The sequence below is a fragment of the Phormidesmis sp. 146-33 genome (genome assembly GCF_052939515.1).
Genome location: NZ_JBJPHU010000017.1, coordinates 1 through 85956 on the forward strand (window position 1 = coordinate 1; position 85956 = coordinate 85956).

At 48.7% G+C, this 85956-nt stretch carries 96 protein-coding genes and 5 pseudogenes; 61 read left to right on the forward strand and 40 right to left on the reverse strand.

All coding sequences use genetic code 11. The features are described from left to right. Positions 1 to 68 precede the first annotated feature (68 nt). The 5 genes from ACJ2PR_RS09190 (at position 69) to drmC (ending at position 7822) form a co-directional block, all read left to right on the forward strand. Complete coding sequence (locus ACJ2PR_RS09190) at positions 69 to 962, forward strand: type IIL restriction-modification enzyme MmeI (protein WP_446876853.1); 894 nt, start codon at positions 69 to 71, stop codon at positions 960 to 962. A 53-nt stretch (positions 963 to 1015) separates the two neighbouring features. Beyond that, positions 1016 to 1486 carry a Uma2 family endonuclease gene (locus ACJ2PR_RS09195; protein WP_446876805.1) on the forward strand — a complete coding sequence of 157 codons (471 nt, stop codon included), beginning with the start codon at positions 1016 to 1018 and terminating at the stop codon, positions 1484 to 1486. A gap of 262 nt (positions 1487 to 1748) precedes the next feature. After that, positions 1749 to 5168 carry a DISARM system helicase DrmA gene (drmA, locus tag ACJ2PR_RS09200; RefSeq protein WP_446876806.1) on the forward strand — a complete coding sequence of 1140 codons (3420 nt, stop codon included), beginning with the start codon at positions 1749 to 1751 and terminating at the stop codon, positions 5166 to 5168. Beyond that, a complete protein-coding gene (gene drmB, locus ACJ2PR_RS09205; RefSeq protein ID WP_446876807.1) occupies positions 5169 to 7031 on the forward strand; it encodes a DrmB family protein in 1863 nt (620 codons plus the stop codon). It abuts the gene before it with no gap. Further along, positions 7031 to 7822 (forward strand): DISARM system phospholipase D-like protein DrmC, encoded by a 792-nt coding sequence (drmC, locus tag ACJ2PR_RS09210; protein WP_446876808.1) that lies wholly within the window; start codon positions 7031 to 7033, stop codon positions 7820 to 7822. The genes drmB and drmC overlap by 1 nt, the downstream gene beginning before the upstream one ends. A 90-nt stretch (positions 7823 to 7912) precedes the next feature. Here drmC and ACJ2PR_RS09215 read toward each other — a convergent pair whose 3' ends face one another. Then, positions 7913 to 8725: a CPBP family intramembrane glutamic endopeptidase gene (locus ACJ2PR_RS09215; protein WP_446876809.1), complete on the reverse strand. Its 813-nt coding sequence runs from the start codon at positions 8723 to 8725 to the stop codon at positions 7913 to 7915. A gap of 86 nt (positions 8726 to 8811) precedes the next feature. Here ACJ2PR_RS09215 and ACJ2PR_RS09220 point away from each other — a divergent pair, with 86 nt between their 5' ends. Both ACJ2PR_RS09220 and ACJ2PR_RS09225 read left to right on the forward strand, forming a co-directional pair. Beyond that, entirely contained in the window at positions 8812 to 9228 is a 417-nt protein-coding gene (locus ACJ2PR_RS09220; RefSeq protein WP_446876810.1) for a hypothetical protein, read from the forward strand. Positions 9229 to 9234: 6 nt separating this feature from the next. After that, complete coding sequence (locus ACJ2PR_RS09225) at positions 9235 to 10182, forward strand: peptidoglycan DD-metalloendopeptidase family protein (RefSeq protein ID WP_446876811.1); 948 nt, start codon at positions 9235 to 9237, stop codon at positions 10180 to 10182. A 15-nt stretch (positions 10183 to 10197) separates the two neighbouring features. Here the strand turns inward: ACJ2PR_RS09225 and ilvD are convergent, their stop codons facing one another. Then, the gene (gene ilvD / locus ACJ2PR_RS09230) at positions 10198 to 11898 is read right to left on the reverse strand and encodes a dihydroxy-acid dehydratase (RefSeq protein WP_446876812.1); all 1701 of its coding nucleotides are present in this window, start codon (positions 11896 to 11898) and stop codon (positions 10198 to 10200) included. Positions 11899 to 12001: 103 nt separating this feature from the next. Between ilvD and ACJ2PR_RS09235 the strand changes: the two genes are divergently transcribed. From ACJ2PR_RS09235 to ACJ2PR_RS09245, 3 genes are all read left to right on the forward strand, one after another. Then, positions 12002 to 12898 carry a LysR family transcriptional regulator gene (locus ACJ2PR_RS09235; protein ID WP_446876813.1) on the forward strand — a complete coding sequence of 299 codons (897 nt, stop codon included), beginning with the start codon at positions 12002 to 12004 and terminating at the stop codon, positions 12896 to 12898. A 226-nt stretch (positions 12899 to 13124) separates the two neighbouring features. Next, on the forward strand, positions 13125 to 13460 hold the full coding sequence (locus ACJ2PR_RS09240; protein ID WP_446876814.1) for a transposase: 336 nt from the start codon (positions 13125 to 13127) through the stop codon (positions 13458 to 13460). A 142-nt stretch (positions 13461 to 13602) separates the two neighbouring features. After that, a complete protein-coding gene (locus tag ACJ2PR_RS09245) occupies positions 13603 to 13848 on the forward strand; it encodes a hypothetical protein (RefSeq protein ID WP_446876815.1) in 246 nt (81 codons plus the stop codon). A 111-nt stretch (positions 13849 to 13959) separates the two neighbouring features. On the opposite strand, the gene ACJ2PR_RS09250 is transcribed toward ACJ2PR_RS09245, so the two are convergent. From ACJ2PR_RS09250 to ACJ2PR_RS09340, 19 genes and pseudogenes are all read right to left on the reverse strand, one after another. Further along, entirely contained in the window at positions 13960 to 14784 is an 825-nt protein-coding gene (locus ACJ2PR_RS09250; protein WP_446876816.1) for a MerR family transcriptional regulator, read from the reverse strand. A 163-nt stretch (positions 14785 to 14947) separates the two neighbouring features. Beyond that, positions 14948 to 15709 carry a GNAT family N-acetyltransferase gene (locus ACJ2PR_RS09255; protein ID WP_446876817.1) on the reverse strand — a complete coding sequence of 254 codons (762 nt, stop codon included), beginning with the start codon at positions 15707 to 15709 and terminating at the stop codon, positions 14948 to 14950. A 4-nt stretch (positions 15710 to 15713) separates the two neighbouring features. Next, positions 15714 to 16247, reverse strand: a complete 534-nt coding sequence (locus ACJ2PR_RS09260; protein ID WP_446876818.1) for a DUF1697 domain-containing protein — start codon at positions 16245 to 16247, stop codon at positions 15714 to 15716. Between the two features lie 6 nt (positions 16248 to 16253). After that, on the reverse strand, positions 16254 to 17054 hold the full coding sequence (locus ACJ2PR_RS09265; protein WP_446876819.1) for a hypothetical protein: 801 nt from the start codon (positions 17052 to 17054) through the stop codon (positions 16254 to 16256). 45 nt (positions 17055 to 17099) lie between these two features. Beyond that, positions 17100 to 17558, reverse strand: coding sequence for an AAC(3)-I family aminoglycoside N-acetyltransferase (locus ACJ2PR_RS09270; protein WP_446876854.1), 459 nt, complete (start codon positions 17556 to 17558; stop codon positions 17100 to 17102). Between the two features lie 161 nt (positions 17559 to 17719). Further along, entirely contained in the window at positions 17720 to 18271 is a 552-nt protein-coding gene (locus tag ACJ2PR_RS09275) for a YdeI/OmpD-associated family protein (protein ID WP_446876855.1), read from the reverse strand. Between the two features lie 155 nt (positions 18272 to 18426). Beyond that, positions 18427 to 18882 (reverse strand): annotated as a pseudogene (locus tag ACJ2PR_RS09280) (GrpB family protein). A 420-nt stretch (positions 18883 to 19302) separates the two neighbouring features. Then, positions 19303 to 20550, reverse strand: coding sequence for an RNA polymerase sigma factor (locus ACJ2PR_RS09285; RefSeq protein ID WP_446876820.1), 1248 nt, complete (start codon positions 20548 to 20550; stop codon positions 19303 to 19305). A gap of 25 nt (positions 20551 to 20575) precedes the next feature. Next, a complete protein-coding gene (locus ACJ2PR_RS09290) occupies positions 20576 to 20935 on the reverse strand; it encodes a YciI family protein (protein ID WP_446868622.1) in 360 nt (119 codons plus the stop codon). A 95-nt stretch (positions 20936 to 21030) separates the two neighbouring features. Next, positions 21031 to 21447: a VOC family protein gene (locus ACJ2PR_RS09295; protein ID WP_446876821.1), complete on the reverse strand. Its 417-nt coding sequence runs from the start codon at positions 21445 to 21447 to the stop codon at positions 21031 to 21033. A gap of 6 nt (positions 21448 to 21453) precedes the next feature. Next, a complete protein-coding gene (locus ACJ2PR_RS09300) occupies positions 21454 to 22020 on the reverse strand; it encodes an IS630 family transposase (protein WP_446868624.1) in 567 nt (188 codons plus the stop codon). After that, on the reverse strand, positions 22017 to 22556 hold the full coding sequence (locus ACJ2PR_RS09305) for a helix-turn-helix domain-containing protein (RefSeq protein WP_446876822.1): 540 nt from the start codon (positions 22554 to 22556) through the stop codon (positions 22017 to 22019). The genes ACJ2PR_RS09300 and ACJ2PR_RS09305 overlap by 4 nt, the downstream gene beginning before the upstream one ends. Positions 22557 to 23033: 477 nt before the next feature. Then, on the reverse strand, positions 23034 to 23534 hold the full coding sequence (locus tag ACJ2PR_RS09310) for a hypothetical protein (RefSeq protein ID WP_446876823.1): 501 nt from the start codon (positions 23532 to 23534) through the stop codon (positions 23034 to 23036). Next, a complete protein-coding gene (locus tag ACJ2PR_RS09315) occupies positions 23534 to 24220 on the reverse strand; it encodes a class I SAM-dependent methyltransferase (protein WP_446876824.1) in 687 nt (228 codons plus the stop codon). The genes ACJ2PR_RS09310 and ACJ2PR_RS09315 overlap by 1 nt, the downstream gene beginning before the upstream one ends. A gap of 148 nt (positions 24221 to 24368) precedes the next feature. After that, positions 24369 to 24992 carry a class I SAM-dependent methyltransferase gene (locus tag ACJ2PR_RS09320; RefSeq protein ID WP_446876825.1) on the reverse strand — a complete coding sequence of 208 codons (624 nt, stop codon included), beginning with the start codon at positions 24990 to 24992 and terminating at the stop codon, positions 24369 to 24371. A 94-nt stretch (positions 24993 to 25086) separates the two neighbouring features. Continuing rightward, positions 25087 to 26874, reverse strand: a complete 1788-nt coding sequence (locus ACJ2PR_RS09325) for a LuxR C-terminal-related transcriptional regulator (RefSeq protein WP_446876826.1) — start codon at positions 26872 to 26874, stop codon at positions 25087 to 25089. Positions 26875 to 26933: 59 nt separating this feature from the next. Further along, positions 26934 to 28412 (reverse strand): IS66 family transposase, encoded by a 1479-nt coding sequence (gene tnpC / locus ACJ2PR_RS09330; protein ID WP_446876827.1) that lies wholly within the window; start codon positions 28410 to 28412, stop codon positions 26934 to 26936. Between the two features lie 12 nt (positions 28413 to 28424). Then, positions 28425 to 29411, reverse strand: coding sequence for an AAA family ATPase (locus ACJ2PR_RS09335; RefSeq protein ID WP_446876828.1), 987 nt, complete (start codon positions 29409 to 29411; stop codon positions 28425 to 28427). A gap of 109 nt (positions 29412 to 29520) precedes the next feature. After that, on the reverse strand, positions 29521 to 30045 hold the full coding sequence (locus ACJ2PR_RS09340) for a GNAT family N-acetyltransferase (protein ID WP_446876829.1): 525 nt from the start codon (positions 30043 to 30045) through the stop codon (positions 29521 to 29523). 254 nt (positions 30046 to 30299) lie between these two features. On the opposite strand from ACJ2PR_RS09340, the gene ACJ2PR_RS09345 reads away from it, so the two are divergent. After that, complete coding sequence (locus ACJ2PR_RS09345; RefSeq protein ID WP_446876830.1) at positions 30300 to 31139, forward strand: aminoglycoside phosphotransferase family protein; 840 nt, start codon at positions 30300 to 30302, stop codon at positions 31137 to 31139. Positions 31140 to 31193: 54 nt separating this feature from the next. Next, positions 31194 to 31739, forward strand: a complete 546-nt coding sequence (locus tag ACJ2PR_RS09350) for a class I SAM-dependent methyltransferase (protein ID WP_446876831.1) — start codon at positions 31194 to 31196, stop codon at positions 31737 to 31739. A 238-nt stretch (positions 31740 to 31977) separates the two neighbouring features. Here the strand turns inward: ACJ2PR_RS09350 and ACJ2PR_RS09355 are convergent, their stop codons facing one another. The 3 genes from ACJ2PR_RS09355 to ACJ2PR_RS09365 form a co-directional block, all read right to left on the reverse strand. Next, positions 31978 to 34533: a tetratricopeptide repeat protein gene (locus ACJ2PR_RS09355; RefSeq protein WP_446876832.1), complete on the reverse strand. Its 2556-nt coding sequence runs from the start codon at positions 34531 to 34533 to the stop codon at positions 31978 to 31980. A gap of 2 nt (positions 34534 to 34535) precedes the next feature. Further along, positions 34536 to 34952, reverse strand: a complete 417-nt coding sequence (locus ACJ2PR_RS09360; RefSeq protein ID WP_446868638.1) for a hypothetical protein — start codon at positions 34950 to 34952, stop codon at positions 34536 to 34538. 290 nt (positions 34953 to 35242) lie between these two features. After that, positions 35243 to 35389, reverse strand: a complete 147-nt coding sequence (locus tag ACJ2PR_RS09365) for a hypothetical protein (protein ID WP_446868639.1) — start codon at positions 35387 to 35389, stop codon at positions 35243 to 35245. 194 nt (positions 35390 to 35583) lie between these two features. On the opposite strand from ACJ2PR_RS09365, the gene ACJ2PR_RS09370 reads away from it, so the two are divergent. Next, on the forward strand, positions 35584 to 36168 hold the full coding sequence (locus tag ACJ2PR_RS09370; protein WP_446868640.1) for an AAA family ATPase: 585 nt from the start codon (positions 35584 to 35586) through the stop codon (positions 36166 to 36168). A 26-nt stretch (positions 36169 to 36194) separates the two neighbouring features. Here ACJ2PR_RS09370 and ACJ2PR_RS09375 read toward each other — a convergent pair whose 3' ends face one another. Continuing rightward, positions 36195 to 36467, reverse strand: coding sequence for a hypothetical protein (locus ACJ2PR_RS09375; protein ID WP_446876833.1), 273 nt, complete (start codon positions 36465 to 36467; stop codon positions 36195 to 36197). Continuing rightward, positions 36467 to 37150 carry an RNA polymerase sigma factor gene (locus tag ACJ2PR_RS09380; RefSeq protein ID WP_446876834.1) on the reverse strand — a complete coding sequence of 228 codons (684 nt, stop codon included), beginning with the start codon at positions 37148 to 37150 and terminating at the stop codon, positions 36467 to 36469. The genes ACJ2PR_RS09375 and ACJ2PR_RS09380 overlap by 1 nt, the downstream gene beginning before the upstream one ends. Before the next feature lie 52 nt (positions 37151 to 37202). Between ACJ2PR_RS09380 and ACJ2PR_RS09385 the strand changes: the two are divergent. After that, a pseudogene (locus tag ACJ2PR_RS09385) lies at positions 37203 to 38015 on the forward strand (IS1/IS1595 family N-terminal zinc-binding domain-containing protein); the annotation flags it as partial. A 10-nt stretch (positions 38016 to 38025) separates the two neighbouring features. Here ACJ2PR_RS09385 and ACJ2PR_RS09390 read toward each other — a convergent pair. The 7 genes and pseudogenes from ACJ2PR_RS09390 to ACJ2PR_RS09420 form a co-directional block, all read right to left on the reverse strand. Next, positions 38026 to 38151 (reverse strand): annotated as a pseudogene (locus tag ACJ2PR_RS09390) (helix-turn-helix domain-containing protein); the annotation flags it as partial. A gap of 86 nt (positions 38152 to 38237) precedes the next feature. Beyond that, positions 38238 to 40478, reverse strand: a pseudogene (gene ppsA, locus ACJ2PR_RS09395) (phosphoenolpyruvate synthase); the annotation flags it as partial. Next, positions 40436 to 40645 (reverse strand): hypothetical protein, encoded by a 210-nt coding sequence (locus ACJ2PR_RS09400; protein WP_446876835.1) that lies wholly within the window; start codon positions 40643 to 40645, stop codon positions 40436 to 40438. The gene ACJ2PR_RS09400 and the pseudogene ppsA, both read right to left, overlap by 43 nt. Positions 40646 to 40859: 214 nt before the next feature. Continuing rightward, positions 40860 to 41027: a PEP/pyruvate-binding domain-containing protein gene (locus ACJ2PR_RS09405; RefSeq protein ID WP_446868643.1), complete on the reverse strand. Its 168-nt coding sequence runs from the start codon at positions 41025 to 41027 to the stop codon at positions 40860 to 40862. Then, entirely contained in the window at positions 41024 to 41542 is a 519-nt protein-coding gene (locus ACJ2PR_RS09410; protein WP_446868644.1) for a GNAT family N-acetyltransferase, read from the reverse strand. Before ACJ2PR_RS09410 ends, ACJ2PR_RS09405 begins: the two co-directional genes overlap by 4 nt. Next, positions 41539 to 42846: an MFS transporter gene (locus ACJ2PR_RS09415; RefSeq protein WP_446876836.1), complete on the reverse strand. Its 1308-nt coding sequence runs from the start codon at positions 42844 to 42846 to the stop codon at positions 41539 to 41541. The genes ACJ2PR_RS09410 and ACJ2PR_RS09415 overlap by 4 nt, the downstream gene beginning before the upstream one ends. Positions 42847 to 43106: 260 nt before the next feature. Beyond that, the gene (locus tag ACJ2PR_RS09420) at positions 43107 to 43679 is read right to left on the reverse strand and encodes a dihydrofolate reductase family protein (RefSeq protein WP_446868646.1); all 573 of its coding nucleotides are present in this window, start codon (positions 43677 to 43679) and stop codon (positions 43107 to 43109) included. 356 nt (positions 43680 to 44035) lie between these two features. On the opposite strand from ACJ2PR_RS09420, the gene ACJ2PR_RS09425 reads away from it, so the two are divergent. From ACJ2PR_RS09425 to ACJ2PR_RS09440, 4 genes are all read left to right on the forward strand, one after another. After that, on the forward strand, positions 44036 to 44473 hold the full coding sequence (locus ACJ2PR_RS09425) for a GFA family protein (protein WP_446868647.1): 438 nt from the start codon (positions 44036 to 44038) through the stop codon (positions 44471 to 44473). 59 nt (positions 44474 to 44532) lie between these two features. Next, on the forward strand, positions 44533 to 44997 hold the full coding sequence (locus ACJ2PR_RS09430; RefSeq protein ID WP_446868648.1) for a MarR family winged helix-turn-helix transcriptional regulator: 465 nt from the start codon (positions 44533 to 44535) through the stop codon (positions 44995 to 44997). A 71-nt stretch (positions 44998 to 45068) separates the two neighbouring features. Continuing rightward, a complete protein-coding gene (locus ACJ2PR_RS09435) occupies positions 45069 to 45425 on the forward strand; it encodes a VOC family protein (RefSeq protein ID WP_446876837.1) in 357 nt (118 codons plus the stop codon). Between the two features lie 11 nt (positions 45426 to 45436). Further along, positions 45437 to 45898 carry an N-acetyltransferase family protein gene (locus tag ACJ2PR_RS09440; protein WP_446868650.1) on the forward strand — a complete coding sequence of 154 codons (462 nt, stop codon included), beginning with the start codon at positions 45437 to 45439 and terminating at the stop codon, positions 45896 to 45898. 21 nt (positions 45899 to 45919) lie between these two features. Here ACJ2PR_RS09440 and ACJ2PR_RS09445 read toward each other — a convergent pair whose 3' ends face one another. Further along, positions 45920 to 46603 (reverse strand): hypothetical protein, encoded by a 684-nt coding sequence (locus ACJ2PR_RS09445; protein ID WP_446868651.1) that lies wholly within the window; start codon positions 46601 to 46603, stop codon positions 45920 to 45922. Between the two features lie 624 nt (positions 46604 to 47227). On the opposite strand from ACJ2PR_RS09445, the gene ACJ2PR_RS09450 reads away from it, so the two are divergent. The 5 genes from ACJ2PR_RS09450 to ACJ2PR_RS09470 all read left to right on the forward strand — a co-directional run bounded on the left by ACJ2PR_RS09450 (position 47228) and on the right by ACJ2PR_RS09470 (position 50225). Continuing rightward, on the forward strand, positions 47228 to 47749 hold the full coding sequence (locus ACJ2PR_RS09450; protein WP_446868652.1) for a glutathione S-transferase family protein: 522 nt from the start codon (positions 47228 to 47230) through the stop codon (positions 47747 to 47749). A 93-nt stretch (positions 47750 to 47842) separates the two neighbouring features. Continuing rightward, the gene (locus tag ACJ2PR_RS09455; RefSeq protein WP_446868653.1) at positions 47843 to 48973 is read left to right on the forward strand and encodes a transposase; all 1131 of its coding nucleotides are present in this window, start codon (positions 47843 to 47845) and stop codon (positions 48971 to 48973) included. 64 nt (positions 48974 to 49037) lie between these two features. Then, on the forward strand, positions 49038 to 49202 hold the full coding sequence (locus tag ACJ2PR_RS09460; protein WP_446868654.1) for a hypothetical protein: 165 nt from the start codon (positions 49038 to 49040) through the stop codon (positions 49200 to 49202). A 30-nt stretch (positions 49203 to 49232) separates the two neighbouring features. Then, complete coding sequence (locus ACJ2PR_RS09465; protein WP_446868655.1) at positions 49233 to 49715, forward strand: cupin domain-containing protein; 483 nt, start codon at positions 49233 to 49235, stop codon at positions 49713 to 49715. Positions 49716 to 49739: 24 nt separating this feature from the next. Beyond that, positions 49740 to 50225 (forward strand): GNAT family N-acetyltransferase, encoded by a 486-nt coding sequence (locus tag ACJ2PR_RS09470; protein ID WP_446868656.1) that lies wholly within the window; start codon positions 49740 to 49742, stop codon positions 50223 to 50225. A gap of 121 nt (positions 50226 to 50346) precedes the next feature. Here the strand turns inward: ACJ2PR_RS09470 and ACJ2PR_RS09475 are convergent, their stop codons facing one another. After that, the gene (locus ACJ2PR_RS09475; protein WP_446868657.1) at positions 50347 to 50865 is read right to left on the reverse strand and encodes a GrpB family protein; all 519 of its coding nucleotides are present in this window, start codon (positions 50863 to 50865) and stop codon (positions 50347 to 50349) included. Between the two features lie 7 nt (positions 50866 to 50872). Beyond that, complete coding sequence (locus tag ACJ2PR_RS09480; RefSeq protein WP_446868658.1) at positions 50873 to 51052, reverse strand: helix-turn-helix domain-containing protein; 180 nt, start codon at positions 51050 to 51052, stop codon at positions 50873 to 50875. Positions 51053 to 51307: 255 nt separating this feature from the next. Here ACJ2PR_RS09480 and ACJ2PR_RS09485 point away from each other — a divergent pair, with 255 nt between their 5' ends. The 3 genes from ACJ2PR_RS09485 (at position 51308) to ACJ2PR_RS09495 (ending at position 52645) form a co-directional block, all read left to right on the forward strand. After that, entirely contained in the window at positions 51308 to 51487 is a 180-nt protein-coding gene (locus ACJ2PR_RS09485) for a hypothetical protein (protein WP_446868659.1), read from the forward strand. 97 nt (positions 51488 to 51584) lie between these two features. Then, the gene (locus ACJ2PR_RS09490) at positions 51585 to 52154 is read left to right on the forward strand and encodes a dihydrofolate reductase family protein (protein ID WP_446868660.1); all 570 of its coding nucleotides are present in this window, start codon (positions 51585 to 51587) and stop codon (positions 52152 to 52154) included. Then, positions 52151 to 52645 (forward strand): helix-turn-helix domain-containing protein, encoded by a 495-nt coding sequence (locus tag ACJ2PR_RS09495; protein ID WP_446868661.1) that lies wholly within the window; start codon positions 52151 to 52153, stop codon positions 52643 to 52645. The genes ACJ2PR_RS09490 and ACJ2PR_RS09495 overlap by 4 nt, the downstream gene beginning before the upstream one ends. Before the next feature lie 125 nt (positions 52646 to 52770). On the opposite strand, the gene ACJ2PR_RS09500 is transcribed toward ACJ2PR_RS09495, so the two are convergent. Further along, entirely contained in the window at positions 52771 to 53349 is a 579-nt protein-coding gene (locus ACJ2PR_RS09500; RefSeq protein WP_446876838.1) for a TetR/AcrR family transcriptional regulator, read from the reverse strand. Between the two features lie 91 nt (positions 53350 to 53440). On the opposite strand from ACJ2PR_RS09500, the gene ACJ2PR_RS09505 reads away from it, so the two are divergent. The 29 genes from ACJ2PR_RS09505 to ACJ2PR_RS09645 all read left to right on the forward strand — a co-directional run bounded on the left by ACJ2PR_RS09505 (position 53441) and on the right by ACJ2PR_RS09645 (position 77648). After that, positions 53441 to 53833, forward strand: coding sequence for a DUF6463 family protein (locus tag ACJ2PR_RS09505; RefSeq protein WP_446868663.1), 393 nt, complete (start codon positions 53441 to 53443; stop codon positions 53831 to 53833). 168 nt (positions 53834 to 54001) lie between these two features. Continuing rightward, positions 54002 to 54514: a hypothetical protein gene (locus ACJ2PR_RS09510; RefSeq protein WP_446868664.1), complete on the forward strand. Its 513-nt coding sequence runs from the start codon at positions 54002 to 54004 to the stop codon at positions 54512 to 54514. 92 nt (positions 54515 to 54606) lie between these two features. Next, positions 54607 to 55650, forward strand: a complete 1044-nt coding sequence (add, locus tag ACJ2PR_RS09515; RefSeq protein ID WP_446876839.1) for an adenosine deaminase — start codon at positions 54607 to 54609, stop codon at positions 55648 to 55650. A gap of 108 nt (positions 55651 to 55758) precedes the next feature. After that, on the forward strand, positions 55759 to 56400 hold the full coding sequence (locus tag ACJ2PR_RS09520; RefSeq protein WP_446868666.1) for a class I SAM-dependent methyltransferase: 642 nt from the start codon (positions 55759 to 55761) through the stop codon (positions 56398 to 56400). Positions 56401 to 56515: 115 nt separating this feature from the next. Next, positions 56516 to 58195 carry an FAD-dependent monooxygenase gene (locus ACJ2PR_RS09525; RefSeq protein WP_446876840.1) on the forward strand — a complete coding sequence of 560 codons (1680 nt, stop codon included), beginning with the start codon at positions 56516 to 56518 and terminating at the stop codon, positions 58193 to 58195. A gap of 303 nt (positions 58196 to 58498) precedes the next feature. Further along, positions 58499 to 58885 carry a VOC family protein gene (locus tag ACJ2PR_RS09530; RefSeq protein ID WP_446868670.1) on the forward strand — a complete coding sequence of 129 codons (387 nt, stop codon included), beginning with the start codon at positions 58499 to 58501 and terminating at the stop codon, positions 58883 to 58885. A 64-nt stretch (positions 58886 to 58949) separates the two neighbouring features. Continuing rightward, a complete protein-coding gene (locus ACJ2PR_RS09535) occupies positions 58950 to 59804 on the forward strand; it encodes an alpha/beta fold hydrolase (protein ID WP_446868671.1) in 855 nt (284 codons plus the stop codon). A gap of 12 nt (positions 59805 to 59816) precedes the next feature. Then, positions 59817 to 60371, forward strand: coding sequence for a nucleotidyltransferase domain-containing protein (locus ACJ2PR_RS09540; protein ID WP_446868672.1), 555 nt, complete (start codon positions 59817 to 59819; stop codon positions 60369 to 60371). Between the two features lie 60 nt (positions 60372 to 60431). Next, positions 60432 to 61172: a MerR family transcriptional regulator gene (locus tag ACJ2PR_RS09545; protein ID WP_446868673.1), complete on the forward strand. Its 741-nt coding sequence runs from the start codon at positions 60432 to 60434 to the stop codon at positions 61170 to 61172. Positions 61173 to 61792: 620 nt separating this feature from the next. After that, positions 61793 to 64078 carry a PAS domain S-box protein gene (locus ACJ2PR_RS09550; RefSeq protein WP_446868674.1) on the forward strand — a complete coding sequence of 762 codons (2286 nt, stop codon included), beginning with the start codon at positions 61793 to 61795 and terminating at the stop codon, positions 64076 to 64078. Positions 64079 to 64085: 7 nt separating this feature from the next. Next, positions 64086 to 64715 carry a response regulator gene (locus tag ACJ2PR_RS09555; protein ID WP_446868675.1) on the forward strand — a complete coding sequence of 210 codons (630 nt, stop codon included), beginning with the start codon at positions 64086 to 64088 and terminating at the stop codon, positions 64713 to 64715. A 240-nt stretch (positions 64716 to 64955) separates the two neighbouring features. Beyond that, positions 64956 to 65330 carry a peptidoglycan-binding domain-containing protein gene (locus tag ACJ2PR_RS09560; protein ID WP_446868676.1) on the forward strand — a complete coding sequence of 125 codons (375 nt, stop codon included), beginning with the start codon at positions 64956 to 64958 and terminating at the stop codon, positions 65328 to 65330. 124 nt (positions 65331 to 65454) lie between these two features. Then, the gene (locus tag ACJ2PR_RS09565; RefSeq protein WP_446868677.1) at positions 65455 to 65892 is read left to right on the forward strand and encodes an RDD family protein; all 438 of its coding nucleotides are present in this window, start codon (positions 65455 to 65457) and stop codon (positions 65890 to 65892) included. A gap of 199 nt (positions 65893 to 66091) precedes the next feature. Beyond that, positions 66092 to 66649: a DsbA family protein gene (locus ACJ2PR_RS09570; protein WP_446868678.1), complete on the forward strand. Its 558-nt coding sequence runs from the start codon at positions 66092 to 66094 to the stop codon at positions 66647 to 66649. Between the two features lie 206 nt (positions 66650 to 66855). Further along, positions 66856 to 67233, forward strand: a complete 378-nt coding sequence (locus tag ACJ2PR_RS09575; RefSeq protein WP_446876841.1) for a hypothetical protein — start codon at positions 66856 to 66858, stop codon at positions 67231 to 67233. Between the two features lie 256 nt (positions 67234 to 67489). Next, entirely contained in the window at positions 67490 to 68446 is a 957-nt protein-coding gene (locus ACJ2PR_RS09580; protein ID WP_446876842.1) for a CPBP family intramembrane glutamic endopeptidase, read from the forward strand. Between the two features lie 64 nt (positions 68447 to 68510). After that, positions 68511 to 69248, forward strand: a complete 738-nt coding sequence (locus ACJ2PR_RS09585) for a CPBP family intramembrane glutamic endopeptidase (protein ID WP_446868682.1) — start codon at positions 68511 to 68513, stop codon at positions 69246 to 69248. A gap of 35 nt (positions 69249 to 69283) precedes the next feature. Continuing rightward, positions 69284 to 69964 (forward strand): GOLPH3/VPS74 family protein, encoded by a 681-nt coding sequence (locus ACJ2PR_RS09590; RefSeq protein ID WP_446876843.1) that lies wholly within the window; start codon positions 69284 to 69286, stop codon positions 69962 to 69964. Positions 69965 to 70047: 83 nt separating this feature from the next. After that, positions 70048 to 70911 carry an SDR family oxidoreductase gene (locus ACJ2PR_RS09595; RefSeq protein ID WP_446868684.1) on the forward strand — a complete coding sequence of 288 codons (864 nt, stop codon included), beginning with the start codon at positions 70048 to 70050 and terminating at the stop codon, positions 70909 to 70911. 56 nt (positions 70912 to 70967) lie between these two features. Beyond that, positions 70968 to 71165 carry a hypothetical protein gene (locus ACJ2PR_RS09600; protein ID WP_446868685.1) on the forward strand — a complete coding sequence of 66 codons (198 nt, stop codon included), beginning with the start codon at positions 70968 to 70970 and terminating at the stop codon, positions 71163 to 71165. Continuing rightward, positions 71165 to 71956, forward strand: coding sequence for a CPBP family intramembrane glutamic endopeptidase (locus tag ACJ2PR_RS09605; protein ID WP_446868686.1), 792 nt, complete (start codon positions 71165 to 71167; stop codon positions 71954 to 71956). The genes ACJ2PR_RS09600 and ACJ2PR_RS09605 overlap by 1 nt, the downstream gene beginning before the upstream one ends. A 53-nt stretch (positions 71957 to 72009) precedes the next feature. Continuing rightward, on the forward strand, positions 72010 to 72705 hold the full coding sequence (locus ACJ2PR_RS09610; protein ID WP_446876844.1) for a stage II sporulation protein M: 696 nt from the start codon (positions 72010 to 72012) through the stop codon (positions 72703 to 72705). Positions 72706 to 72777: 72 nt separating this feature from the next. Then, entirely contained in the window at positions 72778 to 73065 is a 288-nt protein-coding gene (locus ACJ2PR_RS09615) for a hypothetical protein (RefSeq protein WP_446868688.1), read from the forward strand. A gap of 498 nt (positions 73066 to 73563) precedes the next feature. Then, the gene (locus tag ACJ2PR_RS09620; RefSeq protein ID WP_446868689.1) at positions 73564 to 73722 is read left to right on the forward strand and encodes a hypothetical protein; all 159 of its coding nucleotides are present in this window, start codon (positions 73564 to 73566) and stop codon (positions 73720 to 73722) included. Positions 73723 to 73805: 83 nt separating this feature from the next. After that, positions 73806 to 74417, forward strand: coding sequence for a hypothetical protein (locus tag ACJ2PR_RS09625; protein WP_446876845.1), 612 nt, complete (start codon positions 73806 to 73808; stop codon positions 74415 to 74417). Between the two features lie 325 nt (positions 74418 to 74742). Further along, entirely contained in the window at positions 74743 to 75090 is a 348-nt protein-coding gene (locus ACJ2PR_RS09630; protein ID WP_446876846.1) for a hypothetical protein, read from the forward strand. Between the two features lie 167 nt (positions 75091 to 75257). Continuing rightward, positions 75258 to 76151 carry an AraC family transcriptional regulator gene (locus tag ACJ2PR_RS09635; protein WP_446868693.1) on the forward strand — a complete coding sequence of 298 codons (894 nt, stop codon included), beginning with the start codon at positions 75258 to 75260 and terminating at the stop codon, positions 76149 to 76151. 116 nt (positions 76152 to 76267) lie between these two features. Beyond that, positions 76268 to 77104 (forward strand): alpha/beta fold hydrolase, encoded by an 837-nt coding sequence (locus ACJ2PR_RS09640; protein ID WP_446876847.1) that lies wholly within the window; start codon positions 76268 to 76270, stop codon positions 77102 to 77104. Positions 77105 to 77246: 142 nt separating this feature from the next. Continuing rightward, positions 77247 to 77648: a RidA family protein gene (locus tag ACJ2PR_RS09645; protein WP_446870551.1), complete on the forward strand. Its 402-nt coding sequence runs from the start codon at positions 77247 to 77249 to the stop codon at positions 77646 to 77648. A 269-nt stretch (positions 77649 to 77917) separates the two neighbouring features. Here the strand turns inward: ACJ2PR_RS09645 and ACJ2PR_RS09650 are convergent, their stop codons facing one another. After that, positions 77918 to 78103 carry a ribbon-helix-helix domain-containing protein gene (locus ACJ2PR_RS09650; RefSeq protein WP_446870552.1) on the reverse strand — a complete coding sequence of 62 codons (186 nt, stop codon included), beginning with the start codon at positions 78101 to 78103 and terminating at the stop codon, positions 77918 to 77920. Between the two features lie 117 nt (positions 78104 to 78220). On the opposite strand from ACJ2PR_RS09650, the gene map reads away from it, so the two are divergent. Both map and blaOXA read left to right on the forward strand, forming a co-directional pair. Beyond that, positions 78221 to 79045 carry a type I methionyl aminopeptidase gene (gene map / locus ACJ2PR_RS09655; RefSeq protein ID WP_446870553.1) on the forward strand — a complete coding sequence of 275 codons (825 nt, stop codon included), beginning with the start codon at positions 78221 to 78223 and terminating at the stop codon, positions 79043 to 79045. A 411-nt stretch (positions 79046 to 79456) separates the two neighbouring features. After that, positions 79457 to 80203, forward strand: a pseudogene (gene blaOXA, locus ACJ2PR_RS09660) (class D beta-lactamase); the annotation flags it as partial. A 111-nt stretch (positions 80204 to 80314) separates the two neighbouring features. Here the strand turns inward: blaOXA and ACJ2PR_RS09665 are convergent. Continuing rightward, entirely contained in the window at positions 80315 to 81253 is a 939-nt protein-coding gene (locus ACJ2PR_RS09665) for an AraC family transcriptional regulator N-terminal domain-containing protein (RefSeq protein ID WP_446876848.1), read from the reverse strand. Between the two features lie 383 nt (positions 81254 to 81636). Here ACJ2PR_RS09665 and ACJ2PR_RS09670 point away from each other — a divergent pair, with 383 nt between their 5' ends. The 4 genes from ACJ2PR_RS09670 (at position 81637) to ACJ2PR_RS09685 (ending at position 84500) form a co-directional block, all read left to right on the forward strand. Continuing rightward, on the forward strand, positions 81637 to 82059 hold the full coding sequence (locus ACJ2PR_RS09670) for an Atu4866 domain-containing protein (protein ID WP_446876849.1): 423 nt from the start codon (positions 81637 to 81639) through the stop codon (positions 82057 to 82059). Positions 82060 to 82262: 203 nt separating this feature from the next. Continuing rightward, positions 82263 to 82907 carry a nuclear transport factor 2 family protein gene (locus ACJ2PR_RS09675; protein WP_446876850.1) on the forward strand — a complete coding sequence of 215 codons (645 nt, stop codon included), beginning with the start codon at positions 82263 to 82265 and terminating at the stop codon, positions 82905 to 82907. Positions 82908 to 82967: 60 nt separating this feature from the next. Beyond that, positions 82968 to 83732: an SDR family NAD(P)-dependent oxidoreductase gene (locus ACJ2PR_RS09680; protein WP_446876851.1), complete on the forward strand. Its 765-nt coding sequence runs from the start codon at positions 82968 to 82970 to the stop codon at positions 83730 to 83732. Between the two features lie 33 nt (positions 83733 to 83765). Next, on the forward strand, positions 83766 to 84500 hold the full coding sequence (locus tag ACJ2PR_RS09685) for an SDR family oxidoreductase (RefSeq protein WP_446876852.1): 735 nt from the start codon (positions 83766 to 83768) through the stop codon (positions 84498 to 84500). A 68-nt stretch (positions 84501 to 84568) separates the two neighbouring features. Here the strand turns inward: ACJ2PR_RS09685 and add (ACJ2PR_RS09690) are convergent, their stop codons facing one another. Further along, positions 84569 to 85606, reverse strand: a complete 1038-nt coding sequence (gene add, locus ACJ2PR_RS09690; protein ID WP_446870559.1) for an adenosine deaminase — start codon at positions 85604 to 85606, stop codon at positions 84569 to 84571. Positions 85607 to 85956 lie beyond the last annotated feature (350 nt).

Genomic DNA, 85956 nt, shown 5'->3' on the forward strand with positions numbered 1-85956 from the left:
GATCGATAGCTTTCTTGTCCATCCCCTCAACTAAAAACTGTCCGAACCATTGATATTACAGATATGCCATTAACTTTTTTGATTTAGATGAAGCTGAGGCATGGAAATGGACTGATTTAATGCACATCATTGCAAGTAAAGTGAAACCCGATCGTGAAAAACAGAAACGTGATTCCCTTCGCAATAAATGGTGGCAATATGGTGAGAAACGCCCTGGTTTGACAGCAGAACTTTCAAAGTTAGAGCGTGTCTTGGTATGCTCGTCAGTAAGCAAATATTTGGCTTTTGTTTGGCTACCTACAAATTATATATTTTCTCACAATCTCACAGTCATCACCTTATCTCAAGATCATGCTTTTGCAGTTCTACAATCAAGTATTCATAATTTATTTGCTGCATTTTTCTCTTCATCGCTTGAGGATAGGCAAGGCTATCGTTCTTCTGACTGTTTTGAAACCTTCCCCTTCCCCGAAAACTGGGAAGCCGATGCCAATCTGGAAACCGTTGGCAAACAATACTACGAATTTCGCGCCGAACTGATGGTTCGCAACAACGAAGGTTTAACCCAAACCTACAACCGCTTCCACGACCCCAACGAATTCCATCCTGATATTCTCAAGCTGCGCCAACTGCATGACGAAATGGATCGCGCAGTCCTCGCTGCCTATGGCTGGAGCGATATTCAGCCTCAATGCGAATTCCTGCTTGACTATGAAGACGAAGAAGAGGACGAAGACGAAACCACTACAAAGCGTCAGCGCAAAAAGCCCTATCGCTACCGATGGAACGAAGCCACTCACGACGAAGTGCTAGCACGCCTGCTCGACCTGAACCAGAAACGCTACGAGGAGGAGTTACTGAGGGGCAAGCCAGCCGGGAAGAAAGGCAAAGGGCAAAAATCTAAAGGCAAAACTACCAAAGGTGGGACTGAATCACCAACAATTCCTGGGTTAGAGGCGTAGTTTATACTAGAAACACCTTCCTGAATCGTGGATCTCCACCGCGAGCCAGTTCTATGACGATCGCCACCCAAAAGCTGACGTTTGAAGAGTACCTTGCCTACGACGATGGTACAGATACTCGCTATGAATTAGTCGATGGAGAATTGGTGCCCATGAGTCTGGGAACTGGCAAACATGGGGCAATTATCCGTTTTCTAGTGCGCCAGTTTGAAGATGCACTGGCACAATCAGGACAACCCTGGGTTCCCTTGCCTGCGCTGGTTGGTGTTCGCTCTCCGCGAGGACGCAACTGGGACACTTCCCGCATTCCCGATGTCACGGTCTTACCCCTTGCTCAGTGGGAAGCGATGAGCGAGCGCGAAGCCGTGATTAACCTCAACGAACCACCACCAATTCTGGTCGCTGAAGTCGTTAGCCCCTCCACTAAAACTGACGATTACCGTTCTAAACGTGCTGAATACGGGTTGCTAGAAATTCCCGAATATTGGATCGTTGACCCGATAGAAGAGAAGGTCACCTTTTGAGTCCTAGAGCATCAACTCTACGACTCAACTGAATTTCGTGGGGCAGACTTGATTCAGTCCTCCACACTTCCAGATCTCAACCTGACAGCTAACCAGGTTCTAGCAGGCAAACTTTAGAGTCACCCACTTCATTTAGCTATTGAACCCTCATAAAGGGCAGAAGTCTTTTCGTCAAACCTTCATGAAGTTGGGAAATCCATCCGGGATTCTCCGGAGATCCTGGGCATTCTAAACTTAATGCCCTTATCCTGACGTGCTGTCTATGTCGTCTACTACCCCTGCCGAGGTTCGTGCTCACCTGATCGATGCTCTGCAACTGGATTTAGTTGGACCCACCCCCGACGACCTGGCACACGCCGACGAAATCATTCCCCAGCCTCCCTCAAAATGGTATCTCACCGGGTTCCTGGTACCCTACGATGCTCCGATGGAGGTGCGATCGGACGACACAGGCAACGACGAACTGGATGCTGTCGGTAAAGTTGGTGCAGGTGATGATGAAACCACACCCGATCGCGCACCTGCCCGCAAAGGCTTCTTCCCCTCCTCAATGGGTGTCAGCCTGCTCGTCACTGCCCATACCACTTCCCTAAACGTCACCGCCACTTGGGGCGACTACACCCGCTACGTTGCCGACAAATCGGAAGAGGAATCCCAAAGTACCCTGCGAGTCGGAACCTGGCAGCGATCGCCCCACCAAGCAGAACTCACCATCCCCATTCAGATCAGCGAAACGCCCGTAGAATTTGACATTCCAGAGAGCAAAGGGCTAAAGCTGATCGTCTCCGTCCGCCCCGTTTCTTCAGAGGAACTGGTGCCTGCCGGTACACGCTCCATTTCTATCTTTCTGGTCAACCAGCGTCGGCTGGCTCCCAACAAAGCCCCCGATGCCTCTCATGCGTTCCAGACTCAGTTGGTGATTCAGGCAGAAAATTCCTTCGTTCCCCGTCCCGATCTGCGAGGCGGCAACGGTGAAGACTGGGATGAACGAGTGGCAGACCTGCAATACCGAGATGACTATGAATTTGCGGTGGGGCACAATGTTTCTGCGATCGCCCTGGTTGAACCCAGTGGTGTTTGCCAAAAAGTTTGGACTGCCTGGATACCCACAGCCGACGTTGAAAAAGTCATTCCTACCAAAGTAAAAAATGTTGAGCTAGGGATGGAGCAGTTGGCTGAAGCCCCTACTCCTGCGGCTCTGCGGGACATACTGTATCCGATGGTAGATGCTTACGCAGACTGGATACAAGACCAGCGTGACAACGCACCCAAGAATCCCAAGCATCGGGCGGACACGGCAAACGATTTGTTGAATCGAGCGATCATCGCCAGCCAGCGCATAGCAGCAGGGTTACAGGCAATGAACGACCCGCAGGTATTTGAGGCATTTCGCATCGCCAACCGTGCTGTTGCCACAGCCATCCGCCAGCGACTCACCCATGACAAGGAAGATGCAATTCCAGAATCTCTAGACGCTCCCCAATGGCGACCCTTCCAGTTAGCATTTCTGCTCATGAATATTGTTGGTATCGCCAACCCTGAGCAGAGCGACCGCGAACTGGTAGACCTCCTCTTCTTCCCCACAGGTGGCGGTAAGACCGAGGCATACCTGGGACTGGCAGCCTTTACCCTGGTACTGCGACGACTGCGACATCCCGACATTCACTCGGCTGGCTTAAGCGTCCTGATGCGATATACGCTGCGCCTGCTGACCCTAGATCAGCTTGGACGGGCAGCAACCCTGATCTGCGCCCTTGAACTAGAACGTCAGAACGACATCGAAACATTGGGCAAACATCCCTTTGAGATTGGCTTGTGGGTTGGGCAGGCAGCAACTCCCAACCGAATGGGCAAGAAAGGAGACAACGACGAATACAGCGCCAGATCGAGAACGATCGCCTACCAGAACAACGACAGACAAAAGCCTTCCCCCATCCCCCTCGAAAATTGCCCCTGGTGCGGTGCTCGCTTTACCCGCAATTCTTTCCAATTACTTCCTAGTCCTGATGTTCCAGATGACCTTCGAGTTGCCTGTGTTAATCGCAAAAAGCGATCGGACGGAAAACCTCAGTGCTCCTTCACAAGCAATCAGCCGCTACCCATTCTGGCAGTTGATGATCAAATCTATCGACGGCTGCCCTGCTTCATCATTGCCACAGTTGATAAATTTGCCAGCCTTCCCTGGGTGGGTGAAACAGGTGGATTGTTTGGCAAAGTCGAACGCTACGACAAAGATGGTTTCTACGGTCCCTGTCAACCCGGACGAGGACAACCCCTCAACCACCCCTTACCCCCTCCCGACCTGATCATCCAGGACGAACTTCATCTGATTTCGGGACCGCTCGGCACAATGGTTGGGCTATATGAAACCGCCATTGATGCCCTCTCGACTCAAGAAGGGGAAAACAAACGGGTACGCCCAAAAATTGTGGCATCCACGGCAACTGTTCGTCGTGCAACCAAACAAATTCGTGCCCTCTTTGGTCGAGATGCGGTCGATATTTTTCCACCCCCCGGCCCCGATCGCCGCGATTCCTTCTTTGCGAAAACTGTTCCTGCTACCGAGAAACACGCCCGCACCTACGTTGGCATCGCTGCTCAGGGGCGTAGCTTGAAGGTCGTGCTGCTGCGAACTTACCTGGCATTGCTGGGGGCAGCTCAGAAAGATTGGGAGCTGTCAGGCGGCGGCAAGAATCTGAAGAATCCCGCTGACCCCTATATGACCCTGCTGGGATATTTCAACTCGCTCCGAGAACTCGGTGGCAGCCGTCGCATTGTGGAAGATGAGGTGAATGCTCGTTTGGCTGAATACAGTCAGCGCAAGCGAATTGGAGAAGCAGAAGGCTCATTCGCCGATCGCAAAATCAGTGACCTGCCCCTTGAATTAACGTCACGGGTCAGTACCAACGCAGTCGCTGATGCGAAGCGTCGTCTGGCACTTGCTTTTCAGGACAAGGAACACGCCGATGTTTGTCTGGCAACCAACATGATTTCGGTCGGTCTGGACATCACTCGTCTGGGGCTAATGGTCGTTCTGGGACAGCCCAAAACAGCGGCGGAATATATCCAGGCAACCAGTCGGGTGGGTCGAGATGAAAATCGACCAGGATTAGTCATTACCCTCCTAAATGTTCACCGTCCGCGCGATCGCTCCCACTACGAACGTTTCCAAGCATGGCATACCACCTTCTACCGGGCAGTAGAAGCCACCAGTGTTACTCCCTTCTCCCCTCGTGCCATTGACCGGGGCATCGCTGCTATCACCGTTGCTCTGGCAAGATTGGGCGATTGCCGCATGACGGCTCCCATTCGTGCGATCGACATCCTCCAGCATCGCAAAGATCTTGAAACGGTTGCCGACGTAATCGCTCAACGTGCCGAGATGCACGACAAAGAGTTGGATGCGGTTGAAGCAGATGACTTACGCCAGAAGGTGAAAGGACGGGTTAGAGACCTGCTCGACACCTGGGAACACATCGCCAGCCAGAAAATCATGCTCCAGTACCAGCAGGAGGTTGGGCAGGCACCACCGCTGCTGTTTGACCCGCTTGATCCAGAACTGGAGCGGCAACCTTTAGAAGCCCGAAAATTCAAAGCTCAACGGAGCCTGAGGGATGTGGAGCAAGCCGTCAATTTGTGGATCCGCAATCCCGATGGCTTTGAAATTGAGGAGGACGAATAGATGAAAGCAAAGACGAAGCGCCCCGCTGCTGGAGAAATCCGTCAAAGCCAAATTATTTCTACCTTCGGTCCTGGAGCGATGGTGGATTTGCCAAATCATTCCGTTCTCATTGGTGGACTGAATCACTGGAAGGGCGATCGCCGCCGGATTTACGAAGATCGACTGGCAGGTCGAGTCAGCGAATTACTAGGCGTGAAGCAAATTGCCATGTATGCGCCTCCAGTAGACGAACAAGACGCAAAATCAGCACGCAGTGGCATTACTTCCTTTGTCTTCCCGGTCTGGTTTCTGGCACAGCTGGAGGATACGTGGGAAACCCCCGACAAGCGTAAATACCGGACTCGTCCACTGTTACCCTGGGGCAGCCTGGTCAAAGGGAAATACCTGACCTTAGAGCGGAAAAAAGTGCCCGTTGTTCCGGTGCGATTTGTACAAGCTTGTGTAAATGGGCATATCAGTGACATCGACTGGTACCGCTTTGTCCATGCTGACAGCCAGAATAAGAACTGCCGGGGGCAACTCTGGCTCGATGAGGGTGGTTCAGGCAATGATTTCGTTGACATTTTCGTCCGATGCGAAGCCTGTAGAGCACGCCGTCCGCTTTCCGATGCCACCGTTCCCAATGGCAAGGTTCTGGGACAGTGTGAAGGACACCGCCCTTGGCTTGGCCCTGCGGCAAAAGAAGGCTGTGTCTCTCAAGTGACCGGGAAGCCAGAATATAACCGCCTGCTTGTGCGGTCTGCCAGCAATGCTTACTTTGCTCAAACACTGAGTGTTATTTCACTTCCAGACTCGGACGAAGCGCTACGGAAAGTCGTTGATTTAGTCTACGAGGATTTCCTCAAAGGTTCCGAGAGCATTGACGATATCAAGTTTTACCGTAGAAAAAACGAAAAAGTAATGCTTGCCCTCGAAGGTTTTAGTGATGAGGCGACCTGGGTAGAAGTTAAGCGTCGTCAAAGCGGAACCTTCGACAAACCTAAAAGTATCAAGCAAGTTGAGATCGAAACCCTGCTTTCCCAACCCGATGAGGTGGGTGAGGACGTTCCGGAGGGCGACTTCTACGCTCGAACCCGCCCGCTAAAGGGACTTTCCCCACTCCTGTCATCCAAAATCGATCGCATTGTTCTGGTTCACCGTTTACGCGAAGTTATTGCCCAAATTGGCTTTACCCGCTTTGAAGCGGTCATGCCCGACGTTGACGGTGAACTCTCGCTCCCGGTTCAACCTGCTGCACTCGATATTGAGCCAACCTGGGTTCCGGCAATTGAAAACAGAGGCGAAGGGATCTTCATTTCGTTTAAGAGAGAGGCGATCGAAAACTGGTTGAAACGAGATGTTGTTCAGAAACGGGGTCGAAGCCTGTACAAAGGCTTTGATGAGTGGCGCAGTCAGCGTGGCATCGATCCAGACAAAGTGAAGTTTCTCGGCCTGCCCTACGTCATGTTGCACTCGTTATCACATCTGCTCATAACTGCTGTCTCTCTTGAATGCGGTTATGCCGCCAGTGCCATTCGAGAGAGAATCTATACGGGAGAGGCAGGTTATGGCATTCTCCTCTATACAGGCACTTCTGGGTCTGAAGGGACGCTTGGCGGTTTGGTACAGGTCGGCAAGCGAATTGAATACCACCTGATGAATGCCCTGGAGATGGGTAAGCTTTGTTCAAACGATCCAGTGTGTGCCCAGCATCAGCCCAATAACCAGCAGGAAAGCCGCTTTTTACATGGAGCTGCCTGTCATGGTTGCCTGCTTATTGCAGAACCTTCCTGCGAACGCCGCAACGAGTTCCTCGATCGGGCACTGGTTACAGATACTGTTGAAGGCTTGGGTGCGGAGTTCTTTGAGGTTGGAGGGCTGTGATGTCGCCCTTCCTGAAGCTGAGTCGTCCCGCGCTGATTGGGCTTGCTGCCGCACTAGATACTGGAAGATTAAGCCCGCCCTACTCCATCCCCACGCTTGAAAGCTTGGTACCCAAAGGATTTTGCCGAGATGTTGTAGACGAGTTAAACCGTTTGAGTGCAGTCGGAGCGACAGCACACCATATTGCTTATACTTTGAATTTACTGGCAGCAGAGCGGGCTACAACCCAGCAGGTGCGCGATCGCGTTGAGTTGGTTTGGACAGGACAGGAAGTTGCTGGCTCTGAAAGCCGCGATACAGCCGTTGTCGTCCGTGAATTATTCAACACGGCTAAACGCAGCGTGTTGATTTCAAGCTTTGCCATCGACCGGGGAGAGAAGGCACGCAATTTGTTTGAGGGACTGGCAAAGCGGATGGATGCTAAACCAGGATTAAGGGTTCAAATGTTTCTGAACATTCAGCGTCCTTACGAAAATGACGAACCAGAGACGACTTTAGTGCGACGGTTTGCAGAGACTTTTCGCAGGGAAATCTGGATTGGGAATCGCTTACCAGAAGTATTTTATGACCCGCGATCGCTGGTAATCGGAACAGAAACAAAAGCATGTCTACATGCCAAGTGCATTGTGGTAGACGAGGAGCGAGTCTTCATCACGTCTGCTAACTTTACCGAAGCAGCTCACGAACGCAACATTGAGGCAGGAGTGCTTTTGACAGATGCAGCCGTAGCAAAAGCCGTTTGTCTACAGTTTGAAAGTTTGGTTGCAAGATCTAAACTCAAGACTTACTAACCGTTTGTAGTCGAGCAAAGACTACCGTTGCAGCAGGCTCATCTGCAATGGGCGAGGTGCTGAGTTAGCCCTGCTCTCTTGCAAGCTTTTTTAGTGATGCCCTTTTGTTAAACTCCCCATATCTACTTGCCCAACAAGGGATAGAGCGACGATCCAAATGAGGAGAACTGCGATTGCAAATGGTTGCACAGTCCCGATCGCCTGAGGCAATACGGGAATTACTCCCGACCAGTAACCCACTGAGGTGTGCAGCAGGATTGCACTGAAAACGCTGCCGCCAGTGCTGTTATACACCCAGGTGAAGAGGATTGAAAGGGCGATCGTATTGAGAAAATAGAGTCCAAACGGCAGGTGTTGCTGAAGTTGACCGGGAATGAGAAATAGAGGGAGATGCCAGAATGTCCAGATGACGCCAATTACAACACTTGCCAATAACGCACTGAGACGGGACTGTAACAGCGGCAGCAGAAACCCTCGCCAGCCAAACTCCTCTCCTAAAGCACCACCCAGCGCAAGGTTAATCGCAAAACTCAAGGGCACCAGCACCCAATGGTTGACCACAAAAAAAGTTGGAACCACTCCTCCGGTTGCACGGTAGAGCACCAGTGCCAGGAGCAGTATCAGAGGTGGTAAGCCGAGAACTACCCCATAGCCCCGCCAACCTAATCTCCAGCGCAACCCTTGAGCCAGTAGAGCTTGTATCTCTGATTGTCCAGATTGCCATCCTGTAACCAGCGTTGCCGCGACAAAGGGGCCAAAGGTGCCGATCGCCCCTATCAGCACAGGGATCAAGTTTGCCTGTTCCCGCAGCAGCGTTGACAACCACCAGCACAACCATGACCAGGCATAGGCGGTCGCGCAGTAGAGAAATAGGGATTGTTCCCAGGAGAAGCGGCTTTTCATCAGGCTACCTCGATGCTCAACTCGTCCTCAACTTTGAGGATTAGCATGGGGATAAGGATCAGTGATACTGGCTGAGGAGGGAATCAATGATTTTTCTCAGAGCATTTGCCGTCTGGCTGCTATTTATCGTTGCCGAAAGTTTGAATGGCACCATTCGTGAACTGTGGCTGGTTCCTGCACTTGGCGATGTCCGCGCTCATCAGGTCGGGTTTGTCAGCGGCTCAATTCTCATCCTGACGATCGCCACCCTGTTCATCCCCTGGCTTCATCCCTCACGCATCCTGGAATTGCTACAAGTCGGATTGCTCTGGCTGTTGCTTACGCTTGGGTTCGAGATCGGTCTTGGACGGTTGACTCTCGGTTACTCCTGGAACCGTATCGCTGCGGACTACAACCCTTCCCAGGGGGGGATGATGGCGTTTGGTTTATTGCTGCTTCTGGTTGCCCCAGCAATTGCTGCCAAGCTGCGGGGTGTCTTGCCCAATCAAAACCAACCTGCATAGCGTCCAATGGATATTACGCTTGTTATTCTCCAACTGCTGATTCCCCTGGGTCTACTGGTTTGGCAGGGGGCATCGCCTTCGAGGAGTCAAATTGGCTGGCTCCTCAAAACCTTATTGATTCTGGGGTATCTGGTGGCGATCGCGCTGGCGGGACTCTGGATGGTCGTTCCCTGGTGGATACCCTACCTCTATCTGGTCATTTGGCTGGTTCTGGTAATTGCGACGTTTCGGCAAGCAAGAAGACAGCCTCGCTTTCCCCAACACAGCGGATGGGGATGGGCAAAGGTTGGATTGTGTGGCGCGATCGCGGGTCTTTTCTGGGCGCTGACACTGCATATCTGGACAGGTCACTTCCTGCCGCCAGTCAGCCCTGTTTCCCTTGAGTTTCCGCTCAGAAATGGGACTTATTACATTGCCAACGGAGGCAGCAAGGAAGTCCTCAACGCCCACCTCGATCTGGTCCGAAGCAAACGTTTTCAGGAATTGCGAGGGACGATGTACGCCCTCGACATCGTGAAGCTCAACTTCGTCGGGACTCATGCCTCTGAATTGCAGCCGAGCGATCCAGCTCAATACGCTATCTTTGGCGAACCGGTTCATGCCCCCTGCTCCGGTGTTGTGCTGCAATCGGTGAACACGATGCCCGATATGTCTCCGCCTGCATTGGATGAGAAAAACGAACGGGGCAACTTTGTGTTGATGCAGTGTGAGCAGAATCAGGTGGTTGTGTTTATGGCACACCTGAAGCAGGGGAGTGTCAAGGTCGCGGCGGACGATCTCGTCTCGGTCGGGCAACAACTGGCTGAAGTCGGCAATTCAGGCAACAGCGGAGAACCCCACCTTCATATCAACGCGCAGCGTCCAGGAAGCAGCCCAACAACTTTTGACGGTGATCCACTGCCTATTCTGTTCAGCAATCAGTATCTTGCGCGAGGGTCTCGTGTGGAGACCTGAGGTGAACCGTAAGTTTCAGTTTCCACCAACAATGGATGAATCCAGATCGGTCACTGCCCCCAGGCTACTGGTTGAAACCAGTTTGGCGTACTTCGCCAGTACGCCCCTTGTGTAGCGCGGTAAAGGTGGCTGCCAGGCTGCGCGACGCTGTTCGAGTTCCATCTCTGACACATGCAGGTGTAGCGATCGCGCCGGAGCATCAATGGTAATTTCGTCGCCTTCCTGCACCAGGGCGATCGTTCCCCCCACAAATGCCTCCGGTGCGACATGCCCCACCACCATGCCATACGTCCCCCCTGAAAAACGTCCATCCGTGACCAACCCAACCGAATCCCCCAGACCTGCGCCAATAATTGCTGAAGTTGGAGCCAACATTTCTCGCATTCCGGGTCCACCTTTCGGTCCTTCGTAGCGAATCACAATCACATCCCCTGCGTTAATTTTGCCTGCAAGAATGGCTGCTAGACAGTCTTCCTCAGATTCAAACACTCGCGCGGGTCCAGTCATTTTAGAATGCTTAACCCCTGTAAGTTTTGCAACGGCTCCTTCGGTTGCCAGATTACCTTTGAGTATCGCCAAATGTCCTTGAGCATAAATGGGATTGCTCCAGGGACGAATCACATCCTGATTCGCAGGTGGCTCTTTAGGAATGTCTTTGAGGCGTTCTGCGATTGTGTCTCCCGTAATTGTTAAGCAATCCCCATGCAGCAAATCCTGTGCCAGCAGCATTTTCATCACCTGGGGAATGCCGCCAACCGCATGAAGATCAGTGGCGACATAACGCCCGGATGGTTTGAGGTCACACAGCACTGGAACGCGATCGCGAATGGGTTCAAAATCATCAATCGTAAACGGGACTTCAGCCGCATGAGCGATCGCGAGAAAATGCAACACCGCATTGGTCGAGCCACCTACTGCCATGACAATTGAAATGGCATTCTCGATCGATTTCCGCGTGATAATGTCTCGCGGCAAAATTTGTTTGCGAATCGCTTCGACTAAAACTTGTCCCGCCACTGCCGTGTTTGCTGCTTTTTCTGGATCGATTGTGGACATTGTAGACGAATACATCAAGCTCATGCCCATCGCTTCAAAAGCAGCCGACATCGTATTTGCTGTGAACATTCCGCCACAGGAACCTGCTCCCGGACAGGCGTTCCGTTCGACCGCATAGAGCATCGCTTCATCAATTCTGCCCGCGCTATACTGTCCAACGGCTTCAAAAGAACTGACTAAGGTTAAATCCTGACCCTCCAGATGTCCTGGCTTGATCGTGCCACCATAGACAAAAATTGCTGGAATATTCATGCGGGCGATCGCGATCATCGCACCGGGCATATTTTTATCGCAGCCGCCGATCGCCAGGACTCCATCCATACTTTGAGCATTGCAAACCGTTTCAACCGAGTCGGCAATCACATCACGGGAAACCAACGAATATTTCATCCCCTCCGTACCCATTGAAATGCCATCGCTAACCGTGATGGTGCCAAACAGTTGCGGCATTCCCCCGGCTGATCGAATACCTGCTTCGGCTGCGGTTGCTAAAGGGGCAATTCCCATATTGCAGGGAGTGATCGTGCTATGGGCACTGGCAATTCCCACAATTGGTTTGCTGAAGTCGCTATCCTCAAATCCAACGGCGCGTAGCAGGGCACGGTTGGGCGATCGCTGCAAACCCTGGGTAATTTTTTGGCTTCTCAAATTCTCCTGCATCGTTTTGTCCTCGTCGAATGCTCATGTTTCTGGAGTATAGGAAGCATGTTTAGAGATGTCCAATATATGATTTGATAGATTTGAGACGAAAAACCTATCAAATATGGAACTGCGTCACCTGCGTTATTTTGTAGCGGTTGCCGAAGAACTGCACTTCAATCGAGCTGCTGAGCGGTTGCATATGGCTCAACCGCCGCTTAGCCAACAGATCAAGCAACTAGAAGTAGAGTTAGGAGTCGAATTGTTTTACCGCCGCACAAAGCGACAGGTGCAGTTGACCGAAGCAGGGCAAGTGTTATTGCAGGCGACTTACCGAATTTTCGCTCAAGTAGAACAGGCAATCAGCGACACTCAACGAGCAGGCAGAGGGGAAACTGGAACCCTCGTTGTTGGATTCACCAGTACTGTTGTCTACGATATTTTGCCTGCGATCTTGTCTCAATACCGGGAGCAATTTCCAAATGTGCATCTTGTCTTGCAGGAATTGACTACAACACAACAGGAAGAGGCACTGCAAAATCATCAAATTGAAGTGGGCTTTTGTCATCCACCGTTGAAGGACGATAGTCTCGAATTAGAAACAATTCTGCAAGAACCCCTGGTTGTCGCTTTGCCTGAAACACACCCACTGGTCAGTGAAACCACAATCTCGATCCATACACTCGCTGATGAATCATTTGTCTTGTTTCCACGCTACCTCGGACCGGGACTCTATGACCAGATCGTGAGTTTTTGCCAGCAAGCGAACTTCAGCCCTAAAGTGGCGCAGGAGGCGGTTCAGATGCAAACGATTGTTGGACTGGTTTCAGCAAAAATGGGAATTGCATTGGTTCCAGCTTCACTCCAAAATCTTCAACGCGCAGGTGTGATCTACAAACGGCTACAAGATAAGATTCCGCAAGTCGAAGTTGGGGTCGTATGGCTGTCAGACAATGTTTCACCTGTTCTACAAGGATTTTTAGGAGTCATTAGATGCTATGTCAATGAGAGATACCGCTAAAGATTTCTCTCGACGTTCGAGCGATCGCTCACGATCACCCGGATTTGCCAGATGTAGACTGAACCAGTGATAAGGAATACCCACATCAGCCACTCGCTCTGAAGGTGGATGGTAAAAGGTGCAATAAAGCGAAGGAATGACCCATCAAGAATTACTTTTAGGACTTACGCGGAGGGAAGAAGGAATAGGTGACTCAAAACTGGGTTTGAGTCGCTAGAGTCGAGGTATGAAAGATACTTTTACTCGCCTGGACTATTGCCAATATCTGCTGGTCAGCCAAATCAACTATACGCTGACTAACTTTGCCGACCATAGTGAGCGTTTGCTCAAACGAGTGGTGTTTCATTACACCCCAACGCACGCCAGTTGGTTGAACATGGCCGAGATTGAGATTGGCATTTTGGATAAACAGTGTCTCAAGGGTCGGCTTGCCAGTGCAGAACAACTCACGACTGCGGTAGGGGCTTGGCAAAAGCGTAGAAATCAGCAACGGAAGACGATTAACTGGTCATTCACTCGTCAAGATGCAGACAAGAAATTGGGCAAGCACCATGTTGCATAATTAATTGTGAGCCGTACTAGCTGTAACTGATTCAAGAGCGGCGCATCGAATCTATAACGTTGCAGAACAGACTGCACAATCCCAAGCCGATTTTATTCGAGCGATCGGACAAGCAGCAGGTTGGATAGGCCAAGTCGTCGTTGTGCCTCGATCGGCTCTGACTGAATCGTGGATGTTGCCCTTCAATATTACCCAGAATTGGACGATTGACTCCACTCGAATTCGACAGGAATTAGGTTACACAGAAGCGATCGCAAGACAGGAGGCGTTCAAGCAAACCGTAGAGTGGCAGCGATCGCATCCTCCACAAGCGGGTTCTCTCGATGCCCCTGAGCTACTCGATTATGCGACAGAAGATCAAATTCTTGAGACTCTAGCACATCGTTGAATGGTATCGTGAATTAAGTCTTAGCAATCGGTGTACATCTTTAGTGATAGGGAGATTGCTCACAGACTTAATGGTTGTTAAACATCAACCGCAACACCTTTTAGGTTTTTGTCAGGATGTTGCGTCCTGAAATGGCAAAGCCACCTCCATCCATTCATCCTCTCCGGGCTGACCATGCCAGATTTCGCGAGGAGAGTCGGCAATCTCGTAACCGTTTTTGCGAATCCAGTCAAATACTGCATCGTACCCTGCCAAAATTGCTGGAAATCGGCATTGATCTCCATGAAGCATCACATAGGCAACTTGCCCACCCAGTAGCTCCCGCGAAACAACATTGTCAGACTTAGCAGTTTGACCTTCTACAGGTATGCATACCTCAATCGGTCCGTCGTCATCGTGATTGATCGGTCCGTGATAAATGCCAAATGGTGAGCCTGTTACTACATTCCTCTCTTCAACTAACGTATACAGCGTTTTCAAGCTACTCCTGATATGCTCGTCAAGCTGTTCGACCTTGACATGATGCGTGAGGCTAAGAATGTGTTGGGGTTGAACTGTTTTTACACTGACTTCAAGTGTCATAGCCGTTACCTCTTGCTTTAGATAAGAGATGAGTTCGGGAACCACTTGCCGACCCTGATTCATGCGGTTTTCTTGTGCCTGCCAGTAGTGATGCACTAATGTTTCAGCCTCTACGGGTGTAGATGAAAGCACTTTCCGAATGGTTGCTAGCGGGATGTCTATTTGGCGCATCATCCGGATCAACCGTGCTTCACGCAACTGCTTCGTTTGGTAATAGCGGTAACTTGACTCAGGATCAACATAGCTGGGTTTGAGAATGCCCAGTTGATCGTAGAGGCGCAATGCCTTGATTGAAAGGCGAGAGGCACTAGAGAAACTGCCGATTGAAAACAAGTTTTGCTGCTGCTGGTTCATGCCATCAGCATAAAGTCTCCCTAAAGGGAAGAGTCAACCGCTTATTTAGAAGAAGCAACAGGTCGGTATGCAAGCTGTCTCTCCATAATCTGGTTGGTGCGGACTGAAGGGAGATTTTGGTGAAGATGCAGAAATTACTTGCAGCGCTCAGCCGGAACGCTATCTACATTTTTGGGCGCGAGATATGTAGGATTTCACCGATCGCAAAAAAGCCTGCACGATCGTAAATCCGTTTCTCTGCTTCCTGTGCAGCCATCAGAAAAGGCAAAGAGATACCCGCCGCAAAAGATTCCTGCACCAATCGAGTCGTCATTGCTCCTGCCACACCTCGACGACGGAAGGCAGAACGTACCCCAATCCCTGCAATTTCTGTGGTTTGGTGACTGGGCACCGTACAGACACCCGCGCCGACAGGCTCACCCGTTGCGATCGTTCGGGCTAAAACGGCTATTCCGCCTGCTTTAAGGCTATTTTGCAAATCGGTGATCGCGCTAGACTCTGGCAGCGATTCACCATAAGCTTCGTTTTGTACTGAGATGGTGGCAAGCAGATCAGCATCGGAAACGGGCAAGATTAATTCGATGCCTGGAGGAACCGGAAGGCTTTGCACTGATTCAGGGGTGCAGGTCATCAGCGGTAGGTGTCCTTCAATGCAAAAGCCTGCATCAATCAGCACTCCTTCAACCGCAGGCGCTGACTGTGGGACATATTCTAAGCGAGGTTTGCACGATCGCTGTTCGTAAGCAGCAATCAGAGCAGCCACATCTGCGGGTGATGGCGTGGCATTGTCATCGGGAATGGCGTAGTTGAGAAATGGATTATCGCTGGAATGAGAGAAAGTCGTGAGAAATGAACCGATTTGTTCCGTATCGCGGTGATGGCTAGCTGCAACTCTTAAATATGACTGAATTGTTTGAATCAACATTGAATTATTCCACCAGTTCCATAATTTTAAGAACAGTCCGCCAGTTTCGAGCCGTGACAGCTACTCCAACTGTTTTCTCAACTTTCATCGCCAGTTTAGACTGCCCAATTCCTTCAGGTGCATGAAGATAAAATACCTTGTCAATCAGTTTAAACTGCTCACTATCCTTCTTGACGGTTTCGAGTGCCTTCAAATTCGGCTTCTCTGGCAACGATAACAGGAAAAAGCAGTGTAGTGTGTTCGGTTCAGCCTCAGCTTCTGGAAAAGGGTTCGATGCGATTGCGTTCCCTAACTCGTTTACGTCGAGAATCAACACTTGCGCTACAAAACCACAATGTTTCTCGATCACAGTGGATATCTTTTGCGAAAGTTCTTCGCTATTTATTTTTTTGCTTTGAAAAACAGCGTTGCCACTTTGAATATAAGTTTTGATATTGCTCAACCCTAGCTCCTCAAGCACTGCTACCAACTCAAGCATAGGCAGTGCGTTGTTACCACCCACGTTGATACCTCTAAACAATACAATATGCGGTTCCATATCACTCTAAAAATTCGTTGGTCGAACCCGTTGGTGTTGTTGGACATCTCGTGCTTTGATTGCTTTGATAGTTTCCGCTTCTACAGAAGCAGCTTCGTCGGCACGATCGACAATCTGTTGAAACGAAAAGTGGCGATCTTCAATCAGATAACGAATCATCTGACGGTAGATGAAGTATTGGAACGAGCCGGACGGGTCTTGCTGACCAGTCGCGAGGAGGTGCAGTCCCTTGGCTTCAGGAAAGCTACTCTCGTGGGCGACATAATCGCAATAGCCCTCGACTACCCAAGTTGGCAAGCTGTGAAGGAATCCGACTCTGTGGCGAATCAAGCCGTGAGTAATTTCGTGGGCAGCAACGGCAGAGAAGGAACGAGTGTTGAATTCTGGAGCGGCACTGCGAGCAACATTGTGAACTAAGTCAGCATTGGCAACAAATACATTATCAGTTACGGGCAACGAATAGGCAAACGCACCCGCACTCATCGGTGAGAAGAGACGAAACAGCCAGGGCTGATTGCAAACAAAAATCCGTTCGCTACGTCCTGCTACTGTCAACTCGGAGCGATCGATTAATTTCACGATTTCTGCAATCCGTTCAGCCGCTTCGGATGGAAATGGAGAAAGGGCATAGAGAGTTATGCCCTGCGTACTGTAACTATAAGGAAACAGCACCTGTGGAAAAGTCTGGAGACCGACGTAAAGCAGAACTAATACAACTAATGTCCATCCAGAACGGCGAAACCATCTTCTGAGGCGAGTTCTGGGTTTAGGTTGGTTGAAACCAAGGCGACGAAAAAAACGAGTCATGAGTATCTTTTTTCAGATGGGTGGAGCAAATAGGGCTACTGGTCGTTATGCAACGCTATCACTATCCTTAATAGCGATATCGAAATGCAGCACCTCTTCGCGGACACCCAGCTTCGTATACAACGCGATCGCAGGTTCATCATCAACATCCGCCTGCACGTAAACGACATAAGCTCCTCTGACTTTAGCGGTTTTCTTCACTTCCTGAATCAATGCTGTCGCGATGCCCTGGCGACGATGGGTTGCGGCAACCGCCAAATCATAGATGTAGATCTCGCTGCGCGCTTGCTCGAATTTTATTAGCTCATAAGCGGCGATGCCACCGACGACTTCGCTGTCTTGCAATGCAGCGATCGCAATGAAATAGTCGCTGCCAAGCAGCCGTTCGAGGTAAGCCGCACTCGGTCGATTCCCGCTGTAGGTCTCTACGTCATCGAAGGCTTCGCCGAAAGTTAACAACAAGGCTTCCATCAACGCGATCTCGTTGGGTGCGACTGGGTGAATGCTGAAGCGGGATGATAAAGACAAGCGCACCTCCTAGACTGCATAACAACTAAGCTCACCCGCCGCCGAAAGCCGGAGCGAGGAACGAGCGCAGGCTGTAGGAGGTCGGGTGCAGCGCCTTGTTGTGCTGCTTGTTGGTCAATAATCGACACTCCTTCAACTCATAGCTCTTCCGCTTCCGGCGCGCTAAAAGCTTTACTGTAATAGCCTGATGGATCGAAGCAGCAAACCCGCCGTTTTCCAGAAGCAAGCATATTACAAGCATCAACAATCCGCTTCGTTCGAGTTTTGGTCTGCTTGGCTGAAGTAATCCAATGAATCCAGTCTAAGCGCGCGATAGTGGTTGTGTCGTCCCAAGCGGCTCGTGCATCAGGAGCCGACAATAGGGCATCCTGTAGGTCAGAGGGAATTTCAGGTTCTGGTTCTTGCTCCACTGGAATGATTTCAAATGTGACCGTATCGCCAACATTTATTTTTGTGGTTTCAAGTAGCTCTTTGTCTAACCGCAGCCAATGACTCAATTCGCCATCCGGCTCAAGCGTACATTGGAAGTCATGGCCGTTGACGGTGCCCATCACCGTCGTCCTTCCTCGTCGCGGAAGCTTTGTGCTGGCGCTTTTAGGCAGAACTACGAAAGCCCACGTAGCATCGCTACCCGCGTTTGCCGGACGAAGCAACTTCGCCTTGAACTGAGATTTTGTATTGCTTTGCATCGTTTTTACTTTCCCGCCCGCTGTCAAAGAGTCATAACATTAAAGTAACGGATTCTGAAGTGCCGCGCGCAAGCAGCACAACGGCAAAGTTGAGCGGTCTCAGATAACCTCGAACTCAGCACCAAGATCTTCCGTCGATTCGCTCCAACGCAGTGTTAGCTGGCTGGCTGTTGTCGAGCTTTTTGCATGACAGACTCTATGTATTCTGCTTTTTCCATTGTATATGCTTCACGATCGCTCGAAAAGCGTCGGGCAAGATTGTACTTCAATTGTCCATAATGTGCTGCTTCGTCCGAATGCTTGCGAAGGTAGTCCCGAAACAACAAACGCTCCTACAATGGGCTATCTGGCTCAACCATGTGGATATGATGAGTGCGTGGACTATTAGGTGGCAACCCTTTCACAAAAAACATCCGTTGAGGGTCGGGATTATCAAACCAGTAAGCGTAGCCCAAATGCTCTAACCGGGAAACTGCAACTTGTTTTGCTTCTGCAAGTGAGCGTACCCCTACTAATAAATCAATGGTGGGTTTTGCAGCCAATCCTGGAACTGCTGTGCTACCAAAATGCTCAATTCGATCGATGAGACCGCCATCTAAAACCGCCCGAATATGTGCAGCTCCCGTTCAAAAAGAAACACCCAGTTTGGATCGTACTCAACGATGACAACTTCATCCATTTGTCTGCAATTCGTTGATGAGGGACTGGACTAACCTAACATCAAACCTTCCATAGACAACATTGAAATACCTTCCTAACCCAGAAACGAAGCCAGCTAACTTCTTTTTAGAGAGAATGTTTCCGCCTATCTCCCTAAATTAGGTAGATCGCGAGAATTTTTCTGTATATTACACCCAGCTAGAACGATCGCCAACCCCCCTTCCCCCCTTGTTCAACCTTGCTGTTCATGAAGACAACAAGGAAGAATCGAACTCGATCAGCTTACGGACGAAAATAGCTTTTGAACTTAACTAATTGTCTTGATGGATTGTCTTGATACATTCTAGGGTGGCACGGGTACTAGCCTGTTATTAGCTTCGTCCATTCTGTTCATCTAGTAGAAGTGACTGTTGGAGAAGAAACTCGCGGATAGAAGGATCTTCAGTTAACCCGATCGCTCGTGAATACGCTTGTTGAGCTTCCGATTGACATCCTAACTGTTTGAGTAAGTGAGCTTTTAGTGCCCAATAGGGTTGGTAGTTTTTCACGGCTTCGCTTGGGAGTGCATTGAGATGGACTAAACCCTGGTTTGATCCTTTGGTTTGGGCGATCGCCGCCGCCTGGTTCACCAATGCCCCCAGAGTCGGCGAAAGCTGAACTAATCCCGCATATAACAATACCAGTGCTTCCCAATCAACCTGTCCAGTGATGGCGCGGTGGGTGTGAACCGATTGAATGGCAGCTTCAAGCTGAAACCGTCCCATCTGCTTGAATGTCGCTGCCTGCGTTAGTTCCTGTTCTGCTTCATCGAGCATCGACTGTACCCAAAGCCGAGTATCCTGCTGGAATAGGGGAATGTAAGAACCGTTGGCGGTACGACGAGCATTGCGTCGGGACTCACAGTAAAGCATCAGGGCAAGCAAACCGCGTGCTTCTGGTTCTTGCGGCATGAACTGAACACACAGACGTGCCAGCCAGATTGCTGCTTCTGTTAATCCTGAATGTCGAGAATCACCCCCATCAAGGGTTTCCCAAGCAGTCGTGTAAGCTGCATAGATTGCTTCGAGTACGGCGGCTAACCGGATTGGCAATTCTTTCGCCTCTGGTAGCTCAAAGGCGATGCCAGCATCTCGGATTTTTGCCTTTGCCCGAACTAATCGCTGACTCATGGTGCTGGGTGCAACTAAGAATGCGGAAGCAATCTGAGCAGCATTTAGACCGAGTACGGTTTGTAACATTAGTGGCGTATGAATCGCTGCATCGATCGCAGGATGGGCACAAATAAACAGCAGTTTTAAACGATCGTCTGGAAAGTTCACCGTATCAAAAGAGGATTCCGTTTGCAATTCTAGTGTGTTCAATTTGAACGTGTTGAGGACTTGATCCTGAACTTTGGTGCGTCGCGCGATATCAATCAGGCGATGTCGCGCCGTGACGAGTAGCCACGCTTCAGGATTTTTAGGAATTCCACTTTCTGACCATGTTTTTAGGGCGGCTAGGAAGGCATCGCCGAGCGCATCTTCGGCAGCTATCACATCTCTGGTTTGGGCTGTCAAATAAGCAACCAACCGTCCATAAGCGTTACGGGCTGCCAATTCTACTGCTCGACGTGCATCCATCTTCAGGTCTCGATTCTTCTAATGGTTAGGTTTGGTTGACGGTCGGACGAACTTCAATACCAGTAATTGGACGAACTTCGACACCCGCGAGACTGGCAGCAGGATTCCGGGCTGCCCATTCGAGAGCAGTATCCAAATCAGGCACGTCGATGATATAAATACCACCCAATTGCTCTTTGGTATCAGCGAAAGGACCATCTTGCACGCTTCGCTGTCCGTCTTGAACGCGGACGGTCGTGGCAGTCCGACTGGGTTGGAGTCCTGTGGCAGCAATCAACACTCCGGCTTCAGAGAGAGCTTGGGCGTAGGCAGCGAATGCCGGAGGATGGATTTTACCCGTCGCGTAATCTTGCTCATTTGCGTAATTTAGAATGCTGTATCTCATTTGTGTTTACCTCTTTTGGAGCGAATTGAAGCATTTTTCGACGCTTCCTATGACTATGACGAGCAAGACACTGACATTTCGACAGAAACTAAAATTTATTCTTGAACGATTTTGAAATCGGGTGATGGCTCGAACTCGTAAGTGCGGATTTCGATGTTGTGTCGATCAGGGTCATAGAAATACAAGGCATCCGCCAAGCCTCTAGAACCCAGCGATCGAGCCGCAGAGCCACCACTTCGATCGAACGGCTCATTGCCAAACGGAATGTTGAGCTGCTGAAGACGACCATGAACGGCTTCAAATAAAGTGCGCTCCAGGCAAAACGCCAGATGGCTTTGGTCTTGTGGGGCTTGCTCCAACAGGTCAAGCGTCAATCCCTCATTCACTCTCAGAATCTCGAATGGTTCAGCCCTGCCTTCATACTGGAATGCCAATACTTGCTGATAAAAACGGACGGATTCGACTGGATGACGAACCCGTAAAATCAGGTGATCGAGATAGATCATAATCATACCAATTTAAATGGTGTTAACGACAGATAGAGCATTGAGGATAAAGGGATAACCCGTAAGAGAAGCAACCACTTGAGGAGTCAACTGGGACAGGAGTTGGTCGACCTCAGTTTGCAGTTGCTCTAGCGTTTTGAACGAAGCCCACTTGAGGTCTGCCTTGAGATATTCCCATAGCCGCTCAATGGGATTTAGCTCAGGACAGTAAGGCGGTTGAAACACTAAAATGACATTCTCTGGCACAATTAGGTCTTTACCTTTGTGGAACCGTCCGTTATCGACTTGCAGCAGGTTGAGGCTGTCGGGGTAAGCCCTGGAGAACTCATCCAAGAACCATTGGTAGCAGTCGGTATCGACATGGGAGAACTGCAAGAAAAAGGATTCGCCTGTGGCAGGTTCCACCGCACCATAAAGCCAGAATGCCTTGAACATCCATTGCCACGAGCCAATTGGTTTAACCCCAACTGCCGTAATCAAGCGTCCGATAAGTGTGTGAAGTCCAAAGCGGCTCTCATCTTGCGCGAAGTAGCGAATGGGTCGCTCAGCGTGGCGCACTTGCCGATGGTACTGACTCAACAACTTAAGGTCATCTGCCAGGTTTGCTTAAATGCCTCCCGCTGCTCTGGGTTCTGCTGGCTGTTTTGAGGGCGAGCGACCTTGAGCTTGGCTTTGAGTCGGTAGCGCGTCATCTGGTACACCGCATGATACTCGGCTTCTACCCCTAAACTCTCCAAGAGCCACTGCTGCACCTTCCCATAGCTGTCAAACCCATTGTCGGGGTCGTGCAACCGCTGGGCTAAAGCAACCTCTGCCCACATTGGAATCACCCGATTGCCTCCTCCTGGCGTTGGTTTAACCACTAGCAATGCTTCGAGTCCTTGCGCTCGATATAAAGCTAACCACTTTTGCACCGTGCCTCGATGCCTGCCGATTGCCACTGCAATTTGGCAGATACTCGGTGCTTGCGCTTGCTTGAGCCAGTACAACACTTGCAATCGCTCTTTGAGGATTGGCTGGTCAGTTTGTCGCAACCGCTCACCTAACTCGTCGAGACTTTCTTTAATTGCGATCGCGCTGACTCCAGCCATTGTTAGCCCGTCAACTTTACACATTTCATTTTATCCAATCTGTAATCGCTCTAGTTTAATTTGGTATGAGATCCTATCCAGTCGCTGAAGAAACGCAGTGTATCTCGATCGGTATGCTCTGGGCTGTAAGACTTTGGTTCAACTTTCTTGATCATCACGCTTGGGGGTAGACCGCTAACGGGTGGAGTGTGGCATCGCAGCAGCAAATTTCTTCTCCCTCCCTCAGAAAGTCGCTCAACTTGCGTAAATTGAACCTGACTGCCCATTGCAGTCGATAATACTTGCTCAGCAGCAGAGACAACACGCGGATCGGTTCTCCTGGGTAAATGGCTATAAGCAAAGTTGATGAACCGGCGCGGTAAAGCTTTCAGCCGATATGATCTTGGAAATCTGTATGGCATGATCTTTTTCTATGTGGATGTGGTCGATTAAGTGTCACTGACAGCCTCAATCATCGCGGACTTCATCATGTCATACCCACCTTCCATACCAGTAATGTGGTCAATTCTTTTTAACTCCTGCTTTTTCAAGCTGAGGCGCATCCACCAGTACAGATATCACCACTGCGACGAAGCCTGCCAAACCAAAAATAAAGTTAGTAGCGTGGGCATATTCCCACTGGGTTCTTAATTGCACCCAATTGGATGGTACGGAGATTGCAGTTGCCTGCTCGATCACGACATTGACAGGTTCGATCCGCAAAAAATAGATCAGAGGGAATGCTATTGCCAAACAAATCGTCCCTGCTAGCGTCCACCAAAACGCAGGTCGGCGTTTGCGGACTAGAACGGTGAGGGCGATCGCGCAAAGAACGGCACCCACCGTAATAAATGCACCGGAACCGGGTGCGCCAAAGTATCGGTACAGACTATTCTGAATCGTTACGTAAAGCGCACCATCGTACTGCATCTTGGCGGGTAGTTCTAACGTGTGGGCAAACTCCAATCCCATGAATAATGCAACAAAAATGAGTGTGATGAAACGCCAAGTTTTTAGAAACATTATATCCTCCTAAAGCCGATACAAGCCATGCTAGTCAGGCGAGCCAGTCCAACTGGAAACGAGAAAAACTGAACGTGAGATAATCCTGCTTCATCCAAGAGTGCTGTCAGTTCTTCCGAGCGAAAACATTGATTGCCCCAATGCCACTCAATCAGCGATCCAGGTAATCCCGATCGGGTTACAGCTAGAACCAACGGTGCCCCTGGGCGAAGTATTCTGACCATTTCCCGTAACCCTTGTATTGGATTGCTCAAGTGTTCCAGCATGTGAGCGCTGATCACCGCATCGAAGGTACGATCGGCAAATGGCAAAGCATTCACGTCACTTTGGCAAAGTTGATGCAGAACGTTGGCTTGACTCAGTTGTTGATGTGACTGGTTTAGCATTTCAGAAGACAGATCAACTCCCGTAATGTGGACTGTCGGATTCATCGTTTGAGCAAATGCTAGACTGAATGCCCCTGTCCCAATCCCACAATCACAAATCGTTGAGTTGTCTTTCCAGTCAGACAAAATGGTGGCGGTTTTGAGCAATTGCCACAACTTTCGATACGCAGCACGATACCCTAGAAGACGAAGCTGTTGATGCCAGCCAAAAGCAGCACGATTATAGGTTTGAGCAAGATATATCGGGGTGGGATACACTCGCTGAACTGAAACCTGCCACCACCCAATTGTCCATTCCATGATGAAACCTCATTAATGTGCGACTGTATCTTCAAAGTCGCTTTCAAGTTCGATTTCATCCCTGACCGAATGGATAGTTAAAAGGATAGTTTTGAAATGGTGGAAGACGCAACGCTATCACTCGGCAGCAGACATAATTCAGCAGTCTTCATAGAACCTCGCCGATCGCGCAAACGACCGGGGGCTTGAGTGCAAGCGTGTCCGACTGGATGCGCGTGAAGCCTGCCTCTGTGAGACGTGTCACAATCTCGTGTCCCGCAGCCACTGTTGTCTCTGCCGTAGCACCGGGACACCGGGGCTGGGAGACGATCGCGATCCGTCCTCCAGGTCGCATGAGGCGATGGATTTCTTTCAGCCGCTCGACTGGTTCGCGCCACATGCCCATGTTGTTTACAGCCAAGACCCTGTCAAACGGCTCCTCGAACGCCGGAAGGTGCTCGATCAAACCACAACGCAGATCCACGCGACCCGCCTGTACAGCATCCAAGTTACGCTGGGTTGCCTGCCGAACCATGACTTCTGAGTGATCGATGCCACACACAAGACCCTGTGTTGCTCGACGGCTTAGCTCCCGGATTGCAATCCCCGGTCCGAAGCCAATCTCAAGGACGCGATCGGTTGGCTCCACGCCGAGGAGTTCGACTGCCCACAAATTGCGCTGACGGTTCGACGATCGCAGTGCCATCGCCCATCCGACGAGCCAGCCCGCGAACCCACGGGGCTGCATGAACTGAGACCGGATCGCCATCGCTAGGTTCTGCTTCTTGTCCATGACCTCATGTTCTCCTTGTGATTAAACCAATTGTGGCGATATTGGGTTATAGCTTCACTAGTCAAAAGGATAGGTCTTGAAATGATAGACTCTGCTACGATAAAAGTCCCAAATCTCTAGCTCTCGCGACTGCCTGAGTCCGATTGTTCACCTCCAACTTGCCGTAGATATTGCGGGCGTGCCATTTGACGGCGGCGAGACTGACGAATAGCTGGTCGGCGATCGCCTGATTCGACGTTCCCGTTGCCAGATGATGGAGTACTTCGAGTTCACGTGCGCTTAATGGCTCAATGAACGGTTGAATGATGGTTACTTTTTCTTCAACTAAGCTAAACATCGTTAACAAACGTTTAGCTTCATCAGCACGAATATCCTGAGAAACAGCCGTTTGCAATAACTCTGCCATCGATTTGCCTTCGTCTAGAAACAGACGAATGTAGTTTCCTTGACGAGGAATGTTCAGAGCTTGATTGAGGGCATCTAAGGATCGCGTTCGATCACCTTGAGCCTGTAAAACCAACGCCTGTAAAAGCAGCGTTTCCATGACCCGAATCGTTCGTCCCCCCACATGAGTAAATTCCTGCAATCGAGTCAGCAATCGGATTGCATCTTGCAAATGAGCAGGTGACGATCGCTGCCGTCCATAAGCGAGTAACACTCTGGCAAAGGTGGAATAATCGAGTTCAGAACCTTGAGGAGATTGTTGAGTCGGGCTGTAATGAAGTTCTCCTTCGCTGCTCAAACCGCTACTTTCTGCCCAAGCCATTGCTGCATCTACATTTCCTTCTGCCAGATATAGTCTAACTTTGCCAGCTTCGACTGAAAGAATTGTAGACCAGAGCCAGGGTTGACAGCGTTCAGCCGCATGAAGGGCAGTCCAGGCTGATTGGAAGTCACCCTGCGCCTGACGCACACGTGCCAGAGTAATGTAACCCATCATCAATCCAGGCTGGCGGTTTTGAATAGCGCGATCGATACTTTGAGTCAGATGCTCAGCAGCCGTTTCTAATTGGTTTTGCTCTCGCAACAAATCCGCTAGCGCGACCTGAACCAACACACCTGCGTAAGTTGCCAGCCAGTGCCGTTCGGTCGCTAACTCTAAACCTTGCTGACAAAGTGAAACGGACTCGTCAAGGCGACCCCGCAGGGCAAGAAACTGTGCCTGTAAGTAAAGTCCCGCGATCGCCGGATCAGCCATGCCCTGTGCCTTGCCAATCCGACTGACTTCTACCAGTAACCGCTTTGCCGCTTCGTAATTGTCTGCAACAAAATAGGTGACTCCGAGATTGAGCAGAACCAGCGATCGCAGCCAGGAATGATCCGGTGGCAGCAATTGCAAGGCTCTTTCCATACAGGCGATCGCCTCTACCGTATTGCCTTGCTGACGAGCGTGCGCTCCTTTTAAGGCGATCACGACTCCCCAAAGCCGATCCACATGCTCAATCTCAGGCGGGTTCTGGTTGAGACACTGTTCAAGGCGTTGAATCGCTGCAATTCCCTCTGCAAATTGCGAGGAGGTAAATCCAACCCAGGCTTTGGCGACCAGCAACCAGGGGCGAGTGTCGATTAGTTCTGCGGGTAATGCTGCGAAAGCCTGACGGAGAACAACTGCATCTAAACGAGGATTTTCACTCGTCTGAATTTCCTGCTCGATTAAACGGGTTGCATATTCAAACGATCGGGCTGCAATGGCATGTTGAATTGCTTCTGCAATGTACCCCTGCTGTTGATACCATTGAGCCGCGCGATCGTGATAGATCAAAATGCAATCAGGTTCTGTTCGCTGCAAAATGTACCGCAATGCGGCTGCAAACAAGTGATGATAGCGATACCAGATGCGATTGTGATCTAATGGAACGACAAACAGATTCTGGCGCTCCAACTGTTCAAGCGTGTCGGCTTCATGAACGATATCCTCTCCGACTACGACTTTGCAGGTAACTACTCAGGTTGAATGACAGTGGGCAGAGTTGGATTGCCCAAGAAAACTTGCGTAAGCGCTTCCAATACATTCAACCCTTGCTTCTTGAGGGTAGAGATATAGCCACGAATGCGACCAAATTGCTGCGCCCCTGCAACAGAGCGAAACCCACCGGAAATCTTCTGCTTGAGCTTCATCATGCGTAAATCCCGCTCCGCCTGATTGTTATCAAAGGGGACGCGAAAATCGACCATGAAGGCTAACACCTGGTCTTGGTGTTGCTGCAAGCGGTTTAGTAGATTTCTCGCAGGCGATTGCTTGGGTCGCCCCCTGGATTTTGGGGCATCGGGCGGGGATGGGTCGGGCAGCGGATTAGATTCAAGCCCGGCATCAATCAAGGTCTGATAGCGTTGCTCAAACCCCTGCATCCGTTCCTCGGATAGCGCGGTTTCTCCCCCAGATTTAGCTTGGTCTACTTGTTGTTTGACCTCGCACAGCAAGCTGCTCATCTCTTGGGCCCAACTCTGTTGATAGCGCTCCGTGATAAAAGCTAACTCGCGCAGATGGTGAGCATTGCACAAGGCATGACCGCAAGGGTATTGAGCATAGCTCTTGAGTCCATCATGCACACTGATGCCGTCATAGGCGGGCAAAATGTTCATGGCATCCATCGCGTCTTTGCCTCGCTTGGCGTGGACAAAGTAGCAGGTCAAGCCCTCTGTACTGGCGACATGTAACCACCACAGTTTGCCTTGCACCCGCATCCCGGTTTCATCACAGTGCAGCACTTCGGCTTGGCTAATCTGTTGGGCAATGGCAACTTCCACAGGCGCAAGTTCTGCAAAACATCGGTCTCGACTCGTGTAGAGCGTTCCTTCTGAAACTTCACACCCCAGCACATCCGACAACAGTTCTTGCACTCGTGCCGAGGGCAACAACTGGTAATCCAGAAGATACACCATCAATCCCTTCAGATGCGCCCCATACTGCACCACGCGATTCACATCTTGAGGAAACTTCCCTCGATTCAGCGTCTGACAATGAGGGCAGCACTTCACTTGCGCCCGGTGTTCTGTCACTTCCAACCGCATCGGCGCTAAATCTTGAACTTGGCGGATGTCCCACGACTCCACTGCTGTCTCGACTAATGAACTTCCGCAAACCTCACACGCCACCACCGGATGAGATTCGACGTAATCCACCTCAAACGACCACTCTAACGTTTGTCCAGGGTGCCCTTTCTGTCCGCCACTGCTTCGCTCACGCTTGCCGCGTAGACTTTTCGGCTGCGGCTTGAACCCATCACTTGAGGGGGGCTTACTGCTATTGCGGCTATGTTTGCTCACCTGATTCTCTAACTGCTCAACCCGCGCCTCTAGCTCTGCGATTCGGTGCAGTAATCCTTCGACCAATGCCACGACCGCTTCTTCCCCCTGCGCGTAGACGGCTCGGATTTCATCACGGCTGATGGCAAGCTTTTTGGCAGGGGAGTCACTCAATGAGGTTGACCTCTAATCTGCGTCAGTTTCTCCAAACTCTACTTCTACTTCTGTACTTTGACGCAAATCGTTATGATGTTTTAAGCCTGAGTAGTTACCTTTGCAGAGAGATTGACACATCTGCTCTAAAATCGAAGTCCGCAGCAGAAACTTCCTCACGAGCTGAGATTGCCGTTCTAGAACTTCCTCCACCAGATAATCCAGCACATTGCGTTGGCTACCGCTAAACAACTCAATCAATGCCTCGGAATCTGCCGCTTCCCGCAGCGAAAGCATCGCGAGTTGTAATCCTGCAATCCAGCCTTCAGTTTGGGTTTGCAGCGTCGCGATCTGTGCCTCGGTTAAGGGTTGAGCGAGGGACTGATGCAGGAATGCCGCTGCTTCTTCATGGGTAAAGCGCAAGTCGTTGGCGTGGAGTTCTGTTAATTGAGCGCGGACGCGCAATCTCGCGATCGATAGCGGTGGATCAATCCGAGTGGCGATCGCGAGATGCACCTGAAGCGGCAAATGTTCCAGCAGGAAAATAAGTGCGTCGTGGATCGCAGAAGTGTTAATCAGATGATAGTCATCTAGAACCAGAACTACGTCGGTTTGGAGTTGCGCGAGTTCATTGATCAGCGGTGTTAAAAATGCTTCAGCAGAAGTCGGTTCCGTCGATCCTTCGGAGCTTCGCGAAACGAATTGCAGCATCGCTAGCGTCGCTTCGCCGATGTTTGGATGACGTTGCTGTAAAGCGGTCACAACATACGTCCAGAAGCGAGTGAGATCATTATCCCGCTCATCAAGAGAAAGCCAACTGACGGGGAGTTTGAGTTCATGTGCCCATTCACTCAACAGGGTCGTCTTCCCAAAACCCGCCGCCGCCGAAATCAGGATCAGTTTGTTGGTTAATCCCTGATTTAATTTCTCCAGCAAACGTTTTCGCTGCACTAAGGGCAACTGCCCCGGTGAAGGTGGCGATGGAAGATACAACTTGGTGATCAGCAGAGGATTAACCATGCCGAGTTAAGCGTCCATGCGAACTTGATCTTCAGGGTAACGAATCGAGAAGATGCAAGTTTTGTACAGCAACACTGAGTAACTAATGGAAATTTAGCGTGATCGACCCCTAGAGTTTCTTGAAGTATCGGGCGACTGACCACAGCCCGAAGCCCAGCTTTTCGTAAGTGTGACGGGCTGGAGCATGACCCGGATCACCTCCTGTTTCGACCATTGCAATCGTCATCCCAGTCTCTTTCATCTGCTCAAGCGCAAATTCCATCAGAGTGCTGCCAATGCCTTGACCTTGAAAGTCTGGATCGACAGCAATCATGTAAATTTCGCCCATCCTGGATTCGGAGTCTAGTTTCACGGCGACAAACCCTACAGTGGAACCTGAATCGAGTGCAACCCACACGTTTATGTCTTCAGCAGCACAGACATCCTCGATCGCCTTTTGCTGGCTCATCCGCCAACCATTGGGATAAAACGATCGATACACTTCAACGTCCATCGCGTTCTGAATTGACTCAAACACCGGAGTCCAGGCTCGCAGCGAAAGCTGAATGACGGCATCGAGATTGTCAGCATTGTAAGGTTCAATCCGCACTTCCATATCCACTCCGGTTAATGCCAATAATCCAGCACATCGCATTGGTTACGCGCAAACAAGCCAATTCGTGCCGAGGTTAGAGATGTAGTTTTATACCACAGATTGTAGTTTAATACTACAAATATAATACAACTAACTTTTATCCGTGGTACCATGCGCGTGAGATTTGATCTGTCTAAACGTCGGTCAAGATAAAGCATGGAGTTATGTCAAGACGACCAGATGCGGAATTCAGACCCCGTATAAAGATGCATGAAGGGGAAATTGACATCGACGAGTTCCTCGTTGAACGGTTAATGACTGCACAATTCCCCCAGTTTGCTAATCTGCCAATTCATGCAATGCAGTCCACAGGAACGGTAAACGCAATTTATCGGCTCGGTGATCACTTCTGTGCGCGATTTCCGCTCCTGGAGTCATGGGCGCGAGATATCGAGAAAGAGTGGGAGTGGCTACCGAAGCTTGCTCCACATCTGTCGCTGCATATTCCTGAGCCAGTTGCAAAGGGGCAGCCGACAAGGGAGTATCCCTTTCCCTGGGCGATCTACCGCTGGATTGAGGGTCATCCGTATCAAGATGACCTGATCCAAGATGAACGTCAGGCTGCTGCCGATTTAGCGCAATTCCTCATCAAACTACGCCGCGTTGATCCCGTCGGCACACCCCCCACTGGACGTAAGCCACTCCGCGAACTGGACACGGCGACGCGCACGGCAATAGAGGCGTTGCAAAGCACGATCGACAGGAATGCGATTGCACTGGCTTGGAGCAGCGTACTCGAAGCAGCCGCTTGGGATGGAACACCCGTTTGGATACACACAGATTTGCTGCGATCGAACCTGCTTGTGAAAGGCGGACGGCTGCGGGCGGTGATCGACTTTGGCGGCATTGGTGTGGGTGATCCGGCTGCGGATGTCATTGCTGCCTGGAGTGTCTTCAACCCTATTGGACGATCGGTATTTCGTGTTGCTCTCGATGTTGACGACGATACGTGGAATCGAGCGAGAGGCTATGCCCTTCACCAAGCCGTTCTAATTATGCCGTATTACGCTGAGACGAACCCTGGATTGGTAGCACTCGCGGAACGCACGATCAAAGAAGTACTGACTGACCTGGGATACACAACGCTTGCATAAGATCCTCAGAGACAAAGTGCCACGGTTCTTAGCCCAGTTGGAGTCAATTTTGGGATGTACGACGAAATTGCCAATCTTTATCACCTTGTCTACCCAAATTGGAACGAAGCCATCGAACGGCAGGGGGAGGCACTCAATGGTGTTGTCAGCGACTTCATTGGTTCAGCACCTCTATCCATTCTGGATGTTTCCTATGGCATTGGGACGCAGGCATTAGGACTCGCTGCCCTCGGACATTGGGTAACGGCATCTGATTTATCAGCAGCAGCAGTGAATCGGGCGCGCCAAGAAGCGGTGACACGAGGACTTGACGTTACGTTCAAAGTGGCAGATATGCGTCACTGTGCCGAAATTCATGGTTCTGGATTTGATGTCGTGCTAAGTGCTGACAACTCCTTGCCCCATCTCCCTGGCGAAGATGAGATCCGAGTTGCGCTCCAAGGGTTCTACAGGTGCTTGAGGCAAAATGGCGTGGCGATCGTGAGCCTGCGCGATTATCGGGCGGATGAAGATCGATCTTCCCCACAAATGTGGTCTTATGGGTTCCGTTATGACGGCAGCGATCGCTACTTTGCACTTATTTCTGGAGCCATGCGATGAGAAGGACGGGCTGCTTTGCAGATACCGCAAGGGTCGCCAGCCCAACGCAGAACCAGAGAACCCAGTTGATTTGGCGCTGGGAGGCTGATCAGGATTTTGTTGCAGTTACACGATAATCCAAGCTTTCGCGATCGTGATTTACATTTAGCGATTGAGGTAATCTCTCAATTCAAAATCTAGAAGCCAAATTTAGATTTCTATCTTTGACACAAACTGTTTGACATACCCTACTTTTTCTCTAGGGTTCATCGAAAAGCATTGAAAACACTTCGTCTAAAGACTGTGGAAGATCTTGAAAGTTTGAATGAGTACTAGCAATCACACTAACCATAAGCTCCAAAATCTGTTGGGTACTGTATCCTGCTTCGCTCAGCTTTAAAAGTTCAGAAGCTTGTTGAAAAGCCTGTTTTGCCTCACTCAATCGTTCTTGAAGTCTATAAATCATGGCAATTCTGAAAAGAGCAGTTGCCATGTTGGGATGATTAGCCCCAAACAATTGTTGATACATCTCTAGTCCTTGCAAACAGAAAGACTCAGCTTCACCCAATCGCCCCTGTACTAGGTAGAGTCCTGCAATATCCATGAGACTGCTTGCAATATCGGGATGGTCATTTTCAAACAACCGCCGCTGCATTTCTAGTGCTTCTAAAAAAAGAGACTCAGTTCTATCTAAACGCTTTTCTGTCAGGTAGAAGAACGCTAGAGAATTGAAGCTATCGGCTACGTTCGGATGATCACCTTCGTACAGTTTTTGCTGTATTTCCAATGCTCGTACACAAAGTTTTTCAGCTTCGTTTGAGTATCCTTGCACCGAGTATTGTGCTCCCAACTGTGCGAGACTAGCTCCTAGATGAGAATAATTACCTTCAAGATGTTGTTGTGCCAGATTCAGTAATCTAACCCGGAATGTTTTAGCCTCACTCAATCGCCCCTGTATCAGATAGAGCAATGCTAAATTGGAAAGACTACTTGCCATACTAAGATTGTCACCTGCGAACAATCGTTCACCCATTTCTAGAGATTGTGAAAGAAGCGATTCAGCCTCACTCAGCCGCCCTTGAGAAAGGCGTAATACCCCCAACTGATTGAGACTCCCTTTCACATTAGGATGATCATCCTCATGCAGCCGTTTCCTCATTTCTAATGACTGTATGCAAAAAGACTCAGCTTCCTCTAAGCGTGCTTGGTCTAGGTAAAAACCTGCTAAATCACAGAGAGTATTTGCCACATCAGAATGATCATCTTCATGCAATCGCTGCCACATTTCTAAAGACTGTATGTAAAGTGACTCAACCTTGCCTAAAATCCCTCGCTTTTGATAGAAGCGTGCTACAGCCATGAGCGTCATTGCAACATCAGCATGACCACTCTCATAGTGAGAATGTATTACTTCCAGACACTTCTCATACCAAATCTTTGCCTCAGCATAGAGTCCTTTCCCTTCATAGAATTGTGCAAGACCACTAAATAGATATAAAAGATCTTCGCCCTGCAATTCTTGTGTGTGGTGCTGTGCTACCTCTTGCAAGTGAGAATGAATTGGTATAAAAATCAGAATTTGCTGACTAGTTGGATTGCAAGGGATCTGTGCGGCAATATCGACCAGTATAGACGTGAATGCATTCAATAATGATTGATCTCCGGTTGTCCCAGCTGCAATTCGGTGCTTCTCAGCTAAAAAGTTCTGAATTAATGTATGCAATCGGCAAACTTCTAAATTTTCTTTACTAATCTGCACCACCGAAGCATTATCTAAGCGCTTCCGCGCTTTTCGGATCAAATACTCTTCTCCCTTCACTCGCTGCATTATCCATTCCACCAACCACCAAGGGATTGCATCTGGTGCAAATAGACTCAAGAGCCTTGCTACTACCTGGCTATCTTCATCCAACTGCTTCCACGTCAACTCAAAAGCGGCTCTAACTCCAAGCTGTGCCGTCATTTGATACTGCGGCAATCGCTCTAAAGCCTCACATCTCAGTTTTTCAGCCTGCAACAGACCTAACATCTCTTTTAATGTCAAAAAACGATCTGACGCTAAATACCGCCCCACCAATTCAATTCCAAGAGGCAACCATCCTAATGCTTCGCATAACTCATCAGCAGTATTAGGGTCTTGTGATACTCGCTCCAGTTTCTCTAAATGCCCTAATAGCCCCCGTGCTGCTTCAGACTGCAACACGTCTAGCTCAATTTCAACAAAGTTGGCATCCAGTCCCCTCATCCGTGTTGTTAACAGCAACCGGAATTGACTCAGATTCGGCAGAAAACGTTGACATATCGCCCAGTGTTCGGCATCTGGAACATCATCTAACACCACTAAAACTTGACCACAAGGCTGCCAATGCCGCCAACACCATCGCACCAATTCCTCTGTTGGCAAGGATCTTACCCACTCATCACGAACTCCTGGAAGTTGCAAATCCAATTCAGCAATCTGGATGATTTGAGAAGCTAGATCCTCCCGTGCATTCAGCCAACATACTCCCCCCGGAAAGTAACTCTCCTGATAGCTCTTGGCATATTCGATCGCTAGCTGAGTTTTTCCTACACCACCCATCCCATAGACAGCTACCCAAACGACTGCATCCTTTCGTTGCAAAATCTTGTGCAACCGAGCAAGTTCTGTATCTCGCCCAACAAAGTTAGGTGTCGATCTATGGGAATCAAAGAGATTTGTCCTGTCAGGCTGAGTCTGAGCAGACGATTCCCCGTTCAAGACAAACAAATTGCCTTGAAGCCTGTTGATGTTAAAAATATCTCGTCTAGAGTACTGCCCGTCTGAGTGCATCATGCTCACGAACCACCCAGCTTATTTACTCTGCCCTCAATTTTCTCGATAGTGAAGATGTCTCGTCCAGCAGTCTGAGTATACGTTCGACTCCCTTCTATAGTCTGATCACCATTGATAGTCTGATCACCAACATTGGTCACCTGCTGCGCCAACTGTTGTAACGTTTGAGCAAATTGAGGATTACCCATTTCGTAATCTAGATACCCCGAAAGTGTTTCGAGCGCTTCGGGCGATCGCTCTTTCTCGATCTTCTCAATCGCATCCTCCGCCTTCTGATTCCCCTTAAATCGTGCCTTAATCGTTGATCGCAACTGCTCGATCGCGCCGCCGACCGCTTTCTTCGCGATTTCTCCGGCTCCAGACTTCACAAACTCATCAAAGGCAATTTTTGCGATCGTCGCTCCAGTCAAAGCATCCATAAGCCACCGCCAAACGACTACATTTTAGTTGTAGTTAATTCTTCTACTTCTGTCGGCAGTTTCCGTAAGATTACAGAATTAATTTCAGCAATGGTGACAATTTGTGCGGATGCCAAACGCAGTAGAGATGACAACAGGCATTTTGGGGGCGTTGAATGCCTAATACACCTCGTCGTGGTTGCCGATATCGATTAATACGATCGCTTCTTCCTCTTCTCCATCCAATGCCGCAAATCGGGGCACTGGTCTTTTAAGGGATGAGGGAGGCGAAGCCTCGCTGTGTCAGCAATTCAAGCATCGAGACTGGGCGACCACAGTATCCCATTGCCATTGCTGGAGTCGTAACCGTCTTGGAGGGTAACCTTGCCGTTCTTGACGACCTGCTGACTTTCACATTCTGGGCAGTGCATCAGCTCTGATCCACGCGATGCAACCATTTTACACATCACTCATTAACAGACCAGTGCCGTAGTGCCGCATAACAGAGACTCAAAATTTCTCAGTTTACAGGCAGTGGTTCGTTTCGAGAGACTCTTGGAGATCGAGGCAATGTTCCCAAAGCGTTGGTTTGCGTGACTCAATATCAAGCCAGTGCTATGTTGTAGCCGATCTGAGAGAATTGCTATTGCTGATGATTATTTGGTTAAACGGAGCATTTGGAGTTGGCAAAACTCAGACTGCCTTCGAGCTGCATCGCCGCATTCCGGGTAGTTTTGTGTTTGATCCTGAGCAAATTGGCTTTGCACTGCGTAAAGTGCTGCCACCTCAGATGCATCGAGACTTTCAAGACCATCCCGTCTGGCGTGAGTTCACTTACCAAACGTTGCGATACGTTGCTGAGAACTTTTCAGGTGTCATCATTGTTCCAATGACGGTTGTCAATCCGCTCTATCACGAGCAAATCATCGGTGCATTGCATCGAGAGGGATTACAGGTGTATCACTTTACTTTACTGGCTTCTCGCGAGACGATTCTGCGTCGGTTGCGATGGCGCGGGGATGGCAGCAACTCTTGGGGTGCGCGTCACCTGGATCGATGCTTGAACGCTTTATCAGACGAAAAGTTCGCAGTCCATCTCAATACCGAGAGAAAAACGATCGCGACTGTTGCAGAGGAAATTGCTCATTCTACAGGTCTTGCGCTCAAACCTCCTGGCATCAGAATCTTACGCCCCCTAAAACGGATAGCAATACAAATCCGCCATATTCGCTGGTAGCGATCAACGTCACGGTCTCAGTCTAGCTAAAGCTGAACTTCGCGCAGCCGACGTTCCAGGAAGCGGCGTTCACTGTTATTAGTTACGAGCTTCAGCGCACGATCGTAACTTTGGGCAGCAGCGACAGCGTTTCCGCCTCGTCGCCACAGATTAGCACGAGCGGCGTAAAACAGGTGATAGCTGTCGAGTTCGGTAGCAAGTTCATCCAGAAGGGTGAGTGCTACCTCATATCCCTCGACCATTGCAATCGCCACTGCCCGATTTAGTGAGACGATCGGGGATGGGTGCAAGCGTTCCATCACTGCATAAAGCTGAACAATCTGCACCTAATCGGTGTCTTCTGCTCGTGCTGCCTGACGCCGAAGGGCTGCAAACACTCGTGGAGCGAAGCTTTCGCCGCTTGCAGGGCAAACGATCCTGTGCCGTCTCGTAGTGCCTCTTCCACCAGTGGCAGTGCCTCAGCAATTTGCGGCTGATTCCAACGACGACGGTCTTGATCTTCGAGCAGCACCAAATCGCCCTGCTCATCTAAACGGGCATCCCGACGTGCATCGTGCAGCAACATCAGTGCCACCAGTGCCGTGACTTCTGAGGGGGGTTGTGGGGACATCAACGCCCTCACGAGGCGACCGAGCCAGATCGCTTCGGCACACGGATCGGCTCTGATGATTGTTTGACCACGGGTCGCCGCATAGCCTTCGTTGAAAATGAGATAGATGACGCTCAACACGGCATCTATTCGGGCGGGTACGTCGGTTGTGTCTGGCACTTTGTAGGGAATGCCTGCATCCCGAATTTTGCGCTTGGCATGCATCAGCCGTTGCGCCATCGTCGCCTTTGGCACAAGAAAGGCACGGGCAATTTCATCGGTTTCGAGTCCGCCAAGCATTCGCAGTGTGTGAGCCACCTGAGTCTCAATTGCCAGTGCCAGGTAAGCGCAGGTAAAGATTAGCCTGAGTTGATCGTCTGGAATTTCAGGCACTGGTTTGCTAAAGGATGGTAGTTAAAATAAAGTCAGCGTTGAGGATGCATCAATGAACTGTCCAACTTGCCAAAGCCAAAATGTAGAGAAAAATGGGACAACCAGGCGTCAAGATAACAGTGTTGTTCAGAAATATCGGTGCAAGGCTTGCAAGCGACAATTCAACGAGCGAACAGGCACTCCGATGTCAAAGCTACGAACCTCATCAGTAATTGTGGGTGCGACTTTGAATGTCCGCAAAGGATTGGGCATTCGTGCGACCGGTCGTTTGGCAAGTCTCACTCAACCATCATGCGTTAGGAGCAAAGGCTTGCCCAGCAAACTCCTCAGTGATCACCGCCGGCACCGGAAGGGTCTGATGTCATGCTCGAAGGGGATGAACTGTACACTCGTGTCGGCGAGAACCTTCCCCCCGGAAGCCAGTAAAGGTTGAACAATCCATTTCATCGAACGCCAGAGTCGCTATTGGACTACCGCCCAGGCAGGCAAAAAGCAGACTCAATTGTTTGAGCAAGGCATTCAAAGAGCCTGGAATTGGGCAAAACCAGCCCAGTTCATTCGTTGGTTTACTGATGGTGACCGGCGCTATGGTAAAGCATTGTGGAAACTTGCCTGTGTCTATCTCAAATTAGGAGAAGCCTACCCAGATTACCAGCGCTGCAAGGTTTGGCGCGAAGGGCTAGAAGTCGCCATGAAAATCAAAGGTTCTCAAGGCAACAGGCGGATTGAGTGGGTTTACCCTGAGCATCCATTTACGGCTATCAGTGCCGGATCTGAGGTGCATGCCAATCATAACGAGGACCAAAACAGCGCACTTAGACGACGCTGTAGTGCTCACCGTAGACGACAGAACCTCTACGCCAAGTGTGTACAGGCTTAAAGCGGTAGAAGCTATCGCGGGAAACGCCCATGACTTTGCACGCCTGAGAGACGTTACCCAGCATTTTGGCGAGATTGAACATACCCAGTTTGTTTTGGATAATCTTGTCCTGTGTATTCATTGTGACACTCCCATTCGGTATCAAGTTTACACGAAGTGTCAGATTAAGTCTCGTTTATTACACGTAAAGAGACAACATCTTACCCATTATAGAATTTCTACATACCCTTCTGTTCCATGCACGCGAATTCGTTGCCCGTCTTTGATCCGTTGGGTCGCATGATCTACTCCAACCACCGCTGGTAAACCATATTCCCGTGCGATCACGGCTCCATGCGTCATCAGTCCACCCACTTCGGTGACTAAACCTTTGATAGATACAAACAAGGGTGTCCAGCTAGGGTCCGTAAATGTGGTGACTAATATATCGCCATCTTCCAGATCAGCTTCTTCCATGTTGAGAATGACCCGTGCGCGTCCTTCTATCACTCCGGCGGAAACGGGTAGACCGACGATCGCATCAGCTGGCAAATTCTCTCGTTTGTACTCACCTGCAATGATTTCACCCTCAGACGTGATTACACGCGGCGGCATTAGTTTTTCATAGCGTTTGTACTCACCTTTTCGTTTGCTGATGATTGAGTAATCCATTTGATTTGTGCATACAACGTTGCGAAGTTCTTCAAAGGTGAGATAGTAGGCATCTTCCTTTTCCTGAATCACACCTGCTTGGATGAGTTGTTCGACTTCTTTCAGCAATGCCTGCTTATAAACAAAGTAACGACTCACGATGCCGTATTTGGGATATTCACGATAGCCAATGAAACTCCGAAGCAGCTTGATCATGCGTTTTGTTTCATTGACCTTTTGTTCACCATCCGGTAATTGCTGCAATCGCTCTAATAGCTCTTGTTCTTTTCTTAAAGCTGACTGTTGCCCTTGCTCAAATTTGCGATCGCGTTCACCCGACTCTAAGTTCTTGATGTTACTCAAAATCATCGGAATCAGTGTGGGTGGTTTTTCGCTCCAACGAGGTCTCGTAATATCGATTTCTCCAGCGCATCGCATCCCGTATTGGTCAAGAAAAGTCGCGATCGCGCTCTGCGCTTCCTGTCCACCCTCAATCTGCACTAATTCACCCAGAAAATTATCCTCTTCGACCTGTTGCAAATACTCAATGACTTTCGGGTAAGGACGAATCGCATCCGCAACATCCAATAGTGCCAGACCCATTTGTGACGTAATATTGTTGGGTGCTGATTGAGCAAGCGTGTCCGCTACATTTTTTTCGCCTAACCACTCGTTCATTTTTTCATTGATCCAGGAGGCAGCATTCATCCCCGTAATCAGCACACCAAAACTCTGGGAATCAAAGTTGGTCTGCTTTAATTGCTGAATATCTTCCAGGATAAAATCAAATAGATCCGCTCCTGATTTCGTTTGGATGGTTTGTTTTAACGCTGCGATCGAGGCTTGGCTCTGTTGAATTAAATCAGCCACAATCGCCGGATCGTAATCGTTTAGGGTTTGAAAATCCGCAAGCGATCGCCTTTTACTGCTTTTGCCGGGACTCTGATCATCAGGTAACAATTTGATAAAATCCCCCCGCTCCAAGATGGTTGTCAGCGCATCTTTCATCAGCGGATCAGATTTTCCCAAGGTGACGTTTAATATCGTTTCTCTGCCGACAGGTGAAGCCAGCGTCGCTGTCACATCAACGAATAACCGTCCACCAGCCGTGTGCATGGGTGCAGGGGTCATTAACAGAAAAAAAGACAATCCCAAGGGTTTCATGGCATCGGTCATCATTTGGTTGTGACCGACAGAAACAAAGACGCGATTTTCCTGATCATTCATTTCAGGAATCGGGAATAACGTCGTGATTGGTCTACTCTGGACAATGTAAAACGTATCATCAACCAAACACCATTCAATGTCTTGGGGACTGCCGAAATGAGCTTCGATTGTTCGACCGATGCGCTCAAGCTGCACAATCTGCTCATCTGTCAGCACTTGTTGATTCTGCCGCTCAGTCTCAATCTCCTGTGCTTTTGTACCACCATCTTTTAGAGCACCAATTGCTAGTTTCTTGGTGGATATTTTCTTATCGATCACCTTACCGTTCCGCACTTTGTAGTTATCGGCATTCACCACTCCAGAGACGATCGCTTCCCCCAGTCCAAAACTGGCATCAATGGAGACCACCTTTCGATTACCAGTAACCGGATCTGCCGTAAACAAAATCCCTGACATCTGTGGAAAGACCATCTTTTGAACCACCACAGACAGGTAAACTTTACGGTGGTCGAAGCCGTTTTGCAGGCGGTAAATGATTGCCCTCTCGGTAAATAGCGATGCCCAGCACTTGCTGATGTGCTTGAGGATTGCTTCTTTCCCAATAATATTTAAATAAGTATCCTGCTGACCTGCAAAGGAGGCTGTGGGTAAATCCTCTGCTGTTGCGCTTGATCGGACGGCGTAGGCAGCTTTTTCTCCAAGCCTGGAAAAAAGTGGGCGATCACTTCACTCATATCTTCAGGAATGGCTATCCCTTCGATAATCCTGCGAATCTCACTGCTAACTTCACGGATTTTATCCCGCTCATTCACCTTCAAACGCGATAACTGCTCCAGTAATTCGTTAATCGACGGTGTTTTCTCAATGATTCTTTTATAGCAATACTTCGGACAGTTTTTTGAACGCTTCTAAAAAGCTTTCAGGGCTTACGGTTCCAGCATTGAGCTATTTTTTCAAAGTTGGCTCTATTCCTAACTTTGAAAATAAGATCCTGTTCCGCGAGCGAGTCAGGGTTTGAGCCGGAAAATCTGCTCAAATTTTGTCCGAAGTATTGTTATAGGCGATCGTCGAAATACAAAAGCCATTGGGTACGAGTATTCCTTCAATCCTGGAAAGTTCTCCCAGGTTCGCCCCTTTACCTCCAACGACTCCAATTCTGGTTTCATCAATGTCCGGAAAACCAAGCACATAGAAACTCATAGATTGACCTCTTTTTCTTCTAAAGGATGCCAATTCTCTCGATTTAGGCGATAGACAAAGCAATCATCGTCTCCAAACTGACGACGCTCTACACATTGGAATCCCAAGCGTTCATAAAAGCGATGAACGCGAGTATTGCTGATCAGCGGATCGACGAGGACTGCCGTTACCAATGAGTCAGAAAAACAGCGGGTAAGGGCAAGGTGCATCATTTGAGTCCCATAACCTTTGCCTAAATCTGTCTCCGCTCCAATCCAGATGTCGATCGCCCGAAGATTTTCTGCTACATCCCTCCAGTAGTGGCTTTCCTCCCGTGCCGGATCGATAATTTGAATGAATCCGAGCGCCCGACCGTCGATCTCTGCAATCAGTTGTTCTCGCCAATCAGGGGTGCGATCGAGTTCTATCTCCCAATGCCAATCATCGTTTGGATCAGAGGCGATCACATGCGGTTGTTCATCCCAGTGTTGCAGGAGGTCTAAATCAGCGGAAGTAGCAGGGCGCAAGTTTATCATTCGCTAACCAGCATTTTTTGATAATTTGCAGATAGCTTCTGGTAGGCGTGCGATCGCATTGCCAGTAACGTCACCATTAACCCAATGAGTCCGGTTAGGGTAAATAAAAGGGCAATGCCGCGATTGGCTCCAGTGCCAAACCAGTCACCAATTAGATCTACGCCTGACCCTGTAGTCATAAATGGGATGAAAATGAACTGGGCGATCGGTCCAATCATAAAGGCGGTGAGGGGTGATGCCGCTTGCTCAATACTCTGGGCAAAGCCGAAAACACGCCCTTGCCGTTCCAATGGAATGACGGTTTGCAGAATCGTTTGTTCTGCTGCTTCAACGACTGGAATTAGACAGAGATAAATGAACATCCCAATAGCTAACGATGCAACCGAGGCTTGAATCGTAAAGCCAGTGGCAATCACCCACATAACAATATTTGCCAGAAATAGGGTTTGTAATGGACTCTTTCCTAACCCTCGTTTAGCAACAACCAAGCCACCCACAATAAATCCCAGGCTTAAAAGTCCCCACAAAATTCCCCACACTTGTACTGAAACCAGGGATAGACCGTAGGCATCCATCAGGGACATGAAGACACCACCCAGAAAATTATTGAAGCAATTAAAGAAAATCAGTCCAAATAAGCCGGGGACGAGCGCGATGGCCCGAATCGTCCCGCGAATGTCGATGTGTTGGGTGTGATGTTCCGGATGGATAATCGTTTGTTCGGGAATGGGGAGAGTACTCAGATGCAGGATGACGGCAACCGTCAGGGCGATCGCAAACACCATCACCCAATAGACACCCAGAAAACCGATCGCCAATCCGCTAAAGATAGAAGCGATGAGAAATGACACCCCATTGGCGGTACCCACCAGACCATTGGCTTTGTCTCGCTCAGCTTCAGGAATCAGCAGGGTGACGAGGGTTGGTAGGGCGATGGTGCGGATATTCCCTGCGATCGCTCCCATCAAAGTTAGCACAATAAAAATCCACAGCGGAATGCTGGACACATCGGTAAAAACAGAGGGTGACGTAGAGCTAAAAATGATCTGAGCCAGCAGATATAAAATAAGCGAGCAAGCGCTGGACAGTAACATCACCGTTTTCTTACGGTAGCGATCGACCAGCGAGCCGAGAAAGAACCCAGAGAGGGCAACCGTTCCAACATACACACCCGCCATCACTGAGGTTGCCAGTACGGATTGAGTTTGCAGAAAAACCCAGAAGGTGACGGCAAACCAGACAAACGTGTTGGTCAGTGCAGCCACCAGCGAGTTGGCTAAGATGGCGTAAAACGTTTTGGTCATTGAATACCCTTAATTCATCCATTAAGAGGGGGTTGGAGGTGGCTAGTTACGGCAGGGGCTGACTCCCAGTGATTGTTGCGCCCATCGCTACATTGACTCAGAATGTAGAAAACCATAGTTTCTCTATTGGATAGAGTTTTCTTAGAATAGCGGTCGCGGCTGCTTTTCACTTCATCCAACGAGGTGAAGCTAATATTTCTCCATCTTTTGGTGGATGAGTATGCTTCACATTCTTTCTTGGCGCGATCGTAGCTCAAAATTTAACGCTTTAATCGATAGTGCAGCAACATGAACCCATTGTTGTAAATCTTGCTATTGGCGAGTTCCAGCGAAGTTAACTCAACTACATCTGAAAACAGTGCAATACCCGAACCGAGTAGAATCGGATGTACTTTGAGAATCATTTCGTCAATTTCTGGGAAAAGGGCTGTTGCTAAATTTCCGCCACCGCATAGCCAAATGTCTTTACCTGGTTGTTGCTTCAATTTTCTAACCAGTGCCACAGGATCGGTTGAAACCACTGCAATAGTTGGATCAGGGCTTTTTTCTACTGTGCGAGAAACAATGTACTGCTCCATCTGTGGATAGGAGTTGGTAATCCCCTCATGGAGTTCAACCTCATAGGTTCCGCGCCCCATCACAACTGCATCAAAAACCTGATTCTCGGCAGTAATGCCCAACTTGTCCCGAAAATGGGCTGGAATTGTCTCCGGAAAGAGTTGAAGCAAATCAGCAACGTGATCTCCTTCCATCAAGAAGAAGTCAAATGAGCCGTCTTTACGGGCAATAAATTTATCGACTGTGCAAGCAATGTAGTATTTCAATTGACGCATACTTAACTTCCCTGCAAATTATGGACGGACTGCAGCGATTAAATCTCCTGGGCTGTTTCGATGCGATCGCCAAAATTGCACATGGTACAACCCACATTCTGTAGTATCTTTGTAGTATAGCCATGTAGCAAGACTATTCTCTACATCTAAAGGAGGAGATTCCAATCTGCTGGATTATCACAAAGTTGAACTCTGAACACCTGGTTTTGCGAGTGGTTTTACTCTAGCTCGTCCTGTTTCGATTGTATTTATTTTGATGGGACTCCAACGTGCCTGATCGAAATCCATCACAAGATTTTGATAGTGGTACAACAATTTGATAGTTCAGTACGAGAACTTTATCTAAACTAGAAGCAATGAATGATACCAGACTACCGGAAATTAATTTTGAACAGGGTAAAGCTGTACAAAATCGCGGGGGATGCCTTTGTGGAGCAGTTCGCCTGGAAATTTCTGCTGAGCCTTTTCGGGTGGGCATTTGCCATTGTCTAGACTGTCGCAAGCACCACGGGGCGGTATTCAATACTGTTGCAGTGTTTCCTGCCGATGCGGTCAGCATCACTGGCACGGTGTCCAACTATCGCGATCGCTATTTCTGCCCAGTTTGCGGCTCCTCGGTCTTCGGACGATCTGGCGACGAAATCGAAATCCCTGCTGGCACCTTCGATAGGCCGAATCAAGTGACACCCACCTATGAACTCTGGATGTGTCGTCGAGAGGATTGGCTACCCCCGTTCAACGTTGCACGTCGATATGAGCATGATCGCGAAGGGACGGCACGCACCGAACCATAACAACGGGTAGAGGGTGATTAAATTGACAGAAGCCTGTCAATTTGGTAAAGTGCTGTCATATGAGTGAACCGAGTGCCAATGGCAGTGCCTTTACCGAACTCATCCTTGAGGTCTTTCGGCTAAATGGGCTTTTGTTGGAAGCGGGCGATCGGTTGACCCATCCCGTTGGGTTAAGTAGTGCCCGTTGGCAGGTGCTTGGCGTTGTGGAACATCAATCAACACCCGTTGCTCATGTTGCTCGAATCATGGGGCTAACTCGACAAAGTGTTCAGCAAACCGCTGATGCCCTGGCAAACGATGGATTTATTACCTATACAGACAATCCTCACCATCGTCGTGCCAAATTAATGACCATTACATCCAAAGGTCGTAAAGCCCTCGATTACGTCCAGCAGTGCCAGACTGATTGGGCAAATCAAGTCAGTGAAACGCTTTCATTAGAAGCATTAGAGACTGCTGTTACAGTCTTGCAACAACTCAGAGAACGTCTCGAAAGCCACGAAACTGATGGACTGGATGAATAATGGCGATCGCCCTCCATCATTACTATTAAGGAAACACAATAAAAATTACCGCTTCTGCCATTTCGTTGAACGTGGATGATGTCACTGCATCGGCTACCTTTGCCAAACAACATTTTGGTTTCAACGAGCAAATGTCAGCCGATGGCTTCGTCTCCCTTGTCAGAGAAGATGCTGGCTTCAACCTGGTCTTTCTAAAAACTGGCTTGGAAAGCTTTAAACCCATCCACATGCGTGAACATCGGGCAGATGGATTGCTGATTGCATTTGTGGTAGATGACATCGACACGGAATATGCACGACTACAAGCGGAAGGTGTACCAATCACAACTCCAATTGAAACTGAACCCTGGGGTGAACGATTCTTTCAAGTGACAGACCCGAATGGGGTAGTGATTCAACTGGTTCAGTGGATGACTCAATCTGACTAGGAGAGAGTTGCATGAACTCATTCAATTTTCGTTCTGCTACTCCATCTGATGCTGATGCTGTAGCACAGGTTTATCTCAGTTCTCGAAAAGCGTTTGTTCCATTTGCTCCGATCGCCCATTCTGAGGCAGCTGTTTATGAATGGATTCGTGACATCTTGATTCCTGGAAGCCAGGTAACAGTAGTAGAGCGAGACAATAAGATTATAGGCATGATGGCATTGTCAACGACCGAAGGAACAGGATGGATTGATCAGCTTTATTTACATCCTGATGTCGTTGGGCAGAAAATTGGAACCAAGCTGATTGAACGCGCAAAAGCAGAACTGGGTTCTCCGATCCGGCTTTATACGTTCCAGGAGAATCAGGGGGCAATTCGATTTTACGAACGACACGGATTCAAAGCGGTTCAGTATCGTGATGGTTCTGAAAATGAAGAAAACTGTCCTGATATTTTGTACGAGTGGCGTGTGTAATTGAGCACCTCAGCTATCAATTCATTTTATGAATGGTTCCACCAGCGATCGCACTCGCTCTGTATCATCTAGGCTAACAAGGGGCATACCGTGGGCGGGCACGATGACTGGATTATCCGCTAAAGCCCCCATGACCGTTTGCGCCACTGCCTGGACATTTGAGCAAAGCACCTTCAGATACACCCGATTCACCTTGAGTCCGGGCGCACTACCCGTTGACCAAAACAAAAACTTTGCCAGCCAGTTGTCCGGTAAGGATGTCCAATGACTCACAATTTCATCAAGATATACAACTGGACGTTCTCCCCGTCGTGCGATCGCGATTGTGCCTCCTTTTTTCGTGCCGGGAACTTCTCGAAGTTCCACCTGAGAAGCTGTGAGTTTTGCCAGCGGCAGGAATGGTCTGACTCCATCCTGATTAATTTGCTCTAGGGCAATGTCTGGAGCATAAGAAACGGCAGTAGGATAACGAGTTTGCCACTCAGCGTGACCTAAATCGTGACCCGAATGAGGGGCAATTAAGGCTACAACTTGTCCCTTTGCATCGATCGCTGCAAAATCTGCTTCGGAGAGTCCAATGGGTGGACTAATGACGGCTAGATGATTGCCGTCCAGCACAAAGGCAAATGCATTGGCTTTATATCCATTGGCAACATACTCATAGACCCATACGTTGCTATTTTCAAGTACTTTTTGCCAAGTCATACGATTTCTCTATTGTTGATTATTGGTCATTGGTTACTGATCACTAGCGGCAAGTGACAAATGACGAACGACAAATAACTAATTCAACCGATACGCTGTTGTGATGACAGGTTCCCTCTCCGGGAGGCTCACGAAATTGCTCCACCAGAAGGTTTTTCCATCCCTGATGCTGACTCGATAGGATGAGTGAACTATCTGCTTCAGCGTCAGAGTTAGTGTAAATCTCCATGACATAAAACCAACGCGCCTAGTTCCGATTGTAGTCATTTTCGCTTCGTTCACTTCAAATTTTGAAAACCAACCACAAGATTGTGATAGTGTCGCAAGAATCAGATAGTCAGGTGCAAATGATCTCTCTACTCTAGAAGAAATTGTAGAGTGAGGGTTTTATGGAGAAACAACGTTCAACAAATTTTTCTACAGAAACTATTCTTGCTGGTGACTGAACGTGAAATTCATGATTTGAAAGGCGATCGCCTTAATTGACTCGTCGAGAGTATTTGAAATAATGTTTAATTCTTTTTCGCAAGGAGCATTTTTAACCACTTTTTGTTTAGCCAGTCTAACCGTTTGCAATGCTCATAACAATAATTCTGACATTTACAAAACAGATGGAGACATCACATGATTACTGTCCATCACTTAAATAACTCTCGCTCCCAGCGCATCCTGTGGCTGCTGGAAGAACTGGGTTTGGAGTATGACATCAAGTACTACGAACGTGACCCCAAAACGCTGTTAGCCCCTGAATCGTTGCGACAGGTGCATCCTTTAGGTAAGTCGCCTGTCATTACTGATGGAACGCTGACGTTAGCAGAGTCGGGAGCTATCATTGAGTATTTGGTAGGGCAATACGGGGAAGGACGATTAATACCTCCACCTGGCACACCAGAGCGGCTGCGCTATACCTACTGGCTGCATTATGCCGAAGGTTCCGCCATGCCACCTTTGTTACTCAAGCTGGTTTTCGATCGCATTGAACAACAGCCGATGCCGTTCTTTGTCAAACCGATCGCGCACAGGATCACCAGTCGAACCAAAGAGGCATTCATCACTCCTCAAATTACACAGCACTTGAATTATCTTGAATCAATAGTCCGGACAGATTTTGACAAGAAAGCTACCCATCGCATAGGGTGCAAATAATCACAAAAGCACGAGATGGATAGCGATGGAAGCCATTGTACAAAGCCTACTGACCGAAGTGGGCAATTTCGCAAACCTCAAACGAAATTCTTCATGACCTTATTCGCCACGATGTTGATGGTGTGCGGCAAAGTCAACTTTAGTAACCTGAGTCGATACAGTGATTTAAGCGAACGCACCTACCGCCGACAGTACAAACAAGAGTTTGAATTTGCAGCGTTTAACCGAGCGTTGGTGGGTCGCTCCAGTCAAACGGGTGCAGCTTTGTTAGCCGTCATGGACTGCTCGTTTGTTGCGAAGAGCGGGAAGGCAACGTTTGGGCTGGATAGGTTTTGGAATGGGTGTGCCAGTCGAGTCGAAACGGGATTAGAGATTTCGGTGATTGGGGTGGTCGATGTGGAGACTGAGCAGGGTTATGCCTTATCGGCAGAGCAAACGTATGCCCAATCGACTTTGCCAGAGTTTACTCGCATGGATCAATACCTCTACCATCTCGATGGTGTACGCCCTCATTTGCCGCCCGAAGTGGAATATCTTGCGGTCGATGGTGCCTATGCAAAACAGAGTTTTGTCTCCGGGGCGGTGGATCTCAAGTTGCAGGTGATCAGTAAATTGCGCTGTGATGCGAATCTCCAGTTTTTCTACACGGGCGAACAGAAGCGACGAGGCAGACCGCGCCAGTATGCGGGCAAAGTTGACCTCGCTGACTTGAGCCGCTTCACGTTTGTCGAAACGGTACAGCCCGATGTGGCTCTGTACACGGCTGTTGTCTTTCATGTATCGCTCAAACGCTCGATTCGAGTCGTCTATCTCGTAGATCGTCGTCACCCGACCCGCACTCGCACCTGCCTATTATTCAGCACTAATATTGAGCAAGACCCGATGCAGATTTACCAGTACTACAAACTGCGCTTTCAAATTGAATTCATCTTCCGCGATGCCAAGCAGTTTACCGGACTGGAGGATTGCCAAGCTCGCGATGCCCAAAAGCTCGCGTTCCATTTCAATGCCAGTTTGACAGCACTCAATTTGGCGAAGTTCGACGCGCTGCAACAGCATTCAGGACAGCACCCGTTCGTCTTCTCAATGGCAAGCGTCAAGCGACGAATGCTCAATCAGCATCTCCTCGACCGATTTATTTGCAACTTAGACCTGGAGCCAAGCCAAATTAAATCCCATCCCAACTACTCAACCCTCTGCAACTACGGCATCATCGCCGCCTGATTCTGTCCGAACCATTGTTGAATCAGAATTGGAGAAAACGCTCTGGTTTACGGGAAATGAATTTATGGCGGCTGATATTCAGATGAGCGTTCCCGTTGAAGCAGCGGTAGCGCGAGGTGGGTTGAATGCTAGTCGTCCACGGTTGATGGAATTTTGCGATCGCATCCACTCCCGTCCAGCGTACCAACGAGCCTTAGAGCGGGGTGGTGCCTATCAGCTTGTAAGCTAGTTCAATCATTTATTCTAGAAGGATAACTCTATGACAGACCAACATCCTTTGCTTCTTCGAGCCGAACAAATTACGGCAAATTTGCACAGCTTTTCGCATCCCTGGAATCCAAACTCTGAACTGGCAGGAACTCAGTTAGGTAAGATGGTTGGGCTACAGCGCACAGGGGTTAACTTTATCCAAGTCCCCCCCGGCAAAGAATCATTTATTTATCATTCTCATTGTCGAGAAGAGGAATGGATTTATATTCTATCGGGTCATGGCGTGGCAGAAATTGATGGATCAGAAGTTGCAGTCGGCGCTGGAGATTTTATGGGATTTCCTACGCCTTCGATAGCTCATCATCTGAGGAATACAGGTAATGAAGATCTGGTATATCTAACCGGAGGAGAAAACTTAGATGTCGAAATTGCTGAGTTTCCGCGTTTAGGCAAACGAATGATTCGGCGTGACGGCGCGATCGAAATCTATGACTTATCCGATGCCAAGCCCTTTGAACCGTTAGATCCATGATGATAAACACTCACTGGAGTTTCAATGGAGATACAGATTGAACCTTACAAAGCTGATCAACTTGATGCCATTATTCGTCTTTCGCTTCGAGCTTGGACTCCGGTCTTTGAATCGATTCAGAACGCGATGGATTTTGATGTTTACCAGGAACTCTATCCCGAAGATTGGCGTGTGAGTCAGCAAAAGGCAGTGGAATCGGTTTGTACTGCTAAGGACACCGATGTATGGGTGGCGATGGATGCTGGTTCAATTACAGGCTTTGTGGCTGTAAAACTTGATGCGGAGTCTCGCATGGGTGAAATCTACATGGTCGCTGTTGATCCAGATTTTCAAGATCGTGGCATTGGTAGCGCTTTAATAGAATTTGCACTGGATTGGATGAAAGAAGCAGGAATGTCCGTTGCAATGGTCGAAACGGGTGGTGATCCGGGTCATGCTCCAGCCCGACGCACCTATGAAAAACTTGGTTTTGGACTATTACCGATCGCCCGATATTTCAAGAAGCTCTAGGACACAGGATTGATCAGGATTGGTCTTGAATCGCTTTATCAGCCACACCGTAGACAACACAATGAAGCTTTGACTGCTCTCAGTTGAAAACATCCCTCGATTATCAGCTCCAAGTGTTAGGTCAAATCATTGCTTGCCAAATCATTGCTTTTTTCTCCATCATTTTGACAAATTCGTCTTTACCATCCATATAACCTTTAATGTCGTGAGGATACTGTTTTGCTAACTGCCGTTTTAATTCACTATATTGTTGAGCATCATCAGGATGGGCAATCATGTAGTCACGAAATGCTAAATGACGAGTGATTTCAGGTGAACCGCCTTCGTAGGTATGTACGTTGTGGGTTCTAATCTCAGGAGAACAACTCTTACGAAAGTAACGCCGACCGGGAAGCCCAAATTCACCCATTGCTTCGTATCCAATGGTTGTCATTGCCCCATTCTGTTCATCCGTTTTGGCAATGCTTTTTACTTCAATCAAAAAATCAATCACAGGTTTAGCATAAATGCCTGGAATTGCAGTACTGCCAATATGGTGGATGGCAACGATATTTTCTCCCATCACCCATGCGAGTTGCTGAGACTCTTTTTGAAACTCTTCCTGCCATACGGGATCAGGGGGGACAACTTCTACTTTCATAGTCTCGTTAATTTATCCGATAAGCTTTTGGAGTCGTGCCTTTCATCTGGCGGAATTTTTTACTGAGATGACTGTGACTCTTGAAACTACATAGTAAAGCAATATCCGCGATCGAGCGAGCGCTTTGTTTCAACAATCGTTTTGTTCGTCCAATCTTACGATATACATCCCTGAAAATTAATCCCAAGATTTTGACAGTAGCACAAGAATCAGACAGCGGGAGACTGAATTGTTGATTAACCTGAAAACGCAGCTAGCAGCCAAGCCTGCCAATATCCACGTCTGCAAAAATCATTTGTAACCATCTACCATTATTCAACTGGGAGGAGGGAGTGTATGACTAATCAAGTTACCAACTTCAATCATACGAAGAGAATGAAGAAAGAACTGAAAACGGCTGCCTTCTGAAGTTAAGCTTATCTCGCATTTGGGATTTGCATCTATGCTGCTCTCGGATGAACCGCGCATCTGGCAGGGACGCGATCCGGTACGGATCAGCTTCGCTGCACGCTTTGGTAAAACGTATTGGCATATTTATGAACCTATCCGCGATCGCTCCTTCAGATTTACCTCTAAGCAGGAAGTACGACAATGTTTAGAGAAACGATTTCCTGGTCACTAGATTCTCTCTGAGGTGAGTAAGATGTTTAGCAAAGAACCCCTCATTGCAGACCTGGCTCAACTTGAATTACAGGTACTCCTCACAAATGGAGGTCAGTATGGCTCACTTGATCTACACGGCGAACTCGTCACTCGACGGCTACATCGAGGATATGGATGGCAAATTTGACTGGACAGCGCCAGACGATGAATATTTCAGGTTTATCAGCAACCTCGTACGGAAAGCTGGCACTTATCTCTACGGGCGTCGAATGTATGAGACCATGATGGTTTGGGAGACCGACCCCAACTTAGCTGCTGAGTCTCCACTCAGGCGCGACTTCGCAGAGATCTGGCAAGCAGCCAATAAAATCGTGTACTCCAAGACATTGGAGAGAGTATCCACTCGCAAAACACAGCTTGAGCGAAGCTTCGATCCAGAAGCCATTCGACAATTAAAAGAGGCTGTTGAACAGGATATCCTTATCGGTGGTGCTGAGCTTGCTGCCCACGCCTTTCGATCAGGATTGATCGATGAGTGTCATCTGTTCCTCCTACCGATCATTGTAGGAGGCGGCAAACCATCCCTCCCAGACAACGTTCGATTGGATCTCGATCTTTTAGAGGAACGCCGCTTTGGCAGTGGCGTGATTTTCCTCCGTTATCGAACAAGATTCTTCCGCAGTTGATTCTGGTTGATCCACTGATCCAGCAAATTCTGCTGTCTCTTCATGCGGATATAACTACGGAGCATCCGACCGGGCGGCTCTTTGGAAATTCATTGGCGATCGCTCTTGCATCTCGGCTCCTGCAAAATCACTCAGCTTGGAACGTTCAGTGTTTTTCTATGCGTAGCGGATTGCCTCTCTATTTGCGCGATCGCGCCCTGGAATTCATCGAATCCCACCTGGATCAATCCTTTACCCTCGACCAGCTTGCCGACGAACTGGGGATGAGCGTGTACTATTTCTGCCGCCAGTTCAAGCAAGTAATGGGCGTTGCTCCCCATCAGTATGTGACCCGACGACGGATTGAGCGGGCGAAAGAATTGCTCTGGCATAGTCAGTTGCCGATCACAGAGATTGCCCTCCAAGTTGGCTTTGCAACGCCCAGTGCGTTCAGCAGGTTGTTTCGGCAAGTCACCGGGACAACACCCAAAAACTTTCGTCAGCAGCGGTAAAGGAGCGCAAGATCAGCACCACACCGATCGTATAAAGATGGCTGGTTGAGAACGAAAGAGTGTTAGCACTGGGTGAAGCGAGTCGTTAGCTGGCTTTACATTCTCTGTACAAATTGTGTCAATCATTAATCCTGGCGTGTCAGAATCAGATGCTGGAGGTGCATCTCAGCTAATCGTTCAGCTCGATTCGCCTGAATACCGAGGACGAGTTCACCAATCAAAGCGTAGTAAACCATGCGGGCGCGTACCGTTGCTTCAAACGGTGCGAAGCCAACTTCTAAAAACAAATTTTTTGTATAGTCGAGACGACGCTGATCAACCTGGGCAAGAATTGCTGCAATTCTAGAATCATTTGCTGCCCAGGCTCGAATTGCATTTTCGACTTGACCCTCGTCTTGAATTGCCAGTTCAAACAAGTGAAGCAGTTTGGCCGAAGCGTTACCGCCTACTGCCTCAACTTGCTCAATAATGCTCTCAGTTTCACGATTAACCCATGCTTGCAAAATCGCTTCTAAAAGCTCTTCCCGATTTTTAAAGTGCCAGTAGAAGCTACCCTTCGTGACATTCAGCAATTTAGCCAGTGGCTCAACTCGCACGGCTTCAACTCCGTTCTTTGCTAAAACCTCTAGCCCTAAGTTGATCCAGTCTTGCTGTCCAAGCCTGGAAATCTCATTCTGCTTAACCATACGGTGGCGTGTTGACATTTGCGAGACAGGTCACTAATCTATAACCATACGGTAGCGTATTCAAGAGCAATTTGATACGGCAAAATCATTTAGAACCAAGGAGATAAAGATGCTTCGAGTGAGTGGGTACTGGTTCATTGCGATCGGGATTCTCCATCCCCTTGTCCACGGATGGCTTTTTGCTAAACCTTTGATGGATATTGTGCAAGATGGTTGGTTTAACGCGATCGCACCCAATCCGGCAAATCCTTTTTATGACCGAGAAGATGCGTTTTGGTGCATGATGATCACGCCATTTCTCCTGATCATCGGATGGCTCTGTTGTTGGGCACAAACAAAAGGGATTCGCTTACCCAGTTTTCCAGGTTGGATTCTCTTGCTAACGGCTGTTGTTGGCGTGACGCTTGAACCTTTTTCGGGATTTTGGCTGATTATTCCTCCTGCGTTGCTCATGCTGGTTGACCGACAACGGGACCAAGAACCTCTGAAAAACTTGCTTTAACACTGGGTCTGATGGGGTAGTCGTCGCCCACTCAACATCGCCGTTCATCCACTGCTAGCGATTTTTCGGATGCACTGCCAAGGCTCAAATGATCGAGTGCAAAGGAGTTGTTGTATCGCTTCGCTACTGAAGGGCAAATTCTAGATTAAGTTGGCTAGGAGGCAAATTATGTTCAGCATTTTGCAGATTCTGACCGTGGTGTTTGTGGCGGTGGCAATGGCTTTGGCTCTCGCACACGCCCTTGAACTACCGGGCAAGATGCGACTCAGCAAGGAAACATATTATGCCATGCAGCCTATTTATTATCCAGGATTCACGATTGGAGGGATTAGTGAGCCAGTCGGCATAATTTTGACAATCATTCTGTTGTTCTTAATGCCATTCGGAAGCATGGACTTCTGGTTAACGCTTGTAGCATTAATTGGACTTTTCGGAATGCAAGCAGTGTATTGGCTCTTCACGCATCCAGTGAATCAGTTTTGGGTTGAGGATGAAAGCCTTGATCGCTTCAGTTCTGGCTTTTTCTCGGTTGGGGCAACTAGATCTCGGTTTGAGAACAAAACCCGTCCGCCGGAATGGACAGAGTTGCGCGATCGTTGGGAGTACTCACACGTAGCGCGAGCGGGATTGGCGCTTGTGAGCCTGATTGCGCTTGTCACTACCCTCTCTTGCCGCACATAGCCAGAATTGAATTCTGATCGAGAAATCACTCGTTCATTGCACTCGTTCATATCAGCAGAGCAGGTTGTTTTTATCAGTAAGAGGCTGAGTTCATGCCACAAACCAACACAGTCACCTCAATTTCTCCTGAACTCGCGGCTCGGCTTCGCGCTATGCCCAAAGTTGAGATCCACGTTCACGTTGAAGGAGCAACAGATGCAGAAACGTTTTATCAGATAGCGCAGCAGAATCACGTTGAGTTACCGACAAGTTCATTAGAAGAATGGAAGTCATTCTTTGAGTTTCGCGATTTTTCGCATTTCATCCAAGTTTACGCAGCAGCAGTTCAGTGCTTGCAAACGCCGGAAGACTATGCCCTGATGATTGAACGGTTCTACAAACGACAAGCGGAGGAAAACATTCGCTACACGGAAGCTTTCTTGAGTGCCTCGTTTCTGACGCAAAAGTTTCAAGATGACGAAATTTTAGACGCGATCGCCGCAGGACAATCGGCGGGAGAAGCCAAGTACCATTGCCAGATTAATCTCATTCCCGATATTGCGCGTGAGGTTCCTGATTCTCAAGAGCGCGTTTTGGAATTTGTTGTGAAAGGGAAAGAGCGCGGGTTATTTGTGGGTTTAGGCGTGGGAGGGCTTGAAGTTGGGTATCCACCAGAACTGTTCACAGAAACGTTTGCTCAAGCCCGTCGGCAAGGACTCCACCTGGTGGCTCATGCAGGCGAGGCAGTGGGAGCAGAAAGCATCTGGAGCGCAGTGAATACGTTGAAACCTGAGCGAATTGGACATGGCATTCGGTGTTTAGACGATCCTGAATTAGTAGAATTACTCCGCCAACGTCAGCTTCCTCTGGAAGTGTCTCCCCAAAGCAACTATTGTTTAGGTGTTGTCGAGCGAGGTCAGCCTCACCCCATCCGCAAGATGGTTGATGCTGGGCTGTATTGCACCGTCAACTCAGACGATCCAGCCATGTTTTCCATGAGTTTGACAAACGAGTATTTAACGCTTGCAGCACAAGGATTTAGTTGGGAGGAACTTTGGCAACTCAATTTGAATACTTTGGAAGCAACGTTTCTGGATGAAGTCGAAAAGGACAAGTATCGTACTGAGTGGGAACAATTCACGCGATCAGCCAGCTAGCAATTGTGTTTAGTGGTCAGTTGAGTTTTTCTCGTTTATCAAAGTCTTCACAAATCCACTCAACGCAATCGTTAAGCAACTTCACTTGAACTCGTGGAGGGTGAACCAATGGAGCGATCGCAAACAGAACTGCAAACCAGTTACGACCGTGTGGCGGCAGAATACGCCAAGCGATTTTATGATGAGCTAGATCGAAAGCCGTTTGACTGCAAGATGTTGGATTGGTTCATCGAGAAGGTAAACGGGGTTGGAACAATTTGTGACTTAGGGTGTGGTTCTGGACACATTGCAAATTATCTACATAATCGCGGTTTAGAAGTGTGCGGTATTGATTTGTCGTCGGGAATGGTCGAACAGGCGCAAAAGTTAAATCCAAACATCACTTTTCAACAGGGCGATATGCTTTCCTTAGATGATTTTGCTGACAACTCTTTCGGTGGGATCGCCGCCTTCTACTCAATTATTCATGTTCCTCGTTTATTAGTCGTTGACGCTTTACGAGAGATGAATCGGGTATTGCGCTCAAGAGGAACACTGTTACTCACATTTCACATCGGTCAGCAAACCCATCACCTCGAAGAATGGCTCGATCAGAGAGTCTTTCTAGACTTTCACTTTTTTGAAACAGCACAGATGAAAGTTGATCTTCAAATGGCAGGCTTTGAGTTAGAAGAAGCAGTAGAGAGAGATCCATATCCTGAGATAGAAGTTCAGACTCGTCGCGCTTATCTTTTTGCAAAGAAGCTGTAAACGAATACACCGGCGCATTTATGAGTGAAGCGATCGCTCAACAACACCTCACTTAAATTTGTCGCGTCGATCAATTCTTGTCATGGCTTCGTATCGAGCACTGAGGCATAAAGCAATGAGTTTAAAGGAAGTTGATATTGATGTCCTGGTCGTGGGCGCTGGTCCTGTCGGATTAGCAATGGCTTGTGAACTGATCAGGCATGGTGTGCGCTGTCGCGTGATTGACCAAGCCACAGAACCAGTCCAAACCTCGCGTGCCCTCGGCATTCAAGCCCGAACACTAGAGGTGTTTGAAAACATGGGTGTCATCGACAAAGTTCTAGCAGTGGGAACAAAGGCAAAAGGAGTCACAATCTACGATCGCGATCGCGTCATCTTGCGGATCAGTCTGCAACACATTCGAGAGAAAGATAGCCAGTATCCCTTTCTCCTGATCTTGCCTCAGAGCCAAACCGAGTCTATCCTCAACGATCGCTTGCATGAACTCAGTGGCAAGGTTGAGCGATCGCGAGAACTATTCGATATCCGGCAAGAAAATGGTGTAGCGATCGCCCGGGTCAAAGCAGCCGAAACAGACTCAAGCGACCTGGAGGAGATCCGCGCCCGATGGCTGATTGGCTGCGATGGAGCCAGCAGTCGGGTTCGCAAAGTTTTGCGAATCCCATTTGAGGGCACCACTGCACCGGAGGAATGGCTGATTGCCGATGTCGATCTCGACTGGGATCGCACCCGCGAAACAACACATGGTTGGTTCACACAAGACGGCTTGCTTGCTGCTTTCCCACTGCCCGATGGACATTGGCAACTATTCGCACCCACTGACACTAGGAATGGACAGCACGTTTCACAGGCATCGGTGGAAGGATTACAGCGTTTACTCGTGCAGTACACAGGCGATACGAGAACAACGATTAGCAATCCCACCTGGATGTCGAACTTCAAAGTCAACTATCGCATGGTGAAGACGTACCGTCAGGGGCAAGTCTTTCTAGCAGGGGATGCCGCCCACATTCACAGTCCTTTTGGCGGTCAGGGCATGAATATCGGGATTCAGGATACCTATAACCTGGCATGGAAATTAGCTCTGGTGCTGCAAGGAAAGGCACGGGAAAGCCTGCTGAATACTTACCAGGAAGAACGGTTGCCGATCGCCGGGTATGTGCTCCAGGGTTCAAAAACCACAACGCAGGGTTTAATCGTGACGCAAAATCCCGTCTTACGTTGGCTCCGCGATCGCCTGGTAATTCCGCTGCTTCAACTAGACAGCGTTCAGCGCAGGCTAGCCCAGGAAGCCTCAGAATTGAACATGAACTACCGCCGCTCTTCGCTCTCCTGCTCTGATTTGCAAACCAGATGGAATCTGCGCGATCGATTGAACTGGTTCAAAGCACCTCATGCGGGAGACCGAGCACTGCCAGGGAAGTGCCTCAACTGTCCTGCGGGCGATTGCACAAATCTCAATCGAGTGTTTCATGGAACGGAGAGCCATCTGCTGCTCTTTTCAGGTCTTGCGCCTGCGGACAAAGAGTATGCCGATCTTGCCAAACTCGCGTCTACAGTTGAAACTCTGATGAGTGGTTGCGTCAAAGCACATATCGTTGTTGGTAGCGCCAAACCGCCACAACTTACCTGGAATGGCTCGATTCTGCTCGATCCGCAGGGAGAACTTCACACGCTCTATGGAATACATCAGCGATCGCTCTATTTCATTCGCCCAGATGGCTATATCGGATTGCGTAGCCAACCGACAGACGAGAAGCATTTGCTGGACTATTTGAACAAGATCTTCATCTAATATTCAGCAAGTGTCACTGAGTTACCTGTGCGTCGGGGACTACCGACTAGATTCAGAAGTTTTGATGGTCTGTTCATCTTTTCCTAGGCGCAGGCGCAGGAACAGTTGCGGTCTGGCGCACCGGATCTGATACCAGACGATGGCTGGACGGCGAACAGACTATACGCCGATTGGAGGAACGCATTGCCAATCTGAAGGCGATCGCCAGCCACAATGATCTGGAGATTCAGCAGCAATTCAAGCAGTTAGAATTGAAAGACCGTCAGGAATAAAAGCTTATAGTTTGAAGAGGTGGCGAAATTTATGATTGACCACACTGGTATCAATGTTAGCGACTTTGGCAGCAGCAGGAAGTTTTATATCAATTCGTTATCTCCCCTAGGCTACCAATTGCTGCATGAGTTTGATACGGATGGAGCCGGGTCCGTGACGGGCGCGGGTTTTGGAGTCGATGGGAAGCCAGATTTTTGGATTTTTCAGGGGGAAGTCAATACCCCCAGACTTCATATCGCTTTCCGAGCTGAAACTCGTGCAATGGTCGAGGCATTCTACAATGCAGCATTAAAAGCAGGTGGTCAAGATAATGGTGCTCCGGGTCTTCGACCTCACTATCATCCCAATTATTATGGTGCTTTTGTTTTAGATCCAAATGGGCACAACATAGAAGCAGTTTGTCATACTCCCGATTAAACAAAGGTTTCAACCATGCTTTGTGCTCCTGCTAAAGCATCCTATTATCAGGACAGGCTAAAGTATGACAGGTCAACAAATCAACAATGGTGTCGTGCATCTATTTTCAGAATCTTTTGGTTCTCCAGATGACACTGCAATTCTATTGATCATGGGCGCAATGTCTTCAGGAATTTGGTGGCCAGAGGAGTTTTGCCGCCAGCTAGCGAATATGGGACGATATGTGATTCGTTACGATCATCGAGACACCGGGCGTTCAACCAGCTATGAGCCAGGACAAATCAGCTATACCGTTGAAGATCTGGCAGATGATGCTTTTGCTGTTCTTGATAGGCATCATATTCAGAGCGCTCATCTGGTCGGGATGTCTCTGGGTGGCTACCTGGCTCAACTCATGGCGCTCAAGCATCCCCAGCGAATTAAAAGCCTGACTCTGATCGCCTCCGAGCCTTTAGCCGAGGCTGATTCTACAATGCCTGGTATCGCTCCATCGATTCTGGAGTATCACGCAAAAGCGGGCGAACTAGATTGGGGCGATCGCCAAGCTGTCATTGAATATCAGGTGGGTGCATGGCGGTTGCTGAATGGCTCAGCTCACCCCTTTGATGAATCCCTGATCCGTGAATTGGCGGCGGCTGACTTCGATCGCACCCCAAACTTGATGACTCCCTTTAACCATGCACTACTTCAAGAAAGCCAGGAAGGTAAGGAATGGCTCGGTCGGCTTAACGAAATCACTGTTCCGACACTGATCATTCACGGCACAGAAGACCCTGTTTTGCCCTATGCCCATGCTCTGGCGTTAAAAGCAGAGATTCCCCATGCAGAATTACTCACACTGCATGGAACAGGACATGAACTACACCCTGATGATTGGTCTGTAATCATTGAAGCAATCCAGCAGCACACAGCATCATGAGAAACTGTGAGTATGAACGATCGCCACATTGAGTTGATCCATCAGTTATTTTCGGCAGCAGACCAAATCAATTTGCCGTTGTGGTTGCAGGGTGGTTGGGCAATCGATGCCAAATTAAATCGCATCACCCGTGAGCATGAGGATATTGATATTGCATATCCGGGCGATCGCACCACTGAGTTTCTGGCGTTACTGCACTCCCTTGGCGGTGTCATTACAGAACAAACCTCCTACGGTTTTCTGGCAGAAATACAAGGCATTCTCCTGGACTGTGAACCCTATATTCGCGCTGGAGAGGGCTACGAGCTAGAAGGCTTACCTCCGGGAACCTGTCCATCCGAACCTACAGGAAGTCTTAGCGGTAAATTACTTCGTTGCACCAGTTGGGAAGCAATTCTCTGGGATTATTTTTACTACATCGAAGAAGTTCCACAGAGTGAGTGGCGACCCAAAGATTTTTCGAGTTTTGCGATCGCCAGAAGATTCTTTGGTGAAATTGAAACACAAAACTTACACAAACAATTTAAACATTTTTTTGCTTCACCCCTTGACCCTGACGTTACGTGAGGTTTTTACCATAGATTCATCCACAGATTAAGGTTGTTTGCAAAGGATCAGGAGGGGAAGATGCAATCGGTTGCACTCAAGGTCGGTGATTTGGCGAGACAAACAGGGGTTTCGGTACGGACGTTGCATTACTACGACGAGATCGGCTTACTTTCGCCCTCTCATCGCACTGAAGCAGGGTATCGACTGTATGGCAAGGAGGACATCATTCGCTTGCAGCAAATTATATCGCTGCGGCAAATTGGCTTCTCCCTCGAAGAAATCCGCGAGTGCCTGGAGCCACACAACTTTTCCTTCGATCGCGTGATTCAACTCCATGCCGCCCGCTTGCGTGAGCAAATTGAACTTTCTCAAAAATTGCTTAATCGCCTGGACGCGATCGCTCAAGCCGTGAGTTCGATGCAAACCGTGTCTGTGGAAGCACTCATTCAAACCATTGAGGCAATGAATATGTTGGAAAAATATTACACCCCTGAACAATTGGAATCCCTCAGGCAACGTCAGGAATTGGTTGGCGAGGAGCGGATTAAGCAAGTTCAAGCCGAATGGCAAGATTTATTTGATCAAGTACGGGCAGAGATGGCGAAGGGCACTGATCCAGCCAGTGAACCCGTCAAAGCTCTCGCTCGACGAGCGATTCAATTGATCCAAGAATTTACAGGGGATGATCCTGGAATTGAACAATCCTTAAACCGAATGTATCAGCAGGAGCAGCCTGAAGCGGTCAGTAGAGGAATGGTCGATGCAGCGATAATGGAATACCTGGCTCTAGCCAGGGCTGCTCTGGAGCAAACAGAGTAATGAGAAGTGGGCAGTCTACGTTGCTTGCGATCGCCCACTATAGGGCATTAAGAACGCTGAGTTCATTTCCTCACCATTGACTGATTCCTCCACATTTGAGGTTGTCGATTAATTGTGATCCTGAAAATTTAGAGCCTGAAAGCGATCGCTTGAGTCTTGGAAGTTGCTGCTTTATCGAGCGTATCGAACTCGCCGGAAATTGCGCGAGAATAGGTGCAATTTCTGGCAAACTCACGCCCCGCTTACTGGCATCGGTGTTACCTCATTTGCCTCTCTCAAAACATTAGTCGGATTGAGACAACAGCAGCCCTTGATGAATGATCTGCTTACAGATTGGCACAATCCCTTCCATTAGAGGGATGTGATCGCAGGCATTGCCTTACAAGTTGGTTTCTCTAGTCAAAGCCATCTGACACAACAGTTCAAATGCCTCGCTGGAATGACCTCCAAGTAGGTTCGCTAACGGCTTAAGAATCAGACAAACCATATTTCATCATTCAAGGCTTTAATGCAGCCCTTGGAAAACCTTCAAAAAATTCGCCCAGAAGCTTAATTTTCTGGATTTTGGCAAGCGATATACTTTGAGAGATGATTGACCGCCCTTCGTCGGGGGGAGTTTAATGATCCATCTCGATCAATTGATTGCCACATTGATGCAGGTGGTAACCGAAAGCGCAGGAGCCGAAACTGGCGCTCTGGTTCTCATACAAGAGAATCAACTCATTGTAGTAGCTCAATGCAGCGGAAATAAACCGTGTGACCTGGAAAAATTTGCTGTTGCCGACTGTGCAACGATTCCTGTCTCCGTCATTCACTTGGTAGAACGCATTCAAGAAACTTTAGTGCTTGATGATGCAGTCAGCGAACCGTCTTTTTCAACTGATCCTTACATTCAACACCACCAGACGCGATCGCTCTTGTGTATGCCAATTCTCAATCAAAGTCAGTTGATTGGCATTCTTTATCTAGAGAACAATCTCAGTACCGGAGTGTTTACCCGCGATCGCTTGCAAGTCCTTAAACTGTTGATCGATCAGGCAGCGATCTCACTTGAAAATGCTCGGCTGTGTGAACGGTTAGCAAACTATACCGAAACACTGGAACGGAAACTAGAAGAGCAAACTCAAGCCTTACAGCAGGAGATCAGCGATCGCGAACGAACAGAAGACGCATTAAGACAAAGTGAAGCGAATTATCGCAATTTGCTACAAACCGCAAATTCAGCCATCATTCGCTACGATCCGCAAGGACGGATTCACTACATCAACGATTATGGGATAAAACTTCTTGGCTATGAAGAATATCAGATTTTAGGGCGAACCTTATTTGAAACCATCATTCCAGAAGTCGAACTCTCTGGGCGCGATGTCAAACCTATGGTTCACGATTTACTTCGCAATCCTCAAGCGTACCCGCAAGGTGAGGGTGAAAATCTGTGTCGAGACGGTCGGCGAGTTTGGATGGCTTGGTCAAATCAAGCCATCTTCAATGACCAGGGAAAGGTCGTTGAAATCTTATCGGTGGGCAATGACACCACTCAGCGGAGGCAAGCAGAAGAGGCATTACAACGTAGTGAAGCTAAGTTCCGCAACATCTTTGCAAACTCGCAGGTTGGTATCTACCGTACCCGTATCGGTGATGGATTAATTCTCGATGCCAATCAACGCTTTGCCGATCTGTTTGGCTTTGATTCACCCCAAGAGATGATTGGGATTGAACACACTACAGGCTATTGGGTCAATCCCAGCGATCGCCAACAAGGCATCGAGGTGATGAAGCGGGATGGGGAAGTGCGAAGCTATGAAGCACAGATGCGAAAACGAGATGGGACAGTGTTTTGGGGACTTTTCTCTTCTTATCTGAATGCAGGCGATGACTACATCGAAGGGGTGCTTGCGGATATTAGCGATCGTAAACAGGCAGAAGTTGCGTTGCAAGCCTCTGAAGCAGAACTGCGATCGCTCTTTTCAGCCATTCCCGATCCAATGTGTATCTTCGATGGTAAGGGGCAATTGATCTGTGCAATCAAAGGGAATCCGTCCTATGGAGAGTTATATCGGGAGGAGTATATTGGCAAAACACTGCATCAACTCTATTCCAGGGAACAAGCCGATGAATTCCTGAGTTATATTCAGCAGGTGTTGAGAACCCAACAAGTCCTCACTGTTGAATACAGCCAGTGGATAGCTGGACGAGAAATCTGGTTTTCGGCTCGCATTGCCCCAATTCGGCATAAGCAGGTGCTTTGGTTGGCGCGAGATATTACCTTGCAAAAGCAAGCAGAAGCCACCTCGATTCTGGAAGAACGCAACCGCATGGCACGCGAAATTCACGATACCCTTGCTCAGGCGTTTACAGGCATTCTAGCTCAGGTGGGAGCGGCGAAACAGGTGCTAACGGATGATGTCGAAGCAACTGGGGCACATCTCGACCTGATCAAAGAATTGGCGCGAACTGGACTGACTGAAGCGCGGCGATCAGTTGTCGCGCTCCGTCCTCAGCTTTTGGAGGAAGGCAGTCTACAGAGCGCTCTCCATCGTCTCGTCGCTCAACTCAGAACTGCCGCACTAGATACCACTTTGTATTATGAGATTGAGGGGGCAGTGTACGCTCTACCCAGTGAAGTTGAGAGTAACCTACTGCGGATTGGACAGGAAGCTTTAACCAATGCGATTAGACACGCCCATGCTGACGAAATTCGAGTGGAGCTAAGATACGATCGCGATCGATTTTGCTTGCGCGTGAAAGACAATGGACAGGGCTTTGGAGTTGGAAGTATTCCCTCCTCTGAGGGATTTGGCTTACTGGGTATGAGCGAACGGGCAGAGCGCATCGGCGCACAACTCACGATTCGGAGTCAACCCGGACAAGGAACAGAGATGATTGTCACTGTCAATCGGGAGTAGCGTCACGATGAACCAAGCCACGACCATTCGGGTTTTGATTGCAGACGATCATGCCATTTTTCGGCAAGGATTAGCCACGATTATTAACCGTGATCCAGAGATGCAGGTGATTGCACAAGCTGAAAATGGGGAACAGGCGATCGCTCTATTTGGGGAGCACCAACCGGATGTCACGCTGATGGATCTGCGAATGCCGGAAGTAGAGGGAGTTGCTGCGATTGGCGCAATTTGTGCGACTGCTAAATCGGCTCGAATCATTGTCCTGACCACATACGATAGTGACGAAGATATCTATCGGGGATTGCAGGCAGGCGCAAAAGGATATCTGTTAAAAGAAACTGAACCGGACGAGCTTTTGAATGCCATTCGTATCGTTCATCGGGGTCAGCAATATATTCCGTCCGATGTGGGCGCAAAGTTAGCACAGCGCCTCAGCAATCCAGAACTGAGCGAACGAGAACTAGAAGTACTCGGCTCACTGGCGCAGGGAATGAGTAATGCTGAGATTGCTGATGCTTTGAATATTGGTGAAGGCACGGTTAAATCTCACGTCAATCGGATTTTGAATAAATTGGATGTGAGCGATCGCACTCAAGCGGTGATTGTTGCCGTTAAACGCGGCATTGTTAGTTTGTAGGGTTGTACTTTCGATCGACTTCGGATTCTAACTTAAGTTATAGTCAGCCTTCTACTTTGCGATGAGTAGTTGCTCTATCAATTTGTACTGTAAAAGAGTTAACTCGCTATAGGCGACGACTGGAAACCAATCTTCTACATTGAATGTATGCAAATAGAAATGCATCCAATCAAGCAAATCATGCTCTTCTAGAGCCAAAGCTGATTGAGTTTTCAACCCTAACCCGTTGGAGATAAATCAATGACATCTACTTCCACAGCAACAGACCCAATCCTACGCCAAGGCGATTCTGGTGCTGCTGTCACTAGGCTACAACAATTGCTGAATGCGAAAGGAATCAACGTTAAAGTTGATGGAGACTTTGGCAATGCGACTCGCGCCGCAGTCGTTCAATTTCAAAAGCAGAGTGGCATTGCTACAGATGGCATCGTTGGCCCTCGAACTTGGCAAGCCCTTCGTCAAGGTGGCAATGCACCCATTCAACTGACTGATGCTGCCAGTTACTACGAGCCATCGAAATATTCCTATCAAAAAGAGGCGTTTGAATGGTTGCAATCTCAGATTTCTAGATCAGATCTAGATGAATTTGCTCGCCGTTGGCGGAACCTAAGCTAATGTAAGTTCGAGATAATTCTTGGACGCTCGACGGTTGGAAACCGCCAAAGTTTATCTAGGGCGATTTCTTATCTCGAACTTGCCTTAGATAGACTTTGGAAATTATTCAAATAGGAGTATAAAGGTGCCTCAGGCAAGCTTTTTACAACGTTTGTTGGCTTGGTTGATTGATCAAGCGATTCTCATACTTCTCTATTCGCTAGCAATGTTTGCGATTGGATTAGCTGCTGGAATATATCAACGGAGTCAAATACAAATTCCCGGTTTAATACTGTCTCTGGGCTTGATCGGATTTTTGCTTGTTCTCTGGCTTGAACATTTTTTGTACTTTGGTTACTTTTGGAGTCGTCGAGAACGATCCATTGGGATGGGAATGATGAACATCCGAGTTGTTAAAGTTGATTGCAGTTCTTTGTCTTTTGTAGGAGCGGGTTTGCGCGGTTCGATCGGATACTATCTGAGTGGTCTAATCTTTTGTTTAGGTTATCTCTGGTTCTTTATCGATGAACAGCAGCAAACTTGGCACGACAAGATTTTTAATACGGTCGTGCTGAAAGGATAAACGTTGAACCAGGAGATAAGGGTGAGTTATCAAACTCTGATTGACTAACAAAAATTCCTCGCGTTACGCTAACGCAGCAATCACCGACTCAAAGTGATTCAGCTCATGTTCAAATTGCTTACGCTGGTAAATTTCCTGAATCACAAGGTTTTTCCCAGCTTTTATTGCCAGGTTCTCTGCTTAATGCAGATGTAGAAAAATGAACGACGATCGCAGCCACAGTTCCTTACTTGTCCCGCCTTCAACCCAAGATTGGATGCAAGGTGTGCTGAGTGCCAAGGTCGTGCTGGTGATGTATGGAGACTATCAATGCTCTAGAAGTGCAGACGTTTACAAGATGGTTAAAGCGATCAAACGGGAGCTGAGTGCTTCTTTGGGAGAAGATTATTTATGCTTTATCTTCCGCCATTTTCCGCAAACGCAGATTCATCCTCAGGCCCAACGGGCAGCCCAGGCTGCCGAAGCCGCCGCTGCCCAGGGACAGTTTTGGTTAATGCACGACACTTTATTTGCCCATCAACAAAACCTGGAGAATGGCTATCTTGTCGAGTACGCCAATGATTTAGGGCTTGATATTCCTCCGTTTCTCAAAGAGTTGTCTAAACAAGTGCATATCGATCGCATCAATGAAAATATCGAAGGTGGAATACACAGTGGAGTAACAACTGCTCCAGCCCTATTTGTTAATAACATTCGATATACCGCATGCTGGAAAATGACAGAGTTGATCACAGCCATTGTTGCTGCAAGTCACTAAGCTCTGTTCATAACTGGTCAACCGTTAGTAATTGATGACGGATATACAGTGAGTTAATCAAGCCTCGTGAATGAACAACTTGTAAATGCTCGGTTTTAGTCTCAGGAATAAGTGCTCCCGATCAAGCTAGCTGATTTTAGCAAGCACACCCCTGAGGCAATTCGATCTGAACTATTTTAATCAATGAGTTTTACACAAGGAAAACAGTGAAAACACTCCTCAAAAGAGCCGCATTATTCTTCGCTCTGCCTATCTGTATTTCAGGTTATTTCTCCTTGCCTGCTGCTGCTGATTCTACAGCCACCCTCATCTTGAGTACTCAATGCCAAGGCGGTTACACCATTAACATTTGGCGAAACTATCAATCTGGTGAACTGCTTTATCGAGCCATCAGTCCTAACGGTAATTTAAGTTTGGGTGGAGGAACCAGCCAGGCGACTGAAGGCGTTCGAGTGTACAAGTTTGGGAGTGGCAACTATGAATATTGGGTTTGGGATGGGACGTTGGATGATCCGCAGGCTGGGACATTAGAGGTCTATCAAAACAACCGCCTTTTAATGCAACAAGCTTGTACGAGAAGCTGAACTTTATGCACTGGTGGATTGGGACTATTTCTCTGAACCAGAACCCTACCTGAGTTATCACAAATGCTTTGTTCCCGTGGCACAAAAAAGTAACTGGAATACCGCTAGGTGGCTCAATTTACAACATGACGAGGAGAAACCATGACCATTACGCTGATTGATTGAAAAAACTTTTCTGTAGGTTGGGTCTCGCGATGCTCAACTCAACCTTAGCCAAGGGTTTGGCTACATACACGGACGAGTCAAGGAGACAAAGATGAGGATCAAAGTAACTAAAGGAAAACCGGGAAGCGGAACGGAAGCGAAAGACTCAACTTATGTGGAGGCTGCCCGGTGGGGTAAGCATCGGGGGTGGCGGTATGTTCTGGGACTGGTGGTCATCCTCTTTGCGTGGTTGGTTGTCGGTAGTGGTGCCAGCATACTCGTCGCGTTCGCGCTTGGCGGACAGGCAGACCCCTCGGGTCTCGGGCTTGTGGAATACTACTTGTTTGTCACGGTGAGTTTCCTGCCCTTCCTCGCGGGAGTCCTTATCGCTGTCTCCCTCGTCCACCGCCGCCACCCCCGGACGCTCGTCACGGCGCGGAAGCGGATAGACTGGCATCGGGTCGGTCATGGATTCGTAGCGTGGTTCGTGCCGTACTGCCTGATCGGTGGGCTGGGGCAGTATCTGTTTTACCCGGATACCTTCTCCTTTAACTCTGACCTCTTAACGTTCGCACTCTTCGTCCCGATCGCACTGGTTCTTACCGCGATCCAGACGACCACCGAGGAGCTTTTCTTTCGCGGATACATTGTGCAGGGCGCGAGCCTCATCTGGAGCAACCGCGTTTTTCTGGCAATCGTGCCAGCCGTGATATTCACCCTGCCGCACCTCTTAAACCCGGAGGCGATCGCAGGCGGTTGGCTCACGGTCTTTTCCAACTACTTCCTCGTTCCAGGTCTGTTGTGGACTGTGGTCTCGTTGATTGACGGCACCACTGAACTCGCCATCGGCGTACACTTCGCGAACAACATCGGCGGGGCACTCCTGTTCGACATTACTGGAAGTGCTTTGCCCTCACCCGCTCTGTTCACAATCAGCGAGTATCACGCGACCTACGGGGCGCTAGCGGTGCTGGTTGCAGCACCCGTGTTTCTGGCGATCGCCTACAAGGTGTTCAAGCAGGAGTCGCCCCAATCTGTTTCCCAGAGCCACCAGAAGGGTCGTTGGTGACCCCGGCAAATCCCAAACCCATCAGCAACTGAAGTCAGCAACCCGATAAAAGGAGTCAATTATCATGCCTCGTGTTTCTTCAAATCATCTGCGGGAGTCGGGAAAGCCCCCTTCCGCGCCCTCGGCTCGGCCTAACAAGACCTCCCGCCCGGGCTGGCCCGAGATTATCGTCGGACTCGTCGTCTATTTAATCGTAGGGTTCGGAGGCGTCTCGCTGTTCAAGCAACTCGGTCTTGACCCCGTGGTCCACGGTCTGATCTTGGCTGCATGGACCGGCGTCGCCACCCTCATCGCGTTCACGGCAGCTGCGCGGCTGCGGATCCGTTCCCTGAGCGCCTTCGGTGTACGCCGAACCTCCAGTCGCTGGCTTCTGACCAGTGTTGGCGTAGGGCTGGTTGCCTTTGTGCTCAAGGGTCTGGCGATCATGGCCTGGATCCAGATCACCGGGGACACGGACAATGTCCAGGATGTTTACGCAGAGGGTGGTCGTGGCGGGTTACTGTCTCTGGTTTTGTCCACAGTATTGATCTCCGTCTTCTCACCCTTCGGCGAAGAACTGCTCTATCGCGGCATCGTTACCAACGCGCTGCTGCGCTATGGCTCGTTCGCTGGGGTAGTGGGTAGCACCGTGATCTTCGCTCTCATGCACGGTATTAACATTGTCTTTCCGGCGGCCATTGTGGCCGGTCTCGCTACCGCTGAGGTCTTCCGTCGTAGCGGCTCAATCTGGCCCGGTCTCGTCGTTCATATTGTTTTCAACCTGCCCACAATCCCGATCATGGTGCTCGTTGGCACGGGCTGAAAGAAACCGCAGCATACCTCAATCAGGAATTCATCATGCAATATCTTTCACAGGATTTAATCCTGCTTGCACTCAATCCCCAAACTGGGAAAACTCGCTTCTCTTTCTACGCGGCGCTCGAATATGGCTTGGTCGGTTCTTTGTTACTAGACTTAGTCCTGCAAGGCAAACTTGAGATCGACAACAACAATCGTGTGATCGGTGCGATTAGCGCTTTGCGCAACTCCGCAGGAACCGCAGGCAACACAGGCGATGAATTCTTAGATCGACACCTCAATGAGGTTCTGGCATCGTCTCGTCCTCGAACTGCAAGGTTCTGGGTGACTTGTTGGAGACGAAGATACAGATGGTTTCAGCCGATTGTGTTGCAGAACTTAGTTGATTTAGGTGTTTTAGAACGACAAGAGCAACGCATTCTTGGACTGTTTCCAATGCAGCGATATTTTCTAACTGATGAATCCATTCAACGCGAGATTGTCCAGCAAGTTCGTGCAGCCGTGTTAGACGGCATTGGACTGGATTCTCGGATGGCAGCATTGATTAGTTTGATGCAAGCCTCTCACCTGACCGATGCGGTGTTCAGACCTGAAGAACGGACTGAAGCGCGATCGCGAATTAAGGCGATCGCAGAAGGGGAGTTGGTCGGCAAAGCAGTTTCAAAGGCAATTTTCACCATTCAAGCAGCCACGACTCTGGGTGCAATCAATGGCGGATGAAAACGTTAGATCGCAGCCAGTAGGGTGGGCACTGCCCACAAAACTTTAAAGCTTACTACAACACACCCATCACGAGATTTCCAATGAACCGGAAGATTTTAGTAACTGGCGCAACTGGGAGCAACGGTACAGAGATTGTTAAGCGACTCTCAGCACAGAATGTGCAAGTCCGCGCAATGGTTCGTAACCATGATCGAGCAAAGGAAATTGCACTCCCGAATGTTGAAGTGGTGGAGGGGAACTTTGATCGCCCTGAGACGCTGTTGGAGGCGCTGACTGAAGTAGACCGTGCATTTCTCTTAACGAACTCTACAGAACACGCAGAAGCGCAACAACTCGCGTTCGTTGATGCGGCCCGTCAGAGTGGTGTCAAGCATATCGTCAAACTATCGCAATTTGCAGCCGATGCCCATTCACCCGTGCGTTTTTTGCGTTACCATGCCGCAGTCGAAGCGGCAATTCAAGCATCAGGAATGACGTACACGTTTCTGCGTCCCAACCTCTTTATGCAGGGCTTATTAAACTTTAGATCGACGATCACAAGCCAAAGCGCCTTTTATGCAGCGATCGGTGATGCCAAGGTCAGCGTAGTAGATGTCCGCGATATTGCAGAAATTGCAGTAGTTGCTCTAACAGAAACAGGGCATGAGGGAAAGATTTACAACCTTACTGGACCACAGGCATTGACTCATGCTGAGATGGCAGAACAACTCTCGGCTGCGCTCAATCGTCAGATTGCATTCGTCGATATTCCATCTGAAGCAATGCGCGATCAACTGCTCAACATTGGGATGCCAGCTTGGCAAGCAGACGGGCTGATTGAGGATTACGCGCATTACCGACGCAATGAGGCAGCAGCGGTTTCGTCTGGTATACAGGACGCAATTGATAAAGAGCCGCGCAGTTTTAAGACATTCGCCGGTGACTACGCAACAAAGTTTAGCTAGACGCAGCCCAATAAGCCTGCTGCACCGAAACGAACCTGAGTTGTCATTGAAGAATAATGAAACGATTTACCTTGTTTACTTTCCTGTATCTTGCGCTGGGAGCCTGTCTGACGGCGATCGCGCTTGGATACCCAAATCTGCCTTCGAGTCTTCAAACCAGCCTGTTCATCAATGCAGGAGCGTCCTACATCACCTGTATTCTCAGTACCTTCCCATTCTGGCGAGAGACGGCAATCCTCTGGAGTTTAAACTAATGGCAATTCTGAAACAATTTGGGATTCTATTTGTGTTGGGCATTGCGGGAATTGCGATGCTTGCGATTACCTCGGTTTCATTAGTTGAGCAACGGTTGGCGAAACTGTCTCCAGAAAGACTAGCAAACATTCCGCCACTGTGGGTTTTAATGCTGCTGCAAGCACTACAGCTTACAGTGCTACTGGCAATCAGCATTCTGATCGGAATTGGCTGTGCCTATCGCGTTGGATTACGCTCACATTTGATTGACTACTGGGTATTTCATACCCCTAAGATTCCATATTCTGTCATTGAGATGAAATGGAGCTTGGGTTTGGGTGCAGCGACGATGATCATTGTCCTGTTGCTCGATCGGTTGATGCAGCCTGCCCTACCTGAAGCGCTACAGGCATCCAATCACACAGAACCGAATTGGCTGAGTTCACTTACTGCAATGCTTTATGGCGGCATCACTGAGGAAATTCTGATGCGCTGGGGTTTAATGTCGCTGCTTGTTTGGATCGCGTGGAAAGGGCTAAAACAAGGCATTACGTTGCCAAGCCAAGGAATGTACCAAGGTGCGATCGTTCTAGCCGCGTTGGTATTTGGACTACTACACCTACCAGCGGCTGCCGCGATCGTTCCACTCACTCCACTTGTGATTATCCGAGCAATATTACTCAATGGGATCGCTGGCATTGCTTTTGGCTGGCTCTTTTGGCAATACTCGCTTGAGGCTGCGATGTTATCCCATGTCAGCTTTCATGCCTTTTCCTTTGCTCTTAGCCTTTTGCTGGCAAGATTTGCCTAAGCTTTTTTCTGGCAAGCATCACTGCATCCATCACCAAATATCGGAGCTAAAACATGTCACGCAAAACGATCGCCACCAAAGACCAGTCTCCACAACGACCACTTACTCCCAGTGCCAAACACCCGCTTCTGCGATTTCTTCGCAAACCTCTTCAGATCATTCGCACTAATTTTCGCGCCTACTTTACCATCAACGCCATTGTGTATGGCTTAGTCATCACCGGGTTGATAGCGGCGACAGTCTTCCCCAACCTGAGCGCAACTCGGGTAGCCATCCTGGAAGACAACGGAACGGCTGATCTTGTCCGATCGCTAATTAATACCCCCTGGCTGTTCTCGCTGACCATCCTGGGAGTCAACCTCACGACCGGCGCGCTGTGGATCGTGCTCCCTTCGCTGATCGTTCCCTTTGCTGGCATCGCCATGTTTGCGTATAAGACATTCACTCTCGGTTTAGCTATGGCTCCGACTACCAAGATTATGGCGGTGGCACTGATCCCGCACTCGCTGACGATACTCATCGAATTCCAAGCTTACGCTCTCTTGATGTTTGGCGCATACATTCTTGGTCGGTCTTGGGTTCGCCCCGCAACCATCGGTACTCGGAACCATCGTCAGGGTTACGTCCGTGGGCTGCAACAGCTCGGTTGGTTGAGTTTGTCCACGCTCCCACTGTTCATCGTCGGCGCGATCTGGGAGGCGTTCTCGCTCCGCTACCTGGTTTCTCCGCTGACCCAATGGTTGTTGTAGCGCTAAACGGATCAAATCATGATGGTTTCTTGAATCGATTGTCAACTCTACAATTTTAAGATGGTGAATCAAATGATTAAGTACAAAGATTTTGCGCCTCGAATTATTGAACGGGGACCCTTCGGCGGACCTGCCGAGTATGAATCCTTCTCTGAGGTTGTGAGTGAGGTCAATCAGTGGATTGCAAGTACAACGATACAGGTAATCAATGTTGAAACCGTTGTTTTACCCGATCGGATTGAAGGCACAAGTGATGATGTCTACGGATTGACGACCAGTAATGCTTTCCACCCAGTGATGATCAGTCAGGGTCTTGCAATCAATTGCTTTCAATGTGTGCGGGTGTGGTACAGAGAATAAGCTTTATCGGAAAGAGAAAGAATGAAACGATTTACTTTGTTTACTTTCCTATATCTGGTGCTGGGAGTTTGCCTGACGGCGAACATTGCGTGAAGCGAAGCTACCGCGATTGGATATCCAAGCCTGCCTTCGGGTCTTCAAACCAGCCTGTTTGTCAGTGCAGGAGTATCCTACCTTGTTTGTCTTTTCAGCACCTTCCCATTGTGGCGGGAGACAGCGATCCGCTTCTATCGCAGCCGCAATTCATCGGTCATCCTATCCTCGTTGGTGATTGGATTGAACATTATTGTGACGGTCTGGGAGCTTCAGAGTCAGAACTGGACGATGGAAGCTATTTTACAGGCGTTTTCGCGGCTAATAGGTATTTTACTGTCTGCTGAAAACATTGTGATTATAAGGCAAGTGAATTCCGAACATTAGTGTCTAAATCGGATGATGCCGAAACAAATTCGTTTCAGCAACGCGAGATAGAGTCAAACGTACTACACAAGGAACACTATGGATAAGCCCGAGTTTTTTGTCACCCCCGGCTATGGGAAATACATGCTGAATAAATTGCACTACTCGCAAGCGGTCAAAATTGGCGATCGCGTGGAGACATCCGGTCAAGGTGGTTGGAATGACAACCTGCAAATTCCCGAATCGCTCGATTCATAGTTCTGTTGATAAAAACCGCTCTCGCACGGGTTGAGCCGAATAGTACATATATAGAGTTGAAGTGCAACTCTGGGGTGAGCATTATGGTGCAGCATGCAAGGCAAGATGAAACACGACAGTTGGCGATCGCACCTCGCCTGTGGCTCTGGTGGATATTGGCTACTACAATCGCGGGGGCGATCGTCGGAGCACTAGAAGCGTCAGGATTTCAGCTTGTAGCAACCATATTTTTTACAGGTTTGTTTATTGGCGCAGCCCAATGGCTCGTTTTGCGCCAGTACATTCCTAAAGCCTTTTGGTGGATAGTGGTTAGCACACTGGGATGGACTTTGGGGCTAGTGCTGGTGAGTCCTAACGTAACCCTTGATCCGCTTATTCAATTCCTAAGTACGCTGGGCGCGTGGTATGTTTTTTGGATGAATTTGGTCAAACAGCCGATTGTACTGGCTATTTTTGGTGCGGCTCAATTTCCGATTTTGAGGCGATTTGTCCGTAAAGCGCATTGGTGGATTCTGGTCAGTGCTTTAGGAGGTGCACTACAAGGAGCAAGCAGTTCAACTGTCGCGTACATTTTGCAGCCAGGGTTACTGCCAGCACCATTCGCGACAGCATTGATCTATGGATCAGGCTGGCTAAGCTACGGCATCGTTACCGGAATTTTCCTGCAATGGCTGTTGCGTTATCAACCCCGGTAGGGCCAAGTATTTCATCGGGTATGCGCAGGGGAGATTCAGATGCCAGAGAACAATAAAGCTATCTCAGAAGCAGCAAATGCAGCGTTCGCAGAAATCGAAAATGAATAATTTTTGTCCTTCTGCACCGACGACGCGGAGTGTATGTTTGCAGGCGACAAGATCCTTGATTGCAAAGAAGACGTTCGCCAATGGATGACAGAGACATACATATAAATACCAACGTTTAAGGTCGCAAACTTGATCGCTGAAGGCAATTTAGTCACAGCACTGGGCGACATCATATTGACGGAAAAAGACAGAAGGTCGGATCATTAATCATACTGCAATGTCTGGCGCTTTCGCAGCGTTAAGACCATCAAATCGAGAGCTTTCGTCATCAAAACTGAGGCTAATGATGAAACCAGTATCGCAACACAAACAATCTTTACCAGTCGATCATAAATCAGCCACCGAGAATAATCCTATGACGCATTCAATATCACAACGCGAGAATTATTCTGAGCATGAGATTTTACCTCAGACTGATTCTCTCCATAACTCTAAAATTAACTATGCCCTGATTGCGATCGCGCAAGAAGTCGCTGAGTTGTTGAAACAGTCCTATCTATTACAAGTACAAGCTGATAAAATTGATAGCGTAGAGGTAATAGACGGGAACAATTTTGCTGAATGATCGGCTCCTGACTGAGTTGAAAAAGTCTGTCTAAGGAGAGAAGTATTGATCGCTAGCTTATGATCTAACACTTTTGTTGTTATCTTGGCTTCCTGACTGACAAACGCTTTTCTGTACCATAGTCGATTTGGGAAAATTTTAATTTTTGTAAGGTGAGAGCAAGCTCCATGGCCAGCAACCAGCTCAACTCGCTCGAACTCAGCCACCAGTGGAATAAAACGCTGGTGTTCTCCAGTCGCCAAATGAACTGGAATGGCATTTTGCTGGAGCAGTGTCGAAGCCCTGCTTCAGCGTTTGAAATGGAACTTCCTGCTTTATCCGATCACTGGCTCTACTTTCACACGGGAGATCCTGCCCCTTTAGTTCAAAAACGCGACGATCGCCTGCATGAATCAACCCTCCACCAAGGGGACAGCCTTTTGGTCCCAGCTGGACAACCGAGCTATTGGTGTCAAGCACCAGATATGAGTGATGTCATTTGTGCTCCGCTGCACATTTGCTTAAAACCGGAATTGATTCAACAAGTTGCTGAAGTCTCTGAGATTGATTCAAAACGGTTTGAACTCGTGCCTTGTTTTGGTCAGCAAGATTTGCAACTTCATCAGATTGGCATGCTAATGTTCGCTGAGTTGAAATCGGGTGGGATGATGGGGCAATTATATATCGAATCACTCACTCAGACTTTAGTGATTCATTTACTACGGCGCTATTCGACCCTAGCGAAACCGATTGCATCACTAAACAACCGCTTAACTCATACCCAGTTGCAGCAGGCGATCGATTACATCCACGCTCATTTAAATCGAGATTTATCCTTGGCTGAACTGGCAAGCGTCGTTAATATCAGCCCGACTTACTTTGCAAGCTTGTTTAAGAAAGTAATAGGGATTTCGCCGCATCAGTATGTGATTAAACAGCGAGTGGAACGGGCAGAAGTAATGTTGAAGGGAACAGATTTAGCGATCGCCGACATCGCTCTACAAGTCGGCTTCTCCAGTCAAAGCCATCTGACGCAACAGTTTAAGCGATTCACCGGAGTAACACCGAAACAGGTTCGCTAACACCTTAAGAATCTGACAATTTACCCTAAGAATCTGAAAGAAACCGAGCATTAGAACTCACTACACTTCGGTTAAATCAGATAAGAACCTCATGCGATGTTCATTAGGAGGTCAATATGCCTTGTGTGACTGTTGGTCAAGAAAATTCTGCAACCATTGATATCTATTACGAAGATCTTGGGGCCGGTCAACCCATTGTGCTCATTCATGGATTTCCCCTCAACGGCCATTCCTGGGAAAAGCAGGTCTTGGTGCTGCTAAATGCGGGGTATCGAGTGATTACCTACGATCGCCGAGGATTTGGTGCGTCTAGCCAACCCTCGTTGGGCTATGACTACGATACCTTTGCAGCCGATTTGAACACGCTGATAACCAAACTTGACTTGCATGATGCTGTGCTGGTCGGCTTCTCTATGGGAACCGGCGAAGTCACGCGCTATCTTGGCAACTATGGCTCAAAGCGGGTGCAAAAAGCCGTGCTGATGGCTCCAGTGCCGCCCTTCCTGCTGAAGACCGCTGATAATCCCGAAGGCGTTGACCAGAGCGTTTTCGATGGCATTATGAAAGCGATCGTTAAAGACCGTCCCGCTTACTTTTCTGAATTTTTCAGAGAATTTTTTAATGTGGATGTGCTGCTGGGCGAACGCATCAGCAACTATGCCATTCAAGCCTGCTGGAATGTAGCAGCTGGGGCTTCTGCTAAAGGAACTTTGGATTGTGTCCCGTCCTGGCTCACCGATTTCCGCGATGATCTGCCCCGGATTGATATACCTACCCTAATCATTCATGGCGATGCCGATCGCATTTTGCCACTTGAATCCACTGCCGCAAGACTCCCGAAACTGATTAAAAACAGTCAGCTTGAGATTATCCCTGGCGGGCCGCACGCCATCAACTGGACTCACGCTGATCAGGTCAATCCCATGTTGCTGGACTTTCTTCAGCAGAAATAGTCAGTAATCTACCGCATTTCTGACTGGTGAAAAAATTGTGAATTCAACTTGTCCACGGTTCCGATCCTGGTGGCTGGCTGGCATAGGCTGAACGTTCAGCACCTGGATCAAAAGAATTAATTGCCACAAAAAAAGGAACACCATGAATAAGCCCGAGTTTTTTGTCACCCCCGGTTATGGGGACTACATGCTAAATGAATTGCATTACTCTCAAGCGCTAAAAATTGGCGATCGCGTGGAGATATCAGGTCAAGGTGGCTGGGATGACAACCTGCAAATTCCTGAAGCGATCGCAGACGAGATTGCTCAGGCGTTTCGGAACGTAGAGCAAACCCTGGCAACTGCCGGGGCGGGTTGGGAGCACGTTGTCCACGTCAATTCTTACCATGTTGGCGGGTTGCCCCCAGAGGTCAACGATGTGATGGTCAGGCTATATCGCCATTACATGCCCAACCATGCCCCAATTTGGACACAGGTAGGAGTCGCGGCTCTTGGACTGCCAACGATGCGGATTGAAATCCGCGTTACTGCAATTGTTCCGTGAGTTTTGCATTAGCGGCAGCACTGTTGCCAGCGATGCTCTACACCGAGCGAAGCAAGCGGATAGAATAACAACTCTAAAGACACAGATCATTTTTGAGCTAGATAGAGCTAGTGGGTAGGCGTTGCCCACTAGCTAAAAACTATGCGGAGCAGGTATTTTATCTACTCTGTACAGAAAGATCTCGGTGTTGTGTGGGGCATAGGGGAACCCAATCTACATATTTTCGGAGCAGCAATTTCTGTGTTTGCATAAAGTTGCTAGCACTGGCTTCAACGCATATTCACCACTTTTGAAGGACTTTGCTGCGTTCGACGTTCCTGCAAAGCCTTATCAATTAATTTTGAAACTAGCCAAGAGACGGAGCGCTCATCTGCCTCTGCCCATTCTTCCAATTCCTTTTTCCACTTTGAAGGAATGTAAGCAACCACTCTGTCTAAGTCTGTTTTTCCGCCCATAGCAAATTTTGTTTTTACTCTCTTGTTATATCTATTATACAAGCAACAAACTAGACCATGCCGTGCTAGACCGTGCTGTGCTAGCATGGTCTAGCAAGAGTGACGGAGACTTTAGATATGAACCATCAAAATTTGCTTTCGATCGCCGCCAACCGCGTGCAGCCGTCAATTAATCGGGGGCTTGTCTTGCTCTCAGCCAGAGAAATGGACAAGATGCGCCGTGTTGGACAACTTGCTGCAAATCTCCTCAATTATCTCGAACCAATGGTGCAACCTGGAGTGAGTACGCAAGCTTTAAATGATGAGGCAGCACGTTGGATGCAAGCTCATGATGCTATCAGTGCCACACTTGGCTATGCTCCTCCTGGTCATCCCCCGTTTACAGGTTCCATTTGCACCAGCGTGAATGAAGTGGTTTGTCATGGAATTCCAAACCCAAAGCAAATTCTTAAAAACGGCGATATCATCAATATCGATGTAACCCCCAGACTAGAAGGTTATCATGGCGACACGTCTAGAACATTTCTAGTGGGTCAAGTATCCACAACAGCCCGGAAACTGGTTGAAGCCACTCAAGAATCCATGATGCGAGGAATTGCTGAAATCAAGCCTGGTGCAAGAGTGGGTGATATTGGCGCTGCAATTCAAGAATATGCGGAGGCAAGTGGATTCTCAGTTGTTCGAGACATGGTTGGACATGGCATTGGCAGGCAGATGCATACAGAGTTTCAAGTTCCTCACTATGGCAAACGAGGCAGTGGGTTGAAGCTGCGTCCAGGAATGGTTTTTACAGTTGAACCTATGCTAAACGAAGGGACTTATGAGCTTAAATCTCTCGCGGATCGTTGGACTGTGATTACGAAAGACAAAAAACTCTCTGCTCAGTTTGAACACACCGTTGCTGTGACTGAGGAAGGGGTAGAAATTCTAACTCTCCCCTAAGCTTTAAGACGAAGTGCCTTTAATTTATGCCTCGATTGTGCTTCTCGATTGAGGTATAACAAGTCGGTGAAGTGGACGGTTGAGAGATTTTGGTGGTAATGCAAAGCTTACCTGGTGCCGCTTTAGTATCTCCCAGAGAAAAGTCCGTAGAAACTTTGAAATTTGTCTGGGATTCTCGCTTGTCGCTTGTGTGGGTAGTATAGCTTCTTAGGCTAGCAAGGACTAAATAGTATGAAACACCGCTTTCCCTGGATCGTATGCTTGACTGTGAGTACTGTGGTATTCGTACAGCCCATCTTGGCTAAATTGTCCCCAAGGATTGATACTCTTCGACTAGATGAGCAAACGAAAGCCCTGGAGACTGAACTCTTCACAAGCGACGAACTACCATTAAATGTCACAGAGGTAGAAGAGCAACCTGACTGGAGCAGATTTTTTGAAGATTTTGAAGCTCAGGGCACGATTGCCATATCAGATCAGCGCGAAGACACTAGACATGTGTGGGTTTATAACCAGGAGCGCGCAAACAGACGCTATTCGCCAGCATCAACATTCAAGATCCCACATACTCTCTTTGCACTTGATGCTGGTGTTGTTCGTGATGAATTTCAAGTTTTTGAATGGGATGGAGTGGAGAGGGACTTCGCTCCACACAATCAGGATCAAAATTTGCGCTCAGCTATGCGAAACTCAGCCGTTTGGGTTTACGAAATTTTTGCTAACGAAATCGGAGAAGCGAAAGCAAGAAAATATCTGACACAAATTGATTACGGGAACGCAGACCCAAGTACTAGTGAAGGTGCTTACTGGATTGATGGAGGGCTAGCAATCTCGGCACAAGAGCAAATTTATTTTCTACAAAAACTGTATTAGAACGAACTACCTTTCAGCGTTGAACAGCAGCGTCCGGTTAAGGACATTATGATCGTTGAAGCAGATCAGAATTGGATTCTACGCGCTAAGACAGGCTGGGAAGGCAGATGGGGCTGGTGGGTTGGCTGGGTCGAATGGCCCACAGGTCCAGTATTCTTTGCCTTAAATATAGATACACCTAACCGTCTGGACGATCTATACAAACGCGAGAGAATTTCGCGCGCTATCTTGCAGTCTATTGATGCATTGCCACCTGAAGTCGATTACAAATCAGCATTTCATTGAGAATGATCCTATGACGTAGACCGATCAACGCGCAGCAGGAGAGTTGGCATGGCTGGAACAACCTTGATGGGCGGCTCTTCAGCTTGCCTCCATCACTACGTTTAATTCCGTTCACCTACTGAGTACTGTTTCGGTTGTCCGTAAACGTTCAACATCCCGGATAGGCGGCGCACCAAACATGCGGGCATACTCGCGGCTGAACTGCGAAGTACTCTCATATCCAACTTGATAAGCAGCTTGAGTTGCATCGATCGCCTCCGCCAGCATCATCTGACGCGCGGTTAACAATCTCAATTGTTTTTGGTATTGCAGCGGACTCATTGAGGTGACTGCTTTGAAATGGCGATGGAACGATGCCGTAGACATATTCGCTTGCTCAGCGAGATCCTCAACCCGCAGCGGCTGGCTAAACTCTGCCTTAATTTGTCCGATTACTTCTGCAATTCGCTGCATGTTGCTGCCAGCGGTGGCAACCTGACGAACAGTTTCACCTTGGTGATCGGTGAGTAGACGGTAATAAATTTCGCGGATCATCATCGGGGCGAGAAACGGGATATCCTGTGGTGTCTCTAACAGGTTGATTAACCGGATGGCGCAATCAAGTAAAGACGGATTGGCATCGCTAACGCACCAGCCTCTGACCGAGTTTTCTTTGCGATCGTCGTCTGGGTTTGTTTGAGCAATAATCTCACAGAGTTGAACTGGGTCTAGCTTCAGCTTCAAGCCGAGATAGGGTTGATCGGGTGTCGCCTCGATCATGCAAACGCTCAACGGCAAATCCACTGACATCACCAAATATTGAGCAACACCATATTGAAAGATTTCCTCATTTAGCGATAATTTCTTTTCGCCCTGCACCACCATAGCGAACAACGGTTCGCTGACCGTTTGGATGGATTTACAAGTATCGCATCGCACAAAGAAGACTAAGGGATCGATCGCAGTTGGATGATAAATGTCTCCCTTGCTGTCTGTGTGTCGATCGATGAGTGCCGCTAGTTCTGCACATTTATCGATCGCGCTCTTGTGGCTGAGTGTATCAATCGTCATACTGGATTCCTAATTGATGTAGCCTTGCTCATGCAATCATTATAGGAAATCTTTCTGCTTTGCCTGCATCTTTTGAGAGGATTAGGCAATCATCTGCGAGGTTTGTGCATTTTAGCCTCCTGATGCTTGCTTATAGGATGAAACTATTCGAGTACAACCGTCTCTAACTGCGGTTCGGCGATCAGATCTTGCCCTTGTAATTAGATGTTACCGATCGGGCCGCAGACTTCGCAGCCGTCAGGCTGCAAACGATCGGTTTGGACGGTTGAAAATAACCCATCGGCACTACGGTTGGATGGCTCAGAACACAAGTTCAGCATCAAACCATATTGATACAAAATAGGTCTGGCATGAAAACACAATCGATGCTCAAAACATTGATAATGACGATCAGTTTGGGAGCTTTTGCATTGGTAAGCTGTACTCCTCAATCTAAGGCAGAAGCACCTGCGCCAGAACCCTCCGTAGAAGCTTCTGCTACTGAATTCCCGTCAGTTTCTCCATCTCCTCAAGCCTTTAGCAATCGCCAAACGATGAATCTAAATCAAGCTAATACGGCAGCCTCCCAAACCAGTAACCTTTACGTCGGAATGTGGGTTACGCAAGATGGTTATATCCGCCATGAACTTCTACCTAACAACCGTTACGACGAAGCTCGCGGCGACAGAGAGAGCGCGTATCAGGGACGCTATGAAATAACAGGAAATCGCATTGATTACTGGGACGATACCGGATTTACCGCCGATGGCGAGTTTCGTGACGGCGTACTTTATCACGGCGGCTATGTTTTTTACCGAGAAAGATAAGCCCTTCAACACATTGAACAGCAAGTGAAAGTGAAAAATCATTGGAGATCTGGTTGCATCCGAGCGCGGTTGAAGCACCCGACATTTCAAGCAAGCCTTAACCTATCTCACCAGCGGTTGCCACATCGGTAAGGTTGTTGTCTATGTCTCCCCCTCGTAGAGCAACAACGACTCGAATTGCATGAAAATTTCAGGAGATTGAGATGATGCGTTATTTAAGTCAGATTTTCATTGGCACAGGGCTGATTGGGCTGCTGGCTATTCCGGCGATGACGCAAGCTCGCACGGATGAGGCAGGTTTTCAGTCGAATGGGACTGCGTTTGAGCCAAGTCATGACTCGCCCGTATTGAATAACCAGCCTGCCCTCGATCCGTTTCCAGCGCTCATAGATTTGGCTCAGGCAACTCAGTCCGATCAAACAGACGCACAGAAGACTCAGATGATCGAACAGCGCAACAAGGAAATCGTCCGGCAGTATTTTGACGGTTGGCGCAACAGAACTGGCAACTTCTTCGACCTGCTCGCTCCAGAGGCAACCTGGACGATTACGGGCACTGGCGCAACTGCGGGAACCTATCGCAAGCAAGCGTTACTTGAGCAAGTCATTAACCCAACCAGTGCCCGATTATCGACCCCAATCGTGCCAACCGTACGCGGCATCTGGGCAGATGGCGATATGGTCATTGCTCTGTGGGATGGAGCCGCGACCGCCGGGGACGGCAGACCTTATCGGAACACCTACACCTGGTATTTCAGAATGCAGGACGGCAAAGCAATCGAAGCGATCGCCTTTCTGGATATGCAAGAGTTCAACGATTTATGGGCAAGAGTTTCGCCGAGGAATTAGTGCTGGTCGCCATGTCGCTGAGCTAAAGCGACTTCCAAAACTTCAGTAAGGAGAATAACCATGACAAACAACACAAAGATCGCGTTGGTCACAGGAGCAAGCCGAGGACTGGGCAAAAATACTGCGTTGGCGCTTGCTAAAAAAGGAGTCGATGTGATCGTGACCTATCGCAGCAGCGAGGCAGAAGCAAGTCGCGTTGTCTCTGAGATTGCAGAAATCGGTGGTAAAGCCGCTGCCCTGCAATTAGACACTGCCAACACAAAAACCTTTGATGAATTTGTGGCACAGGTCAAACAAACACTTCAGGATACGTGGCAGACCGAGCAGTTTGATTTTCTGGTGAACAATGCGGGAATTGGAATCCATAAGCCGTTTGCCGAAACCACTGAAGACGATTTTGATCGTTTGATGAACATCCAATTCAAGGGCGTTTTCTTCCTCACCCAAAAGCTGCTGCCACTGCTTAAGGACGGCGGACGGATTGTGAATCTTTCGTCGGGTCTGGCTCGCTTTACGCTGCCGGGCTACTCAGCTTATGCCAGCATGAAAGGCGCGATCGAGGTCTTGACTCGATATATGGCAAAAGAACTAGGACACCGACAGATTGCTGTCAATGTTGTGGCTCCGGGCGCGATCGAAACAGATTTTGCAGGCGGTGCAGTGCGGGACAATCCAGAGATTAACAACTTCCTCGCTTCGCAAACGGCTCTGGGTCGTGTGGGTCTTCCGGATGATATCGGCGGGGCGATTGCAGCATTATTATCCGAAGACAATCGCTGGGTGAATGCCCAGAGAATTGAAGTCTCTGGTGGTCAGTCTATTTAATTCCAATCCATCTCAACACTCAGGAGAACCATCATGTTGAATGTAGAAAATAAAGTGATTGTTATTACTGGAGCCAGTAGCGGTATCGGTGAAGCCACCGCGAAACTGCTCGCCCAAAATGGTGCAAAAGTCGTTTTGAGGGCACGGCGAACAGACAAGCTAGAAAAGCTAGTCGAGGAGATTCACGCATCCGGTGGTACAGCAGAATGCAAAGCGGTCGATGTGACCGATCGCGACAATGTGAAAGCATTTGTTGAGTTTACCAAAGACAAATTTGGTCGCGTCGATGTCATCTTTAACAATGCAGGTGTGATGCCCCTATCTCCGATGAATGCCCTCAAAGTCGAGGAATGGGACAACATGATTAATGTGAATATCAGGGGCGTATTGAATGGTATTGCGGCGGGGCTACCGATTATGGAAGCGCAAGGCAGCGGGCAAATCATCAATACGGCGTCTATTGGTGCCCATGTGGTAGTACCCACTGCGGCAGTTTACTGTGCAACTAAGTATGCGGTTTGGGCAATTTCCGAAGGACTGCGGCAGGAATCACAAACTATTCGCGTCACTACCATATCTCCGGGTGTCGTTGACACTGAGCTTGGCTCCGATATCACCGATGAGTCATCCAAAGACTTGTTAAAAGAACTTCGCAAAACTGCACTTCCCTCAGAGGCGATCGCCAGAGCCGTTTTATACGCTGTGTCTCAGCCGGACGATGTTGATGTCAATGAAGTGATTGTCCGCCCAATCCGCCAGATGATGTAAACACTGGATGACATCACTCTGTCTCATCGCTGACGTAGGGATTGGTTAACCTAAGCAGGTGGGGTGACCTACCTGCTTAGGTTAACCAATCCCGAGGCTGTCTCCAGAAAATCCTGCCATTTGATACGATATGCTACTTTTTCTGCTTCACTCAAAAACGTAGCTTCCAGAGTATTGAGATTTAACTGCCATAGTTCCTTCCAGGAAAAACCTTGAGTTGCTAGAGTCAAATATTCATTCACCAAATTAGTGTCGAACATTGGTGGATCATCAGAGTTAAGTGTGCAATAAAGTCCAGCATCAATCATCTGGCGAATGGGATGTGGATGAGAACGCGACACGACACCAAGACAATAGTTGCTTTGAGGCGAGACTTCAAGTGGCGTTTGTAAGATTCGGAGTTCTTCAACTAGAGCATCATCCTCCAAGCATCGAATTCCGTGACCGATTCGTTCAGCCTGTAAATTCTTCAATGCGCCCCAAATGCTCTTTGCGCCCTCTGTTTCACCCGCATGAGCAACGACTCGTAACCCCTGCCGTTTTGCCTCTGCAAACGTTTCGAGATAATCTTCTGGCGGGTATCCTGTCTCTAATCCTGCAAGACCCAAGGCGACAATGATTCCTTTTTCTTTGCCAAGCAAAGCACACTCCAAAGCTTGCTTTTGCAAATGCGGTTGATGGCGAGAGATACCTGCAATAAACTTGACGCGGCTGCCATACTTGGTTTCTCCCCTTACTGCTCCTGTTTCTAGCGCATGAATGAGTTCTTCATTGGAGAATTTATTCAGGTGGAGTGTTGTTCCAAAATGGACTTCGCTGTACCAAATATTTTGCTTTGATTGGTGCTTAAGGAATTGCTCAACAATCAACACATAATCCTCAGGTGTTTGGATACAGCGACTGGCAATGGTATAAACCTCAACAAAATGAGCTAAATCACGGAACTGATAGAACGACTTCCATTCCTCCAATGAAGTTACAGGTAGTTCTACTCGATTCTTTTGTGCCATCTGATAAACAATTTCAGCGTCAATCGCACCCACTAAATGAACGTGAATTTCCGCTTTTGGCATGGCTTGCAGGCGATCAGTTAAAATTGTTCTCATTGATTAGATAGCTCTTTTAAAGATGTGAAGCTTGTGTTCCAGTATGAAAGCTAACTCAAAATATTAGCTTCCTTAGCGTAACGTACAGCGAAACTGATTCTATAGAATCGCATTCTTTCTCCAACTCACCCAATGAGGTGAGAACGAACTTTCTCTATCTTTGGATAGATTCTTTGTCATTACTTTGTTTAGCAACTTGTCTTAAGAATGTGACAGTTCCGCAAGAATCAGATAGCGAAAAGATAAAGCATTTCCTAATCTAAAGGTGTCTGAAGGGGATCAATACGTGAATTAGGGTAACTACTCAGGTTGAAGTGTAGTCGGGAGAGTGGGATTTCCCAAGAAAACCT

What these genes read in the sequence shown, in the direction of transcription:
- ACJ2PR_RS09195 (WP_446876805.1), top strand. Translation starts at nt 1,016, where the DNA reads ATGACGATCGCCACCCAAAAGCTGACGTTTGAAGAGTACCTTGCCTAC.
- drmA (WP_446876806.1), top strand. Translation starts at nt 1,749, where the DNA reads ATGTCGTCTACTACCCCTGCCGAGGTTCGTGCTCACCTGATCGATGCT.
- drmB (WP_446876807.1), top strand. Translation starts at nt 5,169, where the DNA reads ATGAAAGCAAAGACGAAGCGCCCCGCTGCTGGAGAAATCCGTCAAAGC.
- drmC (WP_446876808.1), top strand. Translation starts at nt 7,031, where the DNA reads ATGTCGCCCTTCCTGAAGCTGAGTCGTCCCGCGCTGATTGGGCTTGCT.
- ACJ2PR_RS09215 (WP_446876809.1), bottom strand. Translation starts at nt 8,725, where the DNA reads ATGAAAAGCCGCTTCTCCTGGGAACAATCCCTATTTCTCTACTGCGCG.
- ACJ2PR_RS09220 (WP_446876810.1), top strand. Translation starts at nt 8,812, where the DNA reads ATGATTTTTCTCAGAGCATTTGCCGTCTGGCTGCTATTTATCGTTGCC.
- ACJ2PR_RS09225 (WP_446876811.1), top strand. Translation starts at nt 9,235, where the DNA reads ATGGATATTACGCTTGTTATTCTCCAACTGCTGATTCCCCTGGGTCTA.
- ilvD (WP_446876812.1), bottom strand. Translation starts at nt 11,898, where the DNA reads ATGCAGGAGAATTTGAGAAGCCAAAAAATTACCCAGGGTTTGCAGCGA.
- ACJ2PR_RS09235 (WP_446876813.1), top strand. Translation starts at nt 12,002, where the DNA reads ATGGAACTGCGTCACCTGCGTTATTTTGTAGCGGTTGCCGAAGAACTG.
- ACJ2PR_RS09240 (WP_446876814.1), top strand. Translation starts at nt 13,125, where the DNA reads ATGAAAGATACTTTTACTCGCCTGGACTATTGCCAATATCTGCTGGTC.
- ACJ2PR_RS09250 (WP_446876816.1), bottom strand. Translation starts at nt 14,784, where the DNA reads ATGAACCAGCAGCAGCAAAACTTGTTTTCAATCGGCAGTTTCTCTAGT.
- ACJ2PR_RS09255 (WP_446876817.1), bottom strand. Translation starts at nt 15,709, where the DNA reads ATGTTGATTCAAACAATTCAGTCATATTTAAGAGTTGCAGCTAGCCAT.
- ACJ2PR_RS09260 (WP_446876818.1), bottom strand. Translation starts at nt 16,247, where the DNA reads ATGGAACCGCATATTGTATTGTTTAGAGGTATCAACGTGGGTGGTAAC.
- ACJ2PR_RS09265 (WP_446876819.1), bottom strand. Translation starts at nt 17,054, where the DNA reads ATGACTCGTTTTTTTCGTCGCCTTGGTTTCAACCAACCTAAACCCAGA.
- ACJ2PR_RS09275 (WP_446876855.1), bottom strand. Translation starts at nt 18,271, where the DNA reads ATGCAAAGCAATACAAAATCTCAGTTCAAGGCGAAGTTGCTTCGTCCG.
- ACJ2PR_RS09285 (WP_446876820.1), bottom strand. Translation starts at nt 20,550, where the DNA reads ATGGATGCACGTCGAGCAGTAGAATTGGCAGCCCGTAACGCTTATGGA.
- ACJ2PR_RS09290 (WP_446868622.1), bottom strand. Translation starts at nt 20,935, where the DNA reads ATGAGATACAGCATTCTAAATTACGCAAATGAGCAAGATTACGCGACG.
- ACJ2PR_RS09295 (WP_446876821.1), bottom strand. Translation starts at nt 21,447, where the DNA reads ATGATTATGATCTATCTCGATCACCTGATTTTACGGGTTCGTCATCCA.
- ACJ2PR_RS09305 (WP_446876822.1), bottom strand. Translation starts at nt 22,556, where the DNA reads ATGTGTAAAGTTGACGGGCTAACAATGGCTGGAGTCAGCGCGATCGCA.
- ACJ2PR_RS09310 (WP_446876823.1), bottom strand. Translation starts at nt 23,534, where the DNA reads ATGTTTCTAAAAACTTGGCGTTTCATCACACTCATTTTTGTTGCATTA.
- ACJ2PR_RS09315 (WP_446876824.1), bottom strand. Translation starts at nt 24,220, where the DNA reads ATGGAATGGACAATTGGGTGGTGGCAGGTTTCAGTTCAGCGAGTGTAT.
- ACJ2PR_RS09320 (WP_446876825.1), bottom strand. Translation starts at nt 24,992, where the DNA reads ATGGACAAGAAGCAGAACCTAGCGATGGCGATCCGGTCTCAGTTCATG.
- ACJ2PR_RS09335 (WP_446876828.1), bottom strand. Translation starts at nt 29,411, where the DNA reads ATGGTTAATCCTCTGCTGATCACCAAGTTGTATCTTCCATCGCCACCT.
- ACJ2PR_RS09340 (WP_446876829.1), bottom strand. Translation starts at nt 30,045, where the DNA reads ATGCGATGTGCTGGATTATTGGCATTAACCGGAGTGGATATGGAAGTG.
- ACJ2PR_RS09345 (WP_446876830.1), top strand. Translation starts at nt 30,300, where the DNA reads ATGACTGCACAATTCCCCCAGTTTGCTAATCTGCCAATTCATGCAATG.
- ACJ2PR_RS09350 (WP_446876831.1), top strand. Translation starts at nt 31,194, where the DNA reads ATGTACGACGAAATTGCCAATCTTTATCACCTTGTCTACCCAAATTGG.
- ACJ2PR_RS09355 (WP_446876832.1), bottom strand. Translation starts at nt 34,533, where the DNA reads ATGATGCACTCAGACGGGCAGTACTCTAGACGAGATATTTTTAACATC.
- ACJ2PR_RS09360 (WP_446868638.1), bottom strand. Translation starts at nt 34,952, where the DNA reads ATGGATGCTTTGACTGGAGCGACGATCGCAAAAATTGCCTTTGATGAG.
- ACJ2PR_RS09365 (WP_446868639.1), bottom strand. Translation starts at nt 35,389, where the DNA reads ATGGTTGCATCGCGTGGATCAGAGCTGATGCACTGCCCAGAATGTGAA.
- ACJ2PR_RS09370 (WP_446868640.1), top strand. Translation starts at nt 35,584, where the DNA reads ATGATTATTTGGTTAAACGGAGCATTTGGAGTTGGCAAAACTCAGACT.
- ACJ2PR_RS09375 (WP_446876833.1), bottom strand. Translation starts at nt 36,467, where the DNA reads ATGGAACGCTTGCACCCATCCCCGATCGTCTCACTAAATCGGGCAGTG.
- ACJ2PR_RS09405 (WP_446868643.1), bottom strand. Translation starts at nt 41,027, where the DNA reads ATGAGTTTCTATGTGCTTGGTTTTCCGGACATTGATGAAACCAGAATT.
- ACJ2PR_RS09410 (WP_446868644.1), bottom strand. Translation starts at nt 41,542, where the DNA reads ATGATAAACTTGCGCCCTGCTACTTCCGCTGATTTAGACCTCCTGCAA.
- ACJ2PR_RS09415 (WP_446876836.1), bottom strand. Translation starts at nt 42,846, where the DNA reads ATGACCAAAACGTTTTACGCCATCTTAGCCAACTCGCTGGTGGCTGCA.
- ACJ2PR_RS09420 (WP_446868646.1), bottom strand. Translation starts at nt 43,679, where the DNA reads ATGCGTCAATTGAAATACTACATTGCTTGCACAGTCGATAAATTTATT.
- ACJ2PR_RS09425 (WP_446868647.1), top strand. Translation starts at nt 44,036, where the DNA reads ATGAATGATACCAGACTACCGGAAATTAATTTTGAACAGGGTAAAGCT.
- ACJ2PR_RS09430 (WP_446868648.1), top strand. Translation starts at nt 44,533, where the DNA reads ATGAGTGAACCGAGTGCCAATGGCAGTGCCTTTACCGAACTCATCCTT.
- ACJ2PR_RS09440 (WP_446868650.1), top strand. Translation starts at nt 45,437, where the DNA reads ATGAACTCATTCAATTTTCGTTCTGCTACTCCATCTGATGCTGATGCT.
- ACJ2PR_RS09445 (WP_446868651.1), bottom strand. Translation starts at nt 46,603, where the DNA reads ATGACTTGGCAAAAAGTACTTGAAAATAGCAACGTATGGGTCTATGAG.
- ACJ2PR_RS09450 (WP_446868652.1), top strand. Translation starts at nt 47,228, where the DNA reads ATGATTACTGTCCATCACTTAAATAACTCTCGCTCCCAGCGCATCCTG.
- ACJ2PR_RS09455 (WP_446868653.1), top strand. Translation starts at nt 47,843, where the DNA reads ATGACCTTATTCGCCACGATGTTGATGGTGTGCGGCAAAGTCAACTTT.
- ACJ2PR_RS09460 (WP_446868654.1), top strand. Translation starts at nt 49,038, where the DNA reads ATGGCGGCTGATATTCAGATGAGCGTTCCCGTTGAAGCAGCGGTAGCG.
- ACJ2PR_RS09465 (WP_446868655.1), top strand. Translation starts at nt 49,233, where the DNA reads ATGACAGACCAACATCCTTTGCTTCTTCGAGCCGAACAAATTACGGCA.
- ACJ2PR_RS09470 (WP_446868656.1), top strand. Translation starts at nt 49,740, where the DNA reads ATGGAGATACAGATTGAACCTTACAAAGCTGATCAACTTGATGCCATT.
- ACJ2PR_RS09475 (WP_446868657.1), bottom strand. Translation starts at nt 50,865, where the DNA reads ATGAAAGTAGAAGTTGTCCCCCCTGATCCCGTATGGCAGGAAGAGTTT.
- ACJ2PR_RS09485 (WP_446868659.1), top strand. Translation starts at nt 51,308, where the DNA reads ATGCTGCTCTCGGATGAACCGCGCATCTGGCAGGGACGCGATCCGGTA.
- ACJ2PR_RS09490 (WP_446868660.1), top strand. Translation starts at nt 51,585, where the DNA reads ATGGCTCACTTGATCTACACGGCGAACTCGTCACTCGACGGCTACATC.
- ACJ2PR_RS09500 (WP_446876838.1), bottom strand. Translation starts at nt 53,349, where the DNA reads ATGTCAACACGCCACCGTATGGTTAAGCAGAATGAGATTTCCAGGCTT.
- ACJ2PR_RS09505 (WP_446868663.1), top strand. Translation starts at nt 53,441, where the DNA reads ATGCTTCGAGTGAGTGGGTACTGGTTCATTGCGATCGGGATTCTCCAT.
- ACJ2PR_RS09510 (WP_446868664.1), top strand. Translation starts at nt 54,002, where the DNA reads ATGTTCAGCATTTTGCAGATTCTGACCGTGGTGTTTGTGGCGGTGGCA.
- add (WP_446876839.1), top strand. Translation starts at nt 54,607, where the DNA reads ATGCCACAAACCAACACAGTCACCTCAATTTCTCCTGAACTCGCGGCT.
- ACJ2PR_RS09520 (WP_446868666.1), top strand. Translation starts at nt 55,759, where the DNA reads ATGGAGCGATCGCAAACAGAACTGCAAACCAGTTACGACCGTGTGGCG.
- ACJ2PR_RS09525 (WP_446876840.1), top strand. Translation starts at nt 56,516, where the DNA reads ATGAGTTTAAAGGAAGTTGATATTGATGTCCTGGTCGTGGGCGCTGGT.
- ACJ2PR_RS09530 (WP_446868670.1), top strand. Translation starts at nt 58,499, where the DNA reads ATGATTGACCACACTGGTATCAATGTTAGCGACTTTGGCAGCAGCAGG.
- ACJ2PR_RS09535 (WP_446868671.1), top strand. Translation starts at nt 58,950, where the DNA reads ATGACAGGTCAACAAATCAACAATGGTGTCGTGCATCTATTTTCAGAA.
- ACJ2PR_RS09540 (WP_446868672.1), top strand. Translation starts at nt 59,817, where the DNA reads ATGAACGATCGCCACATTGAGTTGATCCATCAGTTATTTTCGGCAGCA.
- ACJ2PR_RS09545 (WP_446868673.1), top strand. Translation starts at nt 60,432, where the DNA reads ATGCAATCGGTTGCACTCAAGGTCGGTGATTTGGCGAGACAAACAGGG.
- ACJ2PR_RS09550 (WP_446868674.1), top strand. Translation starts at nt 61,793, where the DNA reads ATGATCCATCTCGATCAATTGATTGCCACATTGATGCAGGTGGTAACC.
- ACJ2PR_RS09555 (WP_446868675.1), top strand. Translation starts at nt 64,086, where the DNA reads ATGAACCAAGCCACGACCATTCGGGTTTTGATTGCAGACGATCATGCC.
- ACJ2PR_RS09560 (WP_446868676.1), top strand. Translation starts at nt 64,956, where the DNA reads ATGACATCTACTTCCACAGCAACAGACCCAATCCTACGCCAAGGCGAT.
- ACJ2PR_RS09570 (WP_446868678.1), top strand. Translation starts at nt 66,092, where the DNA reads ATGAACGACGATCGCAGCCACAGTTCCTTACTTGTCCCGCCTTCAACC.
- ACJ2PR_RS09580 (WP_446876842.1), top strand. Translation starts at nt 67,490, where the DNA reads ATGAGGATCAAAGTAACTAAAGGAAAACCGGGAAGCGGAACGGAAGCG.
- ACJ2PR_RS09585 (WP_446868682.1), top strand. Translation starts at nt 68,511, where the DNA reads ATGCCTCGTGTTTCTTCAAATCATCTGCGGGAGTCGGGAAAGCCCCCT.
- ACJ2PR_RS09590 (WP_446876843.1), top strand. Translation starts at nt 69,284, where the DNA reads ATGCAATATCTTTCACAGGATTTAATCCTGCTTGCACTCAATCCCCAA.
- ACJ2PR_RS09595 (WP_446868684.1), top strand. Translation starts at nt 70,048, where the DNA reads ATGAACCGGAAGATTTTAGTAACTGGCGCAACTGGGAGCAACGGTACA.
- ACJ2PR_RS09600 (WP_446868685.1), top strand. Translation starts at nt 70,968, where the DNA reads ATGAAACGATTTACCTTGTTTACTTTCCTGTATCTTGCGCTGGGAGCC.
- ACJ2PR_RS09605 (WP_446868686.1), top strand. Translation starts at nt 71,165, where the DNA reads ATGGCAATTCTGAAACAATTTGGGATTCTATTTGTGTTGGGCATTGCG.
- ACJ2PR_RS09610 (WP_446876844.1), top strand. Translation starts at nt 72,010, where the DNA reads ATGTCACGCAAAACGATCGCCACCAAAGACCAGTCTCCACAACGACCA.
- ACJ2PR_RS09615 (WP_446868688.1), top strand. Translation starts at nt 72,778, where the DNA reads ATGATTAAGTACAAAGATTTTGCGCCTCGAATTATTGAACGGGGACCC.
- ACJ2PR_RS09620 (WP_446868689.1), top strand. Translation starts at nt 73,564, where the DNA reads ATGGATAAGCCCGAGTTTTTTGTCACCCCCGGCTATGGGAAATACATG.
- ACJ2PR_RS09625 (WP_446876845.1), top strand. Translation starts at nt 73,806, where the DNA reads ATGGTGCAGCATGCAAGGCAAGATGAAACACGACAGTTGGCGATCGCA.
- ACJ2PR_RS09630 (WP_446876846.1), top strand. Translation starts at nt 74,743, where the DNA reads ATGTCTGGCGCTTTCGCAGCGTTAAGACCATCAAATCGAGAGCTTTCG.
- ACJ2PR_RS09635 (WP_446868693.1), top strand. Translation starts at nt 75,258, where the DNA reads ATGGCCAGCAACCAGCTCAACTCGCTCGAACTCAGCCACCAGTGGAAT.
- ACJ2PR_RS09640 (WP_446876847.1), top strand. Translation starts at nt 76,268, where the DNA reads ATGCCTTGTGTGACTGTTGGTCAAGAAAATTCTGCAACCATTGATATC.
- ACJ2PR_RS09645 (WP_446870551.1), top strand. Translation starts at nt 77,247, where the DNA reads ATGAATAAGCCCGAGTTTTTTGTCACCCCCGGTTATGGGGACTACATG.
- ACJ2PR_RS09650 (WP_446870552.1), bottom strand. Translation starts at nt 78,103, where the DNA reads ATGGGCGGAAAAACAGACTTAGACAGAGTGGTTGCTTACATTCCTTCA.
- map (WP_446870553.1), top strand. Translation starts at nt 78,221, where the DNA reads ATGAACCATCAAAATTTGCTTTCGATCGCCGCCAACCGCGTGCAGCCG.
- ACJ2PR_RS09665 (WP_446876848.1), bottom strand. Translation starts at nt 81,253, where the DNA reads ATGACGATTGATACACTCAGCCACAAGAGCGCGATCGATAAATGTGCA.
- ACJ2PR_RS09670 (WP_446876849.1), top strand. Translation starts at nt 81,637, where the DNA reads ATGACGATCAGTTTGGGAGCTTTTGCATTGGTAAGCTGTACTCCTCAA.
- ACJ2PR_RS09675 (WP_446876850.1), top strand. Translation starts at nt 82,263, where the DNA reads ATGATGCGTTATTTAAGTCAGATTTTCATTGGCACAGGGCTGATTGGG.
- ACJ2PR_RS09680 (WP_446876851.1), top strand. Translation starts at nt 82,968, where the DNA reads ATGACAAACAACACAAAGATCGCGTTGGTCACAGGAGCAAGCCGAGGA.
- ACJ2PR_RS09685 (WP_446876852.1), top strand. Translation starts at nt 83,766, where the DNA reads ATGTTGAATGTAGAAAATAAAGTGATTGTTATTACTGGAGCCAGTAGC.
- add (WP_446870559.1), bottom strand. Translation starts at nt 85,606, where the DNA reads ATGAGAACAATTTTAACTGATCGCCTGCAAGCCATGCCAAAAGCGGAA.